The sequence below is a fragment of the Microbacterium sp. DMC48 genome (assembly GCF_056313825.1).
This window is the reverse complement of record NZ_JBQUZN010000003.1, coordinates 634,614-748,502: the sequence shown is the minus strand read 5'-3', so window position 1 is coordinate 748,502 and position 113,889 is coordinate 634,614. Positions and strand designations below refer to the sequence as shown.

Sequence of the window (113,889 nt, the reverse complement as noted above, 5' to 3'; positions counted from 1 at the left end):
CGACGTGCAGTTCGTCCTCTTCGAGAACGTCATGGGCATCCGCGATGCGAAGCATTCGGTGACCTTCCGCGGTATCCTCGCGCGGTTCAAGGAGTTGAAACTCACGGCAGGCGTCGCCGACCACTCGGCTCTCGACTACGGCGTGCCCCAGACGCGGAACCGAGTGATCATCTCGGGGTTCAAGAGCGAGGCCGCGGCCAGAGCCTTCAAGCCAAAGACCATCCCTCGCGAGGAAGTCGACTTGACCGTGCGTGGCACGATCGGTTTCCTCCCTCAGCCAGCGTTCTTCTCGCGGAGTCTCTCAGTCGACGAGATCCGACCTCATCCGAACCACTGGACGATGACTCCCCGGTCCAAGCGATTCAAGGGCGAGACCGACGGCCCCGCGCCCACCAGGAGCTTCCGACGACTCTCGTGGGACAAGCCAAGCCCGACGGTGGCCTATGGGCACCGTGAGATTCACGTGCACCCAGACGGAACTCGCAGACTGAGCATTTACGAGGCGATGCTCCTTCAGGGCTTCCCTGAGACCTTCGTCCTCGAAGGCACTTTTTCGCAGCAGGTAGAGCAGGTCTCGAACGCGGTCCCGCCGCCAGTGGCGAGTTCTCTTGCTGCGGCCACCCGCGTTGCGCTGACTGCGGCGTCGAGCATCGGCCAGGAGACGGCTGCGTAGTCGGCGTGGTTGTCACCGCCGAATGTCGGTCGTCATCACTACAGTCGAATGGCGACGAGCGGGGGAAGGCGATGAGCGAGGCGGGGAATCGGCCTGGGCCGAACGTGCTCCTTAGCCTTGCTGAAAGTCCTGAGTCCACGCCGGTGAGGTCAGCGTGGATCGGTCCGATCCTCGCGCTTGGGACACGACTTGCGCGTAAGGCGGACACCTTCGCCGACCGTCAGCTGATCGTCGCGGTTTCGGTTCCAAGCCGCGAGTACGCCGCGGTGCTAATTGGGGTCGGGTGGACTCTTGGAAGGCCGCCCGCTCAGGTAGAGAATGATCCGTTGTCAGTGCTTCGAGGAGCTCTGCCGCGAGGCAACTACCGCGCGTTGAACGCGACACACGTGATCTCGGGGCCTTTTCAGGGACTCGATGAAAGCCGCACGCCGGCGCGGGTTGTTTTGGCGGGTCACTGGGCCGTTGATCGACTTGAGGCCGTTGCACCCGTGGCAGAGAGCGACCCGGCAGAGAAAATGCCTCGCCCGCAAGTCGGGAGCATCGGTCGCATGAGCGGGGTCGATCGAGACTGGGTGCGGCGTCTCGTTGCACCCGCGGCCGACCTTGCAATTGTGGGAACGAAGAGCTGGATCGGTGACGACCTCGAAGCCGTTCTAGCTCGCGGCGATGATGGCGATGGGGACTCCTTGGCATCGTTGCTTCTCCCAAGGACTGAGAAGTCGGCGACTTGGTTCTCACGCATCTACTCGTCTTCGGGCTTTGCCGACCAGCTTCCGCTGCCCGACGACGTATTACTCACGATTCTGGACGGCCAGGGCGCAATCAAGTATCTCAATGATGTTCTCAGCCCCGTCGTCGTGTGTGTCTTCGATCGATCGATTGCAGACGAGAGCGCAGCGGAACAGGTCGTACAACTCAGAAACTCGCGCGGGGAGCCGCTCGCGCTGTCGTCTCAGCTGGGCTGGACTCCGCCTGCGGGAATCGAGGCACTCGGATTCACGGTGGCGCTATGACGCCCCGGATGATCGGACTTGATCAGCGATACGCGGCCTCGGCTTCGCTGGTGCGGCATGGCGTTGAGATCATCACCGTTCGGGACGAGCGCGGCGCGAGGTTCGATTCGGCCACCCGCAGCCTGTCCCGGCTGATCCAGAGGGATGGGCCTGGGGTCTGGGATCACCTCGCCGGTGCCGCGAAAGCACTGCGCTGGCACCTAATCACCGATCCCATGCCGATCGAACGCAATGCCCAGCTCACGGCCGCCGCGGGCGAGGTGGGTCGTCAGGCCCGGCAGCTGATCGGCGCCGTCGACGAAGACGCGCTGCTGCGAGAGATTGCTGACGCCGCGGCTGCTCTCTGCACCCGTGACCCACTCATGGGCGCCGTACTGCGTGAGTCGCTGACTGAGGTAGGCCCGGAATCGGCAGTTGTCGTGGCTGCGAGCAGTCGATCGCGAGAAGCCCTGGGCGAATGGCTTGGCTCATTTGGCACACGAGTTCTCACGCTAGGCGAGCTTGAGCGCGTCGATGTTTCCGAAGACATCGCCTACTTCGTGGGTCCGCCGCGATTCTTCAAGTCGGCGGCGGTCACAGCCCCCCGCACACTGGAGGTCACGTTCATCCTCCCGGCGTGGTTCGGCGATCGAACTGTCCCGAGGTCGGCGATCGCACAGTATGCCGAGGGCGGCATCCAGGTCGCGGCGCGCATCGTCGAGGCTGGCGATCCACTGCCCGCGTTGCCGGAGCCTGCGACGTCGGAGACCGAGCCGATCCCAGAGGAGGACCTCCTTCCGCAGCCGGTCTGGGGGAGTCGGGTGAGTGAGGACCGCGCGCCGAACGCGGACGAGGTGGAGGCGCGCAAAGTCCTTCTTTCGGGGAATCGCGCGATCTGGCTTGATGACGATGGTGAGCGCATCCGTGCGCTTGATCCGACACAGCCGCCCGGCGAGCGCGTTGGCTATTCCGATGTGTCCGCGGTCGCTCCGGGCACGTACCTGCTTCTGCGTGAAGGTGAGGCTGAGCGCGAGTCCCTCCACGCGCGAGCATTTGGGCGAATCGGCCCTCGCGCGTCAGTAATCCAGGAGTCGCAGGCGTCCTGGAAGTCCGCATTGATTGAGCGGCTCAGGGGGAGAAGCGCCCGCGACGCCGAAAGCGCCTTGCGTGCACTCGGGGTTCGCGCGGCCGGCCAGGTCCGCGCTTGGACATCGCCGCACGTCATCCGTCCGCAGAGCGATGGTGACTTCGAGCGGCTCCTCGGCTGGCTGGGGCTACCGGTGCAGCCGTACTTTGGGAACGCCTCGTTGCTGAGACACGAAGTGCACCGAGCCACTCGGGAGCTGCGTGACCGGCTGGAAGCGGCAGCGGATGTCGCGGATCTTCACGAGCTCGAGCGCGTTGGTCACATGACGCTCGATATTGTCGAGTCGGGCTTTCGGGGCATGTTCGTTACCCGCGTCCTCGCGATCGCGCCATTTACGGAGCTGATCGCCCGCCACGACGCTCGCGTGCCCTTTGCTGACGAGGGTGCTCAATGGCTCGAATGATCCCGGCCTATTGCGCCGAGTCCGCGCCTCCAGGGGAGAAGGCCGTCTTCGCGGCGCTGCGAGATGTAGCTGGGGCTGAGCATTGGACGGTGCTGCACTCACTTGGGATCGCGCAGCATGAGCGACAAGTCGAAGGTGAGGCGGACTTCGTCATTGTCGCGCCCGATGCCGGGCTGGTGGTGATCGAGGTGAAGTCGCACCTGTCGGTCGCGCGTAGCTCCGATGGCGCCTGGCGCCTCGGTCAGGACCCTCCGACAGTGCGAGGACCCTTTCAGCAGGCACAGGAGGCGATGCATAGCATCCGGGACTATCTCCTGAGTAAACGAGTCGAGCTGCGGGATGTCCCGATCTTGCACGCCGTGTGGTTCACAGGAGTGCGTGCGCGAGCGACGCTGCCCGACTCACCGGAGTGGCACTCGTGGCAGGTGCTCGATTCGAGCGATCTGCCGAGCGCAGTTCAAGCGGTTGAACGAGTCATGAGAGAGGGAGCGCAGCACCTCGCCTCCGCGATCAAGTACTTCGGCTTTGGCGGATTCGGCCCGGACCAGGCCAACGCTGAACGGATCGTTGCCACGCTTCGCCCGCGGTTCGAGGTCGTGATGACTGCTGGGGACCGCCGACAAGCGCGAGAGGGTCAGCTCGCACAGTTCGTCGAAGAGCAGTACCGCGCACTGGACTCAGCCGCCGACAACAGAGGCGTCTTGTTTACCGGCCCTGCCGGAACGGGCAAGACCTTCCTTGCCGCCGAGTCGGCTCAGCGGGAGGTCGCTCAAGGGCGAACGGGGCGGCTTCTATGCTTCAACCGCCTGCTTGGGCACAGCCTCGGCGAGAAGCTCTCGGATATCGTCGGGCTACGCGTGGGCACCTTGCACAAGGAGATGCTCCGGCTCGCCGACATGAGCGGCCCGCCGGCAAACGCTGATAGCGACTTCTGGAATCGAGCGCTGCCCGAGCTGGCGCTTGAGGGCCTTGCTGAGCAGAGCGCGGAGGAGGTCGGGGACTTCCTCATCGTCGATGAGATTCAGGACATCGCGACCGACACGTACCTCGACTTCCTCGATCTGCTCGTCAAGGGCGGGCTGCGCAACGGTCGGGTGCTCATGTTCGGTGACTTTGAACGTCAGGCGATCTATGGCAGCGAGCGCGCACGGGAGGTGCTTCGCTCCCGAGCGCCGCATCTGGCGTCGTTCCGACTGTCTGAGAACTGCCGGAACCTTCCCCGCATCGGGTATCAGGTCAATCTTCTAGGACATCTCGCTCCCGGGTTCAGGGAGTTTCGACGATCGGACGACGGCATCGATCCGACGATCATCAAGTACGTCCGCGGCGAGGACCAGGCCGCCATACTGCGGAAGATCGTAGGCGATCTTCGCGACGAAGGCTTCGATCTGACAGAGATCGTCGTGCTCAGCCCGCTTGCCGATAGTTCTGTCGCTGCGAGCACATCCGACCCCTGGCTTCGTCAAGTGCTGAGTCCCGCAGACGGGTCGAAGCCGATCAAGGGACGGCTCCGCTACGCCACCATCCACTCGTTCAAGGGACTGGACGCGCCGGCTGTCGTCGTCACTGACCTTGACGACTCGGGTGGGTCGAACTTTGATGCGCTCGTCTACGTCGGGCTGACACGTGCGACGGATCGCCTCACCGCCCTGGTAGAAACGAAGACGCTGCGGCGACTGATTGGAGGTGAGGCATGAGCGGAATCGAAGCCCGTGAGACCGTTGAGGCGGCCCTACGGCGCGAGCTCTTCGGCCCCCTCGACGGTGATCCCATGCGGGGGCAGCCGCTGACGATTAACGCCGGAGTCGTGCATTTCGAGAAGAAGGAGGCTTCCCGAGGCCAGTTCCATGATGCGGACAGCGGCCAGGAGATTCTCACGAGCGGCACCCCGCTCAAGCGCTACGGCGTCGGAGTCTTGTTCGCGGGCGCTACCGTCGGCGGCTCGCCGGTGGAAAGCGCCGTCGAGGAGGGTTCCGACGCCCTCGACGGAGTCACCGGTATAGCGCTCTCTGAGGACGACCTGATTGGGCCGCCTGTCGAGATTCAGGGCCACGTCCGTCACGATATCGCTGACTCGGATGACTTCGATCTTACGGATGCCAACACGTTCAAGCCGTCGGCGATGGCCGTCTCGTTTGAGACTCGCATGGCTGACGCGGGAGCCCTCACCGTTGAGGTGGTCGGAGCGAGATACGAGAAGCTGACGGTCCACATCGCAGGTGTCGCTAGACCAGTCGATTGGTGGGTCAGGCGCCCCTTCGAGGCGGTCGGCACGATCTCGGGTCGTACGGTTCTGCGGGAGACGAATCGGCTCAAAGTCGTTGACGTCATGCTCCTGAGGGGCGAAGGTGTTGTCCCTCTTGCGGTGCGAGTGTTCAGTCGTCCGATCCCTGGGGCGGACGACCCGGCTCTCAGGATCGTAACCGTCGCAGTCGTCAATGATTCCCCTGGTTCCGGCCCGTCTGCGGCGGTCTTTCAGGTTGGCTTTAAGGTGTCGACTGTCGGCGACGCTGACATCGTCCCCTATCCAGAGGTTGAGCTGCCCGATCGGGACGAGGAGGAGCGATCGCTTGACCTCCTCTACCGGAACCAACGCACCTATGCGATCGGGCATGGCTGTGCAGCCGAGTGGGGGGCAGTCAACGCCGATGGAGTTGTGCCGTTCGTGCGGGCCGCGGCTCTGCCTGCGTATGAGGTCGTCAGCCTCTCACCGAACGTGTACCTGTCTGACGATGACGGGAACCCTGCCTTCGATGTCGATGGCAAGCTGCAGCCGGTGGCTGTCAGTATGGCTGCCCTGGCAAGTGGTAACGAGGACGGCGCCGCCCAAGTGGAGCTTGTCCTCAGTCAGTATGAGAAGTGGATCGATCGGCGAGAGGCCGAGATCCCCGAGTTGCTTCCGCGCTATCAGGACGCCGCGAGTGAGCACATGCGTCGAGCACGAGCTGCGCTGACGCGGATGCGAACAGGCTGGAAACTCGTGCAGTGAATGATCGAGCTGCGCGAGCGTTTCGCTGGGCAAACGAGGCGATGCTGCTCCAGCAGGTCCGATCCGGATTCGAGCTGCGCGAGGCCAAGCAGAGCGGTGATGGTCGCTGGAGAGTCGAGGGAGCGCACCCCGCGCTCACAGTGCCGACTGGCCGGGGATACTGGCGTCCATTCCAGATTGCGTTCTTACTTGCGGTGCTGCCCGAACTCGTTGAGCCAGAACGCCAGACTCGCAGCGACGTCGATCTGATCTTCTTCCCCACTGGTGGTGGCAAGACAGAGGCGTACCTTGGCGCGGCCGCCGTCAGTTTGCTTTCCCGGCGGCTCCGCAACCCCGGAGACGCAGGAACAGACACCCTCATGCGATACACCCTGCGTCTCCTCACGGCGCAGCAGTTCCTCCGTGCTGCATCGCTGGTCTGCGTGCTCGAAGACATTCGGGAGCAGAACTCTGACGCTCTCGGTGCTGCTCCCTTTGGGATCGGGATTTGGCTGGGTGGCAGCTCAACGCCAAATACCTGGAAGCAGGCACTTGACAATTTGCGGTCTCTGCGTCGAAGGCCTCACGAACAGAACCTTTTCCTTCTGCTGAGGTGCCCCTGGTGCGGTGCACAGATGGGCCCGCAGCCTAAGAAGGGCGGCGGACAGGAACCGATCGGGTACGAGGAAGCGGCGGGCAAGGTCGTGCTTCGCTGCATTGACGGTGAGTGCAAGTATTCACGCCGTGCTGGTCTGCCTGTCCATGTGGTCGACGACGATATCTACGAAGTTCGACCGTCGATCGTTATCGGGACCGTCGACAAGTTCGCGATGATGGCGTGGCGACCGCGAGCACGGAATGTCTTTGGTCTGGGTGCAAGCGGTGCTCGGGAGGTGTCTCCACCCAGCCTGATCATTCAGGACGAGCTGCACCTCATCTCCGGCCCTCTTGGTTCGATGGTCGGTCTCTACGAGCCGGTGATCGACGAACTCTGCACTGATCGTCGCGGCGCAAGCCCTGTGTTGCCTAAGATAATCGCTTCCACCGCGACGGTCAGGCGCTATGAGGACCAGATCAAGGGACTGTTCGGCAGGGAGACCGTCGCGCTGTTCCCGCCGCACGGTCTCGAGGAAGGCCGCTCCTTCTTTGCTGAACCAGCGACGTCCGCCGACGGCACCCCGGAGCCAGGGCGACGCTATATCGGCGTCATGAGCGCATCGCTGGGCTCCACTCAGACTGTCCAGGTCCGAGTCGCAGCCGCAACCCTTCAGGCCGCGGTCGACATCCCGGAGGAGGACCGGGACGGCTACTGGACGAACCTCAACTTCCTCAACTCGCTTCGAGAGCTCGGAAACACGGTCTCGCTCGTCCAGTCCGACATTCCGGACTACCTCACTGGACTCCGGCGACGCGACGGCATCGACCCTCGCTGGCCGCATCGCACGATGGAGCTCACGTCGCGGCGTCGTTCAGACGAGATTCCAAAAGCGATCGAGCAACTTCAGGTGAAGTACGCCGTCGGCAAGGAGCGCCAGGAAGCGTTCGACATCTGCCTGGCGTCGAACATCATCGAGGTAGGTGTGGACATCGATCGACTCGCCCTGATGACGATCGTCGGCCAGCCGAAAACTACAGCCCAGTACATCCAGGTGAGCGGTCGAGTCGGCCGGAAACCGGAGGTCAGCCCTGGGCTGGTCATCACCATCTACGGGGCCGCAAAACCACGCGATCGCAGTCACTACGAGCGCTTCCGCACCTACCATCAGCAGCTTTACGCGCAAGTGGAGCCGACTTCCGTCACCCCATTCGCCATGCCTGTCCTTCGCAGAGCACTCCACGCGGCCGCCGTCGCCTATGTTCGGCAGACCTCGCCCGAGACGCTTGGGCCTGACCCGTTCCCTTTGTCTGCTTACGATGAGGCCGTTCGGCTGCTGCGGGAGCGAGCGGAGATCGCGGAGCCGGACGAGGTCCCCGTCTTGGATCGGTTTGCGCGTGATCGCGCCCGGCAGTGGGGAGGGTGGGAGCGCACCGAGTGGGATGCAAACCCTGCTCCATTCGGTGACCCACTGCAAGGACTTATGCGGTTCGCAGGAACGCTGCCTGATCTTGACCGCCGCGCGACGATCTGGGACGTGCCGACAAGTATGCGGAACGTCGATGCCGAATGCCGTCTTGAGATCAGTCAGGCGTACCTGTTCGCGGACACGGCAGCGGAGGAACCTGCATGAGCACTGGAGCGATGCGCCGAGCGCAACTGGTGACACCGTTCGGTGTCGGTGCCATGAGTGTGCTCGTAAACGGGACCTCCGTCATCACCGCGGGCCTTGATCACTGGTATGAAGTCGTCGATCAGAGCGCTCTCGCGATGGAGGAATACCAGGAACACGACTGGCGGCTTGAGTCCCGGCTCAAGGTGTCTGAGTTCCGGCTACCCCCGGACTACAGGCCGTCGGCTCAGGGTAGCGACCTCCGGAATGTTCGACTCACTGTTCCTGTGCTTCGCTTCCCGCGATGGTCGTTCTGTATCTACTGCAAGCGTCTGGAACTCAGCAAGCTCACGATGAAGACGCTCATGGAGTGTCATGACAAGGAACATGCCGATAAGAAGTACAAGCCGAAGATGTCGCAGGTTCCGTTCGTGGCAATCTGCACCCGTGGGCACCTGGATGACTTCCCATTCGACAAGTGGGTACACCGTTCCGCTAACCCGTCGTGTACGGGCACGCTCCGCCTCGTGTCGCGCGGAGGCGGTGGGCTCGAAGGACAGGTCGTGACGTGTGACGCCTGCAAGCAGGAGCGCTCACTTCGTGGGGTCACCGAGGCGCGGTTCGACAAGAATGGCGAAGAGCACACGAACTTGAGCGATCAGCTTGTGTCGCCGGACCAGCCCTATCTCTGCGGTGGAGCTCGGCCATGGCTCGCACAGCTTGATGGCGTCTGTGATCAGCCGATTCGTGGCGCCTTGCGCGCGGCGGGAAATGTCTACTTCCCGAAGGTGGAGTCCTCCATTTATCTTCCTCGGCGCGAAGGCGCCGTGAGCGAGGAGGTCCATCAGTTGCTTCGACATCCTGCTGTGAGCACGACTTTCAACAACGTGTTCCAGTTGGGGCTGGATGAGGTGTCCGGCGGGCAACTGCGGAAACTGCTGGAGCGGAACGTCCCACCCGAGCTCTTTGCTCCCATCTCTGACGAAGAGCTACTGGCGGCGTATCAGGATCAGTTCGGTATTGGCGAGAACAGCGGGGAGGAGTCGGCCGAGACTCCGGTTGACGCGGAGAGTCTTACGAGCGACGACATCTGGCGTCACCCCGAATATGTGAAGATCCGCGAGACGCCAAAGGACGATTTCCTCGCAGCTTCCGACCCGGGGCTTCACGCTGATCTGACAAGCCACCTTTCCCGCGTGAGGTCGGTAGACGTCCTTCGCGAGACGCGCGCGCTGCGAGGGTTCACACGAGTGCGTGACGGAGAGCTGAAACTCACCGAGGGGAAGGCGATGCTCAGGCGAACCAGCCTGACGCCTGCGCAGGACTGGCTCCCGGCCTACGTGGTGAAGGGCGAAGGAATCTACTTCGAGCTCGACGGCGCGAGGCTCGCGGCCTGGGAGGGGCGTGCGGAGGTCCAAGCCCGCGCCCAGCTGCTCACCGATCACTACGGATCGGTCGCGAGTCAGCGCGGGCTGCTCGGGCGGACGATCAGCCCACGGTTTGTGCTGTTGCACACGGTGTCTCATCTACTCATCAACGAGCTCATCTTTGCCTGCGGTTACAGCTCCGCGTCGCTCCGAGAGCGCCTCTACGTTTCCGAGTCGACCGAACGGAACATGGCCGGGGCACTGATCTACACTGCGGCAGGTGACTCCGAAGGAACGATGGGCGGCCTCGTTCGCATGGCCCGCCCGGACAACCTGCGCCAAGTCTTTGCGTCTGCCCTGGCTGACGCCCACTGGTGCTCGACGGACCCTGTGTGCATGGACGCGGGCAAGAACGGCCAGGGGCCGGACTCGTGCAATCTCGCCGCGTGTCACGCCTGCGGCTTGCTCCCCGAGACGAGCTGCGAGGAGTTCAATCGGTTCCTCGACAGAGGGCTTGTGGTCGGCACTCTCGATGACCCGAACCTCGGCTACTTCTCCGACACGTTCACCGGCTGATACCGCCTCCGAAGCGCGCAACCGCGGCACCAGAACGGCAACAAACATGGACGGCGTGACCCTCCGCGAGGCCCGGAAACACGGGCCAGAGCACAGGTTCAGGGCCCTGTGGGCGGGAGGAGCTGATCGAGTTTGACTCCCTCCCCTTTGACTACCCTGCCCGCCCTCGCCGCCCTGGCGGCAACAGCCCACGATCCCGTGCCTTGGTCACCCACCCCTGCGCGGTCGAGAGCGCGACGTCGTTGATCTGCGCCATCGTCGCACTCGGGTTGCGGTCGCCCTCGCGCGTCAGGCGGCCGTGCTGGAGGGCGACCAGCTCGTAGAAGTCGGGTGTCTTCTTCGGGTCGCCGAGCGGCTTGAGCAGGTCGCGCTCGCTGACCTTGCGGCCGGAGGGGAGGACGATCTTGCCGCCGGTGATCGTCTCCGCGCGCTTCATGGCGAATAGGCGCTTGTTGATCGCGGCCTCGATGCGGGCGGTCGGCAGCTCGCGCAGGAGTCGGCTCGTGATGGGGTCGCCGGGGCGCCACGGCAGATAGATGACCCCGGTGATCCGCACCTCCTCGGGGACCGCGAACATCTGCCGCTGGAGCCGGATCATGACGCGGGTGTGGGTCTCAGTGTGCTCGATGTAGCGCCAGCGGCCGTCGACGGTCTCGTTCTCGTCGGACGCCGCCTGCGACTGGCGCTGCTCGTCGGTGACGAGCGAGTCGTCGTAGCCGAGGAGGGCGTCGATCTCGTTACTCGCGTCGTCCTCGCGCTCGCCGGGGAACCGGTCGGGCAGGTACCAGTCTTCAGGCAGGTCGTCCGCGGTGATGAGCCCGTCGTAGGCCTGGTAGCCGCGTCGCGGAGGAGTGATGGGCACCCGCCGAGTGTATCGGCTTTCCCGTTCTAACTCAGATACTTGCCGAAATCCTTCCCGGCGGTCGAGGGTCAGCGGAGGAAGAGGATCGAGCCTGACACGCTCACCGACGGAACCGTGTAGGCCTCGGGGAACGACGCGGTGGGTGCGGCCGCGGAAGAAGGCTGACCGATGGTGCGCCCTAGGACTCCGATCGGAAGCTACGGCAAGATCCACACGGTGCAGGTGGGTGGCAAATGGCGTGCGCGGGCGCGCTACCGGTTCTCGGATGGCAAGTCGCGCCAGGTGGAGCGGTTCGACGTGTCGGAAGCGAAGGCCAAAGCGAAGCTGCGCGAGGCGCTGAAGACCGTCGAGAACGGGCGGGGGAGCGAGCTGAAACCGACCACTCCACTCCGGCTGTTGGCTGCTCGGTTTCTGGAGGAGAAGGAAGGCGCGGGTCGATCGACGGGCACGCTCATCACCTACAGGTCGGCGGTGAAGATTCATATCATCCCGAAGATCGGCGATCTGTCGGCGGCGGAGGCGACGCCGGCGCAGCTGCAGTCTTTCCTCAGCGCGGTGCACAAGCAGCACGGCCACGGGGCGGCGAAGAACTGCCGGTCCGTGCTGTCGGGGATGCTCGGCATGGCGGTTCGGAACGGTGCGATCCCGCGGAACCCGGTGAAGGAGCTCGACCTCATCACGAGGGCGGGCAAGAAGGGCTCCGAGGCGATCCCGCTCGACGAGCTGCCGGCGTTCCTCGCGAAGGTGCGCGCCGACGAGGTCTTGATCGAGCGTGACATGGTCGACATGATCACGTTCATGCTGTCCGTCGGGTGGCGGATCGCAGAGGTATGCGCGCTCGAATGGGAGTCGGTCGACCTCGAGAAGGGGACCGCGCGGATGGAAGCGATCGCCGTGCGCGTTCCGAAGCAGGGTGTCGTGCGCCAGCCCTACGGAAAGACGAGCACCGCCTCACGGACGACGCCGCTGCCGGCGGACACACTGACGATGCTGAAGGCTCAGAAAGAACGGCTCGGCGCGGCGACATCGCTCGTCTTCCCGACCGTCCTGCTCCGCCGGCGAGACCCCTCAAACGCGCAGCGCGAGCTTCGCGAGCGGCGGGAGGCGCTCGGCTATCCGGAGCTCACAACACACAGCTTCCGGAAGACCGTGGCGACCGCGCTCGACGCCGCTGGGCTCAGCCCGCGGGACATCGCCGAGTACCTCGGGCACCAGAACCCGAGCCTGACGATGGACGTCTACATGTCGAAGCAGAGCGGCAGCAGGCGGGCGGCGGATCTCATGCAGGAGCACCTTGAGCGTCTTCGCTGAATGTGCGGGGCTTTCGCGGGGTGGCTGACTACGAGACATGAAGAAACCCCCGTGCGTAGAAGCCACACGAGGGTCCCAGTGGCTCCGACGGGCGTCGATCCCGTGACCTCACGATTTTCAGTCGTGCGCTCTACCAACTGAGCTACAGAGCCGCGCGGCATCCGCTTGAAGAATCTGCCGCGTCCTACACGAAGGGCCCTCGATCTCGAAAGAAAAGGGCCCGTCGCTCGGAGCGACCCTGACGGGACTTGAACCCGCGACCTCCGCCGTGACAGGGCGGCACGCTAACCAACTGCGCTACAGGGCCATACGTATTCAGTTGTCTGTCGGAGAGTGACCCCAACGGGATTCGAACCCGTGCTACCGCCGTGAAAGGGCGGCGTCCTAGGCCGCTAAACGATGGGGCCGAGCGAACCCGGAGGCTCATTCTTACCGACGCTCAAGCATAAGAGATCATCCAGCAAATCGGAAATCGAGGGCGTGGGATGCCGTGCCGCGCGCTCTCCGCGGGGCAGGATGGCCGCGGGCGCGGTACATGCGAGCCTCCGAATTGCCCCGGTCTCCCAGCGGTTTCATCACCAGAAACCCCTGGGCGAATGTGACGAATGTTGTTAGTGTGACGTGTGTTGCCATCGCGGGATGGCGGGGGTCGACGCGCGTGAAAGACGGAGGTTCGAGGTGAAGACCGAGAAGGCCGCTTCGGCGGAAGACTGCGGCTGCGCGCCGACCGCCACAGAGATTGCGGGCCTGCGCGGCCCGATGAGCCGCCGATCCGCTCTGGGACTGGCCGGCCTGGGCGTGCTGAGCCTCGGCGCCGTCAGCGCCTTCGGCTTGCGGTTCAGCCCGTCCGCGTTCGCTGCCGACTACCCCTCGTGGGACGACGTGCAGAACGCCAAGAACAACGAAGCGGCCAAGGCCAACGAAGTCACCCGCATCCAGGGCCTCATCGCCGCCCTGCAGGCCGACGTCGCCGCGAAGCAGGCCGACGCCGAGCGCCTCGCCAACGAATACGTGCAGGCGCAGATCGACTTCGAGACCGCGTCCGACAATGCGGACGCTTTGCAGAAGCAGGCAGACGACGAGTCGGCCCGCGCGACTGAGTCGGCCAAGAAGCTCGGCCGCCTCGCCGCTCAGCAGTACCGTGCCGGCGGCAGCGACCCGTCGATGGAGCTCTTCTTCTCCGGCTCCGCCGCGAGCGCCGACGACCTGCTCGCCAAGCTCGGCACGATGGACCGGCTGGTCGCGGCCAACCGCGGCGTCTACGCCGACGCCGTCAGCGCCCGTAACAACGCCCAGAGCCTGAGCGACAAGGCCAAGCTCGCCCGCGACGAGCGCGACCGCCTGCAGAAGGAAGCCCAGCAGAAGATGCAGGCCGCGCAGGATGCCGCCGCCGCTGCCCAGGCCGCGCTCGCCGAGCAGGACAAGAACCTCGGCACCCTCCAGGCGCAGCTCGCCGCACTCCAGGACCAGACCGCCAAGACGGTCGCCGACTACCAGGCCGGCGTCGAGGCCGCGCGCAAGGCCGAAGAAGCCCGGCAGGCCGCGGCCGCCGAGGCCGCCCGTAAGGCCGCCGAAGAGGCCGCCGCCAATGCCGGAAACGGTGGCGGTGGCGGCGGCGGCGGAGGAGGCGGCGGTGGCGGAACGCCCGGCACCGATGGTTGGGTGCGCCCGGCATCCGGCTACATCAGCTCGTGGTTCGGCAACCGCGGCTCGGTCTGCGGCAACGGCGTGTGCACCAGCGGCGGTCACCGCGGCATCGACTTCGCCACCTCCTGCTGGTCGCCCATCTACGCCGCAGCCTCGGGCCGCGTCGTGTGGGCCCAGTACACCGGCGACTGGGGCAACTACGTCAAGGTCGACCACGGCGGCGGCGTCGTCACCGGCTACGCCCACATCGTCAACGGCGGCTACAACGTCGACGTCGGTCAGTGGGTCAACGCGGGCGACCTCATCGCCCACGTCGGCAACACCGGCGCCTCCACCGGCTGCCACCTGCACTTCGAGGTGTACTGGCAGGGCGTGCGCATCGACCCGGCACCCGTGCTCTACGACCACGGCATCAACGTCTACTGACGAGTGCTGCAACGCAGAAGAGCGGATGCCGACCGGCATCCGCTCTTCGCGTGTGAGACCAGGTCTCAGATGGTCTTGGGGGCGTGGCCCTCACCCTGGGTGGCGGTCTGCGCACCCTCGTCCTGGAAGCGCTGGAACGCCTCGGCGACCAGGCGCTCGGCCTCTTCGGCGCCGGCCCACTGGTCGACCTTGACCCACTTGCCGGGCTCGAGGTCCTTGTAGTGCTCGAAGAAGTGGCCGATCTCGCCCTTGGTCCACTCGTCGAGGTCGTCGACGTCCTGGATGTGCGACCAGCGCGGGTCCTTCGCGAGCACCGCCACGACCTTGTCGTCGCCGCCGGCCTCGTCGAGCATCTTCAGCACGGCGACCGGGCGCACCTTGGCCATGACACCCGGGTACAGGTCGCGATCGAGCAGCAGCAGCACGTCGAGCGGGTCGCCGTCCTCGCCGAGGGTGTCCTCGAAGAAGCCGTAGTTCGCGGGGTAGCCCATCGGCGTGAACAGCACGCGGTCCAGGAACACGCGGCCGGTGCCGTGGTCGACCTCGTACTTCACGCGGCTGCCGCGCGGAATCTCGATGACGGCGTCGTATGCGCCCATGCTGGTTCTCCTTCGGAGGGTCTGGTGGATGCCGGCATCCAGCCTAGTCGGCAGGCCCGGTGGCCGTTCCGCCGTCATCACGTGCGCAACTCCGCCTCAGAGGCCTGGATCCGCCCTCGGGGGCGCCGCTACCCCCATTGAGGCGGAGTTGTGAACGCGGCCAGTCGCTAGCGTGGATGCCGTGGACCACCGCCCCAGCCTCGACCCCGCCGTCGCCGAGATCCGCCGGGCGGTGCGCGCGGCCCTCGCCACGGTCACCGGCCCCCTGCTGGTGGGTCTGTCCGGCGGCGCGGACTCGCTCGCGCTCGCCGACGCGGTCGCGTTCGAAGCGCCGAAAGCCGGGGTCGCGGCATCCGCGGCGATCATCGACCACGGACTGCAGCCCGGATCCGACCGCGTCGCCGCCCGCGCGGCCGCCGTCGCCGAAGAGCGGGGGCTGGCTGCCCGGGTGATCCGCGTCGAGGTCGGCGCCGAGGGCGGGCCCGAAGCCGCTGCCCGCGATGCCCGCCGCGCCGCCCTGCTCGCCGCCGCGAAGGATGCCGGGGCCGAAGCCATCCTGCTCGCCCACACCCTCGACGACCAGGCCGAGACCGTCCTCATCGGCCTCGCTCGCGGCTCCGGTGCCGCGAGCCTCGGAGGCATGTCGCCCGACCGGGTCGAAGGCGGCATCCGCATCCTGCGCCCCCTGCTCGACGTGCGCCGCACCACCACCCGCGCCGCGTGCACCGCCGCGGGCCTGCCGCCGTGGGAGGACCCGCACAACCTCGACCGCCGGTTCCTCCGCGTGCGCGTGCGCCAGGACGTCATGCCGGTGCTCGAAGCGGAACTCGGCCCGGGCGTCGCCGAGGCGCTCGCCCGCACGAGCGATCAGCTGCGCGAGGATGCCGCGGCCTTCGCCGAGATGATCGACGAGACGATCGAAGACATCGTCGAGCACGCCGAAGCCGGCATCGCCGTGTCGGTGCCGGCTCTCGCGGCCAACCCGCCCGCGCTGCGCCATCGCATCATCCGCCACGTCGTCGCGAGCGAGTTCGGCGTGAGCCTCACCCGCGTGCAGACCCTCGAAGTCGCCCGGCTCGTCACCGATTGGCGCGGCCAGGGCCCGATCGACCTGCCCGGATGCCGCGCCCAGCGCAGCGGCACCCGTCTGGTCTTCACGGCGGCCGACTGAGGTGCCGCGGCATCCGTGCCTAAAATCGAGGAATGCGCGCAGCCGACATCGCTGACCAGCTGTCCACCGTCCTCGTCACCGAGGAGCAGATCCACGACAAGCTGGGTGAGCTCGCCGCTCGCGTCGAGGCCGATTACGAGGGCAAGGACCTGCTGCTGATCGGTGTGCTGAAGGGCGCCGTCATGGTGATGGCCGACTTCTCGCGAAAGCTCCGCCGCGACGTCGTCATCGACTGGATGGCCGTGTCGTCCTACGGCGCCGGCACGAAGTCCAGCGGTGTCGTGCAGATCCGCAAGGACCTCGACACCGACCTCACCGGCAAGCACGTGCTGATCGTCGAGGACATCATCGACTCGGGCCTGACCCTCAGCTGGCTGCTGGAGAACTTCGCGTCACGCGGCGCCGCCTCGATCGAGATCCTCGCGCTGCTGCGCAAGCCCGAGGCGGCCAAGGTCGAGATCGACTGCCGCTACGTCGGCTTCGACATCCCCACCGACTTCGTCGTCGGCTACGGCCTCGACTACGACGAGCGCTTCCGCAACCTCCGCGACGTCGCGGTGCTCGCGCCGCACGTCTACAGCTGAACGCAGCGCAGGGCGTTTCGACTCGCTGCGCTCGCTCAACGACCGGGGGGGTGCGCGGCCGCTCCCGGTTCGCCTGTGGCGAATGCACAGACGCCCCATAGTCGCCGCGCGGTAGCCTGAGCGGATCATGGACTTCAAGAAGCTCAGCCGCAACCCGTTCGTCTACGTGTTGCTCATCGGCGCCCTGTTGCTGATCGGCATGTCGCTGATCTCGACGCTCACGGGCGCGAAGCAGATCACGACGCAGGAGGGCCTGACGCTCCTGAAGGGCGGCACCGTCACCCAGGTGACGAACACCGACGGCGACCAGCGCGTCGACATGACCCTGTCCGCGCCGTTCCAGGGCGCCACGCAGGTGCAGTTCTACTACGTCGGCGCGCGCGCCAACGAGGTCGTCTCGGCCGTGGATGCCGCGACCCCGAAGGACGGCTACAACGACGTCGTCCCGCGCACCACCTTCTTCGAGAGCCTGCTGTCGCTGCTCATCCCCATCCTGTTGCTGGGTCTGCTCTTCTGGTTCTTCTTCTCCGCGGCCCAGGGCGGCAACAGCAAGGTCATGCAGTTCGGCAAGTCGCGCGCGAAACTCGTGACGAAGGAGACCCCGACGGTCACCTTCGCCGATGTCGCCGGTGCCGACGAGGCCATCGAGGAGATGCAGGAGATCAAGGACTTCCTGAAGGACCCCGCGAAGTTCCAGGCGGTCGGCGCCCGCATCCCGAAGGGCGTGCTGCTGTACGGCCCTCCCGGAACCGGTAAGACCCTGCTCGCGCGCGCCGTCGCCGGCGAGGCCGGCGTGCCGTTCTACTCCATCTCCGGCTCCGACTTCGTCGAGATGTTCGTGGGTGTCGGCGCGAGCCGCGTGCGCGATCTGTTCAACCAGGCCAAGGAGAACGCGCCGGCGATCATCTTCATCGACGAGATCGACGCCGTCGGCCGCCACCGCGGTGCCGGCATGGGCGGCGGTCACGACGAGCGCGAGCAGACGCTCAACCAGATGCTCGTCGAGATGGACGGCTTCGACCCGAAGGCCTCGGTGCTGGTCATCGCCGCCACGAACCGTCCCGACATCCTCGACCCGGCGCTGCTGCGCCCGGGCCGCTTCGACCGTCAGATCGGCGTGGATGCCCCCGACCTCAAGGGTCGCCAGCGCATCCTCGAGGTGCACGGCCGCGGCAAGCCGCTCTCGCCCTCGGTCGACCTCGCCGTCATCGCGCGCAAGACGCCCGGCTTCACCGGTGCCGACCTCGCGAACGTGCTGAACGAGGCCGCGCTGCTCACGGCGCGCTCCAACGCGCAGCTCATCGACATGCGCGCACTCGACGAGGCCATCGACCGCGTCATCGCCGGTCCGCAGCGTCGCACGCGCATCATGAAGGACAAGGAGAAGCTCATCACCGCGTACCACGAGGGTGGTCACGCCCTCGCGGCGGCGGCGATGAACAACACCGACCCCGTCACGAAGGTCACCATCCTCCCGCGCGGCAAGGCCCTCGGCTACACGATGGTGCTGCCGCTGGAGGACAAGTACTCGGTCACCCGCAACGAGCTGCAGGACCAGCTCACCTACGCCATGGGCGGCCGTGTCGCGGAGGAGATCGTCTTCCACGACCCGACCACCGGTGCGAGCAACGACATCGAGAAGGCCACCGGCATCGCCCGCAAGATGGTCACCGAGTACGGCATGACCACCGATGTCGGACCCGTCAAGCTCGGCTCGTCGTCCGGCGAGGTCTTCATGGGGCGCGACATGGGTCACGGCCGCGACTTCTCCGAGCGCATCGCCGAGCGCGTCGACAAGCAGGTGCGCGATCTCATCGAGCAGGCCCACAACGAGGCCTACGAGGTGATCAACGCCAACCGCGACATCCTCGACAAGCTCGCCCTCGCCCTCCTGGAGAAGGAGACGCTCGACCACCTCGAGCTCGCCGAGATCTTCCGCGACGTCAAGAAGCTGCCGCCGCGCCCGCAGTGGCTCTCCAGCGACGACCGCCCCGTCTCGATGCTGCCGCCGGTGGACGTGCCCCGTCGTCAGGACGAGGCCGGGCTGGCTGCGGCATCCGTCGCGGAGGAGCAGCCCGCGGCGCAGACCGCGGCGCAGCGGCGTCCGAGCGGGCAGGCGCGCCCCGCCACCGCCTAGGCTCGTGACGTGGCCGTCGATCGAGACCGCGTCGCCGCCGCCGTGCGCGACATCCTCGTCGCGATCGGGGAGGACCCCGATCGCCCGGGGCTGAAGGCGACCCCGCAGCGGGTCGCCGACGCCTACGCCGAGTTCTTCTCGGGCGTGGGTCAGGATGCCGCCGAGCCGCTGGCCCACACCATCAGCGTCTCGCGCGGGCCGGCGCCCGACACGCTGCCCTCCGGTGCGGTGCTGCTGCGCGACATCCGCTTCCGCTCCGTCTGCGAGCATCACCTGCTGCCCTTCGCGGGACGTGCGCACATCGCGTACCTGCCGGGCGAGCAGGTGGTGGGCCTCGGGGCGCTCCCCAAGGTCGTCGACGTGCTCGCGGCCCGCCCGCAGGTACAGGAGCGGCTGGGAGAGCAGATCGCCGACACCATCGCCGCAGCCCTCGATGCGCGCGGCGTGCTCGTCGTGCTCGCCGCGCGCCACGAGTGCGTCACGATGCGCGGAGGACGCCAGCCGGATGCCGCGACCATCACCATCGCCGCGCGTGGCGAGCTGGCCGAGCCGTCTGCACGCGCCGAGATCATGATGCTCGTGACGGGGACGCCCGCATGACCGCGATCATGGGCATCGTCAACGTCACGCCCGACTCGTTCAGCGACGGCGGGCGCTTCCTCGCGGCCGACGCCGCCATCGCACACGGCGTGGCGCTGCGCATCGACGGCGCCCACATCCTCGACGTCGGCGGAGAGTCGACGCGGCCGGGCGCCGAGCGGGTGGCCCCGGCCGAGGAGCAGGCGCGCGTGCTGCCCGTGGTGGCGGCGCTCGCGGCGGAGGGCGCTCTCGTCAGCATCGACACGATGAACGCGAGCACCGCGCAGGCGGCGATCGATGCCGGCGCGCGCATCGTCAACGACGTCTCGGGCGGGCTGGCAGATGCCGACATGCTCGGGGTGGTCGCGGCATCCGACGTCGACGTCGTCCTGCAGCACTGGCGCGGCCACTCCGCCGACATGTACGCCCATGCCGCCTACGCCGACCTCGCCCGCGACCTCGTCGCCGAGCTCGAGGGACGCGTGGAGGCCGCCGCGGCCGCGGGGATCTCCCCCGAGCGGGTCATCCTCGATCCGGGAATCGGCTTCGGCAAGCGCGGCCCGCAGAACTGGGAGGCGCTGCGCGCCCTCGAGCGCATCGTCGCGATCGGGCCGCGGGTACTCGTCGGCACCAGCCGCAAGCGCTTCCTCGCGGAGGGGCTGGCGCCTGCCGACGGCGCAGAGGTCTCGACCCCGCGACGCGACCTCGCGACCGCTGTCACGAGCGTGCTCGCGGCCCAGACCGGCGTGTGGGCGGTGCGCGTGCACGACGCCGCAGCCACCCGCGACGCGCTGACGGTGTGGGCGCACTGGAGCGGCGAGAACGACGGAGGAGGCGCATGACCGACCGGATCACCCTCACCGGCATCCGGGCGACCGGCTACCACGGGGTCTATGAGCACGAGCGTCGCGAGGGCCAGGTCTTCATCGCCGACGTCGTGCTGGAGCTCTCGCTCGCCGACGCCGCCCGCAGCGACGACGTGGCCGACACCGTGCACTACGGCGAGTTCGCCGACCAGGTCGCCGCGGTGCTCTCCGGAGACCCGGCCGACCTCCTCGAGACCGTCGCGCAGCGCATCGCCGATCGGGCCCTCGCGTACGCCCGGGTGGATGCCGTCGAGGTCACGATCCACAAACCGCAGGCGCCCATCGCGGTGCCGTTCGACGATGTGAGCGTGACGATCCGTCGCGCTCGTGAAGGAGCGCCCGCATGAACCGCCGCCTCGCGCAGGGCTTCTCCGACGACATGCCTGCCCCGAGCTCCGCCGAGACGGTCGCGGTGATCGCGATCGGCGCGAACCTGGGCGACCGGCAGGCCACCATGACGGCGGCCCTCGAAGAGCTCGCGCGTCTGCCGCTGACGACGCGTGTCGTCGCCTCGGCGCCCATCGAGACGGTGGCTCTGACGCTGGACGGTCCCGATGAAGAGGCCCCCGCCTACCTCAACGCGGTCGCGCTCGTGACGACCCGCCTCGCCCCCTCCGTGCTGCTCGGGTACCTCCACGCGATCGAGGAAGCGCACGGGCGCCCGCCGCGCCGCGTCGACGACCTCCGCTGGCAGAGCCGCACCCTCGATCTCGACCTCATCGCCTACGGCGACGTGCGCTCCGCCGACCCGACGCTCACCCTCCCGCACCCGCGCGCGGGGGAGCGGACCTTCGTGCTCGAGCCGTGGCTGCAGGTCGACCCCGGGGCCGTGCTGCCCGGCGTCGGGCGCGTGCACGATCTGCTCGCAGCGCTGCGGGAGGCTGAAGCGGGGGCGGGCGCGGATGCCGAGCCGGCGCCGGAGGGGGGCGCGGCGTGAAGCGCACCACCGCGGGCGCGATCGTCGCCGCCGTCGCGATCGGCGTGTTCCTGGGTTTCGCCGTCGACCAGGTGCTGACGGTGACAGGGCGCCCCACTTTCACCCCGTCGTTCCTGCTGCCGATCCTGCTCGTCCTTCTCGGCATCGCCCTCGTGCTGTTCGCGTTGCCGATCCGGCGAGCGACCGCCGGCGCCCAGACCGCCCCGGTCGATCCCTTCCGCGCCGTCCGCATCGCGATGCTGGCGAAGGCGTCGACGCTCGTCGGTGCCGGTGTCGCCGGTGTCGCGGCGGGACTTCTGGCCTTCCTGCTCACCCGACCCGTCGCGCCCTCGTTAGGCTCGACAGGACCGGTGATCGCCGCGATCGTCGGCGGCCTCGTGCTGGTCGCGGCGGGACTCGTCGCCGAGCACCTCTGCACCATCCGGAAGGACGACGATGACGAACACCCCGGACCTCCCGAACCCGGACTCGGACTCTCCCACCACGACTGACGTCGTTTCGCTGGCGGACGGCGTTTCGACTCGCGTCGCTCGATCGACGACCGGGGGTGAAGGCGTGCTCGACGAGGGCACCTACGACCGCATCCTCGAGCCGCGCAGCACGAAGCGGCTGCCGCTGGGCGACGGCACCTGGCATCAGCTCTCGCGCAACTACGTCTGGGTGCGGCTGATCTCGACGATCGCCTTCCTCGTGCTCGTCATCGCCGCGGCGCTCGTCGGTGCGCTCCTGCTGCGGCTCGGCTGGGTGTGGATCCCGGCGGGCGTCGTCACCGTCGTGACGGTCTGGACGCTCGTGATCCTCCCGCGCCAGGCCCGCGCCTACGGCTACCAGCTGCGCGAGGACGACCTCGTGTTCCGCCGCGGCATCCTCTGGCAGCGCATGGTCGCCGTCCCCTACGGGCGCATGCAGCTCGTCGACATCACCCACGGGCCCCTCGACCGCGTCTTCGGCATTGCCCAGCTCAAGCTCGTGACCGCTGCGGCGACCACCGGCGTCGTGATCCCGGGTCTTCAGCAGTCGGCCGCCGAGCTGCTGCGCGACACGCTGATCGCGGTGGCTGAGACACGGCGGACCGGCCTGTGACCGATCCCGCCGCCGTCGCCGACGTGCGCTCGCCGCTCAGCGACGGCGAGTGGCATCGACTGCACCCCCTCACACCCGTGCTGCGCGGCGGGCTGTTCCTCGTGGTCGTGCTCGGCATCGTCATCACGAACCTGCGCGACCGCATCATCGGCTGGCTCTTCCCCGCCGTCGCCGACCTGGAACGCTACGAGGCCGACCCCGTCGACTACGTCGTCAGCAACAACCTCATCCTGCTCGCGCTGCTGGCGGTGCTGGCCGTGCTGCTGCTCCTGCTGGGCGGCTTCTGGCTGTCGTGGCGCTTCCACACGTTCCGCATCACCGGCGACGACGTGGAGGTGCGCAGCGGCATCTTCTTCCGCACCCATCGGCGTGCGCCGCTCGATCGGGTGCAGGGCGTCAACCTGACCCGCCCGATGGTCGCGCGCCTCCTGGGCGCGGCCAAGCTCGAGGTCGTCGGCGCGGGACTCGACAGCAACGTCAAGCTCGAATACCTCTCGACCTCCAACGCCGAGGCCGTGCGCGCCGACATCCTTCGCCTCGCCTCCGGCCGCCAACTCGCGCGGGCATCGGATGCCGCGGGATCCATGCCCCGCGGGCGGGCCGCCGTCGCCACCGTCAGCGCGGCGCTCACCGGGCTGATCGACGGCGCCGAACAGCCCGTGGCCGAACCGGCATCCGTCGTGCACATCCCGCCGGGGAGGCTCATCGGCTCACGGCTGCTGTCGGGGTCGACGCTGTGGCTGCTGGTGCTGGCCGCCGCCATCATCGTCGGCGCCGTCGTGGGCACGCCCTGGGTGCTGTTCACCCTGGTGCCGGCCGTGCTGGGGTTCGCGGCCTACTGGTTTCGCACCATCACCCGCGCCCTGCGCTACTCGATCGCCCCCACGCCCTCGGGGGTGCGGATCACCTTCGGACTGTTCACGACCATCACCGAGACGCTGCCGCCGGGCCGCGTGCACGCGTTCGAGATCCGCCAGCCGCTGCTCTGGCGCGGGTGCGGCTGGTGGTCGATTCGGGTCAACCGACTCTCGGGACGTTCGGCCAGCGACGCGCAGTCGCAGCAGTTCGCGGATGTGCTGCCGGTCGGCACCCGCGACGACGTCGAGCGGGTGATGCGCCTGTTCCTTCCCGGGATCTCGGCCGCGCAGTGGCAGGAGCTGGTCGTGCACGGTCTGCTCGGCCCGCACGACGCGAGCGACCCGTACGTGACGACGCCGCGGCGCGCGTGGTGGTTGCGCCCGCTGTCGTGGCGGCGCAACGGGGTGCTGCTCACCGAGGACGCGATTCTGCTTCGTCACGGTCTCATCTGGCGCTCGCTGGTGATCCTGCCGCTCGCGCGCCTGCAGTCGGTGGCGCTGTCGCAGGGGCCGCTCGGGCGTTCGCAGAAGGCGGCGACACTCACCGGGCACACCGTCGCCGGGCAGGTGCCGGGCGCCGTCGGGGCACTCGACCGCGACGACGCCGTCGCGGTGTGGCAGCGGGCCGCAAGAGCGGTGATCACGGCCGCCGCGAGCGACCGTTCGCACCGGTGGGATGCCGCGCCCCCGGCGTCGCCGGTGCCGATCACGATCGCGACCACCGACCAAGAGGAAGGACGCGCATGAGCGGCGCGAGCAGACTGGGAGTGGGGATCATCGGCGCCGGACGCGTCGGTCCCGTCATCGGGGCGGCCCTGGCCGGCGCCGGACACGCCCTCGTCGGCATCACGGCCGGCTCCGACCGCGACCGGGTCGAAGCGATTCTGCCCGGGGTTCCCGTGCTCGACGCCGACGAGATCGTGCGTCGCAGCGAGCTCGTGGTGATCGCCGTTCCGCACGACGAGCTGCCGAGCCTGGTCGCCGGTCTGGCCGAACTCGATCGCTGGCAGATCGGGCAACTCGTCTTGCACACCGATCCCGCGTGGGGGACCGATGTGCTCGCTCCTGCGGCGGGCCGCGGGGCGATTCCGCTCGCGGTGCACCCGGCGGTCACCTTCACCGGCAGCTCGATGGATCTGCGCCAGCTGCAGGACGCGTTCGCGGCGGTGACGGCGCCGGCCGCGGTGCTGCCGATCGCGCAGGCGCTCGCCGTCGAGCTGGGCTGCGAGCCCGTCGTCGTCGCCGAAGCCGACCGCGCCGCCTACGGCGAGGCCATCGCGACAGCGACGGCGTTCTCGGCATCCGTCGTCCGCCAATCGACGTCGCTGCTGCGCTCGGCGGGCATCGAGGAACCCGGACGCTACCTGTCGGCGCTCGTGCATTCCGCCGTCGACCGGGCGCTGCAGGACGGGTCGCCGCTGATCGACGACGTCCTCGGCGGCTGACCGCGCGGGTCGCGGTGCGCCGGAAGGCGCGCGGGCGGGCCTCGATAGACTGGAACGTCGATTCCGAGGAGCCCCGCACCATGACTCAGACGCCGAACGCCGCGTCCACGCCCGTCCCGGCCGCCCCTGACGCCGAGGGAGCGGACCTCGCCGACGTGCACGAGCAGAAGGCGGTACGCCTCGCCAAGCGCGAGCGGCTGCTCGCCGAGCGGGCGGATGCCGCGGGCGGCGCCTACCCGGTGACCGTCCCGGTCTCCGACACCATCGCCGCTCTGCGTGCGCGCTACGCCGATCTCGAGGCCGGCGCGGAGACCGGTGTCACCGCGTCGGTCGCCGGACGCGTCGTGTTCAGTCGCAATACGGGCAAACTGTGCTTCGCGTCGCTGCAGGCCGGCGACGGCAGCCGCATCCAGGCGATGGTGTCGCTCGCCGAAGTGGGCGAGGAGTCGCTGCAGGCCTGGAAGGACCTCGTCGACCTCGGCGACCACGTCTCGGTGACCGGTCAGGTCATCTCCAGCCGCCGCGGCGAGCTGTCGATCATGGTCACCGACTGGGTGATCGCGGCGAAGGCGCTGCTGCCGCTGCCGAACCTGTACAGCGAGCTGAGCGAGGAGAGCCGGGTGCGCTCGCGCTTCCTCGATCTCATCGCCCGCGATCAGGCGCGGGAGACGGTCATCGCGCGCGCCAAGGTGAATGCGTCGCTGCGCCAGACCTTCGCCGACCACGGCTTCCTCGAGGTGGAGACTCCGATGCTTCAGGTGCAGCACGGCGGGGCGGCGGCGCGGCCCTTCGTGACGCACTCGAACGCGTTCGACGCCGAGCTGTACCTTCGCATCGCTCCCGAGCTCTTCCTCAAGCGCGCCGTCGTCGGCGGCATCGACCGGGTGTTCGAGATCAACCGCAACTTCCGCAACGAGGGTGCCGACTCCACTCACAGCCCCGAGTTCGCGATGCTCGAGGCCTATCAGTCCTACACGGACTACAACGGCATCGCCGATCTCACGCAAGAGCTCATCCAGAACGCGGCGATCGCCGTGGCCGGCTCGACGACGGTCACGTGGGCCGATGGGACGGAGTTCGATCTCGGCGGACAGTGGGATCGCATCTCCATGTACGCGTCCCTCTCGGATGCCGCGGGCACTCCGATCACGCCCGAGACCCCGCTGGACGAGCTGAAGGCGCTCGCCGCGTCGGTGGGCGTGGAGGTGCCCGAGAAGGTCGCGACGCACGGCAAGTACGTCGAAGAGCTGTGGGAGCACTTCGTGAAGGGCGGCCTGGAGCGGCCGACCTTCGTCATGGACTTTCCCCTGGACACCTCGCCGCTCGTCCGCGAGCACCGCACCGTCGCGGGTGTCGTCGAGAAGTGGGACCTGTACGTGCGCGGCTTCGAGTTGGCGACGGGATACTCCGAGCTCGTCGACCCCGTCATCCAGCGCGAGCGCTTCGTCGAGCAGGCGAAGCTCGCGGCCCGTGGTGACGATGAGGCGATGCGCGTCGACGAGGAGTTCCTGCGCGCGCTCGAGCACGGCATGCCCCCGACGGGTGGCATGGGAATGGGCATCGACCGTCTGCTCATGGCGATCACCGGACTCGGCATCCGCGAGACGATCCTCTTCCCGCTGGTGAAGTAGCCCGCGGGGCGCGTCGACGCGCTGCGCGCGCTCAACGGCCCGTGGCGCTGATCAGACCGCCGCGCCCGCTCGGGGCGGCCAGCTCGGAGCTCCCAGGTCGCGGGAGATCGCCTGTGCCGCGTCGCGCAGTTCCTTGAGGACGGCGGCATCCAGCTCCGATGCCGGCGCGGGGAAGACGACCCCGAGCGCAGCGATCACCGTGCCGTCCTCGCCCGCGACCGGAACGGCGACGGAGGCGTCGCCGATGACGGCCTCCTCGTTCTCGGTCGCCAGCGCACCGTCCCGCACGACGATCAGCTGCTCCTGCAGCGCGGCCGCGTCGGTGACCGTGTCGCCGGTCAGGTCGGCCAGGGGGTGAGCGAGCACCTCCGTGCGGAAGTCGTCGTCGTAGGCGAGCAGCACCTTTCCGAGGGCGGAGGCGTGGGCCGGGAGGGTGATCCCCGTCTCGGGCATCTGCTCCGTGCCGTCGGGCCGGCGATCGTGGTGGATGACGAGGACGTCCGTGTTGTGCGCGACACCCAGCCGACAGGCGAGTCCGGTGCGATGCGACAGGTCGTGCATGCGCCGCAGCGACCGTGCGCGCACGTCGAGGGTGTCGAGGTACACGCTCGAGAGGGTGAGCAGCGCCGGGCCGAGGGCGTAGCGGCTGCCGCGCGCCTCCTGAACCACCAGACCGTGTTCCTGCAGCGACTTCACGAGGCCGTGCACCGTCGACGGCGGCAGGTCGAGGGCGACGGCGAGCTCGCTGATGCCGAGGCGCCGCGCACCCTGCAGCAGGGAGAGGATGCGCGCGGCGCGGTCGATGGACTGGATCATCCCGAGACCTTTCGCGCGGACGGTTGACGTCACACTACCTCTTGACACGGGTGCAAATGGGGCAGATATTCGACATAGACGAATCGCAGTCGATGATGTCGAAAAGCTACCCCCGCGACGAGGCCGTCGAAGAACGCCGGCGAGAACCACCTGCGACAACTCAGTGAAGAGGAGATCCGCGCATGAAGAAGCTCATCAACTCGGCCGAATCGGTGCTCGCCGATGCCCTGCGCGGCGTCGCGGCCGCCCACCCCGAGCTCACCGTCGACCATGAGAACCGCGTGGTCATCAGCAACGCCCCCCGCGAGGGTCGCGTCGCGCTGATCTCGGGCGGCGGTTCGGGCCACGAACCCCTGCACAGCGGCTTCGTCGGCGCGGGCATGCTCGATGCCGCGTGCGCGGGCGAGGTGTTCACCTCGCCGACGCCTGACCAGATGCTGGCCGCGGCCCAGGCCGTCGATTCCGGTGCGGGCGTGCTCTTCATCGTCAAGAACTACACGGGTGACGTGCTCAACTTCGAGATGGCGGCCGAACTGGCCGCCGACGAGGGCATCGCCTCGGAGTCGGTGATCGTCGCCGACGACGTCGCGGTGAAGGACTCGACGTGGACGGCCGGGCGTCGCGGTGTCGGCACGACCCTGCTCGTCGAGAAGATCGCCGGGGCGGCGGCAGCCGAGGGCAAGAGCCTGGCGGAGGTCAAGGCCGTCGCCGAGCACGTCGCCGCGCACGGGCGCTCGATGGGCGTCGCGCTCACCAGCTGCACCGTGCCCGCGGTCGGTCACCCGAGCTTCGATCTGCCGGATGACGAGATGGAGATGGGTGTCGGCATCCACGGCGAGCCGGGGCGCACGCGCGTGCCCCTGGCACCTGCGCACGACATCGCCGCCGAGCTCGTCGAAGCGATCACCGCCGACCTGGACTTCACCGGCGCTCCGGTGATCGCTCTGCTGACCGGGCTCGGTGGTACGCCGCTCATCGAGCTGTACGTGATGTACGCCGACATCGCCGACGCCCTCGCGGCGAAGGGCATCACGGTCGCCCGCAGTCTCGTCGGCGACTACGTCACGAGCCTCGACATGGCGGGCTGCTCTCTCACCCTTCTGCGCGCCGACGACGAGCTGCTGCGCCTGTGGGATGCTCCCGTCGAGACGAGCGCCCTGCGGTGGGGACGTTGAGATGACGGATGCCGCGACGACGGACACCGTGACCCTCGATGTTCTCGACCGGTGGGTGCGGCTCAGCGACGCCCGCCTGACGACGGAGGCCGACCATCTGACCGCGCTCGACTCTGCGATCGGCGACGCCGATCACGGCACCAACATGCTCCGCGGCTTCACCGCGATCGTCGCAAAGCTGGATGCCACACCGCCGCAGAGCGTTCCGGAGTTCTTCAAAGCCGTCGGCATGACCCTCGTCAGCAAGGTCGGTGGAGCGAGCGGCTCGCTCTACGGCACGCTCTTCCTCGACATGGGCAAGAACGCGCCCTCCGGAGCATCGATGTCGGCCGCGGAGTGGGCGCACGCGCTGTCGGCCGGCGTCGCTGCGGTCGTCGCGCGAGGTCACGCGCAGCCGGGCGACAAAACGATGATCGACGCGTTCGGTCCGGCGCTGACCGCACTCGAGGCCGCCCTGTCGCGAGGAGCGACACTCGCCGATGCCGCGGCGGCCGCAGCCGACGCGGCCGAGCAGGGCAGCGCCGACACCGAGCCGCTCGTCGCCCGGAAGGGCCGCGCCTCGTACCTGGGTGAACGCAGTGCCGGTCACGTCGATCCGGGGTCGGCGTCGACAGCCCTGCTGCTGAGAGCATTCGCGGACGCCGCCGCGGGGGAAGCCGCGTGATCGGCTTCGTCATCGTCTCGCACAGTGAAGCTCTGGCCCGGGCCGCCGTCGATCTCGGGATGCAGATGATCCACGGCGAGGCCCCGGCGGTGCGGATCGCCTCGGGAGCAGACGGGGGCTTCGGCACGGACGCGGCGGCCATCGCAGACGCCATCGATGCGGTCGCCGACGCCGACGGTGTGCTGATCATCACCGATCTCGGCTCAGCGGTGCTCAGCTCGGAGCTCGCTCTGGATCTGCGGACGAGCACCGTTGCGGTGCGTATCAGCGACGGGCCGTTCGTGGAGGGCATCACCGCGGGGCTCGTGCGAGCGGCGGCGGGCGGAGGCCTCGACGACGTTGCGAACGAGGTGTCGACAGCGCTCGCGGCGAAGCAGGCGCACGCCCCTGCGGCATCCGCGGACGCGCCGATGCCCCCCGCGGCCTCCGACGCGCCCGCCGGCGCCGTCGGATCCGACGCGTCCGCCGAGGCGGTGCTGCGCAATCCGATGGGCTTGCACTCGCGGCCGGCGGCCCTCGTCGTCAAGGCCGTCGGCGCCTTCGATGCGGACGTCTCGATCGCGAACCTCACGACCGGTGCCGGCCCGGCATCCGCCCTCAGCATGATCGGCCTGCTCGCGCTGGGAGCCGGGGGCGGCGCCACCGTGCGCATCAGCGCGAGCGGACCGGACGCCGCTGCCGCCGTCGAAACGGTGCGTCGGCTCGTCGACGACGGTTTCGGTGAGCTCGACCAGGCGCCGGCCTGATCTCTACCGCGCACGGAACGCCCAGTCGGGCAGGTGTCCGGCGGCGACGAACGACCCGACGATCTCGGCCAGGCCGTGCCGGGGGTCGGCGTGGAGTGCCTGGCGGACGTAGGCGTCGGCGTGGGTGGAGCGCCCACGCGCCCAGGCAATCCAACCGCACACCGCCAGAGCGCCCGCCCGGCGCTTCTTCGGCATGAGGGCGGCGACGTTGCGCGCCAGGCGCAGCGCCGCGTCGAGACGCTCGGCATCGGGTCGCGGGCCGTCTCCCCACATCACCTCGGCGAGATCGCTCGGATACAGCTCGCCGTCCTCCCACCGCCGCTGGGCCTCCATGGCCGCATCTCCGCCGTCGACGTCACTGGCCCACTGCACGAGCGCGACGTCGCGCAGTCCTGCGCGGGCGAGGCACCAGCCGATCGACGCGGCATCCATCGGAGCCAGATCATCCGGGTTCCACGACAGAGCGCGCTCGAACAGCGCCGGGAGGTCGTCGAGCGCGCACGCGGCCTCCAGCGCCGCCGGGTCGATGCGAGCGGGCGTGGCCCCACTCACCCGCGGGATGCCGCAGATGGTCTCGAGTGCCGCATCCAGCGACCGCAGCGCCTGTCCGACGGCCCGCCGACGCGCAGCGCCGGGTATCGGCAACTGTGCGCCGGCCGCCTGGTCCACCGCGGGTGGGCCGTCCACGGCTTCGGGCGGCAGATCGTCGCGCGGGGCGATGCGTGCGCGGTCGTGGCCGCCGGGCGGCAGCCGATTCGACAGCGCCGATCCCCAGCCGTTCGCCGCGACGACGAAGACCTCCGCGACCGGCAGCCCGCACTCGTCGGCGCGCGTCCGAAGGGCGGCGATGACCGCGGGGTGGGGGAGACGTGGCGACGGATCGTCGCTGATCTCGGCATCCGTGTAGACGACCAGTACCACCGCCTCGACGTCGACGATCCGGCAGGCCATGCCGATGATGCTGGCGGCGGCGCCGGCCGCCGCGGTCTCGGACGGAAGGTCGACCCGCATCACGCCGAGCGTGCGTCCCTGCGACAAGGGCACGACCACGACGCTGTCGCGCGGCGTGCAGCCGAGCAGGTGCGGAAGAACGGAGAGGAACTGTGCCGCATCGGCGGCGCGGACGATCGTGGACATGCCGAGAGTCTGGGCGTGCGGGCGCGGGAGCTGCGCGTCGGCGGCGCCGTCGTGGACAACCCGCGACCCACTCGCTTCTGGGGAGGAGCCCGCACGCAGCGGCGTAGCATGGAGCCATGGACTCGTACTGGACCGCCGTCGCCTGGTCGCTCCTGCCGACCGTCGTCGTGCTGGGACTGTTCGTGTTCGTGCTGCGCGCCATCATCCGGATGGATCGCTCGGAGCGTCGGGTCTACGCGCGCATCGAGAACGAAGAACGTGCCAAGCGCGGCTTGCCGCCCGTCGGCGCTGCCGACACGGCGGGCCCCGACGCGCCTCGCGCGACCTGAGTCGCCCGTTGTCGATACGCTGAGCGGAGTCCGACAGCGGGGAGAGCGACGTGGATCAGACCGGATGGGCGCTCGCCTGGGTGATCCTGGTCTTCGTCACCGACGTCACCGTGCGCATCCTGGCGATCATCATCGTGCCTCGCAACCGCCGCCCGACGGCCGCGATGGCCTGGCTGCTGGCGATCTACTTCATCCCGATCATCGGTGTGCTGCTGTTCCTGCTGATCGGCAATCCTCGGCTGCCTCGCAAGCGCCGCAAGAAGCAGCAGCAGATCAACGATTACATCCGCACGACGAGTCACGGGCTCGACCTGGGCACCCTGCGCCCCGATCCACCGCACTGGTTCGCACAGCTCGTCCGCCTCAACCGCAACCTCGGGGCGATGCCGCTGTCGGGCGAGAACGCCGCGACCATCATCTCCGGCTATCAAGACAGCATCGACGAGATGGCGGCGGCGATCCGTCAGGCGACCACGTACGTGCACGCCGAGTTCTACATCCTGCAGTGCGACGACACCACGGCCGGATTCTTCGATGCCCTCGAGGATGCCGTGAAGCGCGGCGTCGTCGTGCGGGTGCTGCTGGATCACTGGGCCAACCGCGGCAAGCCGTTCTACGCGCAGACGTGCCGGCGACTCGATGCGATGGGAGCGACGTGGCAGCTGATGCTGCCGGTGCAGCCGCTGCGCGGGAAGTACCAGCGTCCCGATCTGCGCAACCACCGCAAGCTGCTCGTCGTCGACGGCCACACCGCGTTCATGGGTTCGCAGAACGTGACCGACTCCACGTACAACCTGCGCAAGAACATCAAGCGGGGACTTCATTGGGTGGACATGATGGCGCGTCTGGAGGGGCCGGTCGTGGCATCGGTCAACGCCGTCTTCCTCAGCGACTGGTACAGCGAGACCGACGAGATCGTCGAGGGCATCGAGCTGTTCCAGGTGCACACCGGCAGCGGTGACCTCGACTGCCAGGTCATCCCCTCCGGCCCCGGGTTCGAGTTCCAGAACAACCTGAAGCTGTTCATGACGCTGCTGTTCTCCGCGCGCGAGAAGATCATCATCGTCTCGCCGTACTTCGTCCCCGACGAGGGGCTGCTGCTCGCCATCCAGACCGCCTGCCAGCGCGGCGTGCACGTCGAACTGTTCGTGTCCGAAGAGGGCGATCAGGCGATGGTCTACCACGCGCAGCGCAGCTACTACGAGGCGCTGCTGCGCGGCGGGGTGAAGATCTGGATGTACAAGAAGCCGTTCATCCTGCACTCCAAGTCGATGTCGATCGACGACGAGGTCGCGGTGGTCGGCTCGAGCAACATGGACATGCGCAGTTTCGGTCTGAACCTCGAGATCTCCCTCCTCGTGCGGGGCGAGGACTTCGTCTCGCAGCTGCGCGCCGTCGAAGACGAGTATCGGGCGCTGAGCCGCGAGCTGACGCTCGAAGAGTGGCAGCAGCAACCGCTGCGCTCCACGGTGCTCGACAACCTCGCCCGACTCACCTCCGCACTGCAGTAAGCGGCACCTCGCTGGCGCCCCGGTCGTTACCGGGACGTGATCGCGTTCACGGGACGGCTTCAGAGGTCTCGGTCAGGATGGGCGCATGACGATCCGCCGTACGCTCTCCCTGTCCGCCCTCGTCACAACGACAACCCTCGTTCTGGTGGGATGCGCGGGCAGTGCATCCCCGGCCGGATCTCCGTCCGCGACGGGCGGCACCCAGGTCGTGGACGTCAGCGCCGGCTGGCTCGACGGGGGCCGCGCGGTGGCCGTGGTCACGCACGGCTCCTCGAGCTGCGTCCCCTCGGCATCCGAGGTCTCTGTGCACGCCGACGGGAGCGTCGCCGTCACGCTGGTCGACCCGACGGGCGAAGCGGTGTGCACCGCAGACCTGGCTCCGCGCGCCAACCTCGTGAGCCTGCCGAACGGCGTGGATGCCGCGGCGAAGCTCTCCCTCACGGTCTCTCTGGGCGCCGCGCGCGGTCAGGTCACGCTGGACCCTTACGTAGGACCGGCGGTGGCGGAGTACGCGCCGTCCGCAGGCTGGATCGACGGCAATGCCCTCGCGATCCTCACGTGGGGCTCGTCATCGTGCGCGCTGCGCGTGCAGAGCGCCGTCAGCACCGGCACCGATGTCGCGGTCACGTTCGTCGACCCGCCCGCCGATCGGGCCTGCACGATGGACATGGCTCCGCGCATCGCCCTCGCCGTCGTGGATGGCGGCGGCGCGGCATCCGGGGCGACCGCGACGCTCTCCGGCGGCGACGCGCAGTTCGCCACTCCCGTCACGATCCCCATCGCGGGCTGAGTCCCGCCGGGCGCCGCGAACGCCGCCACGCGAACTCCGCAGAAAGCGACGTCCTCCGCATCCGTCTCGGCGGATGCGTGCGGAGTACGCGAGATTCTGCGGAGTTCGCGAGCCGGTGCGCCGACGGCGAACACGGGCATACCGGCATCCGCTGGTCGTTACCCTCGACGTAAGCGCACCAGAGAACCGTGCGCCTGAGGAGTGTCGACGAATGTTCGAGAGATTCACGGACCGTGCCCGTCGTGTGGTCGTCCTCGCCCAAGAAGAGGCGAAGATGCTCAACCACAACTACATCGGCACCGAGCACATCCTGCTCGGTCTCATCCACGAGGGCGAGGGCGTCGCCGCCAAGGCGCTCGAGAGCCTGGGGATCTCGCTGGACGCCGTCCGCGAGCAGGTCCAGGACATCATCGGCCAGGGCCAGCAGCAGCCGACCGGCCACATCCCCTTCACGCCGCGCGCGAAGAAGGTGCTGGAGCTGAGCCTGCGCGAGGCGCTGCAGCTCGGCCACAACTACATCGGCACCGAGCACATCCTGCTCGGCCTCATCCGCGAGGGCGAGGGCGTCGCGGCACAGGTGCTGGTCAAGCTCGGCGCCGACCTCAACAAGGTGCGCCAGCAGGTCATCCAGCTGCTCAGCGGCTACCAGGGCAAGGAGCCCGCGGGTGTCGCCGCCGGCGCGGGCGAGCAGAACCAGCAGGCCGCCCAGGGCGGTTCGGCCGTGCTCGACCAGTTCGGTCGCAACCTCACGCAGGCCGCGCGCGACAACAAGCTCGACCCCGTCATCGGGCGCGAGAAGGAGATCGAGCGCGTCATGCAGATCCTGTCGCGTCGCTCGAAGAACAACCCGGTGCTCATCGGCGAGCCCGGCGTCGGCAAGACCGCCGTCGTCGAGGGTCTCGCCCAGGCGATCGTGAAGAACGACGTCCCCGAGACGCTGAAGGACAAGCAGGTCTACTCGCTCGACCTCGGCTCGCTCATCGCCGGGTCCCGCTACCGCGGCGACTTCGAGGAGCGCCTGAAGAAGGTCACCAAGGAGATCCGCACGCGCGGCGACATCATCGTCTTCATCGACGAGATCCACACCCTCGTGGGTGCGGGCGCCGCCGAGGGCGCGATCGACGCGGCATCCATCTTGAAGCCGCTCCTCGCCCGCGGCGAGCTGCAGACGATCGGCGCCACGACCCTCGACGAGTACCGCAAGCACTTCGAGAAGGATGCCGCGCTCGAGCGCCGCTTCCAGCCGATTCAGGTCGCCGAGCCGAGCCTGCCCCACGCGATCAACATCCTGAAGGGGCTGCGCGACCGCTACGAGGCGCACCACAAGGTGCAGATCACCGACGGCGCCATCGTCGCGGCGGCGAACCTCGCCGACCGCTACATCAGCGACCGTTTCCTGCCCGACAAGGCGATCGACCTGATCGACGAGGCCGGCGCGCGCCTGCGTCTGTCGATCCTGTCGAGCCCGCCCGAGCTGCGCGAGTTCGACGAGAAGATCGCCAAGGTCCGTGAGGACAAGGAGGCCGCCAGCGAGGAGCAGGACTTCGAGAAGGCCGCCGCTCTCCGCGACGAGGAGAAGTCGCTGCTCGCCGAGCGCCTGCGCCTCGAGAAGCAGTGGCGCAGCGGTGACGTCGCCAGCCACGCGGTGGTCGACGAGGGTCTGATCGCCGAGGTGCTCGCACAGGCCACCGGCATCCCGGTCTTCAAGCTCACGGAGGAGGAGACCAGCCGTCTCGTCTTCATGGAGAAGGCGCTGCACCAGCGTGTCATCGGCCAGGAGGAGGCGATCGCCGCGCTCAGCCGCACGATCCGCCGTCAGCGCGCCGGGCTGAAGGACCCGAAGCGCCCCAGCGGCTCGTTCATCTTCGCCGGTCCCACGGGCGTCGGAAAGACCGAGCTGGCGAAGGCGCTCGCCGAGTTCCTGTTCGACGACGAGGGTGCGCTGATCTCGCTCGACATGAGCGAGTTCGGCGAGAAGCACACCGTCTCGCGGCTGTTCGGTGCCCCTCCGGGGTTCGTCGGCTTCGAAGAGGGCGGCCAGCTCACCGAGAAGGTGCGGCGCAAGCCGTTCTCTGTGGTGCTCTTCGACGAGATCGAGAAGGCTCACCCGGACATCTTCAACTCGCTGCTGCAGATCCTCGAAGAGGGTCGCCTGACCGACGGTCAGGGCCGCGTCGTCGACTTCAAGAACACGGTCATCATCATGACCACCAACCTCGGATCCTCGGCCATCGCCGGCGGCCCGGTCGGGTTCCAGGTCGAGGGCAACTCGCAGACGACCTACGAGCGGATGAAGGGCAAGGTCGACGAGGAGCTGAAGCGTCACTTCAAGCCGGAGTTCCTCAACCGGGTCGATGACGTCATCGTCTTCCCGCAGCTCAACAAGGCCGAGCTCCGCCAGATCGTCGGACTGTTCACGAAGCGACTGAGCGAGCGTCTGCTCGATCGCGACATGACGGTCGAGCTGACGGACGCCGCCAAGGACCGGCTCATCGAGATCGGGTTCGACCCGACCCTCGGTGCCCGCCCCCTGCGCCGCGCCATGCAGCGCGAGGTCGAGGACCAGCTGTCCGAGCGAATCCTGCACGGCGAGCTCAACCCCGGTGACCACGTGAAGGTGGATGCCGAGAACGGCACCTTCCTGTTCGAGCACGGTCCTCGCGGCGAGAAGGTCGCGGTCGGTGTCGGCGCAGCCGGCGCGATCGAAGCCACCCCGGACATCGTCGCCGGAAGCTGACCGGGTTCGATCACTGTACGAAGGGGCGGATGCTGCGGCATCCGCCCCTTCGGCGTTCGCGGGGGCGTGAGTCGAAACGTCTAGCGGGCGGCGCGGAAGCGTCGGGCCGCGGCGACGAGCGCGGCGAACAGGCGCCGGTCGGCGGCATCCTCTTCGGGGTGCCATTGCACCGCGACGAACCACGGCCCTTCGATCGTCTCGATCGCCTGCGGGAGACCGTCGTCGCTGCGGGCGCTGACGACGAGACCGTCGCCGACCCGGTCGATGCCCTGATGATGGTAGCTGCGCACCGACAGGTCGCCGGCGCCGACGATGTCCGCCAGTCGTGTGCCGTCTTCGACCGTCGCCGTGTTCGTCGCGAACACGCCGCCGCCGAGCTGATAGCGGCCCGTGCCCAGCGCCTCCGGCAGATGTTGGTGCAATGTGCCACCCGCGGCGACGTTCGCCAGCTGCAGACCCCGGCAGATGCCGAGAACGGGCATCCCGCGACGACGTGCGCCGGCCAGCAGCGCCAACTCCCACGCATCGCGATCGGTGCGGGGCTCGTCGGTCTCGGGGTGGGGCGCGGCGCCGTAGAGAGCGGGATCGACGTCGAGGCCGCCGGTGAGGACCAGCCCGTCCAGACCGTCGAGCACCGCGTCGGCGGCAGCATCCGGGTCGGGCTGCGGTGGCAGCAGCACCCCTGCGCCGCCGACCGCGGTGGTCGCGTCGAGGTAGACCTGGGGCAGAAAGGCCGCGCGCACGTCCCACACACCCTGCTGGGCGCGCTCGAGGTAGGTCGTGAGGCCGATGACGGGTCGTAGGTCTCTGGCGGGGGCGCTCATGCGGTTCCTGTCGCCGCGGGAGGAAGTGACGCAGCGGTCGCCGCCGCATCGAGCGGAGCCACGTCGACCGAGACGCGCAGCGTCGAGTTCTTCGCCTTGGTGAAGATGATGCCGCGCACCGGCGCGACGTCCCCGTAGTCGCGACCCCACGCCACCGTCACGTAGCGGTCGTTCGCCCACTGGTCGTTCGTCGGGTCGATCGCCAGCCACTGGTCGGTGCCGGGCAGCCACACGGCGAGCCACGCATGCGACGCGTCGGCGCCGAACACCCGCTCCTTGCCGGGCGGCGGCTGCGTCGCCAGATAGCCCGAAACGTAGCGGGCGGCGACCCCGTGCGAGCGCAGGCACGCGAGCGCCACGTGCGCGAAGTCCTGACAGACCCCCGCCCGCGCGCGCATCGCATCGCCCACAGTGCTGGTGACGGTGGTCGCCGTCTTGTCGTAGTCGAAGTCGCGGTAGATCCGCTGCATCAGATCCGTCGCGGCCTCACCGATGGGTCGACCGGGCGTGAGCGACACGGCACCGTACGCCGCGGCCTCCGGCTCGTGGCGCACCCGCGGCGACTCCAGGGCGTACTCGACGGCCCGCCACGCCTCGGGCAGATGAGTGTTCAGCAACGGCCGAGCCTGCTCCCACGGGAGTGCGAGCGCGTCGGCGTCGTATGTGGGCGTCTCGACGGCGACGACACTCGAGGCGGTGATCGTCAGCGCCTCATGCGGGTCGGTGAGGTGGAAGTAGGTGGCCGAGTTGCCGAACGCGTCGGTGTCGGGCGCGATGTCGCCCGGAGCCGGGTCGACCTGGACGCTCGCCTCGGTGACCTCCTGCCAGGGCAGGCCGCGGGGTACGAGATGGAACTGGCCGACGCTGTCCTGCACGGGCTTGCCGTACGTGTAGGCGGTGCGGTGCCAGACGCGGTAACGCATCACGCGCGGGCCTCCATCAACTCGACGAGGGACAGGTCGGTCATCGCGACGGCGGGCGGCCCGCTCTCGAAGTGGAGATGGGTGACGGCATCCGAGAGCTGTTCGAGCTGCGCCGTCACATCGGCCATGAAGGCGACGAGCGTGGTGCGTCGACCGTTATCGACGACGTCCAGCGCGGCGACGTCGATGGCGGCGAGTTCCGTTTCGAGATGATCGAGCAGGCGCTCCGCCCGGGTCGACCCCGTGGATGCCGGCATGGCGGCCAGATGCTCGCGCAGACGCGCGAGCGCGAACGCGAGCGAGCGCGGGTTGCTGTGATCGAGCAGCAGCAGATCGAGCACGTCGGCGGCCCGCATCGATCCGCGGTAGCGACGGCGGTGGGTCACGACGCTCTCGGCCGCCAGGAGGACGGCCTCCAAGACGCTGCGCTCGGCGCGGGGCGCGTGGCGTTCAGCCAGACCCGTCGACAGCAGTTCGGACAGCTGCAGTCCGCGCTCCAGGAAGCGGCCGGCTTCGATCATGTGCCAGCCGGTGTCGCGGATCATGTTCGCCGTGATGCCGTACAGCGACAGCATCGCCGAGAGCATGCGCCCTCCCGACTCCGCCGTGCGGTGCGGGTGGGACGAGCCGCGCAGCGCGCGGGTGGCGCGATCGATCGTCGCGAAGACCCGCCACGTGTCACCGGAGAGCTGGTCGCGGACGCCTTCCATCGCCTCGCGAAGCCGCGCGATCGAATGCGCGGCGGAGCCGGGACGACGAACGTCCAGCAGCAGCGAGCGGAACTCCGCCTCGGGGTCGAGCGAGCGCATTCCGGCCAGACGCCCGAGCACATCCAGCAGGACGCGGGGGCTCTCCGCCAGCCGGCCCGCCACGTAGGCACGAGGCTGGTCGAGCTCGGTCTGCGCCGTCAGCAGCAGCCGCAGAAGGTCTTCCGCGCGCTCCGCGTAGCGGCCGGTCCAGAACATGTCGGCGTGCGCGCGGGGAGCCAGCGGCGGGACGCTGCGGGCCGTCGGTGCAGGTGCGATCTCGGTCAGGTTCTGGTCGGGGTCGTCCTCCGAGGCTTTCAGCACCCACACGTCTTTCGTCCGCGGGAGCGCATCGGGGCTCTCTCGCACGGTCGCCAGACCTCCGACGAGCGGACGGTACGCCGACCCGTAGCGCAACGCGAACGCGCGGAGCGTCAACGGCAGCGCGTCGATACGCGCACCGAGATCGTCGGTGCTCGACCAGACCGGGGTTTGCGAGAGCGGCAGCAGGTCCTGCCCGACGAACCGGTGCGGAGCCGACTGGACTCGCGCGATCAGGTCGTCGGCCGACATCTCGCTGAACGCCTTGCGCGGTTCGTCGATCGTGCGCACGATCAGGCCCCGATCTCCCGCGCGCACGCGCGACAGCACCCGGTCCCTCGCCTCCGGATCGCCGCACCACACCGTCGGCACCGACGGAATGCGCAACTGCTCGCCGAGGAGGTATTCGCACGCCGCGGGCAGATAGGGGAGCAGCCCCGGGTTCTCCAGCACGCCGGCTCCGAGGCCGTTCACCAGGCGCACATGGCCGCGGCGTACGGCCTCACTCAGCCCGGCGACGCCCAGCCGTGAGTCGCCGCGAAGTTCCAAGGGGTCGCACCACGCGGCATCCACCCTGCGGATGATCACGTCGATGCGGTCGGTGGGGCGCGTGCGGGGCCAGCCGGCGGGCTTCATCCAGACGAACCCGTCGCGCACGACCAGATCGCTGCCCTGCACGAGCGGGAAACCGAGCGCGCTCGCCAGGAATGCCTGGTCGAACGCCGTCTCGCTCAGCGTGCCGGGAGAGAGGATGACGACCCGCGGGTCATCGATCTCGGCGGCCACCGACGACAGCAGCGCGGCGCGCAGCGCCGAGAAGTACGGGTCGATGCGGTGGAGGTTCTCCTCCTGGAACAGGTCGGGCAGCACCTGCGAGATCACCCGGCGATTCTCCGCGGCGAAGCCCAGACCCGACGGTGCCTGCACGCGATCGGCGAGGACGTGCCATTCGCCCTCGGCGTCGCGCCCGAGATCGGTCGCCGCCAGCAGCAGCGGATGAGGGTCGACGGCGCTCGCGCGGGCCAACGGGCGAGTGAAACCGGAGTGGCCGAAGACGACGGCCGACGGCACAATCCCTTCGCGCATCAGATTCTGCGGTCCGTACAGGTCGACGAGCAGCGCGTTCAGCAGCTCGGCCCGCTGCGCGAGCCCGACCTCCAACGGCGACCAGCCGGCCGCGTCGAACACGAACGGCACCGGGTCGAGCTGCCATGGCTGCGGTCCGGAGTCGCCGCGCAGGTACGAGACGCCGTCGTCCGCGAGAAAACGCGCGATCTCGCCGTCGACGCGCTGCAGATCCTCGCCCGTGAGGCTCAAGGCGTGCGCCGCCAGCGCCTTCCATCCGGGGCGGAGCGCCCCGTCGGCATCCACGAACTCGTCGTAGCGAACCGCCTCGGCCGACGGCGACAAGGGCAGCGTCGGCTGCGACACCGTCGCGGCATAGTCGCGCAACACACTCACGGCGAAGTCCTTCCCGGCTCCAGCGTAGGGGGCAATACAGTGGGTCGGTGACCCTTGCCGACCCCACCGAAGGCACCAGCCCGGCCCGCCCCGTCGTCCGGCCCGCGCGGACCTCGGATGTCCGCGGCATCCTCGCCCTTCTCGAGCCGTGGGTGCAGCGGCGGATCCTGCTCGGCAAGGAGATCGTCACCCTGTACGAATCGGTGCAGGAGTTCGTCGTCGCCGAGCAGGACGGCGAGCTCATCGGCTGCGGCGCCCTGCACGTGATGTGGGAGGACCTGGGCGAGATCCGCACGCTCATCGTCGCGGAGGACTGGCTGCATCACGGTGTCGGCGGGGCGATCGTGACGCAGCTGGAGGACCGCGCGATCGACCTCGGTCTGTCGCGGCTGTTCTGTCTCACCTTCGAGGTCGACTTCTTCCGTCGTCGCGGTTTCGCGCCCATCGGGGAACAGGTCGTCGACCCCGACGTGTACTCGCAGCTGCTGCGCAGCCCCGACGAGGGTGTCGCGGAGTTCCTCGACCTCGCGCACGTCAAACCGAACACGCTCGGCAATACCCGCATGCTGAAGAACCTCTGAGCCCCGCGCGCCCCGGCAGGAGACCGGGATACTGCGGCCTAGCCTGGAGGAGTGAGCACCCCGACGCGCCGTTCGCGACGCCCCAGCCCCGCCGTCTACCGGCGGCGCCGGCTCGTCGCCGTGCTGATCGTCCTCGTCATCATCGCGGCGATCGTCCTCGCGATCTGGCAGCCGTGGCGCGCGTCTCAGCCCGCCGTGCCCGCATCGAGCCCGTCGGCTACGACGCCCCTCGCCTCGGCATCCGCTCCGACCGCATCCGCCGCACCCGCCGATGCCTCAGCGCCGCCGGCAGCGCCCGAGCCCACCCCTGACACCTCGGGGACGACGCCCACGGTCGCGGCCTGCTCGACGGCAGCCATCTCGGTGCAGGCGGTCACGGATCAGGACGTGTACAGCGCGGGCGAGCTGCCCAAGCTGTCGATCACGCTCTCGAACACGTCGGGCGCGGCGTGCCTGATCAACGTGGGGACCGCGACGCAGTCATTCGTGATCACCAGCGGCACCGACACGTGGTGGCGTTCGACCGATTGCCAGTCGGAGTCCAGTGATCAGGTCGTTCAACTGGCAGCGGGTCAGACCGTCTCCAGCGTGACGCCGCTGCAGTGGGACCGTACGCGATCATCGGTCGACACGTGCGGGTCGTCGCGGCCGCAGGCCTCGCCGGGCTACTACCACCTCTCGGTGTCGATCGGCGGCATCCAGGCGGCGGATACGAAGGTGTTCGAACTGCGCTGAGCCCGCGATCATCGCCATTCGGGATATCTAGGCAGTGATATATCTCTAACTCTGAGAGATTTCTCATCTGAGAACCAGCCGCCGCCTCACGGGCGCGGTTAGCCTTGTTCGTAGCTCTCGTGGCGAGCCACCGTCGCCCCCAACGGCGGTCGCCGTGTCACCCCCAAGACCGGCATTCGGCAGATCGCCCGATGAGCCCAGGCCCTCTCGATTCTCCCAGCCCCCAATGTGGGGATCGAGAGGGCCCCCCTTTTCTGCGCGGGGTCCGTCACGCCGGGTGCGGTCAGCGCGTCGACGCGGTGCGGGAGGCGCCTCGTATGCTGGAGGGATGGCCGGAAAGAAGCGCGCGAAGCCCCCGCTCGAGTTCCGCAACACGCAGCTCGCCGACGCCCTGCAGACGCAGGACATGGCAGCTCTGGCCTTCGCCCTGCGTCACGGCCCGACGGTGGTGCCGCTCATGCGCCCCGGTCAGCGCGACGACCCTCGCGACACCGGCGAGGTCTGGACGTACCGCGATCCGAACACCGGCGATGTCGCGCTGCTGCTGTTCAGCGATGCGGCGAACAAGCCCGCAGCTCTTCCCCCCGCGGTGGCGCTGCACTCGCCCGCGTGGCTGCGCAGCTTCCTCGCGGCCCACGAGTCGGAGATCACGACGGTCTTCTTCGACATCGCGGGACCGCACGCGATGCAGGCCTCGCCCGCGGATCTGCTGGCGGCGCTCGCTCTCGAGGCCTGACCGGCGGCGTGCTCAGAAGTCGGGGCGGTCGCTCGGCTCGCTCGGATGGTGTCGTGCGAGGTCGCGCAGGGCGCCGCGCAGGTCGCGGGATGCCGTGTCGATGACGGACCGATAGCCGACCCGGTTCGCCTCGTTGCGGCGCTGCTCGTGAGCAGTGACGGCTCGCACTTCGCCGGCCAGACTCAGCTCACCGATGGCGACCAGACCCTTCGGGGTGGCCCGCCCCGTGACCGCGCTCGCGACGGCGAGGGCGATGGCGAGGTCGGCGGCCGGCTCGATGAGACGCACGCCGCCCACGGTGGACACGTAGACGTCCTGATCGGATACCCGGATGCCGGCGCGCTTCTCGAGCACCGCAAGCACCATCGCCACGCGTGCGCCGTCGACGCCGCTGACGATGCGCCGTGGGTTGGGGCCCGAGCCGGGCAGCGTGAGCGCCTGCACCTCGACCGGCAGTGCGCGTCGTCCCTCCATCGCGATGGTCACGCAGGTGCCCGGTTCGCGTGATCCGTGGCCGAGGAAGAGGGCGCTGGGGTCGGGCACCTCGGCGATGCCGCGACTCGTCTGCTCGAAGCAGCCGACCTCATCGGTGGCACCGAACCGGTTCTTGAGGGCGCGGACGAAGCGCAGCGCGGTCTGCCGGTCACCCTCGAAGTGGCAGACGACGTCGACCAGGTGCTCCAGCACGCGCGGCCCCGCGACCTGCCCGTCCTTCGTGACATGGCCGACGATGATGACCGGAAGATCACGCTCCTTCGCCACGCGGATGAGTGTCGACGCGACCTCGCGCACCTGGCTGGGATGCCCCGGCGCGCCGTCGACGAGGCTGGAGCCGACCGTCTGGACGGAGTCGACGATCAGCAGCTCGGGACGAGTGTCGTCGACATGGCCCAGGATCGTGGCGAGGTCGGTTTCGCTCGCGAGGTAGAGCTCGTCGTGGAGGGCGCTGGTGCGCTCGGCGCGCAGGCGCACCTGTCCGAGCGACTCCTCGGCGCTCACGTACAGCACGCGCCGACCGGCGCGGGCGGTCTGTGCGGCGACCTCGAGCAGCAATGTCGACTTCCCGACGCCGGGCTCGCCGGACAGCAGGATGGCCGCACCGGGCACGAGGCCCCCGCCCAGCACGCGGTCGAACTCGCCGACGCCGGTGGTCCGCCGCGGCGTCTCACGCGTGTCGATCGAGGTGATGGGGCGCGCCGCACGCGTCGGCGCGAGCGGCGTCACCGCATGCATCGGTGTCGACGACACAGCCTCGACCACCGTTCCCCACTGCTGGCACTCCCCGCATCGCCCGACCCACTTCGCGCTCGTCCAGCCGCACTCGGTGCAGCGGTACGCGCTCGTGGTCGCGGTGCGCTTTGATGCCATGCGTTCAGGCTAGTCGCGGCATCCGACAGTAGCGCCGGCCACCCCGTGGACGGCGAGAGATCAGCGCAGCGAGTCGGCGACCTCGCGGAGGGCGTCGGCCGAGCGACGGAACAGACCGAGCTCGTGGTCGGAGAACGACGTCTCGCGGATCGGCACTGCGCCGGCCGCCGAGACGACCGCCGGGACGGACAGGGCGACACCGCTCACGCCGTGGAAGTCGTCGAGCACGGCCGAGACCGGCATGACGGCGTGTTCATCGTCGAGGATCGCCTCGACGATGCGGGCGCTGGACAGGCCGATCGCGTAGTTGGTCGCACCCTTGCCCTGGATGACCTTGTAGGCGGCGTCGCGCACGTCGACGGCGATCTGGTCGAGCTCCTCGACCGTGAACGGCGGCTGACCGTCGAGGGGCTGCCACTCCAGGATCGGGACGGTGCCGATGGTCGCGTGCGACCACAGCGGGAACTCGGTGTCGCCGTGCTCGCCCACGATGTAGGCGTGCACGCTGGAGATGGAGACGCCCGCACGCTGCGCGATCTTCCAGCGCAGTCGCGAGGTGTCGAGCACGGTGCCCGACGCGAAGATGCGCTCGTAGGGCAGGCCGGTGGTCTCCTGCGCGAGCACCGTCAGCACGTCGCACGGGTTGGTCACGATGACGAACGTCGCGTCGGGAGCGACGTCGAGCAGCTGCGGCATCATCGACTTCAGGATGTTGGCGTTGACGCCGGCCAGCTCGATACGGGTCTGCCCCGGTCGCTGCTTGGCGCCCGCCGTGATCACCACGACGTGCGAGCCCTTCGCGACCGAGATGTCGGCACCGCCGATGATGTCGCTCGACCCGGTGAACTGGGCGCCGTGTGCCAGATCGAGAACCTCAGCCTCGGTCTTCTCCGCGGCGATGTCGTAGAGGGCGACGTGGCGGGCCGAGCCGCGGATGAGGGCCGCGTAGGCCACGGAGGATCCGACCGCTCCCGCGCCGACGACGGTCAGTTTCGAGTTCTCGATCACGCTCATGGCCCCAGTCTGACAGGCCGGGGGATGCCGCGGCCACCGCGGGCCGCAGCCGTGCGAAACGGCGGTGTGCAGGGGGGTCTTGCGGACGGCGTCCGAGGGGCGAAGGATGCCGGCATGACGGACGATGCCCCTGCCCTGCCTCCGGTGGTCGACCTCGACACCTGGCGGCGCGAGTTGGCCGCTCTGCGCGTGCGCGAGAAGGCGGCGACCCGAGAGCTCGACGCGATCGCTGCGCAGCGGCGACGTCTGCCGATGGTCGAGCTGCCCGACTATGTGCTCGAGGGTCCCGACGGTCCCGTGCGCCTCGTCGACATCTTCGGCGACAGGCGACAGTTGATCGTCTACAGCCACATGTGGACGGACGGGAAGCCGTGGCAGTGCCCGGGCTGCACGAGCTGGACGGCCCAATTCACGCGGCTGGAGTTCCTCGACGACTACGACGCACGGTTCGTCATCGTGACGCAGGGTCCGATCGACGAGGCGCTCGCCTACCGGGAGCGTGTGGGCAACCGCATGGACTGGTATTCGACGGCGCACAGTCCGTTCGGGGCCGACATGGGGGCGCCGCCGGACGCGGGGTTCGCGGTCAACGTGTTCCTGCGCGACGGCGAGAAGGTGTACCGCACGTGGCACACCGACGGGCGCGGCACCGAGCAGCTCGGACACCTTCACGGCCTGATCGACGTGCTGCCATACGGGCGGCAGGAGGCGTGGGAGGATTCGCCGCCCGGGTGGCCGCAGCATCCGACCTACGAGGGCGGCATCGGGTCGCCCGGCATCGCGGCGCTCTACGGGCCCGGAGGCTCCGCCGCCGGGTGAGCGACTCCCTCGGCATCTCCTCCCGACGCAGCGGAGGTGGATCGCCGAGGGTTGCGGATGCCGAGAAGCGAGACCAGCCCGCCGACGATGAGAAGCGCGGCCGTGGTGACCGCCGCCCGGTGGAAGCCCGCCAGATCGAGTGCGCCACCGGTGATCGCGGCAAGGGCTGCGATCGGCAGCAGCCCCGCCACGCGGGCGACGGCGTTGTTGACCGCGGAGGCGATGCCGGATCGCTCCGGGTCGGCGGCCCCGAGGATCGTCGAGGTGAGGGGAGACACGGTGAAGGCGAGTCCGAGCCCGAACACGACCATGCCCGGGAGCACCTGCCACCAGTAGTCGAAGTCGTCGGCGACGAGCAGCAGCAACAGCGCGCCGACCGACATGATGAGTGGCCCGACGGTCATGAACAGACGCGGTCCCCATCGTCCGACCAGGGTGCCGATGCGTGAGCTGAGCGCGATCATGAGCAGGGTCGAGGGCAGACTGGCGAGGCCCGCGAGGGTCGCGCTGAGGCCGGCCCCCTGCTGCAGGTAGACGGCCAGGACGAACCCGTTGAGGGCGAGCGCCGCGTAGATGAACAGCGTCGACAGGTTGCCGGCGGAGAAGTTGCGGCTGCGGAAGAGATCGAGCGGCAGGATCGGGTCGGCGACCTGGCGTTGTCGCCAGACGAATCCGGCGAGCAGCACGAGGCCGGCGAGCCCCGGCATCCAGATCGCCGGGGACCCCCAGCCGAGGTTCGGCTGCTCGATGAGGGCGAAGACGGCCGCGCCGAGGCCGAGGGTGCACATGATCGCCCCGAGCACGTCGACCCGGGCGCCCGCGCGGCGTTCGTCACGGTGCTCGAGCCGTGTCAGCAGCCACAGCGCGATGCCGATCGGCAGCAGGTTGATCCCGAACGCCCATCGCCACGAAGAGTTGTCGACGATGAGTCCGCCCACCAGGGGGCCGATGATCATGGCGCCCGTCGTGGATGCCGTCCAGATGCCGATGGCGCGAGAGCGCAGCGGTTCGTGCATCGTCGCGGTGATGAGGGCGAGAGAGCTCGGCACGAGGAAAGCCCCGGCGGCACCCTGGACCGCACGTGCGGCGACGAGGAGTTCAGGGGTGGGGGAGAGGGCGACACCCACCGAGGCGATGCCGAAGCCGATGAGGCCGATGCGCAGCACGAGAACCCGGCCGAACGCATCGCTCACCGCGCCGGCCACCAGGATGAGGGCACCCAGTGTCACGAGGTAGGCGTCGACCGTCCACTGCTGGGTTGACAGGCCGCCGCCGAGGTCGCGGGCGATGGCGGGGAGGGCGACGTTGACGATGGTGCCGTCGAGGAAAGCGACGAACGACCCCAGGATGGCGATCACGAGGACGAGTCGCTGCTGTGGTGTCATCTGCCGCGTCATCGCCCGAGCTCTCCCATGCCCTCACGCTAGGGCGCCCCGGCGACATCGTGAAGGGGGTGGGCAGGGCCACCCTCGCTGCAGCCGGTTCGCGGCATCCCGCGGAGTGTCGTAAGCTAGTCGGCGGTGACGTGTCCGAGCGGCCGAAGGTGCAACTCTCGAAAAGTTGTGTAGGGTAACCCCCTACCGTGGGTTCAAATCCCACCGTCACCGCCATCACGAAGGCCCCGACTCCCGCGAAATCGCGCGGATGTCGGGGCCTTCGTCATCGGTGCTTTCGCTGTCGGTCAACCGCCATAGCGGACGTAGAAGGAGCCGGGGCCGCAGGTGTAGGTCGCGGGTCCCGCGGTGTGCACGCCTTCTCCGAGGCGAGCACAGGTCTGCCCGGCATCCACCACGGTGGCGCCGAGCACGAACACGATCACCAGTGTCACGGCGACGCCGGCGCCTGCGATGACGACGCCCGCGAGCGCGAGTCCGTTGCGGTGCCCCTGCCGACGAGAGCCGACCAACGCGATGATGCTGATCGCGAGTCCGGCGAGATTGAGGATGACGAAGAACGACAGCACGAATCCGACGATTCCGAACGTTCGGTAGGCATCGGGTGTCGGCGAAGGTGCCGTGGCGAGGGGGCTGTCAGCGGGGATCGACATGAGGTGACCATATCGGTGCCGGCGCTCGTTGATCACGAGCACCGGGAAGGCCCGAATGTCACGGCACTTGACATCCGTATAGTAAGCGCGCATATTAAATCCATGATGGAACTCGCTGCCGCCGTCCGCACCTCCTCCGCCGCGCCCGCAGACTACTTCGCGCGATGGATCGACCACGCGTCATGGCCGGAGTGGTCGCCCGACACCGAGTGGGTGCGTGTGGAGGGCCCCGTGCGCGCCGGCACACGGGGCGTATTGAAGCCGGTGGGCGGCCCGAAGACCCGGTTCACGATCTCCGAGTGCGAGCAGGACCGCGTGTACACCGACGTCAGCAGCGTGCCGGGGGCCCGCCTCACGTTCCGACACACGGTGGAGTCCGCGCCCAATGGGTCCACGCTCACCGTCCGCGTGTGGATGACCGGTCCCCTCGCGCGGGTGTGGGCGCGGACGGCCTTCAAGGGGTTCTCGGTCTCGGTCCCGGAGGATCTCGATCGTCTCATCGCACTCGTCGAGACCCCGTGACAGAGTGGCTCTCGGTGCCGATCGAGGAGGCGAAGAACGACGCATGACAGCGGGGTTGCACACGCGATTCGAGTCCGATGACGCCAGCCCGGGATTCATGCTCTGGCGTGTCACCAATCGGTGGCAGGCGGTGATGCGCCGCACGCTCGCACCGTTCGACCTGACGCACGTGCAGTTCGTGCTGATCGCCGCCCTCACCTGGCGAGCCGATCCTGAAGGAACCACCCAGGTCGACCTCGCCCACACCGTGCGCACGGACCCCATGATGGTCTCGCAGGTGCTCCGCGCGCTGGAAGCAAAGGGGCTCGTCGAACGGCGCGTCGACCCCGCTGACGCCAGGGCGCGGCGCGTGCTGGCCACCGCTGCAGGGGAGCGCCTGGCGAGGGCGGCCAACAGTGCGGTCGAAGCCGCAGACGACGACTTCTTCGGTGCGGATTCCGGCCTGCCGATGCGGCTCATCGAGCACCTCTCGCGCCTGGATCGGTAAGGCGGCTTTCGTCGAGTGCCGCGGGAAACCACCGATTCCGGTGGTCGAAACGGCCGCGCCGAGGCAGCCGCTGCGGGCACGATGGCGCTTAACGTGACCGACCTGGGACTTGTCGGCCGCGTCGCCGCGGCGACTCCCCGACGCCTCGGCCCCCCGTCGAAGGAACGTCGACCATGACCTCAGACACTGCCGTCACCCGCGCCCGTCGCCGACAGCGCGGCACCGATCGCGACGCGACCCCGCAGCCCGCCACGCACGCGCGCCCTTCCACAGCCCGCATCGCGCGATCTCGGGTCGCACTGATCTCCTGCGTGGTGCTGTGGATGCTCTACCTCGCCACGGTGATCGTCGCCCTCTCGCGCGGCGGTGCGCTCGTCGACGCCACCCAGCTGCTGGCCACAACCGTGTTCCTCGTCTCGGTGACCGCACTCACTTTCTCGGCCTGCATGTACCTGCTCGCGCGGGCGGGCGCGCTCCCTCGTCTCGCGGCGCATCGCCACCCCCGCCGCATCGCGATCGATGAGCACTACTCCGACCACGAGCCCCTGCTGACGGCGTTGTTGCCGTCGCGGCGCGAGGATCCCGACCTCGTGCGGATGGCGCTCTGGTCCGTGGCGCTGCAGGAGTTCCCGCGGCTGAACGTCGTGTTGCTGCTCGACGACGACCCCGAGCCGATCGACGATGCGGCGCGCGCGGGGTTGGAGGGATGCCGCGCCCTGACGGCGGAGCTGGATGCCGCGCTGCGCCCGGTCTTCGAGCGCGTGGATGCCGCCGCCGCCCGCATTCGCTCGGGCGCGCTCTCCCCCGCCGAGGCGACGGAGGTCGTGATGCGCGAGCACGCAGCGTGCGCGCGGTGGCTGCACGCACGTGCCGACGAGGCGCCGACGCGGACGCACGTGGAGGTCTTCTTCGTCGAGCAGGTGCTGCGACGGCTGGCATCCGATCTCGACGCGACCGCCGCGGCGCTGCTCGAGGCCGCGGAAAGCGGTGCGGCGCCCCTGACGCTCGCCCGTGCTCATCAACTCGCCAGCCGTCTCGTGCGGATCTTCGGAGCCGAGACCTCCACGTTCGAGCGCCGGCGCTATGCGTCGTTCTCGCACGTGCCCAACAAGGCCATGAACCTGAACTCCTACCTCGGCCTCATCGGCGGTCGCTACCGGGAACGGGTGGTGGATGGGCGCCGTGTGCTCGAGGATGCCGGGACAGGACGCGGCACGCTCGAGGTGGCCGAGCCCGACTTCGTGCTGACGCTGGACGCCGACTCGATGCTGCTGCCGGGATACTGCGCGACACTGGTGCACGCCCTCGAGCAGCCGGAGAACGCGCGCGTGGCGGTGGCTCAGACCCCCTACTCGGCCTACCGCGGGGCTCCGACGCGGCTCGAACGCATCGCCGGGGCGACCACCGACCTGCAGCACATCGTGCACCAGGGCCTCACGGCATTCGGGGCCACATTCTGGGTGGGCGCGAACGCCGTGCTGCGCTGGCAGGCTCTGGCATCGCTGCGGCGTGAGACGGTGGAAGACGGCACGCGCATCGTGCGATACATCTCCGACCGGACGGCCATCGAGGACACCGAGTCGAGCATCGAGATCGCCGAACACGGCTGGACGCTCATGAACTACCCGGAGCGCCTCAGCTACAGCGCCACACCGCCCGACTTCGGCTCCCTCGTCATCCAGCGCCGCCGCTGGGCGGACGGCGGACTGCTGATCATCCCTGCCCTGCGCGCCCTCGCGGCTCGCCGCCGCCGGGACGGCGAGCCGATGCGCGTCGCCGAGCGGCTGCTCCGGTTGAACTACCTCGGTTCGATCTCGTGGGTCACCCTGGGCCTGCTCGCCGTCCTCACGCTCTACCCCATGGACGGGCAACTGGTCACCCTCCTGCTCATGCTCATCGCACTGCCGTATTTCGTCGAGATGGCCTCGGATCTGCGCCTCCTCGGCTACCACCGGCGGGACATCGTCGCCATCTACGGACTCAATCTCCTTCTGCTGCCCGTCAACCTCGCCGGCAGTGCGGCGTCGGTGCTGCAGATCCTCACCGGGCGCAAGGCACGGTTCGCGCGGACGCCGAAAGTGTCGTCGCGCACCCGCGTGCCGGCGTTCTTCGTCCTGGCGCCCATGGCGATGGTGCTCGTCGCCGGCGCCGTCGGCGTGCGCGCGGGCACGGCCGGGGCGTGGGGGACCGCGGTGTTCGCGGGCTTCACCGCGGTCGCGACGCTGTGGGCGATCGTGCGCCTCATCGGGGTGCGTGCCGCGGCATCCGATCTCTGGTTCGCGTGGATGGACTGGATCTGGGTGGAGAAGAAGGATGCCGCCGCGCCCGCCCTCGTCACCTCGCCGCGGTGGGCCGTGGTGCTCGACGACGGTCCGCGCGAGGCGATCGGGGCGCTCTCATGAGCCCGGTGCACGCGCCCCGGCGCTCGCGATTCGCCGGACGAGAGCTGTCGTTCGGGCGGCTCGCTCTCAGCGTGGCCGTCGTGGTCGCGCTCGGGCTCGGCGCGACCGCGGCCGCCGTCGTGCCGACGCTGCCCCCGACGGCGACGGGCGCCGATGCCGCCCACCGCTGGTTCGCGCCGTACTACGACGTCACGCTCGAATCCGGTGATGAGCTGTCGCGCAGCACGATGGATGCCGCACCCGGCGGACTGGTGCTCGCCTTCGTCGTCGCGGCGAGCGACGACGACTGCACGCCCACGTGGGGGCGGACATACACCCTCGACGACGCCGCACAGCGCTTCCAGCTCGATCGTCGCGTCGAGCGGATGCACCGAGAGGGGCGCCCGCTCGCGGTGTCGTTCGGCGGCGCCCTGAACACCGAGCTGGCCTCCGCGTGCACGACGGTCGACGCCCTGGCAACGGCGTACGGCACCGTGCTCGACCGGTACGGCATCGACACGGTCGACCTCGATATCGAACGCGACGCCCTCGACGACGCGGCGGCGACGACCCGCCGCGCCGCTGCGATCGCGCTGCTGCAGAAGCAGCGCAGTGCCGAAGGCAGGGCGTTGCGGGTGTGGCTCACCCTGCCGGTCGCCCCCGACGGTCTCACCCCCCAGGGATCCGCCCAGGTCTCGTCGATGCTCGACGGCGGCGTCGAGGTCGCCGGCGTCAACGCCATGACGATGGACTTCAACGCCGACGATCGCACAGCCTCGACCTCCGCGCTCGCGATCAGCGCGCTGAACGCCACCGCGCGCCAGGTCACCGACCTGTGGGGCGCCCACGGTCGTGCCCTGCCGCCGGGCGGGGCCTGGGCGCTGCTGGGTGCGACCCCGATGATCGGCCAGAGCGACATCGAGCGCGAGGTCTTCACCCTCGATGACGCCCGGGCGCTCGCCGCCTTCGCCTCCGCGCAGGGCGTCGCGCGGATGTCGATGTGGTCGCTCAACCGCGACCGCACCTGCGGATCGAACTACCCGCTCGTGCATCGGGTCTCGCCCCTGTGCAGCGGCATCGATCAGGCCGGCGTGAGCTTCGCCGGCATCCTCGCCGACGGGCACACCGGCACGCCGTCGGGGGAGCCCGTCACCCCGTACGACGGCCCGGTCGTCCCCGACGACGCCACCACCAGTCCCTTCCCGTTGTGGACGTCGCAGTCGTTCTACTCGGCGGGGGTGTTCGTGGTCTGGCGCGGCTCGGTCTACGTGTCGAAGTGGTGGAACGAAGACGGCCCCCAGCCCGACGACCCCTCCCTGGATGCCGCGGCCTCGGCCTGGACCTACGTGGGCCCCGTGCTCTCGTCCGACCGCCCGTTCACCCTTCCTCAGCTGCCGGAGGGCACCTACCCGGAATGGTCCGCCGCCGCCTTGTACAACCAGGGCGACCGCGTCATGTACGACGGCAGCGGATACGAGGCACGGTGGTGGTCGCGCGGACAGCGCCCCGATCGATCGGTGCTCGACCACGACTACTCGCCGTGGAAGCTCCTCGACGGGTCGTGACCGCTGACGGCGTCGAACACGTGTGGGCGGCCGTCGACGGCGATGGTCGCCCGCACCGCTCTTCCGTCCGGATGCAGGCGCCCGACGACGTGCCGACGTGCCTCGGCGACGCTCTCGGCCATCCAGCCCACGGCCGCTTCGATACCGTCGTCCGCGCACCCGCCGCTGTCATCGAGCAGAACGACGTCGACTCCGCGCGCACGCGCCGCGGCGACGGCGCTGCGCAGAGGTTCACGTGCCAGCCCGCCGGCTCGGAGGTCATCACGCAGCCGGCCCTCCTGCGCCGCGTACGCGCGGCGCTCTTCGGATGAGGGAGGGCGCCCTTCGGCGATGCGGTTCAACAGCGGGACCACGGAGGCGGCGAGATCGTCGGCGCGTTCGCGCAGTTCGGCACGAGCCGACATCGACCAGCTCTGCCTCTCCGCCGCGGCGACGGCCTCGTGATGCAGCACGACGATGCGGCTCTGCATGCGCGCGATGACGTACAGCATCAGCGCGGCGACCCCGACGACGAGCCCCGGGCGGGTGACCAGCTGGAGGATCTGACCGGCGGCGACGCCCTGCGCGGCTCCCGCCGCGATCAGGACGCCGACGACGAGCGCGGCGCCGACCAGTGCCGTGCCGGTGCGTCCTCGCAGGGCCAGCGGCACGAGCAGGAACGACAGCGCCATCACCGGCCACAGGGTGCCGTAGGTGAGCGGGGCGACGACGACCGTCGCGATCGTCGTGCCGACCACCAGGGCGATGACACCGAACGACCGGGGCCATGACGGCGCCGCGGGCAGCGACCGGCGCAGCAGCTCGGCGGTCGTCAGGATCAGCACCAAGGCCGCCAGCTGCAGGGCCCACGTGTGCGGTGCCATGACCGTCGCGGCGGCTGCGCACAGCCCCTGCAGAACGACGTAGCCCACGCCGATACGGGTCACGCCGCGCCGCAGCGCCGCGGAGTCGGTGACCGCCGCCATCTCGACGCCGACGGCGGGTTTCGCGTACCGCAGTGTGACGCGGGTGCCGACGCCGGGCGCGGAGACGATCTCGGCGGCGCCGCCCGAGAGGCGTTCGATGCGCCCGACGATGCTCTGGCGGATGCCGAGCCGATCATCGCCGATCCGGGCCATCTCGAAGCCGGGACCATCGTCGACGATGTCGATGCGCACGTCGTTCTCCCGTGCGCGCAGATGCACCTGTCGCCGCGCGAGCGGGGCATGCCGGGCGGCGTTGGTCAGCGCCTGTCGTGTCGCCCCCAGCATCGCCGTGGTCACCCCGTCATCGAGCAGGAGGGGGCCGTCGATGTCGCAGGTCAGCTCCGCACCGTGCCGACGGGCTTCCATGACGAGCTCGGCATCCAGGGGGAGAGGCTCGCGTGCGCCGTCGTCGACGAGAGATGTGACCATCGCCGCCGCGCGCCGCGCCTGGACGGCGAGCCGATCCAGCGGAACGGGCAGCTCGGAGGCGGCCAGCACGAGCGTCGCCAGCACCTCGTCGTGGACGAGGGCGGCCGCGTGCGTCCGCGCCGCCAGGCGGCCCCGCTCGGACGACTCGCGGGCGGCGGCGGCACGCCGCTCGGCCGCGGCGGCGTCCAGCCCGGCGCCCACCGACAGCACATGCCCGCCCAGCACGCAGACCACGGCCGCGGTCAGCAGGGCGTGCGAGTCGTTGACGATTCCGTCCAGATCGGAGCCTCCGAACGTGAGACGGTAGGCGACTCCCGCGAGGGTCCCGATCGCCAGGGTGGCCCACGCCGCACGCGGACCGAAGGCGACGAGAGCGCAGGCCGTCGCGGCGCTGGAGGCGGTCAGCACCCATGGCATGCGCTCCACCTCCGACATCGCCGCCGCCGGGGCGAACAGGATGACCGTCGCCCAGAACAGCACCGTCGCCGCCCCCGCCGTACGGCGCAGCATCCGGGTGCTCAGCAGGGGAGAGGCCGCCCCGCCCACGATGGTGGTGGCCGCCGCGGCGATCACGACGATCAGATACCAGAGGGGGAGGACGGGGTGTTCGCGGGCCACGACGGTGACGTTGAACGTGCCGACGGCGGCGACCATCGCCCCGCTGGTGGCCAGCAGCACCCGCCGAGCCGCCCGCTCCGCGGCATCCGTGTCACTCACGCCGTGGCACCGGCACGTAGCCGTCTTCGAGGCCCCGCTGATACAGCTCGACCTTCGTCGCGGCCGGGCGCCCCAGCTGGTGGTAGACCGAGCGGATGCGACGGAGGTGATCGTTGACCGTGTTCTCGGAGATGAACAGCCGCGTCGCGACGTCCCGCGCCCCCAGCCCCGAGGCGTACAACGCCAGGACCTCGCGTTCGCGTGCGGTGAGGGGGGCGCCCTCCAGCAGGGGATCGGTGTCGAGCGCCGAGGCCCATTCCGCCGTCGAGACGTGTTCGCCGCGCGACGCTGACACGATCGCGGTCAACAGGCCCGCCGACGGCGCCGACTTCCTCACGACGCCGCGGATGTCGGCGCGTGAGGCGGCGCGCACGAGGTAGGGGTCCTCGCCCGAGGTCAGCACGAGGACCTGGGCGCCCCACTGGCGCAGCGCCGCGACGTTGTCCGCGGGATGAGTTCCGTCGCGCAGGCTCAGATCGAGCAGCACCAGATCGGCGCGCGGCGAACGACGCACCAGCTCGTCGACCGTGCGGGCGTGACCGACGAAGACGACCTCGGATGTCGCGGCGAGGAGGTTCTGCACCGCCATCGCGACGAGCTCGTGGTCGTCGACGACGGCGACGGATGCCGCATCCACCATCCCCAGGACACCTCTCTTCGAGCCGACCCCCCGGCGGTGGATGTGCCGCACCTCGCGCCGCTCCAGAATAGGGGCACGACGCGAGGCGCGCGCCGTCGATTCCGCATTATTACCGGTGGGCTCGCGGCGGCGTCCCCTCACGCCAGCAGCGTCTCGCCGATGTACCCGCCCGGCTGGCATCCCGGAGGGATGGCGAACACCGCCGACCCGATCGGCGTCGTCCACTCGTTGAGCAGGTCGAGCTCGTCGAGCCGCCGCTGGATGGGCACGAACTGAGCGTCGACGTCGGCCTGGAACGACACGAAGATCAGTCCGGAATCGGAGACGTCTCCCCCTGCCGGTCGCTCGTCGTAGTTGTAGCCACGACGGAAGATCCGCTGTCTCGCATCATCGGGCCGCGAGCGACGCATGTGAGAGAACTCGGGGATCACGGGGAAGCCGATCGGGGTCTTCGCGTCGAAGTCGGGCTCGTCGTGCTCGGCCGTGCCAGTGAGCGGCGCGCCGTTGGACAGGGTGCGGCCGACGGAGTCCTCTCGACCCGGGCGGTCCAGCTTGTCCCACTTGTCGAGGTCCATGTGGATGCGGCGGACGACCGCGCCGGTGCCGCCGGCCAGCCACCCGGCATCCGACCAGACGACCTCGTCGAAGTGCGTCGTGCCGGGTTGCGGGTTGGCGGTGCCGTCGACCTGACCGAACAGGTTGCGCATGGTGGTGCCGGGAGCGACCGTGCCGTACGCGCGACGGAACCCCTGCTGCGTCCAGCGGACCTGGGCGAAGCTGCGCGCGTCCTTCAGCAGCATGCGCGTCGCATGGGCGACGGTCAGCGGGTCGTCGCCGGCGATCTGCAGCAGCAGGTCACCGTGGTTGAACTCGTCGCGCAGGCGGTCGATCCCGAACGGCGGCAGCGGCCTCAGCCATGCGGGCCCCGTGCCCTGGGCGCGGGCGACGAGGCCCGGCCCGAAGCCGAAGGTCACGGTGAGGCGCGCCGGTGCTGCGGCGAGTTCCGGTTCGGAGTCGGCGAGGGCGGGTGAGCCCTGGGTGAGCCGCCCGGCGTCGTCGGACAGGACGCGCAACAGGCGCCGCAGCCCCTCGCGGTCGACGTCGGCACGAAGATCGAGCGCGACGAAGGTGGCGTGCGCCTGGGCGTCGGTGTCGATCCCGGCCTGATGCACGCCGTGGAACGGCACGACATCCGCGCCGTTGAGCGGGACGGATGCCGCCGCCGGCGGGCCCGCGGGTGCCGTGGAGGTGAGGGCGAGGTCGACGCCGATCGCAGCGGCGGCGCCGACACCGGCGACAGCCCCTCCGAGGAGGAACTGCCGCCGGGTCGACGACGGTCGACGCGCGCCCTGTTCGGGCGCCGCCATCAGTGGCTCGGCGTCGTCGAGGGGGTGGGGCTCATCTGCATGTCCCCGCCCTGATAGTTCTCGTTCGCGCCGGAGTAGTCCTTCACCGGCGCCGAGAACTCCGTGGTCGAGCCGTCGGAGAACGTCAGAGTGAAGGTGGTGTCCTCCCCGGCTTTCAGAGGAGCGGTCAGGTCCATCAGCATGATGTGATTGCCGCCCGGCTGGAGCACGAAATCGCCCCCGGCCGGAATGACGAACCCGCCGCTCTTCTCCTTCATGACCATGGCGCCCGACGCATCGGCGACGGTCTCGTGCAGCTGCAGCATGGACGATGCCGGCGAGGTCGCCGACACGAGAGTGATGTCCGTCTTCGAGTCGTTGTGGAGAGTGCCGAAGGCGGCGGACATGCCGGAGTCGGCCGCCTTGACCCACGCGTCGGAGATCGTCACGGCGGCGCCGCTGGTGTCGGCGGCGCTCGCCGACGTCGAGGGGGTCGATCCCGCCGACGGGGTCGTGGTGGCGCACCCGGCGAGCGCCAGCAGGCCGACGCTCAGCAGAGCGCCGGCGCGCGCGGCGACGGTCAGGCGGGTGCGGGTGGTGGTGTGGATGCTCACTGTGAAGTGCCTTTCTTACGGCGGAGGAGATGGAAGGCGGCGTAGGCGGCGACGGCGATGATCGCCCCGCCCGCGCCGACCAGGAGGATGCGGATGATCCCCTGGTCCTCTCGTGCGCTCTGGTCCTGTGGGGTGGTGTCGGCGGTGGAGGCGGCGTCCGATGCTGCGCGCGTCGCCGGCGTGGCGACGGGTGTCCGCGTCAGCGGCGCCGCGCCTCCGATCGTGAACGGGATGACCCCGCTGATCGGATGCCCGTCCTGCGAGACGACGCGCCAGCGGATCTCGTATCCGCCGGCGGGAAGCGCCGGAACGAGCGGCACCGACACCACGCCGTTGTCGACGGCGGGTGCGGCCGCTGCCCAGTCCTTCCCCGCGCCGTCGGCGACGATGACGGCCGCACCGATCGTCAGCACGTCGGCCGAGAAGGTGAGCGTCACCTCCGTCGGCGCGCTGTCGAGTGCCGCGCCCGGGCTCGGACTACTCGCCAGCAGCTCGTCGTGAGCCGCGGCCGGCGCAGCGGGCACGAGCACTGCCGCGGCCGCCAGGGCCGCGGCGAGAAGGGCAGCTCGCAGATGAAAACGGGACGACGACACAGCACACCACCGATCGATCGCACGCCGATGCAGAGACGTCCGGGTGGACGACGCGTCGGCGCGCACGCGGATCCCCGCCCGGACTTCGCGTCACGGGCGGGACAGGGATCAGAGCGCGAGAGTCAGGGGCGGGCCGCGGCGCCGATCATCCCCGACATGCGCCGCGGGGCGGACGATCCAGCCGATCGTCTCGGCCAGGAGGGGGACCGGAAGAGCGGTCGGGGGCAGCGCGGCGGCGCGCGCAGCGATGCGTCGCGCCCAGGCGCGGATGTCGGCCGCGAGCGTCAGCAGCGCCCGGGCGGCACGTTCGCCGCGGTAGAGCAGCGCCACGGTGACGATCGCAGCGATCGCGTGCAGCGCCCACATGGCCGGGTCGGCGCACAACGCGGAGAGGAACCCCGCGGCCGGCGCGGTGCTCGCGGCATCCATCCCGAGGCTCATCGCGCCGTGATCGTGATGCGACATCGCGGGCATCGCTGCCGTGGGCGCGACCGCGCCCATGACGAACAGCGTGTGGAACAGCGCCTGGCTCAGCACCACACTGGCGCCGAGCCGCGCGAAGGAGAGGGAGCGGCCGGCGAGCAGCGTCGATGCCATGAGTGCGAGCAGCCACGGGGCGAGGATGCCGAGCGGCCCCGGAACCGCGCCTCCCGCGACGACGTGCGACAGCAGCGCCGTGAACGTCGCGACGGAGGCGACGATCGCACCCCGCGCGACGCGCGGAGTCCGGGAGCGACGCATGCGCCCAGTCTGCCAGGTCGGCGCCGCGTGCCCCTCCTCGATCAACGGCGCCGCTTGGCCGCCTCTGTCGCCGGGCGCTCGGCGATCACCGGGTAGGTGCCCGTGTAGCCCTCCCGTGCCGCGACGGCGGCCTGGATCTTGCCGCGCGCGGCGAACCAGCCGACGATGAGCGCGGGGATCAGCACGATGAGCGAGGCGAGCACCCATCGGCCGGTCTCCGAGAAGCCCATCGTGACGAGCACGAACGCGAGGAACGCGAGCGTCAGGTATGAGGTGAACGGGGCGCCGAAGAGGCGGAACGAGGGCCGTTGCAGCGTGCCCTGCTTCGCCCACTTCACGAGCTTGAGCTGGCAGAGGATGATGGTCGCCCAGCCGCCGATGATGCCGAGAGCCGATACCTCAAGCACGATCTCGAACGCCTGCGACGGCCACAGCGCGTTGATGCCGACGCCCGCGAGGGCGATGGCGGCCGTCAGCAGGATGCCGCCGTAGGGGACGCCGTTCTTGCTCATCTTCGCGGTGAAGGCGGGCGCCGAGCCGTTCACCGACATCGAGCGGAGGATGCGACCGGTGGAGTACAGGCCCGCGTTGAGGCTCGACAGGGCTGCGGTCAGCACGACGAAGTTCATGACCGAACCTGCGATCGCGCCGGTCTCGGGCGAGCCGATGTGCGAGAAGAACGTCACGAAGGGCGACTGCCCGGCCTCGTAGGTGCTGAACGGCAGCAGCAGGGACAGCAGCAGGATCGAGCCGACGTAGAAGATCGCGATGCGGAAGACCACCGTGTTGATCGCCTTCGGCATGACCTTCTCCGGGTTGGCGGTCTCACCGGCGGCGGTGCCGACGAGCTCGATCGCGGCGTAGGCGAACACGACGCCGGAGATCGCGAGGAGCGGCGCGACGAAGCCCATGGGGAAGAGGCCGCCGTTCTCGGCGATGACGCTGAAGCCCGTGGCGCCGACATCGGTCGCGCCGTTGAAGATCAGGAAGCAGGTCCCGACGATCAAGAAGATGACGAGCGCGGCGACCTTGATGAGCGCGAACCAGAACTCCATCTCGCCGAACAGCTTGACGCTCACGAGGTTGAGTGAGAGCACGACCACCAGGGCGATCAGGGCGATCGTCCACTGCGGCACCTGCTGCAACGGCTGCCAGTACTGCGCCCAGAACTTCACGTACAGGGCCGCGGCGGTGACGTCCACGATCGAGGTCATGGCCCAGTTGAGGAAGTACATCCACCCCGCGCCGTACGCGAGCTTCTCGCCGTAGAACTCGCGGGCGTACGAGACGAAGGAGCCCGACGAGGGGCGGTGCAGCACCAGCTCGCCGAGCGCGCGCAGGATGAGGAAGGCGAAGAAGCCGCACACGGCGTAGACGAGGATCAGCGAGGGGCCGCTGGAGGCGAGGCGGCCGCCGGCGCCCATGAACAGACCCGTTCCGATGGCGCCGCCGATGGCGATCATCTGGATCTGTCGTGGGCGCAGCGTCTTGTGGTACCCGGCGTCCTCGCTGGAGAAGTCCTGCGCGGCCTCGGTGCGATCTCCCGTCAGCTCGCGCGCGTTCTCGCGGGCATCCTCGGGATCCATGCGCGAGAGCGCCTCGTTGTCCGTCATCCCGCAATCATGGAGGCGGCGTGTTTCGCTGGCGTGGCACGCGCGCACGCGTGTCGTGAAAAATCAGCCGATGGTCGGGGCCGGTGCCGGCCCCTGGAGGCCCGCGAGGATCTGGCGCGCGAGCTCCATGAACGCCGCGGTGGCCGGCGAGATCGATCCCGCGCGTCGGGTGACGAACGCGTAGTGCTCCTCCACCGCGGGCGTCAGCGGGGCCATGTACAGCCCGCGCTCCGCGATCACCGATCGCCCCACGTGATACGACACGAGGGAGTCGCCGACCCCTTGGGCCGCGAGCTCGAGGGCGTGCGTCTGGAACTCGACTTCGATGATCGGGTCGAGTCGAACTCCCGCCGCTTGCGCCCGCTCGAGCAGTGAGACCCGGAGGGGATCGTCGAGCGACCACCGGGCCTCGGAGAGGATGAGGGGCCGCGTCGACAGGGTCGCGATGTCGATCGGAGCGCGGGTGTGCTCCGGATTGCGCGACACGTACACCACGTGGTCGACGAAGACTCCGGGGATCAGACGCAGTTGCCGGTCATCGATCGGCAACTGGACGATGCCGGCTTCGAGGTCGCCGTTTCGCACCGACTCGGCGACCTCGGAGGAGTTGAGCCCGGTCACCTTCACCTTGACCGCCGGATGCCGGGAATGGAACTCGCGGATGAGATCGGTGAGCAGATACAGGTGCGCGCTGTTGAAGGTGCCGAAGAGCACCGTGCCCTCTTCGAGTGAGCCGACGCGCCTGCCGAAGTCGGCGATCTCGTCAACATCGGCCAGGGTCTTCTCGGCGAGGGGCACGAGCTGCTTGCCCACATCGGTGAGCAGTAGTCGTCGCGTGGTGCGGGTGAACAGACGCACGCCCAGGCTCGCTTCGAGCACCGAGATCTGCTCCGACAGACTGGGCTGCGCGATGTGGTGCTCGGCGGCCGCCGCCGAGAACGTTCCCAACCGGGCGGCGGTGAGGAAGTACTGCAGCTGGCGCACGGTGGGAGTGGCCACGGAGCCTCCTTTTCATAGGTTTCTCCTCTGTTGACTATAAAGGTTTGAGGATTGTCCTTGGTAGCGCGTCGATGGTCCACTGGTTTTACACGGCCCGACCGACCCGAGGAGACCACCCCATGCAGACCACGACACCGCCGGTCGCCCTTGTCACCGGGGCAGCGAGCGGAATGGGCGCGAGCACGGTCACGCTGTTCCTGGAGCGCGGCTACACCGTGGTCGCCCTCGACGTCGCGTGGCCCGACACCGACGTCGAGCCCGGCGGCTCCCTCCGGCGCATCGTGGCCGACGTCCGCTCCCGCGACGCGGTCGTTGCGGCCATCGATGGGGCGCTGTCGGGCGACGAGGGCATCGATGTGGTCGCCAACATCGCGGGCGTCTACCCGCCGACCACCCTCGCGACGTACGACGAGGAGACCTACCGGCGCATCTTCGACATCAACGTGCTCGGCGTGCTCAACGTCATCGCCGCGGCCCGGCCACGCCTGCGTCGCGGCGCCTCCGTCGTGAACTTCGCGTCGGTCGATGCGTTCACGGTCTCACGCGGCCAACTGCTCTACGGTGCGTCGAAGGCTGCCGTCGTCATGCTCACGAAGGCTCTCGCGCTCGAACTGGCGCCCGACGGCATCCGCGTCAACGGCATCGCGCCGGGCTGGGTCGCGACCCCCGGCAACGCGGCGACCGGACGCATGGAGGCCGCCGCGGCGTCGATTCCGCTCGGTCGCGTCGCGACGCCGGAGGAGATCGCCGCCTGGGTCTGGCTCGTGTCCCAGCCCGAATACGGCGCTTTCCTCGACGGGGAGACGATCGTTCTCTCAGGCGCGGACGTGATGCGGTGAGCACCGTCGTCATCACCGGGGCCGCGCGTGGTCAGGGCGCCGCCCACGCCGCCGCCCTCGCCGACGCGGGCTACGCGCTGGTTCTGGCCGACCGCATGGACGACGCCGGGCAGAGGGTCGCCGCGGGCCTGCGCGAGCGCGGAGCCGACGCGCGGTACTACTCGCTGGACGTCGGCGACGAGGGCGGGTGGTCCGCGCTGGCCGCTCAGCTCGAGGACGAGGCGCAACCCGTCGTCGGTCTTGTGAACAACGCCGGCATCCTCCGCTACGGCAGGATCGCCGACACCGACTCCGCGACCTGGCTGCTGCACGACAGGGTGAACGCGCTCGGCGCCTTTCTCGGCATCCGCGCACTGGCACCCCTCATGCGCGAGGGAGGCTCCATCGTCAACGTCTCCTCCACCGCGGCGCTGGTCGGGACCGCGGGCTACGCGGCCTACTCCGCATCGAAGGCCGCCGTCATCGCGCTCACTCGCGTCGCGGCCATCGAATACGCGCCGCGCGTCCGCGTCAACGCGATCTGCCCCGGCGGCGTCGACACGCCGATGAACGACGACGAGCCCGTCGGAGGCAGTTCGACCGGTGCCCCCCTGGGACGACGGGCTCGACCGGAGGAGATCTCGCCCCTCGTGCGCTACCTCGTCTCCGATGCCTCGTCGTTCGTCACCGGCTCCGTCCTCACGATCGACGGCGGCCTGACCGCCACCTGACCACAGCCCACCCGAAAACCCATCCAGCACCACTCCAGAAAGCAGGAAGCCATGCCCCGCATCACCCGCGCACGCGCCGCCACCGCGCTCGTGTCCATCGCCTCCGTCGCCGTGCTGCTCACCGGCTGCGCCGGCGCCGCCGCACCCGCCTCCACCGTCGCCTCGGACTGCACACCGAAGCACGCGGGACTGAAGACGTTCACTCCCGGAACGCTCACCGTCGGCGTCCCCGAGAACCTGCCCTACACCCAGACGAAGGGCACCGACGCGTCGGGCCTCGAGATCGACGTCGTCCGCAAGCTCGCGGACGCCGAGTGCCTCGCCCTCGCCTTCGTGCCGATCACGTATGCCAACGGCATCCCGATGATCAGCGAGCAGCACAAGACCGACATGATCACCGGTGGCTGGTACGTCACGGCCGCGCGCGCCGAGAAGGTCGGCTTCACCAGCCCGACCTTCTACGACTCGATGGGCATCATCTCCAAGGACGGCATCGACACGGTCACGGGACTGGAGAGCGTCGGCGCCGTCGGCTCGGGCGCCGGCTTCTCGTGGGAGGGCGACATGTCCGGCATCCTCGGCGACAAGTTCAAGACCTACCCGGGCACGGCCGAGATGAAGCAGGACCTGCTCAACGGTCGCATCCAGGCGGCGCTCGACGGCTACGCCGTGGCGACCGTGGCCTACAAGGACACCGGCTTCCAGGTGAAGCCGGCGAAGGAGGACGACCGCGTCGCGATCACCACGTCGCAGCCGATGATCGCCTTCCCCATCGACAAGGACAACAAGGCGCTCTCCGATGCGTTCAGCGAGCTCATCGACGGCTTCCGCGCCGACGGCACGCTCGCGAAGCTCAACGCGAGCTACGACCTGCCCGACTCGCTCATCGTCCCCGCCGACAAGGCGGCGGGCTCCATCCGCTGATCACCGCGGCGGCGGGGGCGCGACCCCGGACGCCCCCGCCGCCCCGATCGACCCCGCCCGCCCGTCCCCCCTCGGACCTGAGGAGACCCCGTGTCCCGACCCCTGATCACGCAGGCCAACGAGCTCGCGATCGCCGGCGTGAGCATCGCCCACCTGTCCAAGAGCTTCGGTGATCACCTCGTGCTCGACGACATCTCGATGACGGTGAGCCCGGGCAGTGTGACCGCGCTCATCGGTCCGTCCGGCTCGGGAAAGAGCACGCTGCTGCGCTGCGTGAACCTCCTCGAGACCCCGGATGCCGGCACCATCACCGTCGGCTCGCAGACCGTGACCGCCGGCCGCCGCGTGCCGGATCGTGACCTGCTGGCACTCCGCCGCCAGGTCGGGATGGTGTTCCAGTCGTTCAATCTCTTCCCGCACATGAGTGTGCTGCGCAACGTCGCCTTTCCCCAGGAGAAGATCCTCGGGCGCTCCCGCGATGAGGCCGAGGCCCGCGCACTGACACTGCTCGATCGGGTCGGCCTCAAGGACAAGGCACACCAGCACCCCGGGCGCTGCTCCGGCGGTCAGCAGCAGCGCATCGCGATCGTGCGCGCCCTCGCGCTGAACCCCCGTGCCATGCTGTTCGACGAGCCGACGAGCGCCCTCGACCCCGAGGTCGGCGTCGAGGTGCTCGCGGTGATGCGCGAACTCGCCGAGTCGGGCATGACGATGATCGTCGTCACCCACGAGATGCAGTTCGCCCGCGACGTCGGCGACCACCTGGTCGTCATGGCCGACGGGCGCATCATCGAGGAGGGCGTGCCGAACGAGGTGATGGCCGATCCGCGCGAAGAGCGCACCCGGCGCTTCCTGAGCGCCGTGCTGGAGCGTTGAGATGGGCGGCGTCGACATCTCGGCGGCGATGCTCCTCGTGCTCGCCGGCCTCCCGATGACCCTTCTCGTCACGGCGCTCGCGTATGCGGTCGGGCTCGTCCTCGGCATCCCGCTCATGCTCGGCCTGCGTTCGCGTGTCGCGCCGCTGCGTCTGGCGCTGCGACTGGTCGTGGACATCGTCCGTGGAGTCCCTCCGATCGTGTGGCTCTTTCTCATCTACTTCGGCGTGCAGCTGGGCACGATCCGCTTCGACTCGCTGTCGGCCGCCGTCGTCGGCCTCGGCGTCATCTCCAGCGCCTACCTCGCGGAGATCTACCGCGGCGCATTCGCCACGGTCGCCCGCGGGCAGGGCGAGGCGGCCGCCGCGCTCGGCCTCGGGCGCACGACGACCTTCGTCCGGGTGCTCGCACCCCAGGCGTTCCGCACGGCGCTGCCCTCGATGGCGACCTTCCTGCTGTCGCTGCTGAAGGACTCGTCGATCGCCTCGACGATCGGTGTCGCCGACATGGTCTTCCAGGCCACGATGTTCGCCCGCCAGAATCCCGCCGTCGCGGGCATCGTTCCCTTCTTCCTGGCCGCGGCCGTGTACCTGGTGGTCTCGATCCCGATCGCGATCAGTGCACGTCGCCTCGACACGCGCCTGCGCGCGGGGGTCGTCGCATGATCGATCTCGCCGTCTACCTGCCACGGCTGGGCCAGGGCCTCATCGTCAGCCTGCAGTTGACCGCGCTGTCGGTCGTGCTCGGCTACTTCATCGGGCTGCTCTTCGCGCTCGGCGTCTCGGCCCGACGCGGGTGGGTGCGCTGGCCGTGTCTCGTGCTCGTCGAGGTGGGCCGTGGCATCCCCGCACTCGTGGTCCTCTACATCGTCTACTTCGGCCTGCCCGCCCTCGGAGTGCTCTTCGAGAACTTCTGGGCCGCGGTCATCGGACTCACGTTCACCGCCGCCGCCTACTCGTCGGAGATGATCCGCTCGGGCATCCAGTCGGTGCCGGCCGGACAGCGCGAGGCGTCGGCGGCGCTGGGACTGTCGCGCACGACGACCTTCGTGCGGGTCGTGCTTCCGCAGGGCATGCGCGCGTCCATCCCCGCACTGATGGGCCTGGCCATCATGTCGTTCCAGGGCACGTCGCTCGCGTACTCGATCTCGGTCAACGAGTTGATGAGCCAGGCCTACCAGGTGAGCACCATCACCTTCCAGTACCTGTGGGTGTATGCCCTCACCGGTCTCATCTACGCGGCGATCGCCGTGCCCGCGACCTGGCTGTCGGTCTGGGTCGAGCGCCGCCTGAACCGGGGGTACGCGTGAAGACGCTGGTCTGGCTCGAAGCCACTGTCGGCGACGGCGCGTTGGACGAGTTGTGGAGCTTTCTCGCCGACTACGTCGACGCCCTCGCGGCCGGGCGAGTGCGGACCCGCCTCGTGCACGCCGGTGTGGACGCCGGCGGCATCCGCACCGCGCCCAATCGTCTGCTCAGCGACGCCGTCGTGCTCGCTCGCGCCGTGGAGGAGGAGAGCGCCGGCGACATGGACGCGATCGTCATCGGATGCTGGGGTGCGCCGACGCCGTCGGTTCGCGCGGCCGTGTCGGTGCCGGTCACCGGCCTCGCCGAGGCGAGCGTGCGGGCGCTCTCGACCCTCAGTCGCCGCGCGGCCGTCGTCACCGTCGCCGAGAGCCTGACCCCGGTGTTCGCCGACGAGATCCGCGAGCTCGGGGGCGCTCCCGCTTTCCTTGCGCGCCCGGTGCGCGCCTACGCGCCGGATTCCACGCACCGTGACGTGGTGCGCGCCGTCACCGACCCCACCGATCTGATCGGACGCTTCGACGCCGTCGCGCGCCGCGCCGTCGATGACGGCGCGGACGCCATCGTGGTCGGCTGCGGATATCTCGGCGCGATCTTCGCCGCGCACGGCTACACCTGCGTGGGCGGTGCGAGCGATGTCCCCGTCATCGACCCGAACCGGCTCGCTCTCGAACACGTGCTGCAGCTGCAGCGGCTCGCCGATGCCGGCGTCACCCCCACCGCGCGCGGCTATGTGCGTCCGACCGGACCCCGGAACCACGCCCTTCGAACGGTGGCACGGAGCCTGCTCGGCACCGATGCGACATCCCCCTCCCAGGAAGGAACACCCGAATGACCCGATACTGCGTGATCGGCGCCGGAGCGGCCGGCATGTCGGCCGTCGTCCAGCTCACCCGTGCCGGATACGACGTCGACTGCTTCGAGAAGTCCGAGCGTGTCGGTGGACATTGGAACACCGACTACGACGCGCTCCACCTCATCACCTCGCGCGACATGACCGGGTTCGAGGGCTTCCCCATGCCGGCGGACTATCCCCACTTCCCACGGCGTGATCAGGTGCGCGACTACCTCGGCGCCTATGCGAGCGCGCACGGCCTGTACGAGAAGGTGGTCTTCGGCGTCGCCGTCGTGGCGGTCGAGCCCCGCCCGGCGGACGGACCCGTGGGATCGGCGGGGTGGCGCGTCACGCTCTCCACCGGAGAGAGCCGCGACTACGACGGCGTCTTCGTCGCGAACGGGCATCTGTGGGACCAGAAGGTACCCGCGATCAGCCGCGACTTCTCCGGCACGCAGGTGCACTCGGGGTCGTACCGCAACACCTCCGACATCACCGGCACCCGCGTTCTCGTCGTCGGTGCCGGCAACTCCGGGTGCGATCTCGCGGTCGACGCCGCCCAGCACCGGCTCGAGGTCGACATCGTCATGCGGGAGGGCATGTTCTTCCAGCCCAAGTCGTACTTCGGCGTGCCCCGGCAGGAAGTCGCATGGATGGCGCAGTTCTCCCCGACCGAGCAGGACTTCATCGCCCGCATGCTCGCCCGGATCTCGATCGGCGAGGCCAAGGACTACCCCGGTATGCCCGCCCCCGCCGCGACCACGCTCGCCGAGGGCCGGGCCGTCGTCAACGACCTGCTGCTGTACTGGGTGCAGCACGGCCGGGTGCACATCCGACCCGGCATCGAGCGCATCGAGGACACCACGGTGCACTTCGCGGATGGCACGCAGGGGGAGTACGACACGATCCTCTGGGCGACCGGTTTCCACGTCTCCCTGCCGTTCCTCGACGAGGCGCTGCTGGAACGGCGCTCCGCGGTACCGCTGCGCTACGCCGGCGGCATCGTGCCGAAGGGTCTCGAGAAGCTCTACTTCATCGGACTGACGGCACCGCGCGGGCCGCAGCTTCCGATCTACGGCGAGCAGACGAAGCTGGCGATGAAGATGCTGGAGCTGCACGAGAGCGCCCCTGCGGGCTTCGCCCCGGTGGCGGAGTACCTCGGCCGCCTGCAGGAAGCCGACGACCGCGTCGACATCGTGCGGGTCACGTGGTTGGAGCAGCTCGCCGACACGGAGCGGCTGCTTGACGCGTTCGCGTTCTCTCGGAGCGAGTCCGTGGCCGCGGCGGGCTGAGGCGCTCCGGCGCGGGCGTCAGACCTCCAGCCCGACCGCGGCGGTGCAGCGCGCCAGCTCGTCCGCGTCGAGCACGAGGTCGGCGGCCCGCGCGGAGTCGGTGATGGATGCCGCGCGTCGCGCCCCCGGAATCGGCACGACGCGCGGGCTCAGGGAGAGCTCCCACGCGAGCACGACCTGCTGCGCGCTCACGGAGTGGGCCTCGCCGATCTCACGGAAGACGCCGAACCGGTCGCCGACCGAGCGCCCGCCCCCGCCGGTGCCGCCGAGCGGGCTCCACGGCAGGAAGGCGATGCCGTGCGCGTCGCAGTACTGCAGCTCGCCGAAACTGCCCGGATACCGCGGCGAGAACTGGTTCTGCACACTCACGAGGTTGCCCGCGCCGAGCACCTGCTCGGCGATCGCGATCTCTTCGACGCTCGCATTGGAGATGCCCAGTGCCCGCACGAGGCCTTCGTCCTGCAAGGTCTTCAGGTTCTGCATGATCTCGCCGTACACCATCCACCGGTCGGGGCGGTGGTACTGGTAGAAGTCGATGACCTCGACACCGAGGTTCTCTATCGAGCGCTGCACCGCCGAGCGCAGGTAGCCGAGCGATCCGTCGCGGCCGAAGTCCTTCTCGGCGGTGCGCGTGATGCCGCCCTTCGTTCCGACCAGGATGCCGCTCGTGTCGCCGTCCCACGAGGCCAGCGCGTCACGCACGATGCGCTCGTTGTGACCCATCTGATCCCACGAGGGTGCGTAGATGTCGGCGGTGTCGATGAAGGTGACCCCGGCATCCAGCGCGGCGTGCACCGTCGCGATCGCATCGGCGCGATCGGGCAGCTCGTTGTCGTTGTTCATCGAGACGGGCATGGCGCCCAGCCCGATCGCGGAGACGGTGAACGGTCCGATCGTGCGCTGCTGCATGGGGTTCCTTCCGGTCGGTCGTACGACGACGTACGCGCTCCACTCTGCCGCATGCCTGCGACCCCGGGGCCGCCCGGACGATCCGGACGGTCCGGAGGCGGTCAGTCCGAGGGGAGGCTCACCCGCAGGCGTGCGCCCCCGAGTGCCGCGTCCTCGATGCCGATGCGCCCGCCGTGGGCCTGCACGATGCGCCGGGAGGTGGCAAGGCCCAGCCCGAGTCCGGGCACGTCGGCGGCGTCGCCGCGCTCCATGATGTCGAACACGCGGTCGCGCAGCTGCGCCGCCACACCCGGACCATTGTCGTCGACGGTGATCGCCCACCCCGTCGGCTCGCGCTGCGCGTCCAGCTCGACGACGGGCGCGACGCCGGCGGCTGCCGCGAACTTGAGGGCGTTGGCGAGGAGGTTCTGCAGCAGCACCGCGATCAGCGCCGGGTCGCAGACGATGGCGTCGTCCGGATCGATGCGCACGGTGATGCGGGCATCGAACGCGGCGACGGCTCGTTCGAGGTCGGCGATCACGCCCTCCACGAGCGGTCCCAGCGCGACGCGTTCGCGGTGGGCCTCCGCGCCGCCCACCCGCGCATAGGCGAGCAGCTCGGTGATCATGACGTTCATCCGCGCCGCCGCGGCATCCGCCCGACGCAGCGCGTGGGTCGCGCGCGACCCGTCGCCGTCGTCCACACCGTCCAGGGCGAGATCGATCTGGCCCATGAGAGCCGTGAGCGGGTTGCGCAGATCGTGGCTGATCTGACCGGCGAAGTGCGCGAGTTGATCGTTGGAGCGCTCCAGCTCGTGCGTCAGCCGGCGCAGCTCCAGCACCTCCACGGCCTGCCCGGCCAGCAGATCCAGGGCGGAGCTCTGCTCCGCGGTGAGAGTGCCGGCATGGTCGTCGAAAACGCAGAGCGTTCCGATCGCGACGCCCGCCGGAGTGATGAGCGGGCTGGAGGCGTAGAAGCGGACACGGCCGCGCGCGCCGGTCACAAAGGGGTTCTCGGCGAAGCGTTCGTCGACGCTCGCGTCGGCGACCCAGACGTGACGGGCGTCGGGCAGCACGACGGCGCACATCGAGTCGTCGCGGTCACAGATCGCCGCCTCCACCCCCGCCGTCGCCACCTGGTACTGGTATCTGTCGTCGATGATGTTGACCGCGGCGCCGCTGACGTGGCAGAGCGTCGTCGCCAGCGCGGCCAGGCCTTCGAGGTTGGGCTCGGCCGGGGCGCCGACGATGCGGTAATCGGCGATCGCCTCGCGACGAGCAGCGGCGTCGGTGATCGGCATGCGCGTTCTTCTCCTGTCGGCTGCGACCAGGATAATGGGCGGGTCCGCCCCGGCGGGCGCCGTAGGCTGGAGCCATGGCGACGGGCGCGGTGATGCACACCTTCGACGTGCAGGTGGCCGACGTCGATCGTGGCGTCTACGAGAGCCTGTCGCTGCGGATGGCGCAGCATCCGTCCGAGACCGGCGCCTTCATGCTCACGCGCCTGCTCGCCTACTGCCTCGAGTACGAGGAGGGCATCGCCTTCACCGAGGGTGTCTCGGCCACCGACGAACCCGCGGTGCTGGTGCGGGATGCGACCGGGGCGATCACGACATGGATCGAAGTCGGGGCTCCCGACGCCGAGCGACTGCACCGTGGAAGCAAGCTCGCCGACCGCACCGTCGTCTACAGTCACCGAGACGCGGCCAAGCTGCTGCCGCTCTGGGCGGGCAAGAAGATCCATCGCGCCGACGACATCGTGCTGCGAACGTTCGATGCGGGATTCGTGGATGCCGCCGCAGACGCCGTCGAGCGGCGCAACGCCGTCACCCTGTCGGTGACGGAGGCCCAGCTCTACCTCGACGTCAACGGAGCGAGCCTGTCGTCGGCGCTGCACGAGCACCGGCTCAGCTGACGCGCGCGCCGCCCCGCCCCGCCCAACTCCGCAGAATCGTGCGTACTCCGCATCCATCGCCGCTGCGCGGTGCGGAGTCCGTGGCTTTCTGCGGAGTTCGTGACCGCGGTGTCGGCGTTCCGGCTCGCTGCGCGCGCGCGATGACCGGCGGGCGCGCGGGGATGCGGGGTTCGCTTGGGCTTGCCTTGCTGGCGCGGCCGCGGTGGGCGGCATACGGTGACGGGATGACCGACACGGAATCCTCGCATCCTGATGAGCCGCACCGCGGCGGCGTGGCGCAGCGACTGAACTGGCTGCGCGCCGGCGTGCTCGGAGCGAACGACGGCATCGTCTCCACGGCGGCGGTCGTCGTCGGCGTGGCCGGCGCGACGGCCGAGGTCATGCCGGTTCTGCTCGCCGGGTCCGCCGCTCTCGTCGGCGGGGCGATCTCCATGGCGCTGGGGGAGTACGTGTCGGTCTCCAGCCAGCGCGACAGCGAGCACGCCCTCATCGAGAAGGAGCGCAGGGAGCTCGCCGACGATCCGGAGGCCGAGTTCGTCGAACTGGTCGGTCTCTACCGCGAGCAGGGGCTCAGCGAGGAGACGGCCACGCGCGTCGCGACCGAGCTGACCGAGCGCGACGCGCTCGCCGCGCACCTGTCGGCCGAGCTGAACATCGACCAGGACGACGTGGTCAGCCCGTGGCACGCCGCGTTCGCCTCGGCGGTCGCCTTCTTCGTCGGTGCTCTTCTGCCGATGGCGACGATCCTCCTCCTGCCGCATCCTGCGCGCCTCGTCTGGACGTTCGTGTCCGTGCTGCTCGCCCTCGCCGTCACCGGCTACCTCGCCGCCTGGCTGGGCGGCGCCAACCGCGGCCGCGCCATCATGCGGACGGTCATCGGCGGCGCGCTCGCGTTGGGTGCCACCTTCCTCGTCGGCACCCTCTTCGGCACCGCCGTCGGCTGAGTCCCGCCGTGCGCTCCGCGCGCGGCGTAGGGTGAGCCGCATGCGGACTCCGATGGCGTATCTGCGCGGGGCGCGGCATCCCGAGGCCTTCCACGGCCGCGGCGCCGGACGGCCGTTCTTCGAGGGCTGGTACGTCAAGCTCGTCTCGGCCGACCGCGCGCACCGGTGGGCGGTGATCCCGGGAGTGTTCCGTGGCGACGGGCGTGGCGACATGCCGGCCGACGAGGCGTTCGTCCAGGTGTTCGACGGTGTCGCGGGGCGTTCGTGGTATCACCGCTTCGACCCCGAGGAGTTCGCGGCATCCGACCGGCGTTTCGAGGTGCGCGTCGGCGGCAACATCTTCGACTCCGACGGGGCGACGCTCGATCTGCCGCAGCTGCGGGGACGGATCTCGTACGCCACTGCTCTGCAACCGTGGCCGGTGACGTTGCGCGAGCCGGGGATCATGGGCTGGTACGGGCTCGTGCCGTTCATGGAGTGCTTCCACGGTGTCGTCTCGTTCGGGCACGACCTCGGCGGCGCCCTGCAGGTCGAGGGCCGAGAAGTCGAGTTCGGCGGCGGCCGCGGCTACATCGAGAAGGACTGGGGTCAGGCCTTTCCCGCGGGATACGTCTGGCTCGCGTCGAACCACATCGATGCCGTCGGCGTCGGCGGTGGCGAGACGGACGCGTCGCTCGTGGCATCGGTCGCCATCATCCCGTGGCTGCGCGGCTCGTTCCGCGGGTCGATCGTGGGACTTCGCCACGGCGGACGTCTGTACCGCTGGACCACCTACAACCGCTCTCGCGAGCGCCGCCTCACCATCGACGACGACCGGGTGCGGTGGAGCATGGCGGGTCCCGACGGCAGGCTCGACCTCGAAGCCGAGCGCGTGCGCGGGGGGCTGCTGCACGCCCCGTTGCGCACCGCGATGCACCAACGCGTGGAAGAGACGCTCGATGCCCGCGTGATGATCCGGCACACGGATGCCGCGGGGCGCGTGCTGTTGGAAGGCGTCGGCACGTGCGCGGGCCTGGAGGTCTTCGGCGACACGACGCGTCTGCTCGCCCTGCGCTGACCCGGTCCGCTCATCCGCGCCGCCCGGACACGCGAATCGGGGTCGCGTCCGGTCGGACCGGCCCCAGCCGGCGACCACACGCGACCCCGATCATCGTGCGGGTGTGCGGGTGTGCGGCGCGTTCAGACGCGCACGAGCATCTTCCCCGTGTTGGCGCCGCGCATCATCGACAGGAAGGCGTCGACGGTGTTCTCGATGCCGTCGACGATCGTCTCGTCGTAGACGATGCCGCCCTCGGCGAACCAGGCCGACATCTTCTGCTGGAACTCGGGGGCCAGGTGCAGGTAGGCGGCGAGGGTGAAGCCCTGCATCGTGAGGGCACGCGTGATCATGTTCGACATGTTGTCGGGACCGGGCGTGCGCTCCGTGGTGTTGTAGCCGGTGATGGCGCCGCAGAGGGCGGCGCGGCCGCCGTCGTTGAAGGCGTCCAGCGCCGCTTCCAGGTGGTCGCCGCCGACGTTGTCGAAGAAGACGTCGATGCCCTCGGGCGCCGCCTCGGCCAGCAGGGTGCGGACGTCTCCGGACTTGTAGTTGAACGCCGCGTCGTAACCGTACTTCTCGGTCAGGAGGGCGACCTTCTCCGGCGTTCCGGCCGAGCCGATGACCCGTCCTGCGCCCAGGCGCTTGGCGATCTGGCCCACGGCGGTGCCGACGGCGCCGGCCGCGCCGGAGACGAAGACGGTGTCGCCGGGCGTGAGGTGCGCGATGGCGGTGAGTCCGACGTACGCGGTGAGCCCCGTCATACCGAGGATGTGCAGGTTCAGCGAGAGCGGCACCCCGGGAATCTCCGGGATGGCGCGGAAGGTCGCGGCATCGGCCTGGACGACGTCCGACCAGCCGTGCTGGTGCAGCACGACCGTGCCGACCGGCAGGTCGTCGGATGCCGAGGCCACCACGCGCCCGACCGCGCCGCCGGTGATGGTCTCGCCGAGCGCGTAGGGGGCGACGTAGCTGCGGGTGTCGTTCATGCGACCGCGCATGTAGGGGTCGACGGAGACGAACTCGTTGCGTACGCGCACTTCGCCGGCCTGCGGGGCGCCGTAGGTGACCGTCGCGACGTGGAAGTCGTCGTGCGTGGGCCACCCGACGGGGCGGGCGGCGAGCTGGATCTGAGTGCTGGTGGCGTCTGTCATTCGTTCTCCTTGTGGGATGCGGATGGGGATGGGGATGGGGTCGGGTGTGCGACGGGGGTGGGTCAGATCAGCAGGCCGATGGCGAGAGCCACCACCCCCAGGGTGGGGATGACGCCCTGCTTCAGTGCGGCGGAGGCCTTGTCGGGGCTGGACAGCAGCAGCACCAGCGAGGCCGCGGTCATCGAGCCGGCGCCCGCGAAGACGAGAGCCGCACCCGCCGCGGTGGCACCGGTGGCGAAGAGGACGACGCCGATGGCGACCAGTACGGCGAGGAACAGGTTGTAGAAGCCCTGGTTGAAGGCCATCTCGCGCGTGGCCTGAGCTTCTTCGGCGCTGGTGCCGAACGTGGCGCGGGCGCGCGGCGTGGTCCAGGCGATGGACTCGAGCCAGAAGATGAAGACGTGGATGAGCGCCGCGACGGAGGCGAGCACGAGACCGACGATGACCATGGGGATCCTCCTGTTTCTGAACTGACTGTTTCAATATATACTGAAACGACCGGTTTAGAAAGTGGGGTGGATGTCGTGGCCAGGAGTCGAGAGTTCGATCGCGTCGCCGTCGTGCGATCCGCCCGGCAGTTCTTCTGGGAGCACGGCTACGAGGACGCCTCGATCGCGGGCCTCGAGAGCGCGACCGGCCTGAACCGGTCGAGCATCTACAACGCGTTCGATTCGAAGCGCGGGTTGTTCGACGCTGCCGTGCAGAGCTACCTCGACGAGGTCGTGCGACCCCGCCTGGCGCCGCTGCAGGGCGACGAGGTCGCGCCCGTCGCGCTCGCCGACTACCTCGACGGCCTCGCAGCGGCGTTCGCCCGCGTCGGATCGATGCCGGCCGCACACGGCTGCCTTCTCATCAATGCCGCCGGTGCGCCGGTCGCCCGCGACGCCGACGTCGCCCGCGTGATCGACGACTACCGCGCCGAACTGCACGACGCGATCGCGCGCGGGATCGCGGCGGCGGTGCCTTCGGCATCCGTCGACCGGCGCGCGCGCCTCGCCGATGCCGTCACCGGCCTCGTGGTCGCGGCCTTCGCGCTCGTGCGCCCGTCGCCGCACGAGGCGGTGCGCGCGCTCGAGACGGCGGCGGCCCTCGTGGATGCCGAGGCCGTGCGTCCCTGACGGGGTTGCGGGTTCAACTCGGTGCGCTCTGCGTTTCGACTCGCTGCGCTCTGCGTTTCGACTCGCTGCGCTCTGCGTTTCGACTCGCTGCGCTCGCTCAACGACCGGGAGGGCGGGGCGGGCAGGCGGGAGGGGGATAGACGCGGCGGCGAGAGGTCGCCGCGAGATTCGCCATCGTGTCGCATCCGCTGGTGCGTCCGGGCGTTCTAGTCTTCCCTCACCGCGTCACTGGGGACGTCGGCGCACGCATGATCACGCGAGGGCGGAGAAGAGCGATGAGCGACTTCGGCAGCACCACACCGATCCACCTGGAACGCGGCGAAGGCAAAGGCCTCGCCGCCGGCACGCTGGGGCTGTGGGGGTCGACCGTCATCGGTCTGGCATCCACCGCCCCCGTCTACTCCCTCGTCGCGACCCTGGGCTTCGTCGTGCTCGCCGTCGGGGGCCAGGCGCCGATCGCGTTCATCATCGCCTTCGTGCCGATGCTGTTCATCGCGTTCGCCTATCGCGAGCTCAACAACGAGATCCCGGACTGCGGCACCACCTTCACCTGGGGGACGAAGGCGTTCGGTCCGTGGGTGGGATGGATGGGCGGCTGGGGCGTCGCGGTGGCCGGCATGGTCGTGCTCGCGAACCTCGCGCAGATCGCCTCCGTCTACTTCTGGGACCTGTTCGGTCTGGAACTCGAGAACAACGACTGGCGCATCGTGCTGGTCGCCGTCCTGTTCATCGCGGCGATGACGTGGGTGAGCTGGCGCGGCGTGGAGATCGGCGAACGGATCCAGAACGTGCTGCTCGCCGTGCAGTACCTCGCGCTGGCGATCTTCGTCGTCGCTTCGCTCTGGCAATTCTTCGCCGGGTCGGCACCGAACCCCACGCCGTTCGACTGGAACTGGCTGAACCCCTTCGCCTTCACCGACTTCCACGGCTTCACCGAGGCGGTGCTGCTCGCCCTCTTCATCTACTGGGGCTGGGACACCTGCCTCGCCCTCAACGAGGAGACCAAGGACCCCAAGCGCATCCCGGGTCGTGCGGCGCTGCTCACCACGATCATCCTGCTGTTCACCTACGTGTCGGTGACGATCGCCGCGATGATGTACGCCGGGCTCGGCGAGGACGGCACCGGGCTGGGCAACGCCGACAACGCGGACGACTTCTTCCTCGCGATCAAGGACGGACTGCTCGGCCCGTGGGGCTGGCTGCTGGTGGTCGCGGTGCTGATCTCGGCGGTGTCCTCGACGCAGACGACCATCCTGCCCACCGCCCGCGGCACGCTCGCGATGGGCGTCTACCGCGCGCTCCCCGCGCGCTTCAAGACCGTGCATCCCGTCTACAAGACGCCCTCGTTCTCCACGATCGTGGGCGGCACGGTCGCCATCTGCTACTACGTCGGCATGACGCTGATCAGCGACAACATCCTGCAGGACTCGATCCTGTCGCTCGGGCTCGCGATCGCGTTCTACTACGCCATCACCGGCTTCGCCTGCGTCTGGTACTACCGACGCGACCTCGGCCGCTCCGCGCGCGACCTGTGGCTCAAGGGCATCTTCCCGCTGCTGGGCGCCCTCATGCTGACGTTCGCGTTCGTGCAGTCGGCGATCGACATGTACGACGTGGACTACGGCAACTCGGTGCTGCTGGGCATCGGCGGGACGTTCGTGGTCGGCATCGGAGCCCTGCTCGTCGGCGTCGTGCTCATGTTCGTCTGGTTCGTCTTCCCGCGCTCGAAGCCGTTCTTCCAGGGGCGGGCCCTCAACCGCGAGACCCCCGTCCTCGTGCCCGACGAGCCGGGCGACATCGTCCGCTCCATCGACGGCGGCATCTGACCTCCCGGCTCCCGGCCGGGCCCGGGCGGCCCGCGCCGACCCGGCATCCGCACCCTCATCACCACGACTAAGGAACACCATGCGTATCCTCATCGTCGGCGCCGGCGGCGTCGGCTCGGCCGCCGTCCGCATCGCCGTGCGTCGCGACTTCTTCGAGAAGCTCGTCATCGCCGACTACGACCCGGCGCGCCCGCAGGCGCTCGTCGCCGAGGTCGCCGACCCGCGGGTGGAGGCGGCCCAGGTCGACGCCTCCCGTGCCGATGCGGTGGCCGGGCTCATCGAGGCGCACGGCATCACCCACGTGCTCAACGCCGTGGACCCCCGCTTCGTCATGCCGATCTTCGACGGCGCGCTCGCCGCCGGCGCGACCTACCTCGACATGGCGATGAGCCTGTCGACACCGCATCCCGAGCAGCCGCACGCGCTGCCGGGCGTCAAGCTCGGCGACGAGCAGTTCGCCAAGGACGGCCAGTGGAAGGATGCCGGTCGGCTCGCCCTCGTCGGCATCGGGGTCGAGCCGGGGCTGTCGGACGTCTTCGCCCGCTATGCCGAAGACCATCTGTTCAGCGAGATCGACGAGCTCGGCGTGCGCGACGGAGCGAACCTCGTGGTGGCCGGCTACGACTTCGCACCGTCGTTCTCGATCTGGACGACGATCGAGGAGTGCCTCAATCCGCCGGTCATCTACGAGAAGGACCGCGGCTGGTACACGACGGAGCCCTTCAGCGAGCCCGAGGTGTTCGACTTTCCCGACGGCATCGGTCCGGTGGAATGCGTCAACGTCGAGCACGAGGAGGTGCTGCTCATGCCGCGCTGGACGAAGGCGAAGCGCGTCACCTTCAAGTACGGCCTGGGCGACGAGTTCATCGGCGTGCTGAAGACCCTCCACAAGCTCGGCCTGGACAGCACCGCGAAGGTCAACGTCAAGGGCGTGGAGGTTTCGCCGCGCGACGTGGTCGCCGCGTGCCTTCCCGACCCGGCGACCATCGGCGACAAGATGAGCGGCAAGACCTGCGCCGGCGTGTGGGTCACGGGAACCGGCGTCGACGGCCGCCCGCGCTCGACGTACCTGTACCACGTGGCCGACAACGAGGAGACGATGCGCGAGTACGGTTCGCAGGCGGTCGTCTGGCAGACCGCCATTAACCCGGTCATCGCGCTCGAGCTGCTCGCCACGGGGGTGTGGACCGGTACCGGCGTGCTCGGCCCCGAGGCGTTCGACGCGAAGCCGTTCCTCGACCTGCTCGCCGCGCCGGCACCGGCCGGCTACGGCTCGCCGTGGGGCATGGAGGACAGGGCGGTCTGAACCACCGCGGTGCGAGGATGGTCAGATGACCACCCACGTGATCACCGGAGCGGGCTCCGGCATCGGAAACCTCATCGCCGAGCGGCTCGCGGCGCGCGGCGACCGCCTCGTGCTCATCGTCCGCGACGCCGCCCGGGCCGACGATCTGTCGCGCGCGTTCCCGGGCAGCGTCACCATCGTCGCCGACCTTGCGCACCCGGCTGCGATCGCCGACGCGATGCAGCACGCCGATGCCGTCCCGGAGCGGATCGACAGCGTCATCCACGCCGCGGGCATCGTCGAACTCGGCCGCGTGGGCGATCTGCCGGTATCGGTGTGGGAGAGCCAGCTGGCCGTGAACCTGACCGCGCCCGCCGAGCTGACCCGGCTGCTGCTGCCGCGGGTGCGCGCTGCCCGTGGCCAGGTGGTGTTCGTCAACTCGGGCGCGGGTCTCACCGCGCATCCGCAGTGGGCGGCGTACGCGGCATCCAAGCACGGGCTCAAGGCCCTCGCCGATGCCCTCCGAGGCGAAGAGGCCGAGCACGGCGTGCGTGTCACGACCGTGTACCCCGGTCGCACCGCCACGCCCATGCAGGCGGAGGTCCACGCGCAGGAGGGGACCGCCTACGACCCCGATCGGTGGATCGACCCGGCGTCGGTGGTCACCGCCGTGCTCACGGCCCTCGACCTTCCGCGGGACGCGGTCATCAGCGACCTGACCGTGCGCCCCGGTCCGCGATGAGCGACGAGCCCGCCGCCGGCGCCGACCTGCTCGACGCCGTGCTCTCCGACGCCCGCCGGCGTCTGGCGGGATCCGCGCGCGAGCGCCTGGGTGACTGGGCCCACACGCGGCGCCTGCTCGGCTTCGGCCGCGCTCCCCGGATCGTGCCGGTCGGCGAGGCATGGCACGTCGGCGTGCTCCTCATCGCGGATGCCGAGGTCTATGCCACCGGTGAGATTCTCCGCGCCCGCGCCGAGGCCGTCCGCGGGTACACGGCGGAGGCGCAGCGTGCCCGCTCCGAGCGTGCAGCCGCGGCGGCGCGGGGCGGGTTCGCCGACGGCGAGGCGCTGCACCTGGGTGCGACGCAGATCGACCTCGACGCCGTGCGCCGGGGTGAGCGCTCCGGGCCGTTGGCGCTCGTCGACGGCATCCCGCTCGTGACGTGGACGGCGGCCGGCGCGCGTCGGCCCCTGGCCGACTACCTCGACGACCAGCTCTCGCTGCGCTGACGCGGCCACGCTGGCACGGCTGCGCTGCCGCACGGTGCGCCGCTGGTTCTCGCCCGTCGTGGTGCAATCGGTGCCGCGAGGTCCATATTTGTTGTCATGTGAAACATATTGGTGCGAGGATGGGAGGGCGGCAGAGCAGCCGCAGAACGGGAGCCGTCATGACCATCGCTCGCGCCGCCGTCGACCTCGACGTCACGGGTCCGCAGATCAGCCGTCACCTCTATGGACACTTCGCCGAACACCTCGGACGATGCATCTACGGGGGCTTCTGGGTGGGGGAGAACTCGCCGATCCCGAACGAGCGCGGCATCCGACTCGACGTGGTCGAGGCCCTCCGCCGACTGCACGTTCCGAACCTCCGCTGGCCCGGCGGGTGCTTCGCCGACGAGTACCACTGGCGTGACGGCGTCGGTCCGCGCGAGACCCGACCGACGATGGTGAACACCAACTGGGGGGATGTCGTCGAGAACAACGCCTTCGGCACGCACGAGTTCATGGACCTCTGCGACATGCTCGGCGCCGAGCCCTACGTCAATGGCAACGTCGGCAGTGGCACCGTGCAGGAGATGAGCGAGTGGGTCGAATATCTCACCCGTTCCGGCGACAGCCCCATGGCGCGCCTGCGCCGGGCGAACGGTCGCGACGAGCCGTGGCGGGTGCCGTTCTGGGGTCTCGGCAACGAGGCCTGGGGATGCGGGGGGCACATGACGCCCGAGTACTACACCTCGCTCGCCCGGCGCTACGCGACCTTCTGCAGGGAGCACGACGGCAACACCCTCACCCGCATCGCGGCCGGCGCCGCCGACGACGACGTGCGCTGGACGCACGCGCTCATGGCATCGGCGATGTCGACGAACGCCCCCGACCCGCAGCGCTCGCCGTTTCAGGCGATCTCGTTCCACTACTACACGCACGCCGGCACCGGCATCCAGAAGGAGTCGGCGACGGCGTTCTCGCGCGACGAATACGTACGCACGATCGGCAAGGCCTACGAGATCGAGCGCGTGATCCGCGCGCACGAAGCCGTCATGGACGCCTACGACCCCGAGCGCACCATCGACCTCGTCTGCGATGAATGGGGCACCTGGTGGAGCGTGGAGCCGGGGACCAACCCCGGCTTCCTCTTCCAGCAGAACACGGTGCGCGATGCGCTGGTCGCCGGCATCCACTTCGACGTGTTCCACCGCCACGCCGCGCGGCTGCGCATGGCGAACATCGCTCAGACGCTCAACGTGCTGCAGGCGATGATCCTGACCGACGACGATGGCGGTCTCGTGCTGACTCCGACCTACCACGTGTACGAGATGAACGTGGGGCACCATGACGCGATGGCGCTGCCGGCGCACGTCGTGAGCACGCCCGTCGTCGGTGTCGACGATGCGCAGCTGCCGGCGCTGTCGCTCTCGGCATCCACGAAGGACGGCGCCGTGCTCGTCTCGCTCACGCACGTCGGCGTCGACGACGCGCTACCCGTCGAGATCGACCTCCGCGGTCGCAACGCCAGGGTCGTGCGCGCCCGCGTGCTGACCGGACCGGATGCCGCGGCGCACAACACCCCGCAGGCGCCCGACACGGTGCGCCCGGTGCCGTTGGAGGCCACGGTGGAGGCGGGTGTCCTGCGCGTCGATCTGCCGCCGCACGCCTTCGCGACCGTCGAGCTCGCTCTCGACTGACCGCACGGAAGAACGGCCCGCCCCGGGAAAGGGGCGGGCCGTCTGATCGAGTGGCGGAAGAGGCGAAAGACCGCTACTCGACGTGTGTCCCCACGATGCGGGCATCGGCGGCCGTGACCGGGTGCACGTCTCCGGTGAGGGTGACGGTTGCGACGCTCTCGCGGTCGGCCACCGACTCGCCGACCCAGAGATCGACGCGGCCGGGCTCGACGATGCGGATGCCGCGCCGGTCGGTGAACGCCAGGCGTGCGGTCGGAACCTCGAAGTGCACGCGCGCGCTCGCTCCCGCCGCGAGCGTGACCCGGGCGTATCCGAGCAGCTGGGCGACCGGTCGGACGACGCTGGCGTGCACGTCGTGCGCGTACAGCTGCACGATCTCGGTGCCGGGGCGGGAGCCGGTGTTGGTCACCGTGACGCTCACCGGCAGAACGCCGCCGGCATCGACCTCGGCCGGCGCCGACAGGTCGGTACGGGTGAACGTCGTGTAGCCGAGCCCGAACCCGAACGGACGCACCGGCGCGCTGTCGGCGCTGGTCACATCGCTGTTGCCGCCCAGGATCGGATGCAGGTAGGAGAACGGCTGTGCGCCGGCCGAACGCGGCAGCGAGACGGGCAGTCGGCCCGAGGGTGAGACCGCTCCGGACAGCATCCGCGCGATCGCCACTCCGCCCTCCTCGCCCGGGAAGAACGCCTGCACCACCGCTCGTGGCCGCGCGTCGGCGTCCGCATCCAGAGCCCACGCGAGGGCGTAGGGCCGCCCGGTCACGACGACCAGGACGACCGGCGTGCCCGTGGCGACCACGGCGTCGACGAGCTCTCGCTGCACGCCCGGCAGCTCCAGGCTCTCTGCGTCGTTGCCCTCGCCCACGGTGCCGCGTCCGAACAGGCCGGCGCGATCGCCGACGACGACGATCGCCGCGTCGGCGGATGCCGCGGCATCCACCGCCGCGCCGAAGCCCGAGCGGTCGTCGCCCTCGACCTCGCAGCCCGCGACAGAGACGATGGCGGCGTCGGGCAGCTCTGCGCGCAGCGCCTCGGCGACCGTCGGGATCGCGAAGCCGTACGGTGTTCCCGGGTGATGGGCCAGCACGTGGTTGGCGAACGAGTAGCAGCCCATCAACGCCGAGGCGTCGTGGCCGTTCGGGCCGATCACCGCGATGCGTGCCGGACCGGCCGTGCCGGTGGCCAGCGGCAGCGTGCCGTCGTTCGACAGCAGCACGAGCGAGCGCTCCGCGAGCTCGCGCGCGACCTCACGGTGCGCCGGCGAGTCGAGGTCGATCGCGGTCGGAGGTTCGCTCTCGTCGGGATCGAGCAGACCCAGCTCCTCCTTCTGCGCGAGCACGCGGGCAAGCGCCCGATCGACGAGCGCCTCGTCGATGCGGCCGTCGCGCAGCCCGGCGAGCAAGGGAGCGGCGTAGGCGTCGCCGCTGGGCAGCTCGACGTCGATGCCGGCGGTCAGCGCCAGGCGTGCCGCCTCGGTACGGTCGGCGGCGACGGCGTGCATCGTCTCGAGGAAGGCGATCGCGAAGTAGTCCGAGACGACCACGCCGTCGAAGCCCCACGTTCCGCGCAGCAGGTCGGTCAGCAGCCGCGGGTCCGAGGCCACCGGAACGCCGTCGATGTCGGTGTAGGAGTTCATCACCGAGCGTGCGCCGCCGTCGCGCACCGCCATCTCGAACGGCGGCAGGAACACGTCGGCCAGCTCCCGCGGACCGGCGTGGACGGGCGCGTGGTTGCGGCCCGCCTGCGAGGCCGAGTAGCCGACGAAGTGCTTCAGGGTCGCGTGCACCCCGGCATCCTGGATGCCGCGCACGTAGGCGGTGGCGATCGTCGCCACCGCGTAGGGATCCTCCGAGATGCACTCGTCGACACGGCCCCAGCGGGGATCGCGGATGACATCGAGCACGGGGGCGAGGGTCTGGTGCGCGCCGAGTTCTCGCATCGATGCGCCGATGAGGCGTCCCATCCTCTCGACGAGCTGGGGGTCGAACGTCGCGCCCCACGCCAGGGGCGTCGGGAACGTCGCCGCTCTCCAGGCCGCGAGCCCCGTCAGCGACTCCTCGTGAACGATCGCGCGAATGCCGTGACCGGATGCCGCGGCGAGACGGCGCTGCTCGTTCCACAGCCAGGCCGCGCGTTCCGCGGCATCCACGGGCCTCGTGCCGTAGACGCGCGTGAGGTGGCCGAGGCCGTGTGCCGACGCCTGCTCGTAGCGGTCGGAGGGCGTCGCTTCGCCGGCCAGCATCTCGCCGGCCATCGGCGCGACCACCTCGTCGCCCTGGTCGACCCAGAAACCGGTCAGCTGCGCCACCTTCTGCTCGACGGTCATCGCGGCCATGAGCGCGGCAACCCGGGGGGAGACCGGCTCGGCGAGCGGCTGGTGGAGGGGGGAATCGGAGATCGTCATACGGATCAGCCCTTCACGGCGCCCGTGAGGCCGCCGACGATGCGACGCTCGAACAGGCTGAAGAACAGCAGTGCCGGGAGCATCGACAGTGAGGTGAAAGCCAGCACCTTGGCGGTGTCGACCGAGTACTGGGAGGAGAAGGCCTGCACGCCCAGAGGCAGCGTGAAGCTCGCCTCGTTGTTGAGGATGAACAGGGGGAGCAGGTAGCTGTTCCAGCTGCCGATGAAGGCGAGGATGCCGACCGTGATGACGCCGGGCACCGACAAGGGCAGCACCATCCGCCAGAAGAAGCCCAATCGACTGCAGCCGTCGATGAACGCGGCTTCCTGGATCTCGTCCGGGATCGCCCGCAGGAACGGCACGAGGATGATGATCGTCGTCGGCAGCGCGAACGCGATCTGCGGAAGGATGATCCCGGCGAGCGAGTTCATCAGGCCGAGGTCACGGATGACGATGTACAACGGCGTGATGGCGACCGTGATCGGGAACATGAGACCCGCCGCGAACAGCGCATAGAGCGCGCCGCGCCCGCGGAACGGATACCGCGCGATGACGTAGCTGGCCATGAGCCCGAGTGCGACCACTCCGGCGGTGGTCGCACCGGCGGCGATGATCGAATTGAGCACCTGCCGCCAGAACTGCGGCCCGGTGAGGACGTTCAGGTAGTTCTGGGCGTTCCACGGATCGGGCCAGCCGGCGGGGTCGACCGTGATCTGCGAGTTGCTGCGGAACCCGCCGATGATGATGTACAGCACCGGCGCCAGCATGAGGGCGATCACGACGAGAGCGATGAAGTACACGAGCGGACTGCCCCAGGGCAGCCGCTCCTTCGTGCGGCGCGGACCCCGTCCGCGGTGTCCTGCGGTGGCCACCGTGGCGGTGGAGACGGGGGTGTCGGCGGTGAGCGCGCTCATCGGGTCTTCTTCCCTTCGGTGATGGCGCCGGCCGTGTCGCGACGCAGCACGAAGCGCTGGTAGATGAGGGCGACGACGAGCGAGATGACGAAGATGACGACGGCGACGGCGTTGCCGAAGCCGAAGTTGCCGGCGTTGCGGCCGTTGACCACCATGTAGGTGGCCATCGTGGAGGTGCCTGCCGTCGAGGCGACGTACTGGCCCCAGATGATGTAGACGAGGTCGAACAGCTGCAGGGCCCCGATGATCGAGAGGAACGCCCAGATGCGCAGCGTGGGGGCCAGCAGCGGCAGCGTGATGCGCCAGTGGGTCTGCCAGTAGCCGGCGCCGTCGAGCGCCGCCGCCTCGTAGAGCTCCTCGGGGATGCCCTGCAGTCCCGCGAGGAAGAGGATGACGGCGAAGCCGACGTACTTCCACGTGAGGATGGCCATCAGCGTCCAGATGGCGATCGCCGGATCCGAGATCCAATCGTGGGCAAGGGCGCCCAGCCCCCAGTTCTCCAACAGGCCGTTCACCGCGCCCTGCGTCTGCAGCATGAGGCCGAAGCCGGTGCCGACGACGACCTCGGCGATGACGTAGGGCACGAAGATCAGCACGCGGATGAGGGACTGCCCCCGCATCCGACGGTTGAGCAGCAGAGCCAGCAGCACCGCGACCGGACCCTGCAGCACGATCGAGGCGATCACAATGAAGCCGTTGTGCCCGAGCGCCTCGAGGAAGGTCGGGTCGGTGAGGATCGTGACGTAGTTCTGCAGGCCGACGAAGTCGGTGGGCGTGCCGTAGCCCTGCCAGCGGAAGAAGCCGTAGTAGGCCGCCATCGCCACCGGGAAGATGACGAAGCCGAGGAACATGATCAGCGCCGGCCCGACCAGCAGCGCGATCTCGAATCTTGCGGCCCAGCCCAGTCCACGGGGACGGCGGCGCGGCGTGGGCGGGGGCGGCGTCACGCCGCCCCCGCCGTGCTGCGCGAGATCCGTCTCCGGGTCGGTGACGGCCACGGAGGTCTCGCGAAGGGACACGATCCGATCAGCCCTTCTTGGCCGCGTCGGTGACCGACTGGATCATCTGCTGCGGGTTGCTCTTGCCCGCGAGCAGATCGACCACGGCGACGTTCAGCGCGTTGCCGACGTTCTGGCCGAGGACGGTGTCGAGCCACTGTGACACGAAGGGAGCCTTGTTGTAGGCGGCGAGGACCTCCTGCAGGTAGGGCTCCTTGACCGCCGCCTGCGCCGTCTTGTTGACGGGCGGGGCGCTGAAGGCCGCGTAGTAGGCCTTCTGCTGGTCGGCCGACGCGATGAAGTTGAGGAAGTCGGCGCACTCCTTCGGAGCCTTGACCGAGCACGAGTACCCGTCGACGCCGCCCATCATCGAGCCCGGCTCGCCCTGGCCGCCGGACAGCTCGGGGAACGGGAACCAGGCCAGGTCGGGCAGCGGCTTCTCGTCGGGGGTGAGGGAGGCGATCACGCCCGGGTCCCACGCGCCCATGAGCTCCATCGCGGCCTGGTGGTTGGCGACGAGACCGGCGGAGCTGCCGGCGCCCTGCTGGGCGCTTGTGGTCAGGAAGCCGTCGTTGAACGGCTGGGTCGCGGCGAAGTCGTTCAGGTCTTCCGCGGCCTTCAGCCAGCAGCCGTCGCTGAAGTCCTTGGTGTCGCCGGTCTTCTCGATGGTCTGGGCGCTGCACTCGCGGAGGGCGAAGTTGTAGTACCAGTGGGCGGCCGGCCAGGCGTCCTTCGCGCCGAGCGCGATGGGTGCGACGCCCGCGGACTTGAGCTTGCCGACGGCCGACTCCAGGTCGGTGATGGTGGTCGGCGGCGTCGTGATGCCCGCCTTGGTGAACAGGTCGGAGCTGTACCAGAAACCGCTCGGCAGCACCGCCAGCGGCATGGCCCACACCTTGTCCTGGTAGGTCTCGGCCTTGAAGGAGCCCTCGGAGATCTCCGACTTGGCGGTGTCGCCGATCTTGTCGGTGAGGTCCATCAGCTGGCCCGCCTGCACCATCGCCGCGAGCTTGCCGCCGCCGCGCTGCAGGAAGATGTCGGGAGCGTCGCCCGCGTTCAGCGCGGTCTGCAGCTTGCCGTCCATGTCTTCGTTCTGCACGGACTGCATCGTGATGGTGACGTTCGGGTTCTCCTTCTCGAAGGCCGCGATGGCGTCCTTCCAGAACTGCTGTCCGGGACCGGTGGTCGAGTTCTGCCAGAGCGTCATCTCGACCTTGCCGTCGGCGTTGGTTCCGCCCGATCCGCCGCTGCAGGCGCTCAGACCGAGCGTGCCCGCGACCAGGAGCGCCGCTCCGGTCAGGATCTTGTTCGCCTTCATGTGATTCCTGTCCTCCTCATTGAGCCTCACCCCGGTCATTCGGGGCACGGAGCATTCCGGTGAACGGGTTCGGGCCGGAATGTGCACCAGTGTGTCCATTTGTTGTCAACAACGTCAAACGTTTTCAAAAACCTTTTCAATAACGTTTCCGTCGCCATAGGATCGCCCCGTGAGTCGCAGAGCCACCATCCATGACGTCGCCGCCGCCGCCGGAGTGTCGGTCGCCACGGTGTCCAAAGCGGTCAACGGGCGGTATGGCGTCGCCAGTGCGACGGTGTCGCGCGTGCTGGATGCCGTGGCCGAGCTCGGCTACGAGTCGAGCCTCGTCGCGAGCAGCATGCGCTCCCGCCGAACGGGGGTCGTCGGCGTGCTCGTCTCGGACTTCGAGCCGTTCAGCGCGGAGGTGCTGAAGGGCGTCGGTGCGGCGCTCAGCAGCCACCGCTACGACCTGCTCGCGTACGCGGGTGCGCGCGACAGCGATCCGCAGGGGTGGGAACGTCGCTCGCTCAGTCGGCTCAGCGGCACACTCATCGATGCCGCCATCATGGTCACCCCCACGGTGGTCGGCGTCAACGCCGACGTGCCGATCGTCGCGGTCGACCCGCACGCCGGTCGCGTCGACATTCCCTCGGTCGAATCCGACAGCCTCGCCGGAGGCTTCGAGGCGACGACGCACCTTCTCGAACTCGGGCACCGGCGCATCGGGTTCCTCGCGGGGCGTCCCGAGCTGCGCTCGTCGGAGATGCGCGAGGCGGGCTACCGCCGCGCGCTGCGCCATGCCGGCATCCGCTTCGACCCCGCCCTCGTGGCCGTGGGGATGTACGACCCCGACACGGTCCGGGTCGTCGGGCGTGCACTGTTGCAGCAGTCTGACCGGCCCACGGCCGTCTTCGCCGCGAACGACCGCACGGCGCTCGGGCTCATCGAAGTGGCGGGGGAGCTGGGACTGGACGTGCCGGGCGATCTGTCGGTCATCGGCTTCGACGACATCCCCGAGGCTTTCCTCACGGCGCGTCCGCTCAGCACGGTGCGCCAGCCCATCCAGCGCCTCGGCGCCGAAGCCGCGCGGATGCTGGTCACGATGCTCGGCGGGGGCGCGCCCGAGGCCACGCACCTCGTTCTTCCCACGCGGCTCATCCCGCGCGCCACCACCGCGCCGCTGCGCTGAGCGCGCGGATGCCGGAGGTCAGCCCGCGTCGGGCAGTGCGCCGTGCAGTGCGTCGAGGGGGTCGGTGAGCAGCGCGTCGAAGGCGATCTCGGCCGCGCCCACGAGCAGGCGGTCGGGGCCCAGGTCGGCCGCACGCAGGTGCAGATCTTCGACGTTCATGGCCATGGCCTGCTCGCGGACGGCGCTCTGGAGAGCCTCGGCATCCTGGTCGAGGATCGTCGCCAGGAAGCCGCCGAGGATGACGGTCGACGGGTTGAGCACGTTCACGGCGTTCGCCAACGCCGTCGCGAGAATGCGGCGCTGTCGTTCGACCTCCGCGGCGACCTCCACGCTCCCCGAGGTGCGGATCGCCTCCTCGAGCGTGGGTTCGTCCGCGCTGTGCAGCCCCACGACGGCGAGCAGGCGCGAGCGACTCACCTCGTCTTCCAGGGTGCCCTGCGCGCCCGAGCGACGATCCGTCGGCTGTGCGATGCCCGGCCTGTTCTGGCCGAGCTCGCCGGCGTAGCCGCCCGCGCCGCGCACGAGGTGGCCGCCGATCACCAGGCCGCCGCCGATGCCGCTCGCGCCGCCGTTGACGTAGATCAGATCGGCGACGCCGCGACCGGCTCCGTAGCGGCTCTCGGCGAGGGCGCCGAGCGTCGCGTCGTTGTCGATCGCCGTCGGCAGGCCCGTGGCCTGCGCGAGATCGTCGCGTAGCGGGGCGTCGGTCCAGTCGAGGTGCGGGGCGCGGCGCACGAGCCCATCGGCGGAGCGCACCAGCCCGGGCACCGCGATGCCGATGCCGACGATGCGGTGCGAGGCGAGCACCCCCGTGCGCCAGCGTTCGATCACCTCGGCGGTGAGCGCGGTGGCCTCTTGGGGGGTGAGCAGTCCGGCGAGCTCGATGCGCTCGCGGCACACGATCGCGCGATCGAGTCCGATGGCGGCCACGGTGAGGGCGTCGACCTCGGGATTGACCGCGATGGCGACCACGTCCGCGGCGGCCGCGACCGACGGTGAGGGGCGTCCCACCCGGCGGTGCATCTCGGGGGCGCCCTCGGTGGCGAGGCCCGCGCTGACGAGGTCGGCGACCAGCGCGCCGACCGTGGACCGGTTCAGACCCGTCGTCTCGGTGAGTGCCGCGCGCGAGAGGGGGCCGTCTTCGTGAACGAGCCGCAGCACGCGGGAGAGGTTGGCGCGCCGAACGCCCTCGACGGTTCCTTCTGCGCGTGCCACGCGTCCACCCTAGAGGCGCGGATGCCGGGCGTCGCGGTAGACGACGGGTGCGTCGTGGTATAGGTTGCTGTCAACAACAAACCTCCCACCCGGGAGACCGCGAAGGAGCGTCATGACCACCCCGACCCCCGCCGACAAGTTCACCTTCGGTCTCTGGACCATCGGCTACAACGGCACCGACCCGTTCGGCGGCCCGACCCGTCCGCCGCTCGACGTCGTGCACGCGGTCGAGAAGCTCGCCGAGCTGGGGGCGTATGGGCTGACCTTCCACGACGACGATCTCTTCCCCTTCGGCTCCAGTGACGCCGACCGTCAGCACCAGATCGACCGTCTCAAGGGCGCGCTGGACGCGACGGGACTGAAGGTGCCGATGGTCACCACCAACCTCTTCAGCGCCCCCGTCTTCAAGGACGGCGGCTTCACCTCGAACGACCGCGACGTACGCCGCTTCGCCATCCGCAAGGTGCTGCGCCAGATCGACCTCGGAGCCGAGCTCGGCGCGCAGACGTTCGTCATGTGGGGCGGTCGCGAAGGCGCCGAGTACGACTCCGCGAAGGACATCCGCCAGGCGCTGGAGCGCTACCGCGAAGCCGTCAACTTCCTCGGCGATTACGTCGTCAGCAAGGGCTATGACATCCGCTTCGCGATCGAGCCCAAGCCGAACGAGCCGCGCGGCGACATCCTCCTGCCGACGGTCGGGCACGCCCTCGCCTTCATCGATTCGCTCGAGCGTCCCGAGCTCGTGGGACTGAACCCCGAGGTTGGTCATGAGCAGATGGCGGGGCTGAACTTCGCGGCCGGCATCGCTCAGGCGCTGTACCACGGCAAGCTCTTCCACATCGACCTCAACGGCCAGCGCGGCATCAAGTACGACCAGGACCTCGTGTTCGGCCACGGCGACCTGCACAATGCGTTCGCGCTGGTCGACCTGCTCGAAAACGGGGGTCCGAACGGCGGCCCGGCCTACGAGGGACCGCGCCACTTCGACTACAAGCCCTCGCGCACCGAGGACGAGACCGGCGTCTGGGACTCGGCAGCCGCCAACATGCGCACGTACCTGCTGCTGAAGGAGCGCGCGGCCGCTTTCCGCGCCGATCCGGAGGTGCAGGAGGCACTCGCCGCTGCGCGCGTGGCCGAGCTCGCTCAGCCGACGTTCGCCGAGGGCGAGAGCTACGACGACTTCGTGGCTGACCGCTCCGCCTACGAGGACTTCGACACCGACGCCTACCTCGGCGGCAAGGGCTTCGGTTTCGTCCGCCTGCAGCAGCTGGCCACCGAGCACCTGCTCGGCGCCCGCTGACCCCGGCATCCGCCCGACCGCCCCGCCCGCGAGACACCGGATCCGCACCGAGACACCCGCCGTACGCCGGTGTCTCGGTGCGGATCCGGTGTCTCGGCGGGTGGTGGCGGTCCACCGAGAGAGGATGCCGAGATGGCACTCGTGATGGGCGTCGACAGCTCGACGCAGTCCTGCAAGGTCGTCATCGTCGATGCGGAGACGGGAGCCGTGGTCCGTTCGGGGCGCGCGTCGCATCCCGACGGGACGAGCGTCGACCCCGAGGTGTGGTGGAGCGCGCTCCAGGCCGCGATCGCGGATGCCGGCGGCATGACGGACGTCGAGGCATGGGCGATCGGCGGCCAGCAGCACGGCATGGTCGCGCTCGACGCGACCGGTGCGGTCGTCCGCGACGCGCTGCTGTGGAACGACACCCGGTCGGCGCCGGCCGCCGCCGACCTCGTCGCCGAGTTCGGCGGCGAGGCGCTGGCCACGCGCACGGGTCTCGTGCCCGTGGCCTCCTTCACGATCACGAAGCTGCGATGGCTGCGTGACGTCGAGCCCGACAACGCCGCCGCCGTCGCCGCCGTCGCGCTGCCGCACGACTGGCTGACCTGGCGTCTGCGCGGCTTCGGTCCGGTGGTCGAGGGCGCGGTGGCATTCGACGAGCTGACCACCGACCGCTCGGACGCCTCGGGGACGGGCTACTGGAACCCCGCGACAGGTGCCTACGATCGCGATCTGCTCGTCGCCGCGCTCGGTCACGACGCCGCCCTGCCGCGGGTGCTCGGCCCGGACGAGTGGGTGTCGGATGCCGCGGGCCGCCGGGTCGGCCCCGGCGCGGGCGACAACGCGGCCGCCGCCCTGGGCGTCGGTGCCGACGTCGGCGACGTCGTCGTCTCGATCGGCACGAGCGGCACGGTGTTCGCGGTCAGCGCGGAGCGCACGATCGACCCGACCGGTACCGTCGCCGGCTTCGCCGACGCCGCCGGTCACTTCCTTCCGCTCGTCGCCACGCTCAACGCGGCGCGGGTGCTCGATGTGACGGCACGGCTCCTCGCTGTCGATCACGATGAGCTGAGCGCGCTCGCTCTCGCCGCTCCCGCCGGAGCGGCCGGTCTGCGGTTGCTGCCGTACTTCGAGGGGGAGCGCACGCCCAACCTGCCGGACGCCACAGCGGAGCTGACGGGCATGACGCTCGCCTCCACGACGCGCGAGAACCTCGCCCGCGCGGCGGTGGAGGGCATGCTGCGAGGACTCGCGGCCGGCCTGGATGCCATCCGCGGGCTCGGTGTGCCGATCGAACGGGCGCTGCTGGTCGGCGGCGGCGCGCAGTCCGAGGCGGTGCGGCGCATCGCCCCCGACGTCCTCGGCGTGCCGGTGGACGTGCCCGCGGCGGGCGAGTACGTCGCGCTCGGGGCCGCTCGTCAGGCCGCCCGCATCCTCGCCGCCTGACGGCATCCCGCACCGCCGGCGTCCTGCAGCCAGCGAGAAACCATCCCCGCCGCGAGACATCACGTCTGCACGTGTTTCTCGCTCCGAGGCTGGTTTCTCGCGGGATGCCGTGGCGTATAGCAACTCCGCGCGCCCGCGTCCAGACCCACCGTCCCACACCCCGACGAGAGGGTCCGAGGCCTAGGCTGAACTCGTCACGGGATGGTCTCGTCACGGTTCGAGCGTGTGGCAACGGTGTCACCGAACGATGTCATCGCACAGGGAGTCGCACATGCAGGCATGGCCAGGATCCGCGTACCCGCTCGGGGCGACGTTCGACGGCAGTGGAACGAACTTCGCGCTGTTCAGTGAGGGTGCCGAGCGTGTCGAGCTGTGTCTGTTCGGCGACCGCGGCAAAGAGACGCGCATCGAGATGCGCGACGTCGATGCGTTCGTGTGGCACGTGTATCTGCCCACGGTGCAGCCGGGCCAGCGATATGGCTATCGCGTGCACGGGCCGAATGATCCCGCCAACGGGCATCGGTTCAACCCCAACAAGCTGCTGCTCGACCCCTACGCCAAGGCGGTCGAAGGGCAGGTCCACTGGGGGCAGTCGGTGTTCGGCTACGACTTCGGCGACCCCGACTCCCGCAACGACGAGGACTCGGCCGCCGCCATGATGAAGGGCGTCGTCGTCAACCCCTTCTTCGACTGGGCGGGCGACCGGCTGCCGAAGACCCCGTATGCCGAGACCGTCATCTATGAGGCCCACGTCAAGGGGCTGACGCAGCTGCATCCCGAGATCCCCGAGGAGATCCGCGGCACGTACAGCGCGATCGCGCATCCCGCCGTCATCGAGCACCTCAAGCACATCGGCGTGACCGCGATCGAGCTCATGCCGGTGCACCAGTTCGTCAACGACTCCACCCTGCAGGAGAAGGGTCTCAGCAACTACTGGGGCTACAACACGATCGCCTTCCTCGCGCCGCAGAACACCTACTCCTCGACCGGTCAGCGCGGTCAGCAGGTGCAGGAGTTCAAGAGCATGGTGAAAGCCCTGCACGCCGCGGGCATCGAGGTCATCCTCGACGTGGTCTACAACCACACCGCGGAGGGCAACCACATGGGCCCGACGTTGTCGATGCGCGGCATCGACAACGAGGCGTACTACCGGCTCGAAGCCGACGACAAGCGGTACTACACCGACTACACCGGCACCGGCAACAGCATGAACGTCGGCAACCCGCACACCCTCCAGCTGATCATGGACTCCCTCCGCTACTGGGTGCTGGAGATGCACGTCGACGGCTTCCGGTTCGATCTGGCGGCGACCCTCGCCCGCGAGTTCTATGAGGTCGATCGACTCGCGGCCTTCTTCGAGATCGTGCAGCAGGATCCGGTGATCTCGCAGGTCAAGCTCATCGCCGAACCCTGGGACATCGGCCCCGGCGGCTACCAAGTGGGCAACTTCCCGCCGCAGTGGACGGAGTGGAACGGCAAGTACCGCGACACCGTCCGCGACCTGTGGCGCGGCGAGCCGGCGACACTGGGCGAGTTCGCGTCGCGGCTGACGGGCTCGGCAGACCTGTACGAGAACTCGGGGCGTCGACCGGTCGCCTCCATCAACTTCGTCACCGCGCACGACGGCTTCACGCTCCGCGACCTCGTCTCGTACAACGAGAAGCACAACGAGGCCAACGGCGAGGACAACAACGACGGCGAATCGCACAACCGATCGTGGAACTGCGGTGTGGAAGGCCCCACCGACGACCAGGGCGTCCTGATGCTGCGCGCGCGCCAGCAGCGCAACTTCCTTGCCACGCTGCTGCTCAGCCAGGGCGTGCCGATGATCTCGCACGGCGATGAGCTGGGCCGCACGCAGGGCGGCAACAACAACGGGTACGCGCAGGACAACGACATCACCTGGATCGACTGGAATCACGTCGATCAGCCGCTCGTGGAGTTCACGGCCGCCCTCGCCCGGTTGCGCCGCGAGCATCCGACGTTCCGGCGCAGCCGCTTCTTCGACGGCCGGCCCGTCCGCCGCGAGGAGGGTGCGCCGCTGCCCGACATCGCGTGGCTGCGCCCCGACGGCACCGAGATGCAGCCCGAGGACTGGGAGTCCGGCTTCGGCCGGGCGGTCGGGGTGTTCCTCAACGGCGACGGCATCCGTGAGCGCGATCGGCGCGGCGAGCAGATCGAGGATCGCCACTTCTTCATCCTGTTCAACGCGGGCGACGAAGGGCTCTCGTTCACGATCCCGCGCGCCGAGTTCAGTCCGCAGTGGGAGATCGTCGTCGACACCACGGGACAGCTCACCGACACCGAGCCGCGCCGCGGGGGAGAGGCCGTGGAGCTCGCGGGCCGCTCGCTCATCGTCCTGCGCGACTATCAGGAGGACAAGCCCGACGTCGACCACTCCGTCGCCGCGTCGCTGGCGGCGCTGACGGTGCCGATCGACATCGTCCGCTCCCCGGCCCCGCAGACCGAGCTGCCGCACTGACCGTGATCGCCGACAGCCGCGGTCTTCCCGCGTCCACCTACCGTCTGCAGGTGCGTGCGTCGTTTGATCTGGATGCCGCCGCCGCCGTCACCGACTACCTGCGCGATCTCGGCGTCGACTGGGCCTACCTGTCGCCGATCCTGCAGGCGGCCTCCGGCTCCGATCACGGCTACGACGTCGTCGACCCGACGAGAGTGGACGACGATCGGGGCGGCCGGGCTGGCCTCGAGCGCTTCGTCTGCGCCGCGCGGGCGGCCGGTCTCGGCATCCTCGTCGACATCGTGCCGAACCATCAGGGCGTTGCCGATCCGACCGAGAACCCGTGGTGGTGGGACGTCCTGACCCACGGGCGCGCTTCCCGATTCGCGCAGGGCTTCGACATCGATTGGGCGCACGGTGCCGAACGCGTCGTGCTGCCGGTGCTGGGCGGCGACCTCGACGAGGTGCTCGGCGCCGGCGAGATCGAGGTACGGCCTGCGACCACCGACGACGAGACCGGGACGGCCCGCTACTACGACATCGTCCTCCCCCTCGCACCCGGCACGGCGCCGCTGCACGCGACGACCGACCGCACGGCCGTTCGCGACGTGCTCGAACGCCAGCACTGGCGGCTCACGTCGTGGCGGCGGGATGCCGCGGAGCTCAACTACCGCCGCTTCTTCACGGTGACCTCGCTCGCGGGGGTGCGCGTGGAGCTGCCCGACGTGTTCGCGGCGTCGCACGTCGAGATCCTCCGATGGGTGCGAGAGGGGCTCGTCGACGGCCTGCGCATCGACCACCCCGACGGCCTCGCCGATCCAGGCGGCTATCTCGACGCGCTCGCCGCGGCGGTCGCACAGGCGCGCGGCCCCGCGTCGACTCGCAGCTTCCCCGTCTACGTGGAGAAGATCCTCGAGCCCGGCGAGCAGCTGCCGGGCTGGTGGGCGACGACGGGCACCACCGGCTACGACGCGCTCGGGGAGATCGACCGCGTGCTCGTCGACCCGGCCGGTGAGGCGGCTCTCACCGCAGAGGACGAGCGGCTGCGCGGCGCCCGGCTGAGTTGGGCCGACATGATCGCCGGGACCAAGCGGGAGATCGCCGACACGTCTCAGGCGGCGGAGGTGGGGCGGCTCATCCGCTGCCTGCCGCCGTCCCTGCGGGCCGGTCTGGGCGACGATCGCGCGCGCGACGCATTCGCGGAGCTGCTGGCAGCCTTCCCCGTCTACCGCGCGTATCTTCCCGCCGGCGCCGACGTGCTCGCGGATGCCGTGGCTGCGGCATCCCTTCGGCGTCCTGACCTGGCGGATGCGCTCGCCCAGGTCGCCGATGCCGTCGCGGACGCCTCGTCCGAGCTGTCGCGTCGTTTCATGCAGACGACCGGGCCGGTGATGGCCAAAGGTGTCGAAGATCGCGCCTTCTACCGATACACGCGCCTCACCTCGCTCACCGAGGTGGGCGGCGATCCGTCGCAGTTCGCTCTGCCGGTCGAGGGTCTGCACGCCGCCTTCGCGCGTCGGCAGGCGTCGTGGCCGGCTGCGCTGACGACCCTGACGACGCACGACACGAAACGCTCCGCCGATGTCCGCGCACGCCTGTCGGTGCTCGCGGAGATGCCCGATCGCTGGGCGACGGCGCTCGACGCGCTGCGTGCGGAGGGCTCCACCGGCGATGGTCCGCTCGACGCGCTGCTGTGGCAGGCGGTCGTGGGCGCATGGTCGGACGATCCCGCCCTCCCCGAGCGGCTGCACGCATACGCCGAGAAGGCGGCGCGCGAGGGCGACGTCGGCACCAGCTGGACCGATCCCGATGAGGCGTTCGAGGCGCGCGTGCACGCGCTGATCGACGCCGCTTTCGGTGCGGCGCGCCCGATCGTGGAGAGCTTCGTGCGCGACCTCGTCGCGCCGGGCCGATCCAACGCGCTCGCCGCCGCGCTGCTGCACCTGGCCGGTCCCGGCGTGCCGGACGTGTACCAGGGCACCGAGCTGTGGGACCTCTCGCTGGTCGACCCCGACAACCGGCGCTCGGTGGACATCGAGCGCCGCCGCGAACTGCTCGCCCGCCTGGACGGCGGATGGATGCCGGGTATCGACGATTCCGGCGCGGCCAAGCTGCTGGTGGTCTCGCGGACGCTGCGCCTGCGGCGCGAGCGCCCCGAACTGTTCTCCCGTTACGTCGCGCTCCCGGTCGTGGGCGCGGCCGACGCGCACGCCCTGGCGTTCGATCGCGGAGGCGCGGTCGCCGTCGCGACGAGGCTGCCGGTCGGTCTCGCTGACCGCGGCGGCTGGGGCGGGACGGCCGTGATGCTTCCGGCGGGTCGGTGGCGCGACGCATTCACCGGGCGTGAGATCGACGGCGGGGCCGCGAGCCTCGGCATCCTGCTCGCCGACCTGCCGGTCGCCCTGCTGACGCGGGCCTGAGCGTCGGCGCGGCGCGTTTCGACTCGTCGCTGCGCTCCTCGCTCAACGACCGGGGGTGCCCCCACTCCGGTCGTTGAGCGAGCGCAGCGAGCCGAAACGCAGAGCGCAGCGAGCCGAAACGCCTCGCGTGTGACGTTTCGTGACGTTCGCTTACGTCACGTGACCGGCGGCTGGTCGCGATGGCCACTGCCGTGATGGGGTGGATCATCCCGCACACCGCAGCGCCGCCCGGCGCACACCAGGAGACCACCATGTCCCGACTCACCCGCACGACTCTCGCGGCGGCATCCACCCTCGCCGCCGTCGCCCTCCTCGCCGGCTGCGCGTCCGGCGCCGCCACCCCGTCCGCCTCCGCAGGCGGAGAGCCCCAGACGGGCGGCACCCTCACCTACCTCGAGCCGCAGACCTGGACGACCCTGTATCCGCCGTCCGCGGGCTTCTACCCCAACGGCGGCATCGTCAACAACGTGACCGACCGGCTGCTCTACCAGAACCCCGAGACGCTCGAGCTCGAGCCGTGGATCGCCACCGACTACAAGGTCAACGACGACGCCACCGAGTACACGTTCGACCTGCGCACCGATGTCACCTACTCCGACGGCACCCCGCTGACCGCCGCCAACGTCGTGAAGAACATCGACCTTTACGGCAAGGGTGACAAGGCTCGGGCGCTTCCGGTGTCGGAGGCGATCAACAACTACGACCACGGCGAGGTGACCGGCGACCACACGGTGGTGTTCCACTTCACCGCGCCGTCGCCCGGCTTCGCGCAGGCCGTCTCGACCATCAACTCGGGCCTGCTGTCGGATGCGACGCTCGATCGCACCAGCGAGCAGTTCGGCCCGGGCAACGCCACCAAGATCATCGGCAGCGGTCCGTTCGTCATCTCCGACGAGCAGATCGGCACGCAGACCAGCGTCACCGCGCGCAAGGACTACAACTGGGCGCCGCCGTCGCTGAAGCATCAGGGCGCCGCCTACCTCGCGGGCGTCAACTACGTCGTCGCGGCGGAGAACAGCGTGCGCGTCGGCACCGTCGTCGCCGGCCAGGCCGACATCGCGCGCAACATCCCGGCCCCCGACGAGGCGCAGTTCGCCGCTGGAGGCCTCTCGCTGCACGCCGCCGCGACCAACGGCGTGAACAACGGCCTGAGCTTCCGCTTCCGCGAGCCGCGTCTGGCGGACGTGCGCGTGCGTCAGGCGATCATCGCCGGCATCGATCGTCAGAAGATCGTCGACACCCTGTTCACGAAGAACTATCCGCTGGCCACCGGGGCGCTCGCCAAGACGGCGCTCGGCTACGTCGACACCTCCTCGTACTACACGTACGATCCCGCCAAGGCCGCGTCGCTGCTGGATGCCGCGGGCTGGACGCTCGGATCCGACGGCATCCATGCCAAGGACGGCCAGAAGCTGACGCTGAGCTTCAACGAGGCGCTGCCGCAGCCGCGCTCGAAGGAGGTCGTGACCCTCATCCAGGAGCAGCTGGGCAAGCTCGGCATCCAGGTGAGCCTGTTCGCCGGCGACATGGCCGCGCAGACCAAGGCGTCGACCGACCAGAGCGTCATCCAGGTGTACCACTCCATGGTCGGCCGCGCGGACTTCGATGTGCTGAAGTCGCAGTACTTCTCGAAGAACCGCAACACGCTGCTCAACCTGAACCCGGCTGACGGCAGCATCGGCGACCCGCAGCTCGACACGCTTCTGCAGGCCATCGCCTCCGAGCCGACCACGGCCCAGCGTCAGGCGGCATCCGAGGCGGCGCAGACCTACCTCGCCGAGAACGCGTACATCCTGCCGATCTTCGAGGAACCGCAGGTCTTCGGCCTGACGGCCAAGGTCCAGGGCTTCGAGACCGAGTCGGTCGGACGCCCGACCTTCTACTCGACCTGGCTCGCGGGCTGAGTCGGGAGATCCGGGAATCCATGACGTACGTCCTTCGTCGTGTGGGCCAGGCGGTGCTCGTGCTCGCTCTGGCCTACACGGCGGCCTACCTGCTGCTGGCCGCGCTCCCCGGTGACGCCGTCATCGCCCGGTACGGGAGCCCCGAGCTGGGGCTCACCCCCGAGCAGATCGAGGCGATCCGCCAGTCGCTGGGTGCCGATCAGCCGCTCGTCGTCCAGTACGTCCGCTCGATCGCGGGCTTCCTGACGGGAGACTTCGGCTACTCGGTGGCCAGCGGTGCCGCCGTCTCCGATCTCATCGCGACGGCGCTGCCGCCCACGCTGACCCTCGCGGTGCTCGGACTCGCGCTGGCGGTGTTCCTCGCGGTGACGATCGCCTTCACCGCGACCTACGGTGGGGGTCGCCTGCTGCGCCGGGTGTTTCGCGGCATCCCGCCGCTGTTCGTGTCGCTGCCGGTGTTCTGGATCGGCATCATCCTGATCCAGGTGTTCTCCTTCCGCCTGGGTCTGGTCCCGGTGATCGGGGCGAACCCGGTGCAGGCACTGATCCTGCCCGTGATCACGCTGGCGATCCCGATCGCGGCCCCCCTCTCCCAGGTGCTGATGCGTTCGATCGACGAGGTCCGCGAGCAGCCGTTCGTGGCGGTGGTCCGTGCGCGCGGGGCCAGCACGCCGTGGCTGCTGTGGCGAAACGTCGCCCGCAACGCGCTGCTGCCGACCCTCACGATGGCCGGCCTGCTGTTCGGCGAGCTGGTGGGCGGCGCGGTCGTGACCGAGACGGTCTTCGCCCGCGCCGGCATCGGTCAGCTGACGGCGCAGGCCGTCGCCAACCGCGACACCCCGGTGCTGCTCGCCGTCGTCGTGATCTCCACGGTCGCCTTCGTCGTCATCAACCTGATCGTCGACCTGCTGTATCCCGTGCTCGACGCGCGACTGCGCACCGCCGGCCGTGTCCGCGGGTCGGCCGCGGCACCGCGCGAGGAGGCCGCCGACCGTGCCGTCGACGAGCTCGTGGATGCCGAGGTCGGCACCCCCATCGCGGCCACCACTTCCTCCCGAGGAGAAAACCGATGACCGCTCTGGCCACCACCGCCGGACTCGACGGCGCCGCCGCCATGGGTCCGGGCGCGGGTCCGTCCGCCGACCGGGGCATTCGATGGGCGGCGCTCCTCGCGCGCGTCGGGTTCGTCCTGCCCGCGCTCGTCATCCTCGTCGCGCTGCTCTGGGCGCTGTTTCCGGGACTGTTCACGGGGCAGAACCCCACCGAGACCGTCGCGCCCGCGCTGCAGGCGCCCAGCCCCGAGCACTGGTTCGGCACCGACGCGACCGGCCGCGATCTCTACACCCGCGTCGTCTACGGGGCGTCGCAGTCGATCATCGGCGCTCTCATCGCGGTGCTCGTCGGTCTCGTCGTCGGCACCGCCGTCGGCCTCGCCGCCGGCGCGCTCGGCGGCGCCGTCGACGAAACGCTCATGCGTCTCGTCGACGTGCTGCTCGCGATCCCCGGTCTGCTGCTGTCGCTCAGCGTCGTCATCCTGCTCGGCTTCGGCACCACGAGCGCGGCCGTCGCGGTCGGAGTCACCTCGATCGCCGTGTTCGCCCGGCTGGCGCGCTCGCGAGTCGTCAGCGTGCGCGTGTCGGACTTCGTCGAGGCGGCCTACGGCTCGGGCGGCACGTTCCTCGGCGTGCTGTGGCGCCACATCCTGCCCAACTCGTTGACTCCGGTGATCGCGCTGGCGGCGCTGCAGTTCGGCTCGGCGATCCTGCAGATCTCGACCCTCGGCTTCCTCGGCTACGGCGCGCCGCCGCCCACGCCGGAGTGGGGCCTGCTGATCGCCGAGGGGCGCAACTACGTCGCCACCGCCTGGTGGCTCACGGTCTTGCCCGGCCTGATCGTCGTCGTCGTCGTGCTGGCGACCAACCGCCTCAGCCAGGCCCTTCGAGGAGGGGATGCCGCATGAGCGCGCAGCCGCTGCTGTCCATCCGCGACCTCGCCGTCCAGTACCGCACGCGGCGCGGAACGGTCGACGCCGTCCGCGGCGTCTCGTTCGACGTCGAGGCGGGGGCGGTCACGGCTCTGGTCGGCGAGTCCGGTTCGGGCAAGACGACCGTCGCCCAGTCGGTCATCGGCCTGCTCGCCGCCAACGGCCGCGTGTCGGGCGGAAGCATCCGCCTCTCCGAGCGCACCGACGGCCTGACCGATCTCGTCGGGTTGTCCGAGCGGCGGTGGCGCCACCTGCGCGGTCGGTGCATCGCCCTGATCCCGCAAGACCCCGGCAACTCGCTCAACCCGGTCGCAACCATCGAGTGGAGCGTCGCCGAGGCGCTGCGCATCCACGGGTGGAAGGATCGCGTCAAGATCCGCGCGCGCGTCATCGATCTGCTGGAACGCGTCGGCATCGACGACCCCGAATCCCGCGCGCGCCAGTACCCGCACGAGCTGTCGGGCGGTATGCGCCAGCGCGTGCTCATCGCCGCCGCGCTCGCGCTCGAGCCCGAGCTGATCATCGCCGACGAGCCGACGAGCGCGCTCGATGTCACCGTGCAGCGCACGGTCCTCGACCTGCTCGACGAGCTGCGGACCGAGACCGGCACCGGCATCCTCTTCATCACGCACGACCTCGCCGTCGCCGCCGACCGCTCCGACGCGCTCGTCGTCATGCAGGCAGGTCGGGTGCAGGAGGCCGGACCGACCGCTCAGGTGCTCGCCGCGCCGACGTCGCCCTACACCCGCACGCTTCTGGCCGACGCCCCCTCGCTCGCGCGCGTCGTCGAGCGGGCGGCGCCGCCGGCCGCGGCATCCGCACCCCTGGTCGAGGTCACCGGGCTCACGCAGGAGTTCCGCCGCGCCGGGCGTTCACCGTTGGTCGCCGTCGACGACGTGTCGTTCACGGTGGCGCGCGGGACGACGCACGCGCTGGTCGGCGAGTCGGGCTCGGGCAAGACCACGACGGGACGCTCGATCGCGGGCTTCAACGACCCGACGCGCGGCACCATCCGCGTCGGCGGCACCGAGGTCACCGCGCTCGCCGGCGGACGTGCTCGCCGCGCGTTCCACCGCACCACCCAGCTGGTCTACCAGAACCCCTACGCCTCACTCGATCCGCGTCAGAGCATCGGCGACATCCTCGCCGAGCCGCTGCGCAACTTCGGCATCGGCAGCGGCGGCGAGCGGGCCGAGCGGGTGGCCCATCACCTCGAGCTGGTCGCTCTCGCGCCCGAGATCGCGTCGCGGCATCCGCGGGAGCTTTCCGGCGGGCAGCGTCAGCGTGTCGCCATCGCGCGCGCCCTGATCGTCGAACCCGAGCTGGTCGTGCTCGACGAGGCCGTCTCGGCGCTGGACGTCACCGTGCAGGCCCAGATCCTGCGGCTGCTCGCCCGGCTGCAGAGCGACCTGGGCCTCACCTACGTGTTCATCTCCCACGACCTCGCCGTCGTGCGTCAGATCGCCGACACGGTCTCGGTACTGCGTCGGGGGCGTCAGGTCGAGCATGGCCCGGCCGCCGAGGTCTTCGCCGGTCCTCAGCACGCCTACACGCGCGAGCTCCTCGCGGCGATCCCCGGGGCATCGCTGCGCTCAGAGTCCGCATCCACGCCGGCGGCCCTGACCGCCCCCGACTCCGCCGCCCCTCATCAGGAAGAGGTATCCGCATGAGCGGTCCCCGTCTCGGCTTCTTCAGCCGCGTGCTCGAAGAGGCCTCCGCCGCCGATCGTTACCGGTTCGCGATCGAACAGATCGCCCACGCGGAACAGGCCGGCTTCGCTTCGGCCTGGCTCGCGCAGCACCATTTCGGCGAGCACGAGGGCGGCCTGCCGTCGCCGTTCGTGCTGCTGGCCGCCGCCGCGGAGCGCACGAGCCGCATCGCGCTGGCCACCGGCGTCGTCACTCTTCCGCTGGATGACCCGCTGCGCGTCGCCGAGGATGCGACGGTGCTCGATCAGATCAGCGGCGGACGCGTGCAGCTGGGGCTGGCCACCGGGGGGACGCCCTCCTCGTTCGCGGCGTTCGGCCGCGAGTCCGACCGTCGCCGCGAGATCTTCGCCGATCACCTCGACGTGCTCCTCGACGCCCTCGAAGGGCGCGGCGTGCGCGGCACCGACTCGCGCATCTATCCCGCCGCGGGCGATCTGTCGGCGCGCATCTGGCAGGCGACGTTCTCGATCGACGGCGGCCGCCGGGCAGGGGAGCGCGGTGACGGCCTGCTGCTCTCGCGCACGCAGCCGCGCACGCCCGACGCACCCGACGCGCCGCTGCACGAGCTGCAGCTGCCGATCATCGAGGCCTACCGGGCCGCTCTTCCCGACGGCGCCCCCGTCCGCGTCCTCGCCTCCCGGACGGCGCTCGTCGTCGACCCGGAGAACCGTACGCGCGCGCTCGAGTTGGCCGGTGACGGCCTGCGTCACCTCGCGCGCACCATGTTCGGCCTCGACACCGACGGCGTCTCCCTCGACGAGCTCGTCCGCCTCACCGATACCCACGTCGGCACCGTCGACGAGGTGGTCGCATCGCTGTCGGCCGATCGCACACTGCCCGAGGCGAGCGACGTCTCGTTCCAGGTGCACTCGATCGCGGCGACCCACGAGCTGACCCTCCGCTCCCTCGAGCTGCTGGCCGGCGAGGTCGCCCCGCGCCTCGGCTTCGCCGTCGGAGCGGACGCCGCCGCCGCGCTCCACCACGCCCATCGTCCGCTCGCCCTCGTCGCCTCCTCGGAAGGACTCGCATGACCACCCCCAGCGCCGACATCATCGACCTGCTCGCCGGCATCGCGCCGAGCGACCCGCTCGCCGCGGTGCGCGAGAAGCGCGCGCAGGCCCGCGAGAACGCCCAGCGCAGCTTCGAGGCGCTGCTCGAGCCCGCCGAGCCGGGCACGTTCGCACTGGCGGAGCGGTACGCGGTCGCCTCGTTCGTCTCGCAGCTGCACGGTTTCGACGCGGCGACCGCGTTCTACGGCGACCTCCTGGGCGACGAGACCCCCGCGTTGACCTCCGTCGTCGCGTCCGCCGCGGCCTCCGCCGCCGCGACCGGTCCGTTCGGCGCCTATCGCGAGCCGCGTCTGCAGGCGGAGTCCACCGACGGCGTGCGCTGGACTCCGGATGCCGCGACCGCCTCCGACCTGGGCCCGCGACTGTCCGGCGCGTTCGCGCACGCACATCTGCTCGTCTTCCGTCCGCGCGAGGCGCGCGCCGAGGCGCTTCAGGACCTCGTGGATACCGGGTGGAGCCCCGACGACATCGTCTCGCTGTCGCAGCTCATCGCCTTCCTGAGCTTCCAGCTGCGTGTGGCCTGGGGGCTGCGCGCGCTGGCCGCGGCATCCGCACCGGTCGCCGCCTCCGCCGCCTCCGCCACCGTTTCCGAAGGAGCCTGAGATGACCGACGTCGTCACCACCTACGCCGACCTGGCTCGACCCGACGCGTTCACCCAGGAAGGACTCGGCTGGGTCCCGTGGCTGCTTCCCGTGGCCGAGGACGAGCTCACCGATGCCCAGCGCGATGCCCTCATCGAGCCCGCACGCGCGAAGATGCCGTACTTCCGACTGCTCGCCCGCGACCCCGAGGCGCTCCGCGCCCGCACGCTGACCGACCTCGACATCTTCTACAACGTCACCGGCGGCATCGGTCGTGCCGAGCGAGAGCTCGCCGCCGCCGCGACCTCGCGCCACAACGGCTGCGTCTTCTGCGCGTCGGTGCACGCCGCCGCCGCGACCCGCGAGTCCGGCCGCGAGGCCGACGTGCAGCGGCTGCTCGACGAGGGCGTGGACGCCGAACTCGGCGACGAGACGTGGAACGCGGTGGTCGCGGCATCCGTCGCCCTCGCCGACACCCCGTTGGCGTTCGGTGAATCAGACATCGCGCGCCTGCGGGCAGCGGGGCTCGACGATGTCGAGATCGTCGACGTCATCGGCGGCGCCGCGTTCTTCAACTGGGCGAACCGACTCATGCTGTCGCTCGGCGAGCCCGAGGTTCCCGCCCGCCGCGCCTCCACCCGATAACCCGACACCACGAGGACATCATGAGCATCCCCACCCTTCTGGACCACGTCGTCATCGCCGGTCCCGACCTCGCCGCGCTGGTCGACTGGTTCGCCGAGCGCACCGGCGTCGTCGCCGCACCCGGCGGCGCCCACCCGACCGGCACCGCCAACGCCCTCGTCGCGCTCACCGTCGACGGCCGCCGCGGACCGCAGTACATCGAGCTGATCGGTCCCAACCCAGCCCGCCCCGAGCCGGAGCTGCCGGAGACCTTCGGCATCTCGACGCTTACCGCGCCGAGCGTGCAGGCGTACGCGGTGCATCCCGCCGACATCGAGGCCACCGTCGCCACGGCGCGCGCGGGCGGCTACGACCCGGGAGACGTCAGCGACCTCTCCCGCCGCACGCCCGACGGCACCCTGCTGGAGTGGCGGCTCACGCGCGGCGAGAACCGTCGTATCGACGTGCCCTTCCTCATCGACTGGGGCACCACCGCGCAGCCCGGACTCAGCGACATCCCCACGATCGAGCTGATCTCGCTCGTTCGCACCGAGCCCGACCCCGCGCCGCTGCAGGCGATCCTGGCCGCCTACGGGCTGGGCGACGGCGTCGCTGAGGTCGTGGCGGGTGCGGAGTCGGGCTTCCGGCTGACGCTCCGCCGCGCCGACGGCGAGCTCGTCGAGCTGTGAGCGTCGACGCCGAGATCGCGGCGGCGGTCGAGCAGCTGCGTCCCGAGCTGGAGCGGCTCGCGCGCGAGCTGTACGACCAGCCCGAGATCGGCTTCGAGGAGCACGCGTCGGTCGCCCGCATCGCGGCGCTACTGGCGGCGCACGGGGTGGATGCCGAGGTCGGAGCCTTCGGACTCGACACCGCCCTGCGGGCGAGCACGGCCGCGGCGGGCGCGGCATCCGGCCCGCACTTCGCGATCATCGCCGAGTACGACGCCCTGCCCGGCATCGGCCACGCCTGCGGGCACAACGTGATCGCGGCCGTCGCCGTGGGCGCATACCTCGCGGCCGCGCCGGTGGTCGCCGGCCTCGGTGGGCGGTTGTCGCTCATCGGCACTCCCGCCGAGGAGAACGGCGGCGGCAAGGAGCTCATCATCCGCGCCGGGGGCTTCGACGACGTGGATGCCGCGGGCATGGTGCACCCCTCGAGCGGATCGGGCACGAGCTCCGTGCTCGGCCAGCGCACGACGGGTGTGCGCCGCGTTGCGGTGACCTACCACGGGCGGGCCGCGCACGCCGCGGGGGCGCCGTGGCTCGGCCGCAACGCGCTCGACGGCGTCGTGACGGCGTACCAGAGCATCGCGCAACTTCGCCAGCACATCCTGCCGACCGATCGCCTCCACGGCATCATCACCGACGGCGGCGCCGCGCCCAACATCGTGCCCGAGCGCGCCTCGGCGCTGTTCTACGTGCGCTCCGCCGACGTCGATCAGCTGCGGGAGCTCACCGATCGCGTCCTCGCCGTGCTCGAAGGCGCCGCTCTCGCCACCGGCACGCGTGCCGAGATCGACGTCGATCCCGTGCCTCCCTACCTGCCGCTGCAGACGAACACCGCGCTGACCTCGCGCTGGGTGGATGCGTTCGCCGCACGCGGGCACGAGGTTCCCCCGCCGGCCGCCCCGCCGCAGGGCGGGCCGTCGACCGACATGGGAAACGTCAGCCGGCTCGTTCCCTCGATCCATCCCTCGCTGGGGCTCGGCGGCCCCGACGACGTCTTCCCGCACAACGCGGCGTTCGCCGAGCTCACGGTGCTGCCCGCCGCCGCGGACGCGCTCGTGGATGCCGCCGTCGCCCTCGCCGCGACGGCCGTGGCCTACGCTGCCGACCCCGAGCTGCGTGCCGCAGCGGCGGCGGAGTTCGCGGCATCCGGCGGCCCCTCCCGCTGGGAGCACTGAGCGCTCCGCCGCGCCCGCACGAACTCCGCAGATCGTGACCGACTCCGCACGCGGACGCGGCATCCGCTGCGGAGTTCGTCACATTCTGCGGCACTCGTGGAGGCACACGCAGCGTCGTAGCTCCATCGCGTCAAGGGGTCCGACGCGCGAGCCCGTGACAGGCAGGATGGTCGCATGACGATCGAGGTGTGGGCGCCGCGTGCGGCGCGGGTACGACTGCGGCGGCCGGGGCTCGACGACGTCGAGCTGACCGCGGGGGATGCCGGGTGGTGGGCGAGCCCGCTCACGCTCACCGCCGGTGACGAGTACGGCTTCGTGCTCGACGACGGCGACGTGCGACCCGACCCGCGCTCCCGCCGACAGCCGCGGGGCGTGCACGATCTGTCGGCGTGGGACGACGCGGCATCCTTCGTCTGGAGCGATGGCGCCTGGACCGGACGCCAGCTCGCCGGGGGCGTGATCTACGAACTCCACGTCGGCACGTTCACGCCCGAGGGCACTTTGGATGCCGCGATCGGCCGCCTGCCGCACCTGGTCGAGCTGGGGATCACCCACGTCGAGCTGCTGCCGGTCAACGGCTTCAACGGCGCCCACAACTGGGGCTACGACGGCGTGCTCTGGTACACCGTGCAGGAGGACTACGGCGGCCCGGAGGCGTATCGTCGCTTCGTCGACGCGGCGCACGCGGCGGGGCTCGCGGTCGTGCAGGACGTCGTTTACAACCACCTCGGTCCCTCCGGCAACTACCTGCCCGAGTTCGGGCCGTATCTCCGCGACGGGCAGAGCAACGCGTGGGGCTCGAGCATCGACCTCGACCAGCGGGCGGTGCGCGACTACATCATCGACAATGCGCTGATGTGGCTCGGTGAGATGCACGTCGACGGTCTGCGCCTCGACGCCGTGCATGCGCTGCACGAGTCCGCATCGAGCCCGGTGCACATTCTGCAGGAGATCGCCGAGCGCGTCGACGCGCTGTCGGCGCATCTGGGCCGCCCGCTGAGCCTCATCGCGGAGAGCGATCTGAACGATCCGATCATGATCCTGCCGCGCGAGGCCGGGGGCTACGGACTGACCGCGCAGTGGGTGGACGATTGGCACCACGCCGTGCACGTCGCCCTGACCGGTGAGACGGAGGGCTACTACGCCGACTTCGCGGATCCGCAGGCGCTGCCCAAGACGTGGACGGGCGGCTTCTACCACGACGGCACGTTCTCCTCGTTCCGGGACCGCGACTGGGGCGCGCCGATTCCCGCGGCCGTGCCGTCGTGGCGCCTCGTCACCTTCGCCCAGGACCACGACCAGATCGGCAACCGGGCAGCCGGGGACCGCCTGAGCCAGTCGCTGACGTCGGCGCGTCTGGGCGTCGCGGCGGTGCTGACGATGACGGCGCCCGGCACCCCCATGCTGTTCATGGGCGAGGAGTGGGGGGCATCCACGCCGTGGCAGTTCTTCACCTCGCACCCCGAGCCCGAGCTCGCCGCCGCGACCCGCGAGGGACGCAAAGCCGAGTTCGCCCGGATGGGGTGGGACGAGGCGCTCGTGCCCGACCCGAACGATCCGGCGACGTTCGAGCGGTCGAAGCTCGACTGGTCCGAACTCGACCAGCCGGCGCACGCGCGCCTGCTGTCGCTGTATCGCGCGCTGGCGCGACTGCGGGCGCGTCGGCCGGAGCTGACCGATCCCGACCAACGGGGCCATGCGGCCGAGAGCGTCGGCGACGGACGATGGATCCTTCACCGCGACACCGCGTCGGTGTACGTGAACCTCTCGCCCGAGCCGTGGACCGTCGAGCTCGTGGGCCGCGAGATCTGGCTCGCGACGACGGCGCACGAACAGCGCACGGATGCCGGACCCCTCGTGCTCTCGGCCGATTCCGCCGCTGTCGTCGGTGCGCGGGAGCAGGCGCCGTCGCTCTGATCCCGACGGCGCCGCACGTGTCAAGGGTCTGGCGCGCGACGGCATCCGTGCATACCTTCGATGGCATGGACGACTCGCGCCCGACCGGAACCGACCTTCTGCGCCAGATCGTGGTCATCTCCACGGTGGTCTTCATGATCATCGCCGCGATGGTGGGCACGGGGCTGTTCGGCGGCACCAATGTGCGTGAGCTGCAGGGCGGGGCGCTGGATGCCGATGCCACCGTGCTCGCGCCGGCGACGCCGGCTTTCTCGATCTGGTCGGTCGTCTACGTGCTGATGATCGCGTACACGATCTGGCAGGCGCTGCCGGGCCAGCGCGCGCGGGAGCGTCAGCGCCGCGCCGGCTGGTGGATCGCCGTCACCGCCGTGCTGAACGGCGCGTGGCTGTTGACGGCACAGTTCCTCACCCTTCCGCTGACCGTGCTCGCGATCGTGCTGCTCCTGGTGGCTTTGGGGGCGACGCTGCGCGTCCTCGTCCACACGCCGGCCGAGACGTGGAGCGATCGCCTGTTCATGGACGCGACCGTCGGCATCCATCTCGGGTGGGTGAGCCTGGCCACCGTCGCGAACATCACGGCGTGGCTGGCCGCTGAGGTCGTCGCGCCGATGGACGCCGACGCTCAGCAGCTCTGGGGGGTGATCGTGCTCGTGGTGGTCGCCCTCGTCGGCATCGCGATCGCGTTCGGCACCGGCGGGCGCATCACTCCGGCGCTCGCGATGTCGTGGGGGCTCGTGTGGATCGGTGTGGCGCGCAGCAGCGGTGAGCCGCACGCGCCGGCGGTCGCCACGGCCGCCTTCGTCGTGGCCGCCGTCATCATGATCGCCGCCGTCGCCGCGGCCCTGCGGCGACGGGCGGTGGCCGCGACGATCGGCGACTGAACGGTGCGGGCGCGCCCCGCTCAGAAGGTCTGCGAGAAGGCGCGGAGGATCCGCACCGGCTCGGTGAGAGACGCGGCGAGCACCCGCGCGGCGATGCGATCGAAGTCGTTCGCTGCGAAGTAGCCGTCGTCGCGGTAGACGGCCATGCGCTCGGTGAACGCCCGGCCGGTGGGTTCGGGGTGGAACTGGGTCGCGTAGAGCGTTTCGCCGAGCCGATAGGCCTGAACGGGGCAGGCGTCGTTGGTCGCCAGCAGCACGGCGCCCTCGGGGAGGCGCCCGGTGCCTTCCTTGTGCGCCGTCAGTGCCGCGAACGTCGACGCGAGAACCCCGAAGAGGCGATCCTGCTGGGCGTCCGCGGTCAGTGTGACCGTGGTCGGTCCGGTGTCCTCCGGGTACGCCCGGGTCACCTCGCCGCCGAGCGCGCGCGTCGCGACGCCGATCCCGTAGCACGTGAACAGTGCGGCGGTCTCGCCGGATGCCGCGGCCTGCGCCAGGTGGGCGAGGTCGCCCTCCAGGCGCCGCTGCGCATCGGTCTTGGCCGACTCGGGATCGGTCACGTTGAAGGGACTGCCGCCCACGACGGCACCGCGCCAGCGTCGGGCCGCGTCGGCGGGCCACGGGTCGCGCACGAGATCCCAGCGTTCCAACTCGTTCTCGTCCAGGCGCATCGCCTGACGGAATGATTCGTACTCGGCCGCTGCCGCACCCTGCTGCGGGCGGGCGCACACGTAGACGAGGGGAGACATGTCGAGAGTCTAGGCGGGCGTGCTTCGAGGGGGCAGGTGTGTGACGTCGCTCACCGCGACGAGTTGGCGGTCCGCCCGCGGACGATGCCGATGAAGGTCTCGACGAACGCAGCGGCCGTGGCGTCCGGTCCCGTCGCCGGAGCGGCCGCCCACGCCAGAGCGATGCTCGAGGTCGGTCCGTCGGTGAGCGGGCGGTGCGCGGCATCCTTCCGGTGGTGCAGCCGCGCCAGCGACATGGGGACGATCACGATTCCCGCGCCGGATGCTGCGATCGCGATGGCGTCGGCGACGGTGTCCGGCGCAGCGAAGCGAGGGGTCTCGCCGCCTGGCACCTCGAGCTCCAGGGGCGGATGCTGCGGAACGATGATCACCTCTCCGCTCAGATCGGCGAGGGTCAGCTCGTCCGCGGCGGTGAGATGGGAGTCGGCCGCGCAGACGACCACGGGCACTTCGTCGTACAGACGGATGACGTGCAGGCCGGTGCGATCGATCGGCAGACGCACGAGCGCCGCGTCGACCGTGGCCGTCGTCAGTGCCTGCCGTTGGTCGGCGATGCTCAACGGCGCGAGCTCGAGGGCTACGTGCGGCATCCGCTCACGCCAGGTTCCGATCCATTTTCCCGGAGTGGCGCCTTCGATCGCGCCGAGGCGGAAGCGGCCGCGCGCAGGTGCGGGCGCCGTCGACGTTGCCGGTCTCGGACTCGCGCCCTTCGGTGCCCCACCGGTGCCGGCAGCGCCCTTCTTCGTCCCACGCTTCTGAGGCGAGCGGCGAGCGGATGCCGAGGGCCGCGCGGGCCTGCCGGGTCGCCCGCCCGTTCCTCCCGTTCCGCGTCCGGCCATGCAGGCCAGCGTATCCCGCCGAGGATGAGAGAGTTCAGGCGGCCAGGCGAAGGCCTCGGCGATCCGTTGCGACGCGCTCGCCGTCGGCGATCTGCTCATCGTCGCCGATGAGCGATCCGCCCGCCACGCGCGCGTGCGCGCCGACCACCGTGCGAACGCCGATCTTGGCGCGAGGGCCGATCGCGGCGCCCGATCCGATGTGCGCGTGCGGGGCGATCTCCACGTCCGGCCCGATCACGGCATCCGGTTCGATCCACGCGCCGCGGCCGATGTGAGCACCCGCGGCGATCTGCGCACCCGGTTCGACATACGCGCCCGCTTCGACCAGCGCCGAGGCGTGCACCTTCGCGCCGTTGGCGATCAGGCCGCGGCCGTTGACGTGCTTGCGATAGCGCAGTGTCTGCCCACGCTCGTCTTCGATGTCGATGTAGTTCTTACCCACGAATCCCTCCTGGTATCCGCAACGGTGGCGACCGTCGGATCATTCCCACGGCCGGTCCGATGACGCCGAGTCGCACGCGGCTTGCGAAGATGGATGCCGTGACCATCCCCGCGGACCCCGACCCGACGACCGGTCCCACCCTTGTCTTCGAAGCCAAGACCCAAGATCACTCGGTCGCGGAGGACATTCTCGGCATCCTCACAGGAACGTTCCTGGTCTCCCTGGGGCTGCACCTGCTGCACGCGGCCGGGGCGGTCACGGGCGGCACCGCCGGTCTCTCGCTGCTGCTGGGCTACGCCACGGGGTGGCCCTTCTGGATCCTGTTCGCCGCCGTCAACCTGCCGTTCGCGCTGCTCGCCGTGTGGCGGCGCGGCTGGGACTTCACGATCCGCACGATCGTCTGCATCGCACTGGTCTCCGGGCTCGCCCCGCTGCACGACGCGCTCTTCCCGATCAGCGGTCTCCAGCCGCTGTACGGCACCCTCGCGGGCAACCTGCTCGCCGGTGTCGGGGTACTGATCCTCTTCCGCCACCGCGGCAGCGTCGGCGGCATCAACATCGTCGGCCTCGAGATCCAGGACCGCACCGGTTTCCGCGCGGGGTGGACGATGATGATCTTCGACGTGCTGATCGTGGCGCTGGCGCTGCTGGTGGTCCCCTGGCCGAACGTGGTGATGAGCGCCGTCGGCGCGATCCTCCTCAACCTCGTGCTCGCCCTCAACCACCGTCCGGGCCGCTACCTCGGCCGCTGACACCGCGACATCTTCCGTCGCCGCCGGGCCGGCGTGCGCCGCGTGGCTGGTGGCCCGCGCCGCACCGGATGCGGAGTCTGGCAACGGATGCGGAGGAGCGGATGCCGCGGCATCCGATTCTGTTGCGCTGATCCGATTCTGTTGCGGCGCGCTGGCAGGCGCCGACGTGGTGGCCGTGCCGCCGGGCTGGCGGCGCGGGGCGAGTGGGCGCGGTCAGCTCTGGCAGCGGGGGCACCAGAACACGATGCGCTCGCTGGTCTGCGTGGCACCCAGCTCGGTGCGGCGGATCGGCGTGCCGCAGCGCAGGCACGGCTTGCGCTCTCGGCGGTAGACCCAGTTCTGCCGACCGGGACGGGTGTCACCGGTGAATGTCCGCGACGCGCGATCGCGGTTGGCGCGGATCATCCGCGTGGCCGTCTCGACGAGCCCGGCCGCATCCACGGCCGCGGCCGGCGTGGTGGGAAGGATGCCGCGGACGAACAGCAGCTCGTTGGCGTACTCGTTTCCCAGTCCGGCAAGGTTGCGCTGATCGAGGATCGCGACGTGAACGGCCCGCTCGTCGGCGAGGATGCGCCGTGCCGCCTCCTCGGCGTCCCAATCCGGGCCGAGCAGATCGGGACCGAGGTGGCCGACCAGCTGGTCTTCGTCGGCGGTGGCGACGAGGTCGACCATCGCGATCTCGAAGCCCACGGCATCGACGGCCGCGGTGCCGACGATCGCGCGGGCCTGGTAGGCCGGAGCCCGCCAGCGTTCGCCGCGCCCGAACACCATCCAGCGCCCCTCCATCTTCAGATGCGAGTGCAGGGTGAACCCGCCGATGCGCATCAGCAGATGCTTGCCCCGCGGCACGACCTCGTGCACCACCTCGCCGGTCAGATCGGCCGTGGCGTGGCGTGGCACGCGCAGGTCGAACCGGACGACCTCGGCACCGGCGAGCGCCTCGTGCAACCGTCGCGCCGTGCGGAAGACGGTGTCGCCCTCAGGCATGAGCGGCTCCTGACGAGCGCGCGGGCAGCCGCCTCATCGCTGCCGTCGCAGGGTGAGGCCGCGGCTGGACTCGACGAAGCCTGCGCTCTGCAGGGCGCGCCCGGACGCGGTGCCGTACACGAACGCTCCGGACACCTGCTCGACCGTGAGCGTGTCGAGGCGATGGGTGCGCGCCGTGGCCACCAGGCTCGCGGCAGCGGCGGCCAGCACCTCGTCGTCGTCGCTGAACACGAGCGCCGACCGGCCGCCGCGTTCGAGGTAGAACACCAGCTCGCCGTCGACCAGCGTGACGAGTCCGCCGGCTTTGCGCCCGGGACGATGCGAGACGCCGTCGAGCGCCGGCCAGGCCAGTGCGGCGCCGTACGGGTTCGCCGGATCGGTCGCCGCGAGCGTGACGGCGCGACGCGGCGGCGGGTCGGCGAGAGCGGCGTACTCACGGAGGCGATCGACGGTGGCGGATGCCGCGAACTGCGCGGCCCCGAGCTTCTCGATGAAGTAGCCGCGGCGGC

103 protein-coding genes and 4 tRNA genes (2 of these 107 running past the window's edge) are annotated in these 113,889 nt (G+C 69.9%); 71 read left to right on the top strand and 36 right to left on the bottom strand.

The features are described from left to right. The 7 genes from ACT53O_RS03490 to drmB form a co-directional block, all read left to right on the top strand. A protein-coding gene (locus ACT53O_RS03490; protein ID WP_476151344.1) for a DNA cytosine methyltransferase crosses the window boundary here: on the top strand, positions 1-673 show its 3' portion. 350 nt of this gene lie to the left of the window's left edge; the window shows 673 of its 1,023 coding nt (coding positions 351-1,023); its start codon lies off the left edge, out of view; it ends in the stop codon at positions 671-673. Between the two features lie 548 nt (positions 674-1,221). After that, a complete protein-coding gene (locus ACT53O_RS03485) occupies positions 1,222-1,686 on the top strand; it encodes a hypothetical protein (protein ID WP_476151343.1) in 465 nt (154 codons plus the stop codon). After that, the gene (locus tag ACT53O_RS03480) at positions 1,683-3,215 is read left to right on the top strand and encodes a hypothetical protein (RefSeq protein ID WP_476151342.1); all 1,533 of its coding nucleotides are present in this window, start codon (positions 1,683-1,685) and stop codon (positions 3,213-3,215) included. Before ACT53O_RS03485 ends, ACT53O_RS03480 begins: the two co-directional genes overlap by 4 nt. Beyond that, a complete protein-coding gene (locus ACT53O_RS03475) occupies positions 3,203-4,912 on the top strand; it encodes a nuclease-related domain-containing DEAD/DEAH box helicase (protein WP_476151341.1) in 1,710 nt (569 codons plus the stop codon). Before ACT53O_RS03480 ends, ACT53O_RS03475 begins: the two co-directional genes overlap by 13 nt. Continuing rightward, a complete protein-coding gene (locus tag ACT53O_RS03470) occupies positions 4,909-6,204 on the top strand; it encodes a hypothetical protein (protein WP_476151340.1) in 1,296 nt (431 codons plus the stop codon). The genes ACT53O_RS03475 and ACT53O_RS03470 overlap by 4 nt, the downstream gene beginning before the upstream one ends. After that, positions 6,201-8,411 (top strand): helicase-related protein, encoded by a 2,211-nt coding sequence (locus ACT53O_RS03465; RefSeq protein ID WP_476151339.1) that lies wholly within the window; start codon positions 6,201-6,203, stop codon positions 8,409-8,411. The genes ACT53O_RS03470 and ACT53O_RS03465 overlap by 4 nt, the downstream gene beginning before the upstream one ends. Beyond that, positions 8,408-10,333, top strand: coding sequence for a DrmB family protein (drmB, locus tag ACT53O_RS03460; protein WP_476151338.1), 1,926 nt, complete (start codon positions 8,408-8,410; stop codon positions 10,331-10,333). Before ACT53O_RS03465 ends, drmB begins: the two co-directional genes overlap by 4 nt. Positions 10,334-10,484: 151 nt before the next feature. On the opposite strand, the gene ACT53O_RS03455 is transcribed toward drmB, so the two are convergent. Then, positions 10,485-11,195, bottom strand: a complete 711-nt coding sequence (locus ACT53O_RS03455) for a hypothetical protein (RefSeq protein ID WP_476151337.1) — start codon at positions 11,193-11,195, stop codon at positions 10,485-10,487. Between the two features lie 168 nt (positions 11,196-11,363). Here ACT53O_RS03455 and ACT53O_RS03450 point away from each other — a divergent pair, with 168 nt between their 5' ends. Next, positions 11,364-12,506, top strand: coding sequence for a tyrosine-type recombinase/integrase (locus ACT53O_RS03450; RefSeq protein ID WP_476151336.1), 1,143 nt, complete (start codon positions 11,364-11,366; stop codon positions 12,504-12,506). A gap of 79 nt (positions 12,507-12,585) precedes the next feature. Here the strand turns inward: ACT53O_RS03450 and ACT53O_RS03445 are convergent. The 3 genes from ACT53O_RS03445 to ACT53O_RS03435 all read right to left on the bottom strand — a co-directional run bounded on the left by ACT53O_RS03445 (position 12,586) and on the right by ACT53O_RS03435 (position 12,913). Next, positions 12,586-12,658 (bottom strand) — tRNA-Phe (locus ACT53O_RS03445). 81 nt (positions 12,659-12,739) lie between these two features. After that, a tRNA-Asp gene (locus ACT53O_RS03440) sits at positions 12,740-12,813 on the bottom strand. A 27-nt stretch (positions 12,814-12,840) separates the two neighbouring features. Continuing rightward, positions 12,841-12,913: transfer RNA gene (locus ACT53O_RS03435), tRNA-Glu, on the bottom strand. Positions 12,914-13,184: 271 nt separating this feature from the next. On the opposite strand from ACT53O_RS03435, the gene ACT53O_RS03430 reads away from it, so the two are divergent. Then, positions 13,185-14,579 carry a peptidoglycan DD-metalloendopeptidase family protein gene (locus tag ACT53O_RS03430; RefSeq protein WP_476151335.1) on the top strand — a complete coding sequence of 465 codons (1,395 nt, stop codon included), beginning with the start codon at positions 13,185-13,187 and terminating at the stop codon, positions 14,577-14,579. A gap of 65 nt (positions 14,580-14,644) precedes the next feature. On the opposite strand, the gene ACT53O_RS03425 is transcribed toward ACT53O_RS03430, so the two are convergent. Then, positions 14,645-15,178, bottom strand: coding sequence for an inorganic diphosphatase (locus tag ACT53O_RS03425; RefSeq protein ID WP_135948694.1), 534 nt, complete (start codon positions 15,176-15,178; stop codon positions 14,645-14,647). A 172-nt stretch (positions 15,179-15,350) separates the two neighbouring features. Between ACT53O_RS03425 and tilS the strand changes: the two genes are divergently transcribed. The 12 genes from tilS (at position 15,351) to lysS (ending at position 26,468) form a co-directional block, all read left to right on the top strand. Continuing rightward, a complete protein-coding gene (tilS, locus tag ACT53O_RS03420) occupies positions 15,351-16,349 on the top strand; it encodes a tRNA lysidine(34) synthetase TilS (protein WP_476151334.1) in 999 nt (332 codons plus the stop codon). A 32-nt stretch (positions 16,350-16,381) separates the two neighbouring features. Continuing rightward, positions 16,382-16,933: a hypoxanthine phosphoribosyltransferase gene (hpt, locus tag ACT53O_RS03415; RefSeq protein WP_112932321.1), complete on the top strand. Its 552-nt coding sequence runs from the start codon at positions 16,382-16,384 to the stop codon at positions 16,931-16,933. Positions 16,934-17,060: 127 nt separating this feature from the next. Further along, on the top strand, positions 17,061-19,070 hold the full coding sequence (gene ftsH, locus ACT53O_RS03410; RefSeq protein ID WP_036319004.1) for an ATP-dependent zinc metalloprotease FtsH: 2,010 nt from the start codon (positions 17,061-17,063) through the stop codon (positions 19,068-19,070). Positions 19,071-19,079: 9 nt separating this feature from the next. Further along, positions 19,080-19,670 (top strand): GTP cyclohydrolase I, encoded by a 591-nt coding sequence (gene folE, locus ACT53O_RS03405; RefSeq protein WP_476151333.1) that lies wholly within the window; start codon positions 19,080-19,082, stop codon positions 19,668-19,670. Continuing rightward, on the top strand, positions 19,667-20,491 hold the full coding sequence (folP, locus tag ACT53O_RS03400; RefSeq protein ID WP_476151332.1) for a dihydropteroate synthase: 825 nt from the start codon (positions 19,667-19,669) through the stop codon (positions 20,489-20,491). Before folE ends, folP begins: the two co-directional genes overlap by 4 nt. Next, complete coding sequence (folB, locus tag ACT53O_RS03395) at positions 20,488-20,862, top strand: dihydroneopterin aldolase (RefSeq protein ID WP_476151331.1); 375 nt, start codon at positions 20,488-20,490, stop codon at positions 20,860-20,862. Before folP ends, folB begins: the two co-directional genes overlap by 4 nt. Next, a complete protein-coding gene (folK, locus tag ACT53O_RS03390; RefSeq protein ID WP_476151330.1) occupies positions 20,859-21,452 on the top strand; it encodes a 2-amino-4-hydroxy-6-hydroxymethyldihydropteridine diphosphokinase in 594 nt (197 codons plus the stop codon). The genes folB and folK overlap by 4 nt, the downstream gene beginning before the upstream one ends. Further along, positions 21,449-21,943, top strand: a complete 495-nt coding sequence (locus ACT53O_RS03385; protein WP_036318985.1) for a DUF3180 domain-containing protein — start codon at positions 21,449-21,451, stop codon at positions 21,941-21,943. Before folK ends, ACT53O_RS03385 begins: the two co-directional genes overlap by 4 nt. Beyond that, on the top strand, positions 21,888-22,535 hold the full coding sequence (locus ACT53O_RS03380; protein ID WP_294943320.1) for a PH domain-containing protein: 648 nt from the start codon (positions 21,888-21,890) through the stop codon (positions 22,533-22,535). Before ACT53O_RS03385 ends, ACT53O_RS03380 begins: the two co-directional genes overlap by 56 nt. After that, complete coding sequence (locus ACT53O_RS03375; RefSeq protein ID WP_476151329.1) at positions 22,532-24,139, top strand: PH domain-containing protein; 1,608 nt, start codon at positions 22,532-22,534, stop codon at positions 24,137-24,139. The genes ACT53O_RS03380 and ACT53O_RS03375 overlap by 4 nt, the downstream gene beginning before the upstream one ends. After that, positions 24,136-24,837, top strand: a complete 702-nt coding sequence (locus ACT53O_RS03370; RefSeq protein WP_036318981.1) for a DUF2520 domain-containing protein — start codon at positions 24,136-24,138, stop codon at positions 24,835-24,837. The genes ACT53O_RS03375 and ACT53O_RS03370 overlap by 4 nt, the downstream gene beginning before the upstream one ends. 80 nt (positions 24,838-24,917) lie before the next feature. Continuing rightward, positions 24,918-26,468 (top strand): lysine--tRNA ligase, encoded by a 1,551-nt coding sequence (gene lysS / locus ACT53O_RS03365; protein WP_036318980.1) that lies wholly within the window; start codon positions 24,918-24,920, stop codon positions 26,466-26,468. 51 nt (positions 26,469-26,519) lie between these two features. Here the strand turns inward: lysS and ACT53O_RS03360 are convergent, their stop codons facing one another. Beyond that, on the bottom strand, positions 26,520-27,284 hold the full coding sequence (locus tag ACT53O_RS03360) for an IclR family transcriptional regulator (protein ID WP_294981242.1): 765 nt from the start codon (positions 27,282-27,284) through the stop codon (positions 26,520-26,522). A 182-nt stretch (positions 27,285-27,466) separates the two neighbouring features. On the opposite strand from ACT53O_RS03360, the gene dhaK reads away from it, so the two are divergent. From dhaK to ACT53O_RS03345, 3 genes are read left to right on the top strand one after another with little or no spacing between them, the layout of a single operon-like run. Continuing rightward, positions 27,467-28,459, top strand: coding sequence for a dihydroxyacetone kinase subunit DhaK (gene dhaK / locus ACT53O_RS03355; protein ID WP_476151328.1), 993 nt, complete (start codon positions 27,467-27,469; stop codon positions 28,457-28,459). Position 28,460: 1 nt separating this feature from the next. Beyond that, complete coding sequence (gene dhaL / locus ACT53O_RS03350) at positions 28,461-29,123, top strand: dihydroxyacetone kinase subunit DhaL (protein ID WP_476151327.1); 663 nt, start codon at positions 28,461-28,463, stop codon at positions 29,121-29,123. Continuing rightward, positions 29,120-29,869, top strand: coding sequence for an HPr family phosphocarrier protein (locus tag ACT53O_RS03345; RefSeq protein ID WP_476151326.1), 750 nt, complete (start codon positions 29,120-29,122; stop codon positions 29,867-29,869). Before dhaL ends, ACT53O_RS03345 begins: the two co-directional genes overlap by 4 nt. 3 nt (positions 29,870-29,872) lie before the next feature. Here ACT53O_RS03345 and ACT53O_RS03340 read toward each other — a convergent pair whose 3' ends face one another. Next, positions 29,873-31,006: a DUF4192 family protein gene (locus ACT53O_RS03340; protein WP_112932333.1), complete on the bottom strand. Its 1,134-nt coding sequence runs from the start codon at positions 31,004-31,006 to the stop codon at positions 29,873-29,875. A gap of 116 nt (positions 31,007-31,122) precedes the next feature. Here ACT53O_RS03340 and ACT53O_RS03335 point away from each other — a divergent pair, with 116 nt between their 5' ends. The 4 genes from ACT53O_RS03335 (at position 31,123) to ACT53O_RS03320 (ending at position 36,373) form a co-directional block, all read left to right on the top strand. Then, positions 31,123-31,335 carry a hypothetical protein gene (locus ACT53O_RS03335; protein WP_036286013.1) on the top strand — a complete coding sequence of 71 codons (213 nt, stop codon included), beginning with the start codon at positions 31,123-31,125 and terminating at the stop codon, positions 31,333-31,335. A gap of 50 nt (positions 31,336-31,385) precedes the next feature. Beyond that, positions 31,386-32,846: a cardiolipin synthase gene (gene cls / locus ACT53O_RS03330; RefSeq protein WP_295817620.1), complete on the top strand. Its 1,461-nt coding sequence runs from the start codon at positions 31,386-31,388 to the stop codon at positions 32,844-32,846. Between the two features lie 85 nt (positions 32,847-32,931). Next, positions 32,932-33,636, top strand: coding sequence for a hypothetical protein (locus ACT53O_RS03325; protein ID WP_476151325.1), 705 nt, complete (start codon positions 32,932-32,934; stop codon positions 33,634-33,636). A 211-nt stretch (positions 33,637-33,847) separates the two neighbouring features. Beyond that, on the top strand, positions 33,848-36,373 hold the full coding sequence (locus ACT53O_RS03320; protein WP_036318966.1) for an ATP-dependent Clp protease ATP-binding subunit: 2,526 nt from the start codon (positions 33,848-33,850) through the stop codon (positions 36,371-36,373). 80 nt (positions 36,374-36,453) lie between these two features. Here ACT53O_RS03320 and ACT53O_RS03315 read toward each other — a convergent pair whose 3' ends face one another. The 3 genes from ACT53O_RS03315 to ACT53O_RS03305 are packed head-to-tail and all read right to left on the bottom strand — an operon-like array spanning position 36,454 to position 40,648. Further along, positions 36,454-37,197 carry a gamma-glutamyl-gamma-aminobutyrate hydrolase family protein gene (locus ACT53O_RS03315; protein ID WP_112932337.1) on the bottom strand — a complete coding sequence of 248 codons (744 nt, stop codon included), beginning with the start codon at positions 37,195-37,197 and terminating at the stop codon, positions 36,454-36,456. Then, positions 37,194-38,120: a transglutaminase family protein gene (locus ACT53O_RS03310; protein ID WP_294981714.1), complete on the bottom strand. Its 927-nt coding sequence runs from the start codon at positions 38,118-38,120 to the stop codon at positions 37,194-37,196. The genes ACT53O_RS03315 and ACT53O_RS03310 overlap by 4 nt, the downstream gene beginning before the upstream one ends. Then, positions 38,120-40,648 carry a circularly permuted type 2 ATP-grasp protein gene (locus ACT53O_RS03305; RefSeq protein ID WP_476151324.1) on the bottom strand — a complete coding sequence of 843 codons (2,529 nt, stop codon included), beginning with the start codon at positions 40,646-40,648 and terminating at the stop codon, positions 38,120-38,122. The genes ACT53O_RS03310 and ACT53O_RS03305 overlap by 1 nt, the downstream gene beginning before the upstream one ends. Positions 40,649-40,695: 47 nt before the next feature. On the opposite strand from ACT53O_RS03305, the gene ACT53O_RS03300 reads away from it, so the two are divergent. The 3 genes from ACT53O_RS03300 (at position 40,696) to ACT53O_RS03290 (ending at position 42,700) form a co-directional block, all read left to right on the top strand. Then, positions 40,696-41,229, top strand: a complete 534-nt coding sequence (locus tag ACT53O_RS03300) for an amino-acid N-acetyltransferase (RefSeq protein WP_005050645.1) — start codon at positions 40,696-40,698, stop codon at positions 41,227-41,229. A 51-nt stretch (positions 41,230-41,280) separates the two neighbouring features. After that, positions 41,281-41,964, top strand: a complete 684-nt coding sequence (locus ACT53O_RS03295) for a hypothetical protein (RefSeq protein ID WP_239640081.1) — start codon at positions 41,281-41,283, stop codon at positions 41,962-41,964. Between the two features lie 328 nt (positions 41,965-42,292). Continuing rightward, the gene (locus tag ACT53O_RS03290) at positions 42,293-42,700 is read left to right on the top strand and encodes a dehydrogenase (RefSeq protein ID WP_112932341.1); all 408 of its coding nucleotides are present in this window, start codon (positions 42,293-42,295) and stop codon (positions 42,698-42,700) included. Between the two features lie 12 nt (positions 42,701-42,712). Here the strand turns inward: ACT53O_RS03290 and radA are convergent, their stop codons facing one another. After that, the gene (gene radA / locus ACT53O_RS03285; RefSeq protein WP_112932342.1) at positions 42,713-44,068 is read right to left on the bottom strand and encodes a DNA repair protein RadA; all 1,356 of its coding nucleotides are present in this window, start codon (positions 44,066-44,068) and stop codon (positions 42,713-42,715) included. 60 nt (positions 44,069-44,128) lie between these two features. Next, positions 44,129-45,082 (bottom strand): L-lactate dehydrogenase, encoded by a 954-nt coding sequence (locus ACT53O_RS03280; protein ID WP_016463670.1) that lies wholly within the window; start codon positions 45,080-45,082, stop codon positions 44,129-44,131. A gap of 114 nt (positions 45,083-45,196) precedes the next feature. Here ACT53O_RS03280 and ACT53O_RS03275 point away from each other — a divergent pair, with 114 nt between their 5' ends. Next, the gene (locus tag ACT53O_RS03275) at positions 45,197-45,901 is read left to right on the top strand and encodes a DUF899 domain-containing protein (protein ID WP_433720188.1); all 705 of its coding nucleotides are present in this window, start codon (positions 45,197-45,199) and stop codon (positions 45,899-45,901) included. On the opposite strand, the gene ACT53O_RS03270 is transcribed toward ACT53O_RS03275, so the two are convergent. After that, a complete protein-coding gene (locus ACT53O_RS03270; protein ID WP_433720190.1) occupies positions 45,871-47,298 on the bottom strand; it encodes an MFS transporter in 1,428 nt (475 codons plus the stop codon). The genes ACT53O_RS03275 and ACT53O_RS03270 overlap by 31 nt on opposite strands. 122 nt (positions 47,299-47,420) lie before the next feature. Here ACT53O_RS03270 and ACT53O_RS03265 point away from each other — a divergent pair. Next, positions 47,421-47,511: transfer RNA gene (locus ACT53O_RS03265), tRNA-Ser, on the top strand. Positions 47,512-47,582: 71 nt separating this feature from the next. Here ACT53O_RS03265 and ACT53O_RS03260 read toward each other — a convergent pair. After that, complete coding sequence (locus ACT53O_RS03260; protein WP_135948639.1) at positions 47,583-47,948, bottom strand: hypothetical protein; 366 nt, start codon at positions 47,946-47,948, stop codon at positions 47,583-47,585. A 102-nt stretch (positions 47,949-48,050) separates the two neighbouring features. Between ACT53O_RS03260 and ACT53O_RS03255 the strand changes: the two genes are divergently transcribed. The 4 genes from ACT53O_RS03255 to ACT53O_RS03240 all read left to right on the top strand — a co-directional run bounded on the left by ACT53O_RS03255 (position 48,051) and on the right by ACT53O_RS03240 (position 52,903). Next, a complete protein-coding gene (locus ACT53O_RS03255; protein ID WP_347418283.1) occupies positions 48,051-48,470 on the top strand; it encodes an SRPBCC family protein in 420 nt (139 codons plus the stop codon). A 43-nt stretch (positions 48,471-48,513) separates the two neighbouring features. Further along, positions 48,514-48,957, top strand: coding sequence for a MarR family winged helix-turn-helix transcriptional regulator (locus ACT53O_RS03250; RefSeq protein WP_476151323.1), 444 nt, complete (start codon positions 48,514-48,516; stop codon positions 48,955-48,957). Positions 48,958-49,130: 173 nt separating this feature from the next. After that, on the top strand, positions 49,131-51,359 hold the full coding sequence (locus tag ACT53O_RS03245) for a glycosyltransferase family 2 protein (protein ID WP_476151322.1): 2,229 nt from the start codon (positions 49,131-49,133) through the stop codon (positions 51,357-51,359). Further along, entirely contained in the window at positions 51,356-52,903 is a 1,548-nt protein-coding gene (locus ACT53O_RS03240; protein ID WP_476151321.1) for a carbohydrate-binding protein, read from the top strand. Before ACT53O_RS03245 ends, ACT53O_RS03240 begins: the two co-directional genes overlap by 4 nt. On the opposite strand, the gene ACT53O_RS03235 is transcribed toward ACT53O_RS03240, so the two are convergent. From ACT53O_RS03235 to ACT53O_RS03200, 8 genes are all read right to left on the bottom strand, one after another. Then, positions 52,870-55,014, bottom strand: coding sequence for a sensor histidine kinase (locus ACT53O_RS03235; RefSeq protein ID WP_476151320.1), 2,145 nt, complete (start codon positions 55,012-55,014; stop codon positions 52,870-52,872). The genes ACT53O_RS03240 and ACT53O_RS03235 overlap by 34 nt on opposite strands. Continuing rightward, positions 55,007-55,795 (bottom strand): LuxR C-terminal-related transcriptional regulator, encoded by a 789-nt coding sequence (locus ACT53O_RS03230; protein WP_476151319.1) that lies wholly within the window; start codon positions 55,793-55,795, stop codon positions 55,007-55,009. The genes ACT53O_RS03235 and ACT53O_RS03230 overlap by 8 nt, the downstream gene beginning before the upstream one ends. After that, complete coding sequence (locus ACT53O_RS03225; protein WP_476151318.1) at positions 55,792-57,021, bottom strand: Dyp-type peroxidase; 1,230 nt, start codon at positions 57,019-57,021, stop codon at positions 55,792-55,794. The genes ACT53O_RS03230 and ACT53O_RS03225 overlap by 4 nt, the downstream gene beginning before the upstream one ends. Next, positions 57,021-57,614: a copper chaperone PCu(A)C domain-containing protein gene (locus ACT53O_RS03220; RefSeq protein ID WP_239639970.1), complete on the bottom strand. Its 594-nt coding sequence runs from the start codon at positions 57,612-57,614 to the stop codon at positions 57,021-57,023. The genes ACT53O_RS03225 and ACT53O_RS03220 overlap by 1 nt, the downstream gene beginning before the upstream one ends. Further along, positions 57,611-58,207 carry a copper resistance CopC family protein gene (locus ACT53O_RS03215; protein WP_476151317.1) on the bottom strand — a complete coding sequence of 199 codons (597 nt, stop codon included), beginning with the start codon at positions 58,205-58,207 and terminating at the stop codon, positions 57,611-57,613. The genes ACT53O_RS03220 and ACT53O_RS03215 overlap by 4 nt, the downstream gene beginning before the upstream one ends. A 108-nt stretch (positions 58,208-58,315) precedes the next feature. Next, the gene (locus tag ACT53O_RS03210; RefSeq protein ID WP_036317833.1) at positions 58,316-58,948 is read right to left on the bottom strand and encodes a hypothetical protein; all 633 of its coding nucleotides are present in this window, start codon (positions 58,946-58,948) and stop codon (positions 58,316-58,318) included. A gap of 41 nt (positions 58,949-58,989) precedes the next feature. Beyond that, positions 58,990-60,561 carry an amino acid permease gene (locus ACT53O_RS03205; RefSeq protein ID WP_476151316.1) on the bottom strand — a complete coding sequence of 524 codons (1,572 nt, stop codon included), beginning with the start codon at positions 60,559-60,561 and terminating at the stop codon, positions 58,990-58,992. A 63-nt stretch (positions 60,562-60,624) separates the two neighbouring features. Continuing rightward, positions 60,625-61,560, bottom strand: a complete 936-nt coding sequence (locus ACT53O_RS03200; RefSeq protein WP_036321221.1) for a LysR family transcriptional regulator — start codon at positions 61,558-61,560, stop codon at positions 60,625-60,627. Between the two features lie 119 nt (positions 61,561-61,679). Between ACT53O_RS03200 and ACT53O_RS03195 the strand changes: the two genes are divergently transcribed. The 8 genes from ACT53O_RS03195 (at position 61,680) to ACT53O_RS03160 (ending at position 68,339) form a co-directional block, all read left to right on the top strand. Next, entirely contained in the window at positions 61,680-62,399 is a 720-nt protein-coding gene (locus tag ACT53O_RS03195) for an SDR family NAD(P)-dependent oxidoreductase (RefSeq protein ID WP_295014909.1), read from the top strand. Further along, positions 62,396-63,109, top strand: coding sequence for an SDR family NAD(P)-dependent oxidoreductase (locus tag ACT53O_RS03190; RefSeq protein WP_135948631.1), 714 nt, complete (start codon positions 62,396-62,398; stop codon positions 63,107-63,109). Before ACT53O_RS03195 ends, ACT53O_RS03190 begins: the two co-directional genes overlap by 4 nt. A 51-nt stretch (positions 63,110-63,160) precedes the next feature. Then, positions 63,161-64,033, top strand: coding sequence for a substrate-binding periplasmic protein (locus ACT53O_RS03185; RefSeq protein WP_135948630.1), 873 nt, complete (start codon positions 63,161-63,163; stop codon positions 64,031-64,033). Between the two features lie 90 nt (positions 64,034-64,123). Further along, positions 64,124-64,909 carry an amino acid ABC transporter ATP-binding protein gene (locus ACT53O_RS03180; protein ID WP_275574473.1) on the top strand — a complete coding sequence of 262 codons (786 nt, stop codon included), beginning with the start codon at positions 64,124-64,126 and terminating at the stop codon, positions 64,907-64,909. A gap of 1 nt (position 64,910) precedes the next feature. Continuing rightward, positions 64,911-65,573, top strand: coding sequence for an amino acid ABC transporter permease (locus ACT53O_RS03175; protein WP_295777792.1), 663 nt, complete (start codon positions 64,911-64,913; stop codon positions 65,571-65,573). Continuing rightward, positions 65,570-66,217 (top strand): amino acid ABC transporter permease, encoded by a 648-nt coding sequence (locus ACT53O_RS03170; protein ID WP_135948629.1) that lies wholly within the window; start codon positions 65,570-65,572, stop codon positions 66,215-66,217. The genes ACT53O_RS03175 and ACT53O_RS03170 overlap by 4 nt, the downstream gene beginning before the upstream one ends. Next, on the top strand, positions 66,214-67,047 hold the full coding sequence (locus tag ACT53O_RS03165; RefSeq protein WP_476151315.1) for an aspartate/glutamate racemase family protein: 834 nt from the start codon (positions 66,214-66,216) through the stop codon (positions 67,045-67,047). Before ACT53O_RS03170 ends, ACT53O_RS03165 begins: the two co-directional genes overlap by 4 nt. Next, on the top strand, positions 67,044-68,339 hold the full coding sequence (locus ACT53O_RS03160) for a flavin-containing monooxygenase (protein WP_112932357.1): 1,296 nt from the start codon (positions 67,044-67,046) through the stop codon (positions 68,337-68,339). The genes ACT53O_RS03165 and ACT53O_RS03160 overlap by 4 nt, the downstream gene beginning before the upstream one ends. Positions 68,340-68,357: 18 nt before the next feature. Here the strand turns inward: ACT53O_RS03160 and ACT53O_RS03155 are convergent, their stop codons facing one another. Together ACT53O_RS03155 and ACT53O_RS03150 are read right to left on the bottom strand one after the other, a co-directional pair. Further along, positions 68,358-69,248 carry an aldo/keto reductase gene (locus ACT53O_RS03155; protein ID WP_476151314.1) on the bottom strand — a complete coding sequence of 297 codons (891 nt, stop codon included), beginning with the start codon at positions 69,246-69,248 and terminating at the stop codon, positions 68,358-68,360. A gap of 101 nt (positions 69,249-69,349) precedes the next feature. Next, positions 69,350-70,528, bottom strand: a complete 1,179-nt coding sequence (locus ACT53O_RS03150) for a sensor histidine kinase (RefSeq protein ID WP_476151313.1) — start codon at positions 70,526-70,528, stop codon at positions 69,350-69,352. A 74-nt stretch (positions 70,529-70,602) separates the two neighbouring features. On the opposite strand from ACT53O_RS03150, the gene ACT53O_RS03145 reads away from it, so the two are divergent. From ACT53O_RS03145 to ACT53O_RS03135, 3 genes are all read left to right on the top strand, one after another. Next, positions 70,603-71,142, top strand: a complete 540-nt coding sequence (locus tag ACT53O_RS03145) for a YaeQ family protein (protein WP_476151312.1) — start codon at positions 70,603-70,605, stop codon at positions 71,140-71,142. A 224-nt stretch (positions 71,143-71,366) separates the two neighbouring features. Next, positions 71,367-72,086, top strand: a complete 720-nt coding sequence (locus ACT53O_RS03140) for a VIT1/CCC1 transporter family protein (protein ID WP_036318420.1) — start codon at positions 71,367-71,369, stop codon at positions 72,084-72,086. A gap of 40 nt (positions 72,087-72,126) precedes the next feature. Next, a complete protein-coding gene (locus ACT53O_RS03135; RefSeq protein WP_476151311.1) occupies positions 72,127-73,143 on the top strand; it encodes a tocopherol cyclase family protein in 1,017 nt (338 codons plus the stop codon). 122 nt (positions 73,144-73,265) lie between these two features. Here the strand turns inward: ACT53O_RS03135 and ACT53O_RS03130 are convergent, their stop codons facing one another. Next, entirely contained in the window at positions 73,266-74,276 is a 1,011-nt protein-coding gene (locus ACT53O_RS03130; protein ID WP_378793786.1) for an NADP-dependent oxidoreductase, read from the bottom strand. Between the two features lie 62 nt (positions 74,277-74,338). Then, entirely contained in the window at positions 74,339-74,725 is a 387-nt protein-coding gene (locus ACT53O_RS03125; RefSeq protein WP_036318423.1) for a DUF1304 domain-containing protein, read from the bottom strand. 75 nt (positions 74,726-74,800) lie between these two features. On the opposite strand from ACT53O_RS03125, the gene ACT53O_RS03120 reads away from it, so the two are divergent. The 6 genes from ACT53O_RS03120 to ACT53O_RS03095 all read left to right on the top strand — a co-directional run bounded on the left by ACT53O_RS03120 (position 74,801) and on the right by ACT53O_RS03095 (position 81,408). Next, positions 74,801-75,394 carry a TetR/AcrR family transcriptional regulator gene (locus tag ACT53O_RS03120; protein ID WP_476151532.1) on the top strand — a complete coding sequence of 198 codons (594 nt, stop codon included), beginning with the start codon at positions 74,801-74,803 and terminating at the stop codon, positions 75,392-75,394. 275 nt (positions 75,395-75,669) lie between these two features. After that, positions 75,670-77,220: an APC family permease gene (locus ACT53O_RS03115; protein ID WP_060960620.1), complete on the top strand. Its 1,551-nt coding sequence runs from the start codon at positions 75,670-75,672 to the stop codon at positions 77,218-77,220. 79 nt (positions 77,221-77,299) lie between these two features. Next, positions 77,300-78,526 carry a saccharopine dehydrogenase family protein gene (locus ACT53O_RS03110; RefSeq protein WP_476151310.1) on the top strand — a complete coding sequence of 409 codons (1,227 nt, stop codon included), beginning with the start codon at positions 77,300-77,302 and terminating at the stop codon, positions 78,524-78,526. 25 nt (positions 78,527-78,551) lie between these two features. After that, positions 78,552-79,247 (top strand): SDR family oxidoreductase, encoded by a 696-nt coding sequence (locus ACT53O_RS03105; protein WP_476151309.1) that lies wholly within the window; start codon positions 78,552-78,554, stop codon positions 79,245-79,247. Further along, positions 79,244-79,735 (top strand): glutaminase, encoded by a 492-nt coding sequence (locus ACT53O_RS03100; RefSeq protein ID WP_476151308.1) that lies wholly within the window; start codon positions 79,244-79,246, stop codon positions 79,733-79,735. Before ACT53O_RS03105 ends, ACT53O_RS03100 begins: the two co-directional genes overlap by 4 nt. A gap of 158 nt (positions 79,736-79,893) precedes the next feature. Beyond that, positions 79,894-81,408, top strand: coding sequence for an alpha-N-arabinofuranosidase (locus ACT53O_RS03095; protein WP_476151307.1), 1,515 nt, complete (start codon positions 79,894-79,896; stop codon positions 81,406-81,408). A 73-nt stretch (positions 81,409-81,481) separates the two neighbouring features. Here the strand turns inward: ACT53O_RS03095 and ACT53O_RS03090 are convergent, their stop codons facing one another. The 4 genes from ACT53O_RS03090 to ACT53O_RS03075 are packed head-to-tail and all read right to left on the bottom strand — an operon-like array spanning position 81,482 to position 87,045. Beyond that, positions 81,482-83,815 carry a beta-xylosidase/alpha-l-arabinosidase gene (locus tag ACT53O_RS03090; RefSeq protein ID WP_476151306.1) on the bottom strand — a complete coding sequence of 778 codons (2,334 nt, stop codon included), beginning with the start codon at positions 83,813-83,815 and terminating at the stop codon, positions 81,482-81,484. Between the two features lie 5 nt (positions 83,816-83,820). Continuing rightward, positions 83,821-84,729, bottom strand: coding sequence for a carbohydrate ABC transporter permease (locus ACT53O_RS03085; protein WP_036318431.1), 909 nt, complete (start codon positions 84,727-84,729; stop codon positions 83,821-83,823). Then, entirely contained in the window at positions 84,726-85,727 is a 1,002-nt protein-coding gene (locus ACT53O_RS03080; protein WP_476151531.1) for a carbohydrate ABC transporter permease, read from the bottom strand. Before ACT53O_RS03080 ends, ACT53O_RS03085 begins: the two co-directional genes overlap by 4 nt. Before the next feature lie 28 nt (positions 85,728-85,755). Continuing rightward, entirely contained in the window at positions 85,756-87,045 is a 1,290-nt protein-coding gene (locus ACT53O_RS03075; protein WP_036318432.1) for an ABC transporter substrate-binding protein, read from the bottom strand. Between the two features lie 169 nt (positions 87,046-87,214). Here ACT53O_RS03075 and ACT53O_RS03070 point away from each other — a divergent pair, with 169 nt between their 5' ends. After that, complete coding sequence (locus ACT53O_RS03070; RefSeq protein ID WP_036318433.1) at positions 87,215-88,213, top strand: LacI family DNA-binding transcriptional regulator; 999 nt, start codon at positions 87,215-87,217, stop codon at positions 88,211-88,213. 18 nt (positions 88,214-88,231) lie between these two features. Here ACT53O_RS03070 and ACT53O_RS03065 read toward each other — a convergent pair whose 3' ends face one another. Next, positions 88,232-89,428, bottom strand: a complete 1,197-nt coding sequence (locus ACT53O_RS03065) for an ROK family transcriptional regulator (RefSeq protein WP_476151305.1) — start codon at positions 89,426-89,428, stop codon at positions 88,232-88,234. Between the two features lie 112 nt (positions 89,429-89,540). Here ACT53O_RS03065 and xylA point away from each other — a divergent pair, with 112 nt between their 5' ends. From xylA to ACT53O_RS02990, 15 genes are all read left to right on the top strand, one after another. Continuing rightward, positions 89,541-90,728, top strand: a complete 1,188-nt coding sequence (gene xylA, locus ACT53O_RS03060; RefSeq protein ID WP_347418307.1) for a xylose isomerase — start codon at positions 89,541-89,543, stop codon at positions 90,726-90,728. 132 nt (positions 90,729-90,860) lie between these two features. Beyond that, entirely contained in the window at positions 90,861-92,159 is a 1,299-nt protein-coding gene (xylB, locus tag ACT53O_RS03055; protein WP_476151304.1) for a xylulokinase, read from the top strand. 271 nt (positions 92,160-92,430) lie between these two features. Beyond that, the gene (glgX, locus tag ACT53O_RS03050; RefSeq protein WP_295777858.1) at positions 92,431-94,641 is read left to right on the top strand and encodes a glycogen debranching protein GlgX; all 2,211 of its coding nucleotides are present in this window, start codon (positions 92,431-92,433) and stop codon (positions 94,639-94,641) included. Positions 94,642-94,646: 5 nt separating this feature from the next. Continuing rightward, positions 94,647-97,040: a malto-oligosyltrehalose synthase gene (gene treY, locus ACT53O_RS03045; protein ID WP_476151530.1), complete on the top strand. Its 2,394-nt coding sequence runs from the start codon at positions 94,647-94,649 to the stop codon at positions 97,038-97,040. 251 nt (positions 97,041-97,291) lie between these two features. Then, entirely contained in the window at positions 97,292-98,944 is a 1,653-nt protein-coding gene (locus tag ACT53O_RS03040; protein ID WP_476151303.1) for a TIGR04028 family ABC transporter substrate-binding protein, read from the top strand. 20 nt (positions 98,945-98,964) lie between these two features. Then, entirely contained in the window at positions 98,965-100,017 is a 1,053-nt protein-coding gene (locus ACT53O_RS03035) for an ABC transporter permease (protein ID WP_039416744.1), read from the top strand. Beyond that, positions 100,014-100,904, top strand: a complete 891-nt coding sequence (locus tag ACT53O_RS03030) for an ABC transporter permease (RefSeq protein ID WP_476151302.1) — start codon at positions 100,014-100,016, stop codon at positions 100,902-100,904. Before ACT53O_RS03035 ends, ACT53O_RS03030 begins: the two co-directional genes overlap by 4 nt. Then, a complete protein-coding gene (locus ACT53O_RS03025) occupies positions 100,901-102,598 on the top strand; it encodes a dipeptide ABC transporter ATP-binding protein (protein WP_135948608.1) in 1,698 nt (565 codons plus the stop codon). The genes ACT53O_RS03030 and ACT53O_RS03025 overlap by 4 nt, the downstream gene beginning before the upstream one ends. Continuing rightward, on the top strand, positions 102,595-103,668 hold the full coding sequence (locus ACT53O_RS03020) for a putative FMN-dependent luciferase-like monooxygenase (RefSeq protein WP_036317391.1): 1,074 nt from the start codon (positions 102,595-102,597) through the stop codon (positions 103,666-103,668). Before ACT53O_RS03025 ends, ACT53O_RS03020 begins: the two co-directional genes overlap by 4 nt. Then, positions 103,665-104,309 (top strand): CMD domain protein, encoded by a 645-nt coding sequence (locus ACT53O_RS03015; RefSeq protein WP_476151301.1) that lies wholly within the window; start codon positions 103,665-103,667, stop codon positions 104,307-104,309. Before ACT53O_RS03020 ends, ACT53O_RS03015 begins: the two co-directional genes overlap by 4 nt. A 1-nt stretch (position 104,310) precedes the next feature. Further along, positions 104,311-104,934, top strand: a complete 624-nt coding sequence (locus tag ACT53O_RS03010; protein WP_476151300.1) for an alkylhydroperoxidase domain protein — start codon at positions 104,311-104,313, stop codon at positions 104,932-104,934. Between the two features lie 20 nt (positions 104,935-104,954). Next, positions 104,955-105,602: a VOC family protein gene (locus ACT53O_RS03005; protein ID WP_036317384.1), complete on the top strand. Its 648-nt coding sequence runs from the start codon at positions 104,955-104,957 to the stop codon at positions 105,600-105,602. Then, the gene (locus tag ACT53O_RS03000) at positions 105,599-106,816 is read left to right on the top strand and encodes an amidohydrolase (protein ID WP_036317382.1); all 1,218 of its coding nucleotides are present in this window, start codon (positions 105,599-105,601) and stop codon (positions 106,814-106,816) included. Before ACT53O_RS03005 ends, ACT53O_RS03000 begins: the two co-directional genes overlap by 4 nt. Positions 106,817-106,990: 174 nt before the next feature. Next, entirely contained in the window at positions 106,991-108,733 is a 1,743-nt protein-coding gene (gene treZ / locus ACT53O_RS02995) for a malto-oligosyltrehalose trehalohydrolase (protein WP_036317380.1), read from the top strand. A 65-nt stretch (positions 108,734-108,798) separates the two neighbouring features. Next, positions 108,799-109,614 (top strand): tryptophan-rich sensory protein, encoded by an 816-nt coding sequence (locus tag ACT53O_RS02990; RefSeq protein ID WP_476151299.1) that lies wholly within the window; start codon positions 108,799-108,801, stop codon positions 109,612-109,614. Positions 109,615-109,634: 20 nt separating this feature from the next. On the opposite strand, the gene ACT53O_RS02985 is transcribed toward ACT53O_RS02990, so the two are convergent. The 3 genes from ACT53O_RS02985 to ACT53O_RS02975 are packed head-to-tail and all read right to left on the bottom strand — an operon-like array spanning position 109,635 to position 111,641. Then, a complete protein-coding gene (locus ACT53O_RS02985) occupies positions 109,635-110,360 on the bottom strand; it encodes a glutamine amidotransferase-related protein (RefSeq protein ID WP_347418317.1) in 726 nt (241 codons plus the stop codon). A 50-nt stretch (positions 110,361-110,410) separates the two neighbouring features. Then, positions 110,411-111,199 carry a substrate-binding domain-containing protein gene (locus ACT53O_RS02980; RefSeq protein WP_476151298.1) on the bottom strand — a complete coding sequence of 263 codons (789 nt, stop codon included), beginning with the start codon at positions 111,197-111,199 and terminating at the stop codon, positions 110,411-110,413. Between the two features lie 34 nt (positions 111,200-111,233). Then, complete coding sequence (locus tag ACT53O_RS02975; protein ID WP_005050582.1) at positions 111,234-111,641, bottom strand: UDP-3-O-(3-hydroxymyristoyl)glucosamine N-acyltransferase; 408 nt, start codon at positions 111,639-111,641, stop codon at positions 111,234-111,236. Positions 111,642-111,730: 89 nt separating this feature from the next. On the opposite strand from ACT53O_RS02975, the gene ACT53O_RS02970 reads away from it, so the two are divergent. After that, the gene (locus ACT53O_RS02970; protein ID WP_036316769.1) at positions 111,731-112,393 is read left to right on the top strand and encodes a YitT family protein; all 663 of its coding nucleotides are present in this window, start codon (positions 111,731-111,733) and stop codon (positions 112,391-112,393) included. A 213-nt stretch (positions 112,394-112,606) separates the two neighbouring features. Here ACT53O_RS02970 and ACT53O_RS02965 read toward each other — a convergent pair whose 3' ends face one another. Together ACT53O_RS02965 and ACT53O_RS02960 are read right to left on the bottom strand one after the other, a co-directional pair. Continuing rightward, a complete protein-coding gene (locus ACT53O_RS02965) occupies positions 112,607-113,380 on the bottom strand; it encodes a DNA-formamidopyrimidine glycosylase family protein (protein WP_476151297.1) in 774 nt (257 codons plus the stop codon). Between the two features lie 33 nt (positions 113,381-113,413). Further along, positions 113,414-113,889: the 3' end of an ATP-dependent helicase gene (locus tag ACT53O_RS02960; protein ID WP_476151296.1), read on the bottom strand. Its footprint extends 4,372 nt past the window's final position; 476 of the gene's 4,848 nt are visible here — the last part of the coding sequence; its start codon lies off the right edge, out of view; its stop codon occupies positions 113,414-113,416.

Bases quoted from the DNA above. Each gene is read 5' to 3' on its own strand.
- ACT53O_RS03485 (WP_476151343.1), top strand. From the start codon at position 1,222: ATGAGCGGGGTCGATCGAGACTGGGTGCGGCGTCTCGTTGCACCCGCG.
- ACT53O_RS03480 (WP_476151342.1), top strand. From the start codon at position 1,683: ATGACGCCCCGGATGATCGGACTTGATCAGCGATACGCGGCCTCGGCT.
- ACT53O_RS03475 (WP_476151341.1), top strand. From the start codon at position 3,203: ATGGCTCGAATGATCCCGGCCTATTGCGCCGAGTCCGCGCCTCCAGGG.
- ACT53O_RS03470 (WP_476151340.1), top strand. From the start codon at position 4,909: ATGAGCGGAATCGAAGCCCGTGAGACCGTTGAGGCGGCCCTACGGCGC.
- drmB (WP_476151338.1), top strand. From the start codon at position 8,408: ATGAGCACTGGAGCGATGCGCCGAGCGCAACTGGTGACACCGTTCGGT.
- ACT53O_RS03450 (WP_476151336.1), top strand. From the start codon at position 11,364: ATGGTGCGCCCTAGGACTCCGATCGGAAGCTACGGCAAGATCCACACG.
- ACT53O_RS03425 (WP_135948694.1), bottom strand. From the start codon at position 15,178: ATGGGCGCATACGACGCCGTCATCGAGATTCCGCGCGGCAGCCGCGTG.
- hpt (WP_112932321.1), top strand. From the start codon at position 16,382: ATGCGCGCAGCCGACATCGCTGACCAGCTGTCCACCGTCCTCGTCACC.
- ftsH (WP_036319004.1), top strand. From the start codon at position 17,061: ATGGACTTCAAGAAGCTCAGCCGCAACCCGTTCGTCTACGTGTTGCTC.
- folP (WP_476151332.1), top strand. From the start codon at position 19,667: ATGACCGCGATCATGGGCATCGTCAACGTCACGCCCGACTCGTTCAGC.
- folB (WP_476151331.1), top strand. From the start codon at position 20,488: ATGACCGACCGGATCACCCTCACCGGCATCCGGGCGACCGGCTACCAC.
- folK (WP_476151330.1), top strand. From the start codon at position 20,859: ATGAACCGCCGCCTCGCGCAGGGCTTCTCCGACGACATGCCTGCCCCG.
- ACT53O_RS03380 (WP_294943320.1), top strand. From the start codon at position 21,888: ATGACGAACACCCCGGACCTCCCGAACCCGGACTCGGACTCTCCCACC.
- ACT53O_RS03370 (WP_036318981.1), top strand. From the start codon at position 24,136: ATGAGCGGCGCGAGCAGACTGGGAGTGGGGATCATCGGCGCCGGACGC.
- lysS (WP_036318980.1), top strand. From the start codon at position 24,918: ATGACTCAGACGCCGAACGCCGCGTCCACGCCCGTCCCGGCCGCCCCT.
- ACT53O_RS03360 (WP_294981242.1), bottom strand. From the start codon at position 27,284: ATGATCCAGTCCATCGACCGCGCCGCGCGCATCCTCTCCCTGCTGCAG.
- dhaK (WP_476151328.1), top strand. From the start codon at position 27,467: ATGAAGAAGCTCATCAACTCGGCCGAATCGGTGCTCGCCGATGCCCTG.
- dhaL (WP_476151327.1), top strand. From the start codon at position 28,461: ATGACGGATGCCGCGACGACGGACACCGTGACCCTCGATGTTCTCGAC.
- ACT53O_RS03340 (WP_112932333.1), bottom strand. From the start codon at position 31,006: ATGTCCACGATCGTCCGCGCCGCCGATGCGGCACAGTTCCTCTCCGTT.
- ACT53O_RS03335 (WP_036286013.1), top strand. From the start codon at position 31,123: ATGGACTCGTACTGGACCGCCGTCGCCTGGTCGCTCCTGCCGACCGTC.
- ACT53O_RS03325 (WP_476151325.1), top strand. From the start codon at position 32,932: ATGACGATCCGCCGTACGCTCTCCCTGTCCGCCCTCGTCACAACGACA.
- ACT53O_RS03320 (WP_036318966.1), top strand. From the start codon at position 33,848: ATGTTCGAGAGATTCACGGACCGTGCCCGTCGTGTGGTCGTCCTCGCC.
- ACT53O_RS03315 (WP_112932337.1), bottom strand. From the start codon at position 37,197: ATGAGCGCCCCCGCCAGAGACCTACGACCCGTCATCGGCCTCACGACC.
- ACT53O_RS03310 (WP_294981714.1), bottom strand. From the start codon at position 38,120: ATGCGTTACCGCGTCTGGCACCGCACCGCCTACACGTACGGCAAGCCC.
- ACT53O_RS03290 (WP_112932341.1), top strand. From the start codon at position 42,293: ATGGCCGGAAAGAAGCGCGCGAAGCCCCCGCTCGAGTTCCGCAACACG.
- radA (WP_112932342.1), bottom strand. From the start codon at position 44,068: ATGGCATCAAAGCGCACCGCGACCACGAGCGCGTACCGCTGCACCGAG.
- ACT53O_RS03280 (WP_016463670.1), bottom strand. From the start codon at position 45,082: ATGAGCGTGATCGAGAACTCGAAACTGACCGTCGTCGGCGCGGGAGCG.
- ACT53O_RS03275 (WP_433720188.1), top strand. From the start codon at position 45,197: ATGACGGACGATGCCCCTGCCCTGCCTCCGGTGGTCGACCTCGACACC.
- ACT53O_RS03270 (WP_433720190.1), bottom strand. From the start codon at position 47,298: ATGACGCGGCAGATGACACCACAGCAGCGACTCGTCCTCGTGATCGCC.
- ACT53O_RS03260 (WP_135948639.1), bottom strand. From the start codon at position 47,948: ATGTCGATCCCCGCTGACAGCCCCCTCGCCACGGCACCTTCGCCGACA.
- ACT53O_RS03255 (WP_347418283.1), top strand. From the start codon at position 48,051: ATGATGGAACTCGCTGCCGCCGTCCGCACCTCCTCCGCCGCGCCCGCA.
- ACT53O_RS03250 (WP_476151323.1), top strand. From the start codon at position 48,514: ATGACAGCGGGGTTGCACACGCGATTCGAGTCCGATGACGCCAGCCCG.
- ACT53O_RS03245 (WP_476151322.1), top strand. From the start codon at position 49,131: ATGACCTCAGACACTGCCGTCACCCGCGCCCGTCGCCGACAGCGCGGC.
- ACT53O_RS03240 (WP_476151321.1), top strand. From the start codon at position 51,356: ATGAGCCCGGTGCACGCGCCCCGGCGCTCGCGATTCGCCGGACGAGAG.
- ACT53O_RS03225 (WP_476151318.1), bottom strand. From the start codon at position 57,021: ATGGCGGCGCCCGAACAGGGCGCGCGTCGACCGTCGTCGACCCGGCGG.
- ACT53O_RS03210 (WP_036317833.1), bottom strand. From the start codon at position 58,948: ATGCGTCGCTCCCGGACTCCGCGCGTCGCGCGGGGTGCGATCGTCGCC.
- ACT53O_RS03205 (WP_476151316.1), bottom strand. From the start codon at position 60,561: ATGACGGACAACGAGGCGCTCTCGCGCATGGATCCCGAGGATGCCCGC.
- ACT53O_RS03195 (WP_295014909.1), top strand. From the start codon at position 61,680: ATGCAGACCACGACACCGCCGGTCGCCCTTGTCACCGGGGCAGCGAGC.
- ACT53O_RS03185 (WP_135948630.1), top strand. From the start codon at position 63,161: ATGCCCCGCATCACCCGCGCACGCGCCGCCACCGCGCTCGTGTCCATC.
- ACT53O_RS03175 (WP_295777792.1), top strand. From the start codon at position 64,911: ATGGGCGGCGTCGACATCTCGGCGGCGATGCTCCTCGTGCTCGCCGGC.
- ACT53O_RS03170 (WP_135948629.1), top strand. From the start codon at position 65,570: ATGATCGATCTCGCCGTCTACCTGCCACGGCTGGGCCAGGGCCTCATC.
- ACT53O_RS03160 (WP_112932357.1), top strand. From the start codon at position 67,044: ATGACCCGATACTGCGTGATCGGCGCCGGAGCGGCCGGCATGTCGGCC.
- ACT53O_RS03155 (WP_476151314.1), bottom strand. From the start codon at position 69,248: ATGCAGCAGCGCACGATCGGACCGTTCACCGTCTCCGCGATCGGGCTG.
- ACT53O_RS03150 (WP_476151313.1), bottom strand. From the start codon at position 70,528: ATGCCGATCACCGACGCCGCTGCTCGTCGCGAGGCGATCGCCGATTAC.
- ACT53O_RS03145 (WP_476151312.1), top strand. From the start codon at position 70,603: ATGGCGACGGGCGCGGTGATGCACACCTTCGACGTGCAGGTGGCCGAC.
- ACT53O_RS03140 (WP_036318420.1), top strand. From the start codon at position 71,367: ATGACCGACACGGAATCCTCGCATCCTGATGAGCCGCACCGCGGCGGC.
- ACT53O_RS03135 (WP_476151311.1), top strand. From the start codon at position 72,127: ATGCGGACTCCGATGGCGTATCTGCGCGGGGCGCGGCATCCCGAGGCC.
- ACT53O_RS03130 (WP_378793786.1), bottom strand. From the start codon at position 74,276: ATGACAGACGCCACCAGCACTCAGATCCAGCTCGCCGCCCGCCCCGTC.
- ACT53O_RS03125 (WP_036318423.1), bottom strand. From the start codon at position 74,725: ATGGTCATCGTCGGTCTCGTGCTCGCCTCCGTCGCGGCGCTCATCCAC.
- ACT53O_RS03115 (WP_060960620.1), top strand. From the start codon at position 75,670: ATGAGCGACTTCGGCAGCACCACACCGATCCACCTGGAACGCGGCGAA.
- ACT53O_RS03110 (WP_476151310.1), top strand. From the start codon at position 77,300: ATGCGTATCCTCATCGTCGGCGCCGGCGGCGTCGGCTCGGCCGCCGTC.
- ACT53O_RS03105 (WP_476151309.1), top strand. From the start codon at position 78,552: ATGACCACCCACGTGATCACCGGAGCGGGCTCCGGCATCGGAAACCTC.
- ACT53O_RS03100 (WP_476151308.1), top strand. From the start codon at position 79,244: ATGAGCGACGAGCCCGCCGCCGGCGCCGACCTGCTCGACGCCGTGCTC.
- ACT53O_RS03095 (WP_476151307.1), top strand. From the start codon at position 79,894: ATGACCATCGCTCGCGCCGCCGTCGACCTCGACGTCACGGGTCCGCAG.
- ACT53O_RS03090 (WP_476151306.1), bottom strand. From the start codon at position 83,815: ATGACGATCTCCGATTCCCCCCTCCACCAGCCGCTCGCCGAGCCGGTC.
- ACT53O_RS03085 (WP_036318431.1), bottom strand. From the start codon at position 84,729: ATGAGCGCGCTCACCGCCGACACCCCCGTCTCCACCGCCACGGTGGCC.
- ACT53O_RS03075 (WP_036318432.1), bottom strand. From the start codon at position 87,045: ATGAAGGCGAACAAGATCCTGACCGGAGCGGCGCTCCTGGTCGCGGGC.
- xylA (WP_347418307.1), top strand. From the start codon at position 89,541: ATGACCACCCCGACCCCCGCCGACAAGTTCACCTTCGGTCTCTGGACC.
- xylB (WP_476151304.1), top strand. From the start codon at position 90,861: ATGGCACTCGTGATGGGCGTCGACAGCTCGACGCAGTCCTGCAAGGTC.
- glgX (WP_295777858.1), top strand. From the start codon at position 92,431: ATGCAGGCATGGCCAGGATCCGCGTACCCGCTCGGGGCGACGTTCGAC.
- ACT53O_RS03040 (WP_476151303.1), top strand. From the start codon at position 97,292: ATGTCCCGACTCACCCGCACGACTCTCGCGGCGGCATCCACCCTCGCC.
- ACT53O_RS03035 (WP_039416744.1), top strand. From the start codon at position 98,965: ATGACGTACGTCCTTCGTCGTGTGGGCCAGGCGGTGCTCGTGCTCGCT.
- ACT53O_RS03030 (WP_476151302.1), top strand. From the start codon at position 100,014: ATGACCGCTCTGGCCACCACCGCCGGACTCGACGGCGCCGCCGCCATG.
- ACT53O_RS03025 (WP_135948608.1), top strand. From the start codon at position 100,901: ATGAGCGCGCAGCCGCTGCTGTCCATCCGCGACCTCGCCGTCCAGTAC.
- ACT53O_RS03020 (WP_036317391.1), top strand. From the start codon at position 102,595: ATGAGCGGTCCCCGTCTCGGCTTCTTCAGCCGCGTGCTCGAAGAGGCC.
- ACT53O_RS03015 (WP_476151301.1), top strand. From the start codon at position 103,665: ATGACCACCCCCAGCGCCGACATCATCGACCTGCTCGCCGGCATCGCG.
- ACT53O_RS03010 (WP_476151300.1), top strand. From the start codon at position 104,311: ATGACCGACGTCGTCACCACCTACGCCGACCTGGCTCGACCCGACGCG.
- ACT53O_RS03005 (WP_036317384.1), top strand. From the start codon at position 104,955: ATGAGCATCCCCACCCTTCTGGACCACGTCGTCATCGCCGGTCCCGAC.
- treZ (WP_036317380.1), top strand. From the start codon at position 106,991: ATGACGATCGAGGTGTGGGCGCCGCGTGCGGCGCGGGTACGACTGCGG.
- ACT53O_RS02990 (WP_476151299.1), top strand. From the start codon at position 108,799: ATGGACGACTCGCGCCCGACCGGAACCGACCTTCTGCGCCAGATCGTG.
- ACT53O_RS02985 (WP_347418317.1), bottom strand. From the start codon at position 110,360: ATGTCTCCCCTCGTCTACGTGTGCGCCCGCCCGCAGCAGGGTGCGGCA.
- ACT53O_RS02980 (WP_476151298.1), bottom strand. From the start codon at position 111,199: ATGGCCGGACGCGGAACGGGAGGAACGGGCGGGCGACCCGGCAGGCCC.
- ACT53O_RS02970 (WP_036316769.1), top strand. From the start codon at position 111,731: ATGGATGCCGTGACCATCCCCGCGGACCCCGACCCGACGACCGGTCCC.
- ACT53O_RS02965 (WP_476151297.1), bottom strand. From the start codon at position 113,380: ATGCCTGAGGGCGACACCGTCTTCCGCACGGCGCGACGGTTGCACGAG.